Origin of the sequence: Psychrobacter sp. Ps6, assembly GCF_022129235.1 — a bacterium.
In the GTDB taxonomy this organism is placed as follows: Bacteria; Pseudomonadota; Gammaproteobacteria; order Pseudomonadales; family Moraxellaceae; genus Psychrobacter.
Map to the genome: position 1 here is coordinate 57,672 of NZ_JADQAI010000001.1, position 115,343 is coordinate 173,014.

Genomic DNA, 115,343 nt, shown 5'->3' on the forward strand with positions numbered 1-115,343 from the left:
GCTGATCATCGGATAAAGAAGAGGTGACTGCGGTCATTGTCATCTGTCTCGTTTGGGCAAACTTAGTAAAATCGCTTCACAAAGCCTTATGTACTTATAGATAAGGGGGTGGCAATAGCTGGTCGCCGACATTGAGTGGTAGCTCAGAGTCAAGTACGTAAGCATAGCTGATATTATCAAAGGTATTAAATACCATCACCATACCGCTCGGCTCATTTGGTAAGCGTACCGGCATGTCATTATCCTTAACGTCTCGTACCAATGGACCTTTTTGATACACGGTCAGTACATCACCTGGTTTGGCACCATGCAAGCTGCCTAAATTGATCGCTACCACGCTGCCTTTAGCGGCAGAGCTGATTGAATCCATTACTCGCACAATCATACCACCACGACTGACGCTGGCAGGCGTTGGATAAAAGACAGGCGGAATAGCGTTGTCCAACTCAACAAACACGCGATCACCTTCACGCACTTCTTTGTCATAACTGTCAGTAAGCTGCAAGCTTGTGACGCCATTACTTTCTGTCGAAGTAACAAGGCCAGTCGCTACTTGTGTGACTTCTAGACCGATAACTTCTTGAGTTTTAGGATCAACGTATAGGTCACCCTCGCGGTATACGCCATAGCGCTGACCAACAATTAGTGGCACGCCTTTGGCATAGACTTTATCACCGCTTGCCGTGATTAAATTGCGGTTTTTGGACGCCAAGATATACGGCGTGGTATTGAAATCTTCTGGATTCACAATAAGCGTTTTATCAAGCCAATGCTGAATAGCAGACCATGGAATAGGCGGAATACTATTGGCCGTTGAGGTCACGGCGATAGTACTGGTGACCACGTTACCCGTTAGTTGCTTTTCGATACCAGCACAGCCCTCTCCTGTATCGACTCCTATCAGCGTCTTACCTTGAATCACACAAAGGATAAGAATGTCATCTGGATAAATAAGGTTTGGGTTTTTGATTTGCTTATTGGTTGCCCAAATCTCTTTCCAGCGCCATGGGCTGTCGAGGTAGCGGCCTGAGATGTCCCATAGGGTATCGCCTTTTTTGACGATATAGCGATTGGGGGCATCTGCTTTTATGGTAGGTGGTGGATTATTGGCGTGGGCTGTGGTCATCAACATGGCACTGCTAAATGTCGTAACTAATAATCCTTTTGCCAGTGCTTTTGCTGTCTTTTTTAAGCTCATCTTCATGGTTATATCCACAATATGTACCACTGTTTTGGTCACAATAGATCACACTTAATTCATCACTCTAAAGACATTTGACTTTATTAAAAGTATATCAAAAAATCAATATTATCAGCGATTTATAAGCGTTGCTTTTGTGGCAACTATAGGGCAGCTGTTCAGTATAATTGGCTAGATTCATTCCTAAAAAAGCGTCTAGCAAAATAATGACTCGCTGACGCTATTTCTAATACTACAATTATATCTACCATAACACAATCATAAACACTTTATTACAATGGTGTAACTTTTATACGAACGCCTCTATCTATAGAAGATAAACTCAAAACATTTATCGCTTATGCTGGATTTGGTGCAACATGTTGACGAATTTGCTCAGCAACCAATTCAGCTTTGTTCTCTAATACAGTCACATGTTGTGGCAGGCTCTCTAAGCCTTCTGTGTGAGCCGGACGCTCGATGTCGATTTGCCCCACTGCTTCGATGATAGTGTCAGCAAATTTAACAGGCAATGCGGTCTCTGCACAGATAATGATTTCACCCTCACGCTGTAGCTCTTTGGCAACCTTGATACCGTCAGCTGTATGCGGATCGACCAGTTCGCCATGCATTTCATACAACGCTTTGATCGTATTTAAACGATCGCTATGGGTTGATTTGCCAGCAGCAAAGCCATAACGCGTATTGACCGCTTCCATCAAATCAGACAAATCAAACCCTTGACCTGATTTTACGCCGTCAAATAACTCATGAACGCGCGCGCTGTCTTTATCCAGCAACAAGTAAACAAAACGTTCAAAGTTCGAAGCTTTTGAGATATCCATCGATGGACTTGAGGTGACGTAGGTTTTTTCAGTAGGTCGTGGCTGATAAGCACCTTGGTTAAAAAAGTCATTGAGCACGTCGTTTTCATTGGTTGCGACGATCAAACGCTCAACGGGCAGACCCATTTCACGAGCGATGTGACCGGCGCAGATATTACCAAAGTTACCTGAAGGCACGCTAAAACTGACTTTCTCATTGTTGCTTGCCGTCACCGCAAAATAGGCTTTAAAGTAATAAACGATCTGCGCGAGGATGCGTCCCCAGTTGATAGAGTTAACCGTACCCAAGTCATACTGGGCTTTAAAGTCAGCATCTTGTTGTAGCGCTTTGACAATATCCTGACAGTCATCAAACATGCCATCGATCGCGATATTATGAATATTATCGTCAGTCAAGCTGTACATTTGCGCCCGCTGAAACTCACTCATTTTGCCATGCGGTGACAGCATAAAGACTTCGACATTTTCTTTACCACGCAATGCGTATTCCGCCGCACTACCCGTATCGCCGCTAGTTGCGCCAATAATAGTGATACGTGCCTCTTTTCTTTTGAGGACATATTCAAAGGCATTGCCCAAGAACTGCATAGCAACGTCTTTAAATGCTAGCGTTGGGCCATTTGATAACCCTAAGATGTATAAGTTGTCTTCGAGCTTGCGGACAGGAACAATATCATCAGAGCCAAACACATCAGCGGTATAGGTGCGATCAATAATGTCTTTTAGATCCGCATAAGGAATGTCTGTAGCAAAGCGCTGCATAATCGCCATCGCAAGCTGTGGATAGCTGAGAGTGCGCCATTCATCAAGTACAGCGCTATCAATCGTTGGGTAATGTTCAGGCAACATCAAACCGCCATCTGGAGCAAGACCCATTAATAGCACATCACTAAAGTCCATCGGTGCTGTCTGACCACGAGTACTGATATATTTCATTAGATTGTCCTGTCTACAATAATGTTATTCAATAGTTAAAAATGGTTTATTCAGCAGTCTTCTGCAACAGCGCATAATAAAAACCATCACCGCTCTCGCTATCAATCGGCAAGCACTGACGACCGATGGTTTGCGCGATGCCCCAATTGCAATCCTCGGTAAACTCAATCGCTACCGCATCATTATGATGACTGATAAAGTCCTGCATTTGCTCGACGTTTTCTTGCTTTAAGATAGAGCATGTAACGTATAGTAGATAACCGCCAGCTTTGAGTTGTGGCCATAAGTTATGCAAGATATCTGCTTGTAGCAGTGCCGTTTGCTCGATGTCTTCTTCGGTACGCAAGATACTGATATCCGGATGACGACGAATCACACCCGTCGCGGTACAAGGAGAATCCAATAATATTGCATCGAATACCGGTTCATTGGTAGCCGCTTTTTTATTCTTGCCATGCTGCCATCTGGTGGCATCAGCGCAGATAACGCTAAGGGAGATATTTTTCTCAGCTTGCTCTAAGTCTTGCTGCTTTAAGTTTAGACGTTGCAAGTTGTCATAAATACGCTCGATACGCGGCGCTTCATTATCGATAGCGGTCAGCTTGATTTTGGAAGCTAGAGATTTCGCTTCTGCATCTTCTTGTTTCACGTGAAACAACGATGAAGCATCATTTGAGCTGAGTAACTCCAACCAATGAGCTAGCTTGCCACCAGGGGCTGCACAGGCATCTAGAACGTGTATCTCGTTATTGGTATTTTCCGTATCAGATTTTTCAGCGCTGAGCTTCGCCATTAACGCTTTATTGATAATGGGTGCCGCAAGCTGAGCATGCATGTCTTGCACGCTAGCAGCGCCTTCAGCAAAATGAGGCAAAGCATTGACAGCGGTAGTCTGATGCAGTCTTAAGCCTTTGGTCGATAGTGTTGTAGTAGTATCTGACAAGTTCGCTACGCTAAAACCAGTCGTTAGCTCAACGATGTCTGCATCAATTTCTGCGCCGTACAATGACTGTTGATAATCCTCTACTGGAGTAACTGCCGAGTTGACTCGCAAAAACATCGGTGCCGCTTGGCGTAAGCCTTGGGTCAGTTCATCATACTGCTCGCTCCAATCTTGCTTAAGCTGATAGGCAAGCCAATTCGGTAGGCTATGCTTTTTATCGCACTTCTTACGAAACTTGCTAGGGTTTTTGGCAACTTTACGCAAGATAGCATTGATTAAACCAGTCGCATGCGCAAATTCAATCTCTTTTGCGGCTTCAACGGTTTCATGAATTGCGGCATGAGCTGCCACTTCCAAATACAGTAACTGCACCAAACCCACTTGAATCGTGGTACGAACTTCTACTTCGTCAATAGGGTTGTCCGCTAGCGTGTCGAGCAATCGTGCAAGGGCATGCCATTGGCGTAACGTGGTCAGTAACAATGCATGTGCAAAACCTTTATCACCATCGTGCAAGCTATTTAACAATGGGTCAAGCACGCTTGAGAGCGACTGACCATTTTGAATCGCAAGCAAGGTGCGAATCACACGCACGCGCACGCTGCCATTCATAATCAGGTTGCTTGATGGCTTGAGCTTATTGTTTCTAGGCGTATTGTTTCTAGGTGCATTGTTTTTAGACGCGCTGTTGGTTTGTCTCATGAAGTTGTATTTCCTTGACGTATGATCGATCGCGTCTTGTGCTAGTAGGGTTAAATGTCGTTGGAGCTATTTAGATAAAGCTATTTTGAGTCTGCTGTAAATTGATCACCGTCGTTTAGCTGATTACCATGACAAAGCTGTTCCGCCGTCATTGGCTTACCACCAGCAAACTGTAATTTGGTTATCGCCAATGTATTGCTGAGTTGTACGTCATGAGCGGCATTACCATTTAGTTGTTCAGCCTCTTGACCGCAAGCCACCAAAATTGCCTTGCGCCCGACACTCACAACCGTGCCCGCAGGCTTATCTGTTTTTTGCGTGGTATTGATGGGCAGTGCAGCGAGTATTTTGACACGCTGCCCTTCTAGAAAAGTATAAGCGCCTGGCCATGGTGTCAATCCACGAATTTGGCGCTCGATGGTAGCAGCAGGCTTCGTCCAGTCAACCTCCCCTTCAGTTTTTACCAATTTTTCAGCATAGTTTGCTTGACTGTCATCTTGGGTAGTCGCCTGCGCTTGATAATGTGATAACTCTTTTAATACCGTACTGATAGCCATTGCACCAAGCGCTGCCATCTTATCATGCAGGCTCGCAGCCGTCTCATCAGGCTCTATACTAGCGCTCACCTTATAAAGCATATCACCCGTATCCAGCCCCTTATCCATCTGCATGATGGTGATACCTGTCTCATTATCACCTGCTAATAGTGCACGATGAATAGGCGCCGCACCGCGCCAACGTGGCAACAATGAGGCGTGAATATTTAGACAACCATGAGTAGGTGTGGTCAATACACCGATAGGCAAAATTAAACCGTAAGCAGCGACAATCATAAGATCTGGCTGATACGTACGCAACGTCTGTCGTGCTGCCATGCCCTCTGTACTGGATTTTTTGAAGGTGACTGGCTGCTCTACCGCAATATCGTTCGCTAGTGCCACTTCTTTAACAGCAGAGGCTGATAGTTTTTGGCCGCGTCCTGCTTTGCGATCCGGCTGGGTATATATCGCGACAATATCGATATTAAGTGCGTCTTGCTGGCGAATGAGCGCTTCTAAGCTGATCGCAGCAAACTCAGGTGTACCAGCAAATACTACCCTTAGTCGGTTAATAGTTGGGTTATCATGGTCAGTAAGCGAGTTAGATGTATCAAAGGTAGGAGCAGTTGTAGTCATAATCATGCATTGTATAAGGTTTATTTGTCCATTATAGGTGAGTTTACGACGTTGTGCCATAAGTGTGGTAGTCTCAATCCAGTATGACTAATAGCGCTTTTTGTCTTTATAATATGAGAAGTGTCATTGCTCTAGTTGTCGACCTTCTTATAGAATAAAAATACTTTATCAGCAATACTCTGCAAATAGCACACTATTATTCTGCTATAGATAATAGGAAGGTATCAGTAGCAAGGTTTTGGATAAATCAATTACTATAAGAAACGATGATTTCACTATATATTTTTGCGTCGATATAGGGCCATGCTCTCATGCAACAGTTCCAGTCCTTACAGCGATTATTGATCTTCTATGCATCGACCTTGCTGGTCATGCTATTGCTGTACTATGTCACGTTGTTTGATGGGTTGAGACATCATAGCGAACAACACAGTATAGATACTTTTCATGCGTTACAGCACAGTATTACTGAGCATGCCGCGCCTATCGATGTAGAAATAGAAAAAATTCTAAAACAGCCTGCTTTTGATCATATCAGCTATCAGCTTATTTTGATGATGCCATCTGGGCAAACTTATATCCATCGTAAAACTCAACCGAATGAATCAGCTTTTACGACAGTAACGTTTCCCACAGTCAATGCAGCTACCTTGTCTAAGGATAATCAAAGTGCTTATACAGTCAGTAATAGTGCTTTAACAGGAACGATAAAGCTCGAAAGTGGTCATCAGGTTTATGTTGTGTTGCGCTATGAGCCTTTGACTATCGAATGGACCTCGTACCGTTATTGGCTACCATTAATGGTGGCTTTGATACTGTTTTTTATCGCTTTGTTTTATATGCTCCACCGTCGAACCAACTGGGAGCAGCTAATAGCTTACACTGATAATTTGAGCGTTCATGCAAAAGAGTCTTATACGCCGCCGCCCTTTTTACAAGAAAAATCCACCACTGAGTTTTTGCTACTAGGTCATGCACTGAGCCGTGTCAGTTATCAGCTACACAACGACTATCGACGTATCAAAACATTAAATCATCGTTTGGAGCGCTTGGTTGATCAATCACCGCTACCAATGCTGATGAGCTTACGTCACGGTCAAATTAGCTTCTATAATCAACGCTTTGAAAAAATATTTACACCCTCTGCCAAAAACGGACACAGTTATACACTCACTGACTTTGTCATGGGCAAAGATGAGGCGACTCAGCAAATACTGCAAACGCTAGCTGGTTTACAAGTCTCGCGTACATTGACCGTCTATGGAATAGACAACAAACAAGCCTACCAGTTGCATGCCACTCCATGGTTTGGTGAGCATGGACAAGTTCATGGTTTTACGGTACTGCTTAATGATGTCAGTGAGCTGGTTAATCAGAACGAGCAGTTGCAACAGCAAAATAAACAGCTACAGCGAAAGGTTGATGAGTTCAATAAACTTAGGTTTGTCATCGGTCATAAGTTGCGCATACCGCTAGAAGCTATGATCGATATCCTTGAGCCAATTGATCCGAACACATTGAATGCAAGACAAAACAAAACACTAGATACTTTGATTACCACCAGTCAGAACATGCTGACCGCCCTCAATGAGACGCTACATATAGGAAATATCGAGGTTAGAAAAACCCGCCTTAATATTGAGCCCGTCGATATTTATAAGCTTGGTCAGGAAGTTAATGAGCTAATTATAAACGATACGAGGCAAAGAGGGCTTGAGCTGATTTACTTTTTTGCCCCAGACTGTCCACGCTGTATTGATACTGATGACGTGCGTCTCCGGCAGATTTTACTGAATCTACTGCATAATGCGGTAAAATTCACCCCCTCCGGACATGTCACCCTGATGATCGAACAAACCGACCGCGAGCAAATGTCAGAGGCTAGCAAGGAAACCTTACAGTCTATCAATAAAAACCTTACCGCAAATGCAGTGAGTTGCTGGGTGCGCTTTAGTGTGCAGGACACTGGTATCGGTATCACATCTGCCAAACAGCATCAGCTCTTGTCGTACTTAAATAAATCCCATAGCTCAGATATCAATCTAATAGCACAAAATACTATCGATGCAGGGTTGGGACTAAAAAACGTCAATAGCTTTGCACGATTACTAGGCGGATTTATAGAACTAACCAGCACCGTTAATGAAGGTAGTGTGTTCAACCTGTATTTGCCTTGCCGACGCCCAAACTATCAGCCGGTATATCATCCTAGTCAGCACCTAAGTTATATTTGCCTAATCGCGGTCGTCCATCAGCCGCTTGTCGCGCAACATTTACAGCGGCTTTGTGAGCACTTAGCGATATCTAATACTATTTATACTTCTGTAGACCTAGCGACTATAGAGCGATTAACAGAACGCCTAAGTCGAGATCAGCAAAGCTCAGCACCCATACTCCTACTAGATTATGAATACTATGATACCAGCGCGAGCTTAGTTGGCAATAAGCCCGACGCTAACAGCTCGGCGAAATATCAAGACTCATTATCACAAGAGCAGGCTGACCTCACAAAATCCCATTTAACGCACAGCAATCACATAGTCACTAGCATTGATAGACGGCAAGCATTAAACAACCTACTCGCTAATACATCCTTACCTAAAATACTGTTTAGTATGAAATCTGAGCGCCGTATACCCTCTATGTTACTCGATCAGTGTGATGGCTTTTTGGCAAAACCTTTAGATAGTGCGCTATTACTGTCTGAAATCCTGCGCTTGACAATGTCCGCTAGAAGAAAGCTAACACAAACACAAGATATTAAAGAGAACATTAGCGAGACAACTGCTCAAAAAGAAAGTTCGCAGCCATTATCACCCCTTATCTTAGTGGTGGAAGATAGCCCAACCAATCAAAAAATAGCCTGCAAAATGCTGAGCAAACTTGGCTATCGCAGTATCGTTGCAGAAGATGGTCAGCAAGCGCTTGATATATTAGCCAGCCAGCGTGAGGAAATTTCCTTGATTTTGATGGACTGCCGGATGCCAGTCATGGATGGTCTACAAGCTACTCAGGCAATCCGCGCACAAGGTGACGATATACCTATTGTCGCGCTAACGGCAAATAATACAGCAGAGGATCGCGAGGCGTGCATGCAAGTAGGAATGGATGAGTTTTTATCCAAGCCTATCAGTAAAAAGGATCTAGAAACCGTTTTACAAATTTTTATATCTTAAACGTCAATAAAAAAATCACCCTGTCGATATTACTTTGATTTCGTAATATCGACAGGGTGAAGTATCTAGACAGGTAAGTACAGACTCAAACGTTATTTCATAAAGCCATTATCTGCTAAAAAAGCTTCTGTAATTTGGCTTTGAGGATTTGCAGAACTCATACCTCCAGATTGTGATTTATTTAGCAAACGCTCCAAATAGCGTGCAACGATATCCACTTCGATATTGACTTTGTTACCCACCAACCAATGCTTAGCGATATTAGTCACTTGGGCGGTATGCGGGATAATATTTAAAGAAACGATATTTTCACGTACCAGATTGGTAGTCAGACTAATCCCGTCTACCGTGATAGAACCTTTGGTCGCTGTATAATGTGCCAACTCTTGTGGTATCTCAATCTCAATATAAATAGAACGTGCATCTTGCTGTAGCTTACTGACAACGCCTACCCCATCCACATGACCGGCAACAACATGGCCACCAAAACGAGTCGTCGGTAGCATCGCTTTTTCTAGATTGACCATATCGCCTGTTTTTAAAGACTCTAGTGCTGTTTTCGCAATAGTTTCACGTGAAACATCAACAGCATAGTAATTGCTACCGAGCTCTACTACCGTCAAACAAATACCGTTTGAGGCAATAGAATCGCCCAGTTTTACATCTCTAAAATCTAAGTCATTGGACTCCACGGTCAAACGTATATCACCGCCTTTAGGCTGAATGGATTTAACTTTTCCAACGCTTTCTATAATTCCAGTAAACATATCATCCTCATCTCTTTATTATATTGCTGCTATAAACACATAGCTTTATTTATAAAATACTTGACCAAACTTCTTAGTGCTGCCGTTCTAAGTACACTTCGCAGTGAAACACGTGGTAAATGCAGTGTCATGGGATAGATTGTGGATAAGTAAGCGTAAGTCAATAGGATACTCTTAAAATCTTTAGTAATTATGGAGTTATCCACAATGGTGCTAAATTTAGTTTGGCGCTTACAACGAAAGAGTTGAAAGCGTAAGTCACTGATTATCATATAATTTATCACAAAAACCTAAAAAGAATCAGTTTTTCATGTTTCATGTGAAACAAAGTTATACACAGTTTCATGTGGAACATTTAAAATAATAACGCACTTATCCACATACTGTTCACAGTATAAGAATTTTGTGAATAACAGTTTTGCAAGTAAGAGCTCATAAAGGCAATAGTGTTAATTTAAGGTCAGAACCTAGCTGCTCATAATTATAAATATCGAAGCGCAACTGTTGAGCCAGTGAAATAGGATTGAAATTAACCATTGGTCGCGCTTGATCACCCAGTAGACAAGGCGCCTGATAAACAATCAACTCATCGACCAGCTGCTGACTTAAAAAGCTTCCCGCAACGCCAGCACCTGCCTCCAACAAGACATCATAGCATTGATGGTCTCTCACTAATGTTGCTAGTAAATCAGTGAGATCATCTGTGCGCCAATAAATCGTATCTGTACGGCGGCATAATTGATAATCAGACTGAGCACTGTGCTCTAAACGCTGACGTCTATCGAGCACTACAATCCGAGGTGCTGGTATTTTTTCGGGTAATACGCCTAGTTGATTCGAACGCACGTTGAGCTGCGGATCATCAGCTATCACTGTCTCACTACCAGTTAGAATTGCCCCACTTCGCGCGCGTATTTTTTGCACATCTTCGCGAGCCGCATTTGATGTAATCCATTTTGACTCACCAGATGCCATCGCGGTGCGACCATCTAGACTAGTCGCTATTTTTAGTCTGACATAAGGCATCTGAGTCCGCATGGCTTTTAAAAATCCAAGATTTAATGCCTCTGCCTGCTCTGTTAGCACACCGATTCTCACGACTATACCCGCTTGCTCGAGCAGCTTTACCCCACGACCTGCAACTTGCGGATTGGGGTCTAGACCGGCAATCACAACACGCTTCACATTAGCTTTAACGAGTGCCAATGCACACGGCGGTGTACGCCCTGTATGGCTGCATGGCTCTAGAGTCACATAAGCCGTTGCGCCCACTGCTCGATTGCCTGCTTCTTTTAATGCAAATACCTCTGCATGTGGGTCACCAGCTTTTGGATGAAACCCTTGACCGACCACTTCTTCAGCTTGGACGATGACACAACCTACTGCTGGATTTGGCCTAGTAGTATACAAACCGCGCTTAGCTTGTTCGATAGCAAGCATCATAAAATAGCAGTCTTGCGCATCTTGAGAGTGATTTATAGTTGGCATAACAGTAGGCTTAATAAATGATTGGTAATAATTACGGAGAATTTTATTTAATAATCTAAGCGCTTTGAGCTCAAAATCAGTTCAATGGTTAGACATGTTTATTGATGTATCAGCTTATTTGTCATTTGGGCGAATATTAGCAATCTCTTGATGAAAGGCATCGATGTCTTGAAAATCACGATAGACACTAGCAAAACGCACATAAGCGACATCATCTAACGCCTTTAGTTCACTCATAATGATTTCGCCCAAGACTTTGCTACTGATTTCACGCTCACCCATTTGTCTGACGCGTTTTTCAACTCGACTAATCATTGCCTCTTGCTCATCGATAGTGATGGGACGCTTTTGCAAAGGCAACAAGATAGAGCGGCGCAGTTTTTCATTGTCGTAGGGTTCAATCTTGTTGCTAGATTTGATAATCCTTGGCATCACCACTTCTACCATCTCAAACGTTGTAAAACGCTCTTGGCAACTATTGCATGAACGGCGGCGACGCACTTGCGCACCTTCTGCAGCAAGACGTGAGTCAATCACTTTTGTCTCTGATGCATTACAATACGGGCAGTGCATAGCAATTCCTTATTTTACGACTAAGAGTAAAAGCAAAATTTATAAAATAGACAAATTTATTGAGTAATAAATAGGGTTATTCAACCGTTATTTACCAATACAAAAGCTGCCAAATATCTTGCCGAGCAAATCATCAGCGCTAAATTCACCTGTGATCTCACCCAAGCTCTGCTGCGCTTGACGCAAGCTTTCGGCGACTAATTCACCTGCTTGGAATACCGTTAACTGCTCATGCGCCTCTGTTAAATAATTGGCAGTCCGTCTGAGGGCATCTATATGACGCGTACGAGCGATGAGGCTATTTTCTGGTGGATGAAAACCTACCTTATTACACAGTGCTTCGACTAAATTCTCGATACCAGCGCCTGTTTCACATGAAACATTAATTTGTTCGTAGCCTCTATCTTTGATTTTAGCTTGCGTCATAGAGGCCGATTTCTCACTACTATCATCGCTCAATAAATCACTTTTATTGGCAATGATTAGTAATCGTTTGGCATCTGGCAGCTCGCCAAATAACTGCTCAGCAAGCTGTAACGGTGTGCTTTCTTGTTCAACATCACGAGTCACATCATAAACCATCAGCAGCATATCAGCTTGGGTAATGGCGTTGCGGGCACGTTCAATCCCAATACGCTCTACCGTGTCCTCTGTATCACGTAGGCCTGCCGTATCGGTAAGGTGAAGTGTCAAACCATTGAGCACGACCGTCTCTTGCAGCGTATCACGCGTGGTGCCAGCGACATCGGTCACGATAGCACGTTCTTGCCCTGCAAGACGATTCAGCAAGCTTGATTTACCAGCATTTGGCCTACCTGCTAGGACAACATGAATACCATCACGTAAGAGCTGACCTTGTTTTGCAGTGGCTAAAACTTGCTGTATTTTATCTTGCGTTTGCTCAAGCTTATCTTGTATCACGCCGTCAGATAAAAAATCGACATCTTCTTCATCAGGGAAATCAATCGCCGCTTCAACATGCAGGCGCAAATGAATTAACTGTTCTAATAGCTGATTAATCTTTTGAGAAAACTCACCACTTAAAGATCGAATCGCACTACTCGCGGCCGCCGCACTGGTCGCATCAATTGCATCAGCGATTGCCTCTGCCTGCACCAAATCCAATTTATCATTATCAAAAGCACGATAAGAAAACTCTCCGGCACTCGCTTGCTTGGCACCCAACTCAAATACACGTGCGAGCAACTGGTTCTGTAGAATGACGCCGCCATGCCCTTGCAGCTCAATCACATCTTCACCCGTGAATGAATGCGGGCCTTTAAAGAACAATACTAGCCCTTCATCAATAACGGTGCCATCAGCTTGATAAAAGCGGCAAAAACTGGCCATACGTGGCGTAAAAGCTGATTTGCCCGTAAGCGCACAGGCCATGGCATAAGCACGGCTACCTGATAGGCGTATGACCCCCACGCCCCCTCGCCCAAGCGGCGTTGCAATCGCAGCAATCGTGGCGAGTCCCGATGTATTAGATTTTTCAGAATGATTCGGTGTGGCTAATGCCATCTCTAAGGAATCCACAATGACTCTCAATAGCTAAAAATCCCATTATAGACGTCTGTGCTCATAGTGACAAAGCAAACTTTGAAACGCAGACTAATCATTTATAGTTTTTCTTTAATGTTGATAAGCTGTGGATAACATTTTAGCACTTATAAAAAAACCACCGCTTGCGCGATGGTTTTTGTTTTTATCCTTTTGATAGAGCGTCAGTTAGTCAACTATTTTTACCGTGCGACGTTTCTGCTCTTCTTCAACTTTCTTATTTACAATATATTGCTGAGTCATACTGAACAAGTTATTCACCGTCCAGTACAATACCAAACCTGCTGGGAAGAACAGCATGAATGCGGTAAAGATAATTGGCAAGAACTTCATCACTTTTGCTTGCATTGGATCTGCTGGCTGCGGATTCAACTGCTGCTGTATGAACATTGACGCACCCATCAATAGCGGCAAGATAAACCATGGGTCCATTGCTGAAAGATCGCGAATCCATAGAATCCATGGCGCATGACGCAGCTCGACACTCTCTACGAGCACCCAATATAGGGCTAAGAAAATTGGCATCTGCATCAATATTGGCAAACAGCCCGCCATCGGATTGACTTTCTCTTCCTTGTAAATGGCCATCATTTCTTGCGACATTTTCATGCGGTCGTCGCCATGCTCTTCTTTTAGCGTTTTTAGCCTTGGTGCAATAGCGCGCATTTTTGCCATTGAATAGTAGCTCTTATTAGAGAACCACATCAAAGCAATTTTGACTAGAATTGTGAGGATAATGATTGACCAACCCCAGTTACCCACAACTTTATGCACACCTTCCAAGATAGCAAACAAGACCTTCGATATTGGCCAAAGTAAACCATAATCCACTGTCTTATTCAGACCAACTGCCACATCTTTTAGCTCAGACTGTACCTTTGGACCTGCATACAGTGTGGCATCCAATGTAACTTGCTTGTTGGGTGCGACATTGACTGGCTGACTGTTAAAGCCGATAAAATAGTCGTTGCCAGTCTCGCGAGTGAAGAACTTACCTGTAAAGTTTTCAGGCGTCCATGCAGAGACAAAATAATGCTGCACGATGCCAACCCAGCCTTTATCACTGGTCGTCGTCAGCTCGCCATCGCTGAAGTCTTTAAATTTCAGTTTATTGTAAGGATCATCTGGCGTACCCCAAGCACCACCTAGATAAGTCGCCATGCTCAGCGCGCCTTTATCAGACATACCAGGATCTTTACTATCGTCACGTTTTAGCTGCGCAAACATCTGGCCTTGCCACGCGCTAGTAGAAGCGTTTTGAATTTTGTAGCTAATATCGATTGGATATTTGTTTTCAGTAAAGGTAAACGTCTTGGTGATTGTCACGCCATCTTTCTTGTAAGTAAGCGGTACTGACAATGTCTGTTGCCCAGCTTCCATCACATAATTATTAGCGGTGTGGCTGTAAGTCGCTCGACCTTCTGCCGTATCAATACCATTTTGGCCGATAAGTCCAGACTGAGCCACGTATACACGATTGCTATTATTTTCTAGCAATACGAAAGGCTTATCGCTATCGAGCGTCGCGTCATACTGCTTGAGTGCAGCATAGACAATATCACCGCCTTCTGGATTGATTTTAATATCATAGCGATCGGTCGTTACCGTGATTAATCCTGTGTCCTTTGCAGTCGTAGCTGTCACAGCTGCATCATCTACAGGTAGGGTCTGAACCGGAATATCACCTGCGGCACCAGTGGTAGAAGGGATGTCAGCACCTACTGAACTTGTAGTTTCTGGCACCGCTTCTACAGCTGGTGCATCGGCATAATCATCTCGCCATGCCAAAATCAGCAGATAAGCGGTAATTAGCATCGCAATGATGATCATCACCCGAAATATCTTTTGCATAAACCTTTCCTAGATTAAAAATTAGGGAATGAAAAATTAGGGCATGTGTCATGACTGTACTGCATAGTTATCTTCATGATCGATAACTGCGTTGAGAGTCATTTACATAAAATGTGCATCATTTTACTAAAAATCTGCTTCAAATGATACCAAGAGTGTGGATAACTTGTGGGTAAGTCATTGAAGATGATATCTAAAGCTCGAAGTTGCGGTTTTCATGTTGTCTTCATTAAGTGGTTAAGACGTGGCACATACCCCTTACGATCTCGGTAAACGCCCAGTCCTTGAGCGGTACTATTGGATATATCAGTAAAGGACAAGTACTTATAGCGATAAGAAGATAAAGGGAGCGGGACAAAGTCAATGCCGTGTCCACCAAGCGGATGACATCTGCTAAGACGTTTTAACAGCAACCAACTACCTGCACGAGTACCATGCCACGCCAAAGCTTGTTTACCATAGTTTGAACAGGTGGGATAGTAACGACAACGAGCAGGTATTATAGGGCTAATTATTTTTTGATAAAACTTTATTATATTTAATAAAAATTTATAAGTTATTTTATTTATTAATTTTAATAAATTTTCCATTTTATTTTTTTTCTATTTTTTTAAATATATTGTTTATTTCTTTTTTTAATTCTTTACTATTTATGCCTTTTATTGATTTTTTTACTATGAAAACAATATCTTTATTTTCTAATTTAAAAGCTTTTGTACGGAACTGCTCACGGATATGTCGTTTAATCAAATTTCGAGCGACAGCAGTAGGTACTTTACGCTTAGTAATCGCCATACCGATCCGTGGCTTGTCACAGGCACTGGGTTTCACAAACGCCATTAAGTGACCCTGATGTATCTTACGCTCAGGTGCGTCAAACACTTCACGGAAAGCTGCTGGTGTCAGTAGGCGCTGCTCTTTAGTAAAATTGGCTGTAGGTGTAGCTAAAAGAGATTTGGGCATGGTATGACCTAATATGATAGGGAATGGCGATATTAGAGATAATAGCAAAATATAGAAACAAAAAAAGCGCCGATGCGGGCGCTTTTAATATATGGCTAAGTGTCAGTTGTGATGATTGACTATTGCAATCTATAAACAATGAGAGCACAACAAGCACTATTAGCCATGCTTATCGCTATCTACTGATTATACAGTTAGACGATGACGTCCTTTAGCGCGGCGACGAGCTAAGACCTGACGGCCTTTTTTAGTTGCCATACGAGCACGGAAACCGTGAGTACGTTTACGCTTGATCACGCTTGGTTGGAATGTACGTTTCATAACTCACCTATCAAAATAATGGACTAAATTCGTAATAACGGAGGATTATACCATCCAGTATAGATTTGGTCAATAAACTAATTTAGCCTGTCTTTGAAGATTTAGTTTCGACTATCAGATTACTAGATATTATTTGTTCAAGACTCCAGTTTTGTTTAACCAGTTCTTTTAGTTGATAGTGAATAATTTTTGAAGTTATCCACAGTTTTGTGTGACGTCTATAATAATAATTAATTAATATATATAAATATTGTTGTTATTGGGACCTTGTTTATCTGTGGTTAACTCCTTTTTCTCCTTAGTTATCAAGATACTAGACTATGGGTAAGGTTGTGGATAACCTGTGGGTTAAATATGGATAACTCATCTTGTCGAGTTATCCACAAAACTGTCCACAGTCTTATCCCCAAAAAACAAGGTTTTATCCACAGGGTATCTATGTTAGATTAGCCCCTACTTCGTGTGTGGCTTCTCATAGCTTTTCGGTGTGGCTTTTAAGACAGTTAATTGCGGTTGATACTAAGTATTTATGTAGAAGGTCAGGCTATTGAAGTTAACTATTATTTCAAATTATAGGGTTAGTATTTTTCATGATAGACACAGCAAATATTTGGGATAAATGTCTGAACGATTTGCGCTACAACGTTAAAGACAACGTTTTCACCATGTGGCTGCGACCTTTGTCAGCTCACCAAGAAGCACAAACTCTAATCATTCTTGCGCCTAATGATTATTTTGTCACGTATATCAAAAAGAACCATCTTCAAGATATTCAGCAATTGGTTGCTAAGCACAGTCGAGGTAGCATTGAGGAGGTTGTTGTCCGTGTTGATAATGCTGGACGTGAGGTAGACGATAGTCAGCAGTCACAATCAGGCTCATTATTTTTGGAGGATAAGCCCTCCCCTACCCCATCTGAGCATAAATTTGAATCTATCCATCATAATAATTCGAAAGCAGATATCGACGCTAATATGCGTCAGGAAGAACTAAACGACTCAGCTGATGCTAAATCACTGAGCTATCTCAATCATGACTTTACTTTTGAGACATTTGTCACCGGTAAGTCGAACAATCTGGCCTACAAAGCTTGTTACGAGCTTGGTAAAAAACAATCAAAAAATCGGCACAATCCTTTATTTATATATGGACCTTCTGGATTGGGAAAGACGCATTTAATGCATTCTGTAGCACATCGCTATTTAAAAAATAATCAAAGTTTTTATTATTTCACTTCTGAAAAATTTATAAATCAATTAGTTTATTCATTAAGAAATAATAAAATAGAAGATTTTAAAAAGAAAATAAAAAAGGTAGATTTGTTAATTGTAGATGATATTCATGTCTTAGCAGGAAAGACCAAAAGTAGTAATGAGTTTTTGACATTGTTTGCAGATTTTACCAGTGGTGACAAACAGCTGATTTTGGCTTCTGATCGTCATCCATCACAAATGACGGAATTTGATGAACGCTTTAGGTCGCGATTTTCTTGGGGATTGACAGTCGCAGTTGACCCTCCTGAGATTGATACTCGCGTGCAAATTTTGCAGAAAAAAGCCGCTTCTTATGGCATGGTGCTGCCTAAAGAGTGTGCATTGTTTATCGCTCAAAACGTAGTATCCAATGTCAGACGTCTGGAGGGTGCTCTCAATCAAGTTTTTGCAAATGCTAATTTGACAGGCGCACAGATTACTCTTGAGATGGTGCAATACGCGCTAAAAGACATCGTCGCCATGCGTGTACAAGCCGTAAATATGGATAATATCCGCAAAATAGTCGCTGAATACTATGATGTAACGGTCAAGGACATTATGGGACGTAAACGTACTCGTAGCATCGCCAGACCTCGGCAAATAGCGATGGCTCTATCGCGTGAGTTGACAGGTGATAGTTTTCCTGAGATTGGTCAATCATTCGGCGGACGAGACCACACAACAGTGATGCACGCTTGCGATAAAGTAAATGAATTACGAGCAGCAGATCCAGCGTTCGACAAGGATTATAAGACGCTAGCTTTGATGCTACAGGCAGGTTAGCAGAGTAAATCTTCACTGTATTTTAGCGAGAAAATATCGTTTATAATATTGAAAATATAAGCAGATAGATGCTCTGTAGATTATAGTCAGTAGACAAGGTATTATTAGACGATTACGTCAAGTTTTTATAAAAAAATCATTCAAATAAGAGTAACTAAGCATGCAATTATCGATCAATCGAGAATCGTTACTAAAAGCTATCAACTTGATCGCCAAAGCCGCTGATAAACGCCATAATATGGTGATATTGGGTAATATTAAGCTGCAGTTATCAGAGTCCGAGCTTATCTTGACAGCCTCAGATTTAGAAGTGGAGCTGACATCGACCTTGAAATTGCCTGCTGGTGCTTGTGTCGAAGCAGGAACAACGACGCTACCTGCAACAAAACTAAAAGATATTTGTAAGTCTTTACCTGCACAAGCTCAAGTTAACCTAGCGACTCAAGTAAATGAGCGCTGTTTGCTTACCAGTGGCAAGAGCCGTTTCACGCTAGGTACCTTACCAAGCGAAGATTATCCAAGCTTGGGCAATCCTGAAAATATTACGCCGTTGAACATCAGCCGTAGTCGCCTGACAGATTTGATTCACAAGACTCAGTTTGCGATGGCGATTCAGGATGTACGTTATTATTTGACGGGTATGCTGTTTGATGTTTCACAGCAGCAGCTGACGACCGTTGCGACTGACGGACATAGACTGGCCTTGGCACGTAGCGTTATAGATGTGAGTGCCGATCTCAATATGCAGGCTATCTTGCCACGTAAGGCAGTGATCGAGCTTGAGCGTTTGGCGACTGAGCTTGGCAAAATGCTAGGGGATAAGGACAATGCAGTTACGCTGAGTTTTGGCCGTGAGTTTTTACAAGTCAGCTTACCATTTGGCGATGTAGATAGTGCAGGGCAAGTCAGCCAAAACCTAATGGTGACGTTTACTGCCCGTTTGATTGATGGCAAATTCCCTGATTATCGCCGCGTCATGCCAAGCAATACAGATAAGCTTGCGTTATTTAGTCAAGAAAAAATGACTGACGTATTACGCCGGGTTGCGATTTTGAGTAATGAGAAGTCGCGCGGTGTGGTCTTTAATTTTGCCAGTGATGGTATGGTAGAGGTACGTGCCAATAATGCTGAGCAAGATGAAGCTGTTGAGATGATACAAGCCAAATATCAGGGCGAGCCAATGGAGCTATCATTCAATGCTGCGTATCTACAAGATGTGCTAAGTGTTATTCAAGGTGATTTGCAGATGCATATGAGCCAATCGAATGCCTCTGTACTTGTCAATCAGCTTAATGATGAGTTCCATCAGTACGTCATCATGCCGATGCGTATATAGTCTGATTTTTTGCACATCATACAGCATTGAACCGCGCTAGCATCTTTTAAGGATGTACTCGGACAGCTTGAATTTTAATAAACTTTTGCTTGCTTTGAAAGCTGAAAATAATGGGCGGCTATCGATATCATGATTGAACGTCTGCAAATATCAAATCTGCGCAACCTCACACAAGTTAATCTTCAGTCTACCGTTTGCAACGTTATCATCGGTGCAAATGGTAGCGGCAAAACCTCTTTACTTGAAGCCATATTCTTACTATCGAGAGGCAAGAGCTTTCGCCATCACCAGCCAAAACGTTATATTCAGCATTATCAGAATAATACAACTGTATATGCTAGACTCAATGGCAGTCGTACGCTAGCCATTCAAAAACAAGCAGATGCGTCAACCATTCTGCGTCTTAATCAAGCTACTGTCTACAACCAAAGTATACTGACCGAGCAACTACCCACGCTACTGATAGATCCCTCAACGATGGATATGTTAGAGCAGGGTAGTGCCAGTCGCCGCCAGCTGTTGGATTGGTTGGTGTTTCACATGAAACAAGGTTTTCATCCACAGTGGGTCGCCTATCAACGCCTTCTAAAACAGCGCAATAGTTTACTAAAAAAGACTCGTCAATTGACTCAAGTCCAGCTAGCTGAGCTAAAGTCTTGGGATAAAGGACTAAGTAATCATGCGGCGTTGATACATCATTATCGTGAGCAAGTATTTACTGAGTGGCAGCCTTATTTTGCCAAAAGTGTTTTGCAGTTGTTGCCGTCTTATGCTGAGCAATTGAGCCCAAGTTATAACGCTGGCTATGATACTAATGTCGCGCTTGATGTACAGCTTAATGAGCGATTAGAGCAGGATTTACAGCTAGGATATACCCGTATAGGCAATCATCGCGCTGATATCCATGTACATTGGCGCTCTGATAATACTTTACGGTCTGATGATGTTGTAGATAGTCAGGCGACAAATACAAATACAGCGTCCTCAGGCCATGAGGTAAATGCTAAATTACCAACTTTAAAAGAACAGGCAGCAAATGTATTGTCTCGCGGTGAAAAGAAGCTGCTTATTACTGCGCTACGCTTATCACAACTACCATTATTGCTCAATGATAATAAAGATAGTGGTTCGTTCGATAATAGCTCAACATCGAGAGCGACTCCTGTCGTGCTACTAGATGACATCACCGCAGAGTTAGATGATAGAGCGATAGGGATTCTTTTATCGACCTTAGCGCAGCTGCCTTGTCAGGTGTTCATGACCAGTTTAACGGATGATATCGTACCTCTGGTTAATGAGCTGTGGCCAAAACCTAAGTTGTTTCACGTGAAACAAGGGCAGATCTTATCTGTTGATTAATTCCTGTTGATTAATTCTTGGTCGCTTATCATCGCTTTAAGCATTTTCCTGCATACTTATAACTCCTTTTATACATCCTTTATTGAGTATCACAGCCACGACTATCACTGATACTAGCTATTAGGCGAAGACACTGACTCATAAGTCGTAAAACTCCCAGTAAACAGTGACTTAGAGGCAAAAAAATGCTAAAATAGTCCTTTATTTTTGTCCTGTTCTCAGCAATTTATCTGATAGCATCATATAAAAGATTTCTATTTTTTGTTTCTTTATAAGTAGTTGATAATTAAATATTTTATTTATTTCGATAGTTTTAACAATGGCTAGAAAAACAAAGACTATTACTAATAAGTAATTTGCCAATTTTATCTCTGTGCGGCCTTTTTTGAGGCTAACGGTGGTTAGTGGTTTAGCTGTTCACATGCACTCTAGATTATGAATAATAGACGTTAATTTTAAGATGCCATTATGTAGCGGACTTTTTATAAGTGCGCTAACAATAAATGGCTGATTATGGCTAGATTAAGGAATGTACATGAGTGATTCATTACCTATTGACCACGAGCAACTGACGTCAGACAGTGCTGCCGAAACGATTGCACCTGTTGTAGCGCCAGAAGGGTTACCCTCTGATTATAGTTCTAAGGATATCCGTGTATTACGTGGGTTAGAAGCTGTACGCGTGCGCCCTGGTATGTATATCGGTGACACTGACGATGGCACAGGCTTGCATCACATGGTCTTTGAGGTCGTGGATAACTCTATCGATGAGGCGCTGGCCGGTCACTGTGATCAGATCGATATCATCATTCACGAAGACGAGTCTGTCAGTGTGATGGATAATGGCCGCGGTGTGCCAGTCGATATTCATCCAGAAGAGGGTGTATCAGCGGCACAGGTCATTATGACTGTCTTGCATGCAGGCGGTAAGTTCGATGATAATAGCTATAAAGTATCAGGTGGCCTGCATGGTGTTGGGGTATCAGTCGTCAACGCATTGTCTAAAAAGCTTGAGATGAATATCTGGCGTGAAGGCTATCATTACCATCAGACCTATACTGATGGCGTACCTGACGCTGATATTCAGCAGATGGAAGCGACCGATCAAACGGGTACGCAAATCCGCTTTTATCCAAGTAGCGACGTATTCACCGGTACGGTTTTTGAATATGATATTTTGGCAAAACGCCTACGCGAGCTGTCATTTTTGAACTCTGGTGTGCGTATCGTTCTGACCGATGAGCGTATTGATAAGCGTCATGAGTTTGAGCACAAAGGTGGCTTACTAGAATTTGTCAGCTATATCAATGCAGGCAAAGACGGTATCAATGAAGTATTCCATTTTACCAGTCAACAAGACGACGGTATCAGTGTCGAGGTTGCGCTGCAATGGACCGATACGTATAACGAAAAAGTGCTGTGCTTTACCAATAATATTCCGCAAAAAGATGGTGGTACGCATCTATCAGGTTTCCGCTCAGCACTTACACGCGGCCTAAATAGCTATATGGATCGCGAAAACCTATTCAAAAAAGAAAAGGTCGCTGCGACTGGTGATGACGCTCGTGAAGGCCTAACGGCTATTGTCTCGGTGAAAGTGCCAGATCCGAAATTCTCAAGCCAGACCAAAGACAAGCTAGTCTCAAGCGAAGTCAAGTCTGCTGTTGAATCAGCGATGCATGATAAATTCAATGACTATCTGCTAGAGAATCCAACGGCGGGTAAAGCCATTGCTAATAAAATTATGGAAGCAGCCCGGGCGCGTGACGCCGCTCGTAAAGCGCGTGAAATGACCCGTCGCAAGACGACTCTGGATATTGCAGGTCTACCGGGAAAATTGGCTGACTGCCAAGAAAAAGATCCAGTACTATCTGAGCTATATATTGTGGAGGGTGACTCTGCAGGTGGCTCAGCGAAGCAAGGTCGTAGCCGTAAGACTCAAGCTATTTTGCCGCTAAAAGGTAAAATTCTGAACGTTGAGCGTGCGCGCTTTGACAAGATGCTATCCTCTGCTGAAGTGGGTAACCTGATTACGGCATTGGGCTGTGGTATTGGCCCTGACGAATATAATCCAGATAAAGTACGCTATCATAAAATCATCATCATGACCGATGCCGATGTTGATGGCTCACATATTCGTACTTTATTGCTGACTTTCTTCTTCCGCCAAACGCCTGAGTTGATTGAGCGTGGTTATATTTATATTGCTCAGCCGCCGCTGTATAAGGTGAAAAAAGGTCGCCAAGAGCTATACCTGAAGGATGATGAAGCGCTTAAAGCCTATCTATTGTCGTCAACGATTGACAATACCAAGCTGCATATCAGTGCTGATGCGCCTGCTATTACTGGACAAGCGCTTGAGACGTTGCTGAATGATTATAACCAAACGCAATTGATCAAAGCTCGTTTGCAGATCCGCTTCCCAGCGGTCATCTTAGATGCATTGACGCATACGCCAAGGCTTAGCACTGATATGACTTATGATGAGTCTGCCATGCAGGACTGGAAAGCCGCGATGCAGACTAAGCTGGATCATTTCGGTAGTGATCTAAGTCCTGAGATTGAATTGGTCAATATCCATGCGCCGCAGCCAAAAAATATGGATGCAGCGGCTGCCGATCTATTGGGTATGACGCCTGCCATTGGTACTGAAACCACAGGTACCGTAGAAGGCGAAGCGTCAGATAATGAGGCTCTATCTACTAAGGCGCAATGGCTACCACGCGTTACGGTATATGTGCATCAACTGGCGCACCATTATCTGCTAGATGCTAGCTTTATCAACTCAAGTGAGTATGGCAAGCTGTTACGTCTCTCAAGCGAGTGGAATACCCTGCTTGAGAGTGATGCCTTTATCCGCCGTGAAGCAAGTGCGGGGACAACTAAAGATATCCCAGTACGTGACTTCGATTATCTCTGGCAGCAAATGATGCTCGACGCGCGTCGTGGTCTGGCTATTCAGCGTTACAAAGGTCTAGGCGAGATGAACGCCGACCAGCTATGGGATACAACGATGGATCCAGAAAACCGCCGCATGCTACGTGTCACTATCGAAGATGCGATTGCCGCTGATCATATGTTTACCTGCTTGATGGGTGATCATGTCGAACCGCGCCGTATCTTTATCGAAGAAAATGCCCTAACGGTGTCAAATCTAGACATCTAAATATAAGACTTGCTATTCATAATATATGAAATACCGTTTCGATCATCGAAGCGGTATTTTTGTTTCACGTGAAACTTATTTAAATAAATTGCTATTAGTTAGCAGTCATAACTTGTGGAAATAAAATGATCGAAGTGATATTACTTGCTATCGCCCTAGCGATGGATGCGTTTGCGGTATCGATAGGGCTAGGTGCTAAGGCTCAAAAATACAGCCATCAGTATGTACGGCGCTTGGCTATCTATGCTGCGCTTTACTTTGGTATCGCTCAGGGCGTGATGCCACTCATTGGTTACTTATTGGGTGCAGCGCTGCTGGGTTGGTTGGCGGCGGCTGCGCCTTGGATTGGCGGGATCATATTAATTGTTCTAGGTGGAAAAATGCTTTACGAAGTGTTTACCGCTGACGAATCAGATGCGGATAGTGATGAGTTAGATGTCAACGATGATGCGATTAGCACTGATGGCAAAACAGCAGTAGTCTCTAGTAACTATCATGCACACACCAATCACAGACATACTAATCATGGGCACATCAATCATCGCACGATGTTTACGCTAGCGATTGCCACCAGTATCGATGCGATGGCAGCCGGATTTACGCTAAATTTGTTGGCCTTGAACGCATGGCTAGCATGCTTGATTATCGCGGTAGTAACGGCTGTATTTGGCTGGATTGGGGTCTATTTGGGACGTCGCTCAGGCACATGGTTAGAAGAAAAAGCAGAAGTATTGGGCGGTATGGTACTGATTGCGATTGGCATAAAAGTCATGTTTTTTAGCTAATCTATTTAGAGTTTCACTTAGCCTTTATGCAAAAAGCACCGCCTTGACTATCAAAGCGGTGCTTTTTTGTTTCACGTGAAACTTAAGTGTATTACGTATTCAACGACTATTCTTCGTCGGTATCAAAGCGCCAAGCGAGTACACGAGTGCTCTTTTGACCTTGGCTCATCTCGATAATACGCATCTGCGCGACATCTAGCTGCTTTAGTAGTAGCTGTAAAGGTTTCACGTTTTCAGATTTTGATACTAAAGTCGTGAACCAACCGACGTGCTCGGCAAAGCTTTGGCTTTCTTTTGCCATCTTGGTGAGGAATGCAATCTCGCCACCTTCACTCCACAATTCTTTGTGCTGACCACCGAAATTTAGGTTTTGCGCGGCGTTACCTGATTTGGTTGAATGACGGCTGATTTGCTCGCTCTCATTTTTACCACGATGGCGTTGCAAGTTGTGCTGCTTGCGGCTATTGGCTTCCATCGCTTCTTCTAATGAGGCATGAAACGGTGGGTTGCAGACCACTACATCGAAGTAATCTTGACGACCGATGATGTTTTTGAAGATAAACTTAGGCTCAGGTTGCAGCTTTACTTTGACCGCGCTTTTTAGCTTTGGATTGGCGTCACAAATGAGTGCAGCGGTATTGACCGAAATCGGATCAATATCGCTCGCGGTAAAGCGCCAGCCATAGCTCTGACTACCGACGATCGGATAGATCGCACTGGCACCCGTACCGATATCTAGCGCGTGAATCTCTTTACCCGTCGGCGGTGTGTTGTCGGCATTGACGTGCGTGGTTTGCGCGAGTAAATCCGCAATATAGTGAATATAATCGGCACGTCCAGGGATAGGCGGACATAGATAGCCTTCAGGAATATCCCAAAATTTAACGCCGTAATAGTTTGCCAGTAGTGCTTTGTTCAGTACACGAACTGCTTGATGATCCGAGAAATTAATCGTCGGCTCGCCTTTGGGATTGGTGATGGTGTGCTCAGCAAGCTCAGGCAAGGCGCGAGTCAATACGGCAAAGTCGTAACGACCTTGGTGCGGGTTGCGCGGATGCAGCTGACCGAGTTTTTTGGCGGTCGCAGGAGATCGGTTTCTGTGTTTGCTGTTTGCAGGGATACGGGTCATAAGGTAGGGCTACGATAGGTGAATATAAGTCAGCAGTGTAGCAGATTTCGCAGGTTTCTAATGGTTTATCCGTGCTTTATCGGTGACGAAAGATCAGGTTGAGTCCCAATACGATCATCGCTGACCCCAATACACGGTCGATCCAATGCTCAAAACGCTGAAATCGTCGATGAATCGCAGGGATAGAGAGTAGCATCACCACCGTGCTAAACCATGCCATCTGTAACACCATCATCCAGACGCCATAGATGGCCAATTGCCAAAGTGGGATGTCTGGTGAAAGAACAAGGGTAAAGATTGCCACAAAATAGACAGGTGCTTTTGGGTTAAAGACATTGCAGAAAAACCCACGGCGCAATGTGGCAAAGGTAGATTCGGTATGAATAGAGGCACTTTTCTCAGACAAGTTTTTAGGGGAAGGGCTGTTAGCAGAAAGGGCTGCTCCGTTCTCTGTTTGTGACACATCAACGGACGTATTTTCTGTCGTTGCTAGCTCTACTGGCTTCTTAGGTTTAGCCTGAATGCCTTGCCACCCTAGATAGATCAAATAGCCGCCACCCAGCCATTTGATCGCGGTCAATAGTGGCTGCGAGTGCGCAATCACCGTTGCTAGTCCCAGTACCGAATAGATAATATGAACGGACAGCCCTAAGGTAATCCCCAAACTACAGATCAAACCAGTACGTCGACCCTTAGCTAAGGTCTGCTGTGAAACCAAGACAAAATCAGGCCCTGGTGAGGCGGCAGCCAGCAAGTGAACGCTCGTGATCAGCAAAAATCCGTGCCAAAACTCCATAAAACCCTCTGTACCTTGATACTTTACCCAACCTAGTCTGAATCATAGTTGCACTTATCGTAAATGAGGTCAACTTTTATCTATTATCGCGCCATTCGAGTCATTGCTATCGCTTGTGTTATGGCTATATGCTGTCTATATTAAATGAAGTATTAAAAATAGTCCTATCGACAAATCGCTATAAATAAGCGACCAAGGTTCGACAATATAATTACTCACTTCATAAAAAATAACTTTGACAAGGACATCACCATGACGACGGACAGTACTACGCAAGACAATCGCATCACTTATGACACAGATGGCACTATTTGCCTGATTGGGTTAAACCGCGCCAATAAACGCAATGCCTTTGACAGTCATATGATCACCCAGCTATCTGACGCATTGACTCGATATGAAGACGATGAGCATCTGCGCTGTGCGCTTATCTTTGCGTATGGTGATCACTTCACCGCTGGGCTAGATCTGGTCGAGCTACAAGACAAGCTAAACGACGGTGTGTTTAAGTTTGATGACAACCAAATTGATCCGTGGGGTATTAGTGGACGCTTACGTACCAAACCTGTGGTGGTGGCGGTCAAAGGCACGTGCTTTACCGTGGCTATCGAATTGATGCTCAATTGTGATGTGGTCATCGCCAGTGACAACTGTAACTTTGCTCAAATGGAAGTCCAGCGCGGCATCATGCCATTTGGCGGGGCGACGGTACGGTTTGTCGCAGCGGCAGGTTGGCAAAAAGCCATGCCGTATCTGCTGACGGGCAAAGCATTCGATGCGCAAACGGCTGATCGACTGAATTTGGTCAGTGAAGTGGTGGCAAATGGGACTGAATACGAGCGTGCATTGACGCTGGCGCAAGAGATTTGTAAAGCTGCACCGCTGGGTGTCAAAGGCGCGCTATCATCAGCGCAAGATGCGAGCCGCAATGGAGCAGCGACGGCACTGGCTAATATCCATGGCTATCTGCCGCCACTCTTTCATTCAGAAGATGCGAAAGAAGGCGTGATGGCGATGGTTGAGAGAAGGGAGGCTGAGTTTAAGGGGTGTTAGATTGTAAAACCCTTACTTTAAAGTTTAAAGTAAGGGTTTCCATTATTTAGTTCTAACCATGCGTCAGCTATACAGTAGTCGAAAGTTGATTCGCTATCTGAGATTTTATTTTCCCAATTAAAGTAATGAAATATTGTACTTACTAGCTTTTTCTGATCAAGAGTTTTTACTAATGCCTCTGGACTTATTAAAGGAGGTAACTTACCTTCAATTATGTTCTCTAAAACGCACCACTTACTATCTTTCCAAATAATACTTATATTTTCTTGTATGTATTTAGGTATTAAGTTTGATTCACATATCTCATTATAGTCTTCAATATGCATATAAAGTCTAGAACCTAATAAGAAATCTTTAATGAATATATAGTGAGCTATATAGTGAGATGGGCCAGAAATTATAAAATAATTTTTTATCCAATCTGATCTGCCAGTTTTACTTTTTACACTCGCTTGAGTATATGAAAAATCTCCATTCTTATCATGGGGTATATGGCTGTTAAACAAGTTATTATCATAGGGGATAAGTTGTAGTACGTCAGGCTTAACATTGATCATAGTTTTTTTGTCTAAGAGAGATATACCTTTACGAGAAAAAGTAAAAGCACTTATATATTTAGCCAAATCTAGATTTTGATACCATTCTAATTTTCTCAAACTTAATGTTTTTTTGACAACATTACCAATACTATTGAAATCGCTATCATCGAACTCATCAAAAAACCTTTTGATAATATCAACTATGACTGCCTTGCTAATCTCATTGATAATTGTAGGGGTGGAATGTATAAAGTGAGTCCTTTGTATATCTAAAGGAGTTTGCCCATTAGGATCATATATAACTATAGAAGGATTTCGTGGTTTAAGTATTGATTCATCTTTATCCCATGAAAATTTTATATTACTGCCATATCTGTTTGTGTTAATAGCAATACCATTACAAACTAGTATTGAAGACGGTTCATTCGAAAAATCCATAGCTGTGGGGAATGCCTGATGTGACCAAATAACATCTTCAAAATCTTTACAGTCAACTCTAAACCAATTGGTGTTGTTTAGGTCACTTTTGCACTGCGGAACTTTTATAGCCTGAGAGAGAGTTTTCATGTACTCTTCATTAGAGTTAATTATCTTTACTAACTCTCTTTTAATTTTAGGAGTGGATAAACAGTACCAATCCCATAATCGCGTCTTTTTACTTAGATAAGAAGTAATATTTTTATTTGTTTTAATAGATATTTTGGTACCTACGTGACATTCAGTATGAGATATTGTGACTGACTTACTTCCTCGACTACATTTGAACTTCAAACCCTCATTTTCTGGGCAGTTTATATGTCTTGTTTCAACATTAAGTTCATTACCTAATAAGTATGCCGCTAACAAGCCGATACCAAACCTTCCCGTACGATTAATATCAGAGCTACCATTGGTTTCATGTATCTTCTTCCATCTATCACTATTTCTAAATGAAGCACCTATATTTAAGAAGTAGTTTTCGATAGTATCAATGGTCATACCTACACCGTAATCTTCTATAATCACTTCGCCATGATCTTCGTATTCAATGACAGATATGCAGATATCAAAATCGTCAGGTTTATCAATGTTAATATTTTTTCGTTTATTACTGATATTATTAAGCTCTAAACACGCATCGACTGCATTTTGTACTAACTCACGAATACCGATTTCTGGCTTATTACCGTAAAGCGGTGCAATGAGTAGTTCCATCATTTCCGAATCAGCAGTACGGAATTTCAATACTTTAGGAATGAATTCAGGCTTCTTATTTTTAGTATATTCATCAATATTGTCTAAAGAAGAACGCAAACGACGAATATTGATACCTAAATTAGCCATCTTATCGTATCTTCCATAAACCTCGCCCAGCACAGCCCAAACCTCATCAAGCTCTCTTTGGATGTCAGTGAAAAGCCATCTCAAGTCTTCGAAAAGAATTGCATCTTGTGGTTCAGCATCTATGAAGAGAGCTTCTGGGTCTTCATCGGCATGACTAATCTCAAGGATAGCATCGTGCTTTTTCCACTCACCTTTCGATATAGGACTAATCAGAGATTTAACGTTCAATAGTTGTGAAGGTGCTCTAGTTGCTTGCACTTGGATGTAGTCAGAGATACGTAGTACAGACATCAAAAATGGAACATGAGTATTTAAATGAACTCTTTTTTTTCTATACTGTATTTTATCGACAGCCTGCCTTAATGACATGTTATGACTTTTAGCAATAAAGCCACATAAATCTAAAAAATGCGTTTTTTGTGCTTCCGCTAATTTGAGTGTTTTCCCTTCAGTTCCGGGCACACCGTTAAACACAATCTCATGTGCTATTCGAGCGTGATGTCTTCTAATAAATTCACCAATTAACAATTTATCTCTAGTCGTAAGATCTATTTTATTATCTGGAATATCACTGACAGGCTTAGCGTCATTAAAGATAGACTTGAGCTTATCAGAGTTAAAGCGTTTAGCCTCTGCCATATACTCAGACCACATTAAGCTCCATCTAGGCTCTATGCTGACATATTGAGACTTGATTGGTGGATACATATCTTTTATAAGAGAGTAGAAACCATCTTCTGTGATATGCATTGCACAATCATGAAGTAATACAGAGACTATCATTGCTGATACGTCTTCTGATGTTATGGTATCCCAGCTTTCGTCTGTAATAATACTTTCAGCTGTCGCCAAAACTTCATTTAAATGGACAAAACTATGGTCAGTATATTCAGGGAAAAACACTGTCGTATTTGCATCTAACCAAGGCTTAAGATTGTTTACGCTTGTTAAAGTAAAAGAGTTGATACTAGAGTCTTGTTCTAGTCGTTCTTTCATTCTTTTTGGAATATTTAGCGCCACTGAAAATCCTTTTTATGAGGTTTAACTATAAAGTCATAAGTTCATGTTTATATTAAGCTGTTATGATTTTGCAGCTAAATCATTGAATAATTTATTGTAGCAAAGAGAACCAAAGTTGACTTGAATATTATCCAGCAATACAATCCTCAAACCTCACCCAAATCTTCCATATCCACATACTCTTTTTTACCATGGATCTTATACATCTTACGCTTGATCTCTGGATACAGGGTAATGTCAATCGGTGGTCGGCTGCCGCCCATTAGATAAGTGGCATCGGCATCGCTATCATTGCGCATCGAGTGCGCCGCGCCATGCGCAGGGAACGCCGCAAAATCTCCAGCCTTTAGCACATACTGCTCATCACCGTAGCGCAGCGACAGCTCGCCTGACAGCATATAAATGAACTCATCCGACTCCTCATGATAGTGGTGCGTCGTCGTCTCATCTCCCGCTTCCACCCGTACGAGGTGCAAGCCAAATTTCGTCAGACCAACGATATCACTGAGCGACACCGTATGGCGAATGGCTTGCTCATTGAACTGGTGGATATGCTTGGTCTCAGGCGTGTTATCGATATCGGATTTGGTCAAGACATATGCTTGCGTGTCCTTACGTGGCTGTTGGTCTGGTGTCGTCATCATCGGTCTCCTTGATTGATGCTTTGAGTGTATACCACTATTAGCCAATAGTATCAGGTTTTGAAAGGGACGAAATAGGCGTGATATTGATAATCATATAGCGACTTAATATATCCTGCATAAAGCGATTGTTGATGACGCCATTCATGTTGTACCCTGAGCCATTATTTTAAATAAAGGAGAGTGCGGGTGTTGTATAACTTTGATGAGGTCATCGACAGACGGGATACGGGGTCGCTCAAATGGCACTATAGCGATGATACGATTCCGCTATGGGTGGCGGATATGGATTTTAAGGCCGCGCCACCCATCTTAAACGCGATTGAGAAAGCCGTGCAGCATGGCATATTGGGCTATACCAAACCTACCGAGGCGCTGTATGACGCCATTATCGAGTGGCATGGTAGTCGCTATGATTTGGCGCTTGCTAAAGAAAATATCTTGTTCTCGCCAGGTGTCGTCCCAAGCCTAGCGCTGATGATGAACGTATTTACCGAAGTAGGGGATGCGGTATTGGTTAATGATCCTATCTATGCGCCATTTATGAGTAAGGTTGAGCAAAATGGTCGCACGCTCATCACCTCATCGTTACAAGAGAGCGAGGGTAAATATCATTTAAATTTATCCGATATCGAAGCCAAAATAATAGAGCATGATGTGAAGCTATATTTACTCTGCAATCCGCACAATCCGGGCGGGCGCGTGTGGACAGCGGATGAGCTTAAGGCGCTACTGACGATTTGTAAAAAGCATGATGTAGCGATTGTCAGCGATGAGATTCATCAAGACTTGACCTTGAGTGGTCACTCTTTTACGCCGTTTTTAACATTGGCACAAGGGTATGAGCACAAGGTGGTGAGCCTGACCTCGATGACCAAAACCTTTAATATCGCTGGTATCAAAGGCTCGATGATCTTTGCCAAAGATGACGCATTAATCCAAAAAATCAGTCAGCAGCAGCAGTTAAATGACGAGTATGAGCTAAATTTATTTGCCTATACAGCGATGCGTTATGCCTATGAGCAAGGTGATGAATGGTTGGCACAGGCGCTGACCTATATTGAGGCTAATATTGATTTTACGCTAGACTTTTTAGCAACGCATTTGCCTAGCATCAAAGTCATGCGTCCAGAAGCCTCCTATCTAATTTGGCTGAATTGCTCAGCATATAGTCAAGATGACCAAGTGCTCTATGATGTTTTACGTGCGGCGAAAGTGGAGCTAAATGCTGGAATCAAATACGGTGAGGAAGGACATCTTAAAATGCGCCTAAATGTAGCTTGTCCTAGATCAGTGTTGACTGAAGGGTTACATCGTATTCAAAGTGCGTTTAGCACACTATAAAAGCGTTTATAAAACAGATATGAAGTTTTGGTGAATGGCTGATGTACTCGTTTAGAAATTTACTCAATGCTTCACTTATAGGTTGTAACATAGTTAGATAGCAAAAAACCCCACGATGGCGGGGTTTTGTTGTTTACGGTTAAGTGGTGAATGGCGTTCTTTTAGTACTACTGAGCAGACTTATAATAGTCAACGAGCATGGTACCTAATGTGCCGTTTTCATCAATCGTTACGATACTGACTTGACCTGTCTGTGAGGCGGTACTGGATTTCACTTGACCTGCGTTACCCAAGACAACCTGATGTTTATTGGTCGCTTTTACGCCATTACCGATAGCGATACTGTTCAAACCGCTGGCTACTGAGATATTACCAATCGCAATAGAGGCCTCACCCTGTGCGGCGGCGGCTTCACCAACGGCGGTTGCGCGCATACCACTGGCATTGGCTAGGTGACCAAACGCTTGCGCGCGTTCCCCCGTGGCTTTTGACTGCCAACCGATCGAGGTGGAGCCCAGACCTGCCGAATTGGCTTGACCACCGACAGCAGTCGCAGAGTTCATACCTGCGTTTGCTTGGTTACCGACAGCGACGGTATCGTTCGTTCCGCCTGCCATTGCTGCTTCACCCACTGCCGTTGCACGTACGCCGCTAGCATTAGCTAGGTGGCCGAATGCTTGAGCACGCTCAGCGGTGGCTTTTGATTGCCAACCAATCGAGGTTGAACCCAGACCTGCCGAATTGGCTTGACCACCGACCGCGGTGGCTGAGTTCATACCTGCATTGGCTTGATTACCGACAGCGACGGTATCATTCGTTCCGCCTGCCATTGCGGCTTCACCGACGGCGGTTGCACGTACACCGCTAGCATTGGCTAGATGACCAAATGCTTGGGCACGTTCAGCGGTGGCTTTTGACTGCCAACCAATAGAGGTGGAGCCCAGACCTGCGGCATTGGCTTGACCACCAACCGCGGTTGCAGAGTTCATACGGGCATTTGCTTGACTACCGAGTGCAACCGTATCATTGGTGCCACCCGCCATGGCTTGATTACCATAGGCCAGAGCCATTGTGCTACCATCAGCTGCCATCACGGCAGTCGTGCTAAAAGACGCTGTAGCGACTGCTAGGGCGAGAGTACTGATCTTTAGCGCTGAACGTGATGATAATGCCATTTTCATAGTTTTTTATCCTGTTTTTTTAAATATTAAAGTCTCGTAAAATGATCCAGTTAGATACTTATTAAGACTTGTTTAGGCGAGTTTATATACATTTCAATTGGTTGGAGAAATTTCAGTGATATCTACTGCGCTCTGCCTATACAAGCTCAAGGCGGCAGTAGATATTTATGAGCAGTTACTAAGTAAATGAATTACCAAGAAAAAGTGACACCGCCGCGAGCGCCTACTTTTCCAGTATCAAGCCCGACACCTGCACCAGCCGAAATGGTCATGCTATCGCTCATTCTGCCAGCAAATGAGGTACTCAATGCTGAGCTGCTATTGTAATAGCCGGTACCAAATGACATGGCATAGCGCTTACCTGCAGGAATGACGGGGGTTTCCATAGATAACGCCATGGCGATACCGTCTTCGGCTTCATCTAAGCGGTCCTCTTGACGATCATAGCGACTGCGTAAGTCGTTAAATTGTCTAGAGGTCGCCAGTGAGTCTATGCTGACACTGGTACCTAGTGTGCCATTTGCATCGGTTGTGACAAGATTGGTCGTGCCTGTCTGGGCTGCGGTACTGGCTTGCAGTTGACCTGCATTGCCCAAGACGATCTGATTGTCAGCGGCTGCTATTGCGCCATTACCGATAGCGATACTATTGGTGCCGCCTGCTGTTGACTGGTTACCCAGTGATACTGATCCTGATCCTGCTGCCGCTGCGGCTTCACCGACTGCGGTAGAACGCTCGCCAGTTGCTGATGCCAGATGACCAAAGGCTTGAGCACGGACACCGCTTGCGGTTGATTGCCAGCCCATCGCAGTTGCACCCGCTTGAGTGGCTTGAGCTTGCGCACCGATAGCGGTGGAGGATGTACCAGAAGCAGTCGTTTGACGTACGCCACTTCTATCGCCACCGATCGCTACACCGTCAAGACCTGAGGCGACTGAATTATTACCGATAGCAATTGCATTATCTGACTCAGCACTGGCAGCTTCACCAACTGCCGTTGAACGTACGCCGCTGGCATTGGCTAGGTGACCAAAGGCTTGCGCGCGTTCAGCAGTTGCTTTTGATTGCCAACCGACAGAGGTAGAACCAAGACCTGCGGCGTTTGCTTGACCACCGACCGCGGTAGCTGAATTCATTCCTGCATTTGCTAGATTACCGATAGCAACAGTATCGTTAGTACCACCTGCCACCGATTCATTACCTAGTGCGACAGAGCGCTCACCTTGAGCAGCAGCATCTTCACCCACTGCAAGTGAGCGCTCACCAGAAGCGCTGGCTAGATGACCAAACGCCTGAGCTCTTTCTGCAGTCGCTGTAGCGCGCCAACCGACTGCGGTTGCTCCTGCTGTTTCGCCTGTCGATGTCAGGTTACCAGCATTTAGGTCAGTGCCTGCCGCTACTGTGCCAGTAAAAGCCTCACCTCCCAATACAGTGGTCGAATTACCATTGGCTTGGGTTTTGTTACCGACAGCGACAGTATCGTTGGCACCACCAGCAAAAGCGTCTTCACCAACAGCTGTAGAACGAACGCCGGAAGCACTGGCTAAATGCCCCACTGCGGTGGCTCTTTCGGCGGTCGCCGTAGCACGCCAACCAATGGCCGTCGCACCCGGTGTACCACCTGTAGAGGTCAGAGCGCCTCCATTTAAGTCTGTACCTGTGGCGACTGTGCCAGTGAAAGCCTCACCGCCAACCGCGGTAGTAGAGTTGCCAGTGGTACTTGCTGCATTACCGATAGCCACGGTATCGTTCGTACCACCAGCGACCGCGTTATTACCACAAGCGAGTGCTGTGGCGCCGTTACTAGTTGCGCCTCCATTAGTGCCATCATCAAGTCGACATTCAGCTGCCATGGTGCTGGTAGTGGCAAAAGACGCAGCGGCGGTAATGGCTAAGGTGAGAGTACTAAGCTTTAGAGCAGAGCGCGGTAAGAAGTCCATTTTTTTCATTTCTTCATCCTTTTTTTAGAAACGTTAGGGCTTGATGGTGTCGATAAAAAATACGGCAGCAACATTATTATTGAATAGATTGTTCATTTGTTTTTTGCAAATAATCCAACAATTGACTGCCTGTACTGCTGTTGATGAGGCAAGCAAGTCTCAACTGTGTTACCGAGTTTCAATGTAGCAATATCACAATCAGTCTACTCGCTACCCTGCTGTGATAGTACCAGTCGGGTGGGTATGCCAATGGTATAAGCTGCTAAAATCGTTTGTTTTTTTCACAAGGCAATAAACCGCTCGTCCATCTGTTTTACTGGTGTTTTTGGCATCCACATTTATAATCTACATGATTACGTAACAAAGTTCGACTGATAATTAACGTCTGCTTTCAAAAAGTTACAGTCGAATTATTCAACAAAAAACACGTAGTTTTCGTAAGGGATTTCAGACCTTATGGATACTGAGCTGTGTAAAAATACTTAATAGTAAGGGGGGTAAAATAAATGATATTTAATAGCATTAAAATGCGCGCAGGAAAGCAATCAAAAGAGAGTAGCTTGATACATTAAGGTTAAGATCACTGAAAAAAGGGTGGTTAGCAGATGATATTCTGTATGACGCTAAAGTAGATGGATGGCAAATCGAAGAGTAGAAAGCATTAAGATTTGTCTTTATGCTTGGCTTTGGTTTTAAATGGTGTGGAAAACTGCAAAATTAAAAATCCCACTACAGATAAGATGATGGCGATTTCGTAGCGAGCGTAAGCTACTGAGATACCAATAGCGCCAGTATTCCAAAGTCCTGCGGCCGTCGCGGTGCCTTCTGCGCCATCTTTGTTTTTGACAATCGCGCCGCCGCCAATGAAGCCCATGCCAGTGATGATGCCATACATAATGCGCGCTTGGGCGTCGGGGCTATCATAGATATCCATCCCTACCAGCATAAAGGCGCATGAGGCAATCGTAACCAAAGGAAAAGTACGCAGGCCTGCGCCATTGTCTTGAAACTCACGATTGAGCGCAATGGGCAGCGACAGTATAAAGGCGATACTCAGCTGCATGGCGTGATAGGCCAGCAGTTTAAGGTTTAAATCAAACGCGAACATAATGTGAAGTCCCTCCCATATCGCACACTTGCACAATATCAACGTCCATGTCACCGTACTGTATTTTTTATACCATATAACGATCATGAGATGCCATATTTCGTATGCAGCAGTAAGATTACCCATTCTAAATGTAAGTCACCAACAAAATAGTTGCGAATAAACCGCACGTCAATCGCCATCATTGCCCCGAAACTTGTTAAAATAGGGCACCAATTTTTTATTGATGGATACTCACCTTATGACTACCGCATCATCGACGCCAACTATCAAGCAAGACCGCATTTTAATCCTCGATTTTGGCTCGCAATACAGTCAGTTAATCGCCCGCCGTGTGCGCGATTCTGGGGTGTTTTGTGAGATGTTCCCTTATGACATCGACACTCAGCGCATCATCGATTTTGGCGCAAAAGGCGTCATCTTATCGGGTGGCCCTGAGAGCGTCCATGCAGACAATAGCCCGCGTATTAACGATGCCGTGTTTGACCTAGGCGTGCCTGTATTGGGTATTTGCTACGGTATGCAAGCGATGGCAGATCGTTTTGGCGGGCAGGTTCATGCCAGTGATATTCATGAGTTTGGTGCAGCGACCATCGAAGTAAATGGTCACTCGCAGCTGACTGACGGTATCGAAGACAGCAAGACGGACGGCGCGGCTGCCAAGCTAAACGTTTGGATGAGTCATGGTGACAAAGTCATCGAAGCGCCTGAAGGCTTTGACATCGTTGCTAGTACGCCAAGCTGCCCGATCGCAATTATGGCCAATGATGATAAGAAATACTACGGTCTACAGTTCCACCCAGAAGTGACGCACACCCTACAAGGTCAAGCGCTGCTAGGTCGTTTTGTCCATCAGATTTGCGATTGTGCTGGTGAGTGGACGCCAGACAATATCGCTGATATGCGTATCGCGCAGCTCAAAGAGCAAATCGGTGACAAGCAGGTATTGCTTGGTCTGTCAGGCGGCGTGGACAGCTCAGTCGTTGCAGCGTTATTGCACAAAGCCATTGGCGATCAGCTGACCTGTGTGTTCGTGGATAATGGTCTTTTGCGTCTGCATGAAGGCGATCAGGTCATGCAAGTTTTTGCCGAAAACATGGGCGTCAAAGTCATCCGTGTTGATGCTGAAGATTTATTCTTAGATGCGCTAGCAGGCGAGTCTGATCCAGAGAAAAAACGTAAAATCATCGGTAAGACGTTCATTGACGTATTCGCTGATAGCGCGCGTCAAGTGAGCGAGCAGAGCGACGGTAAAGTCGTTGAGTTCTTGGCACAGGGTACGATTTACCCAGACGTGATTGAGTCTGCTAAGTCACATCAAGGTAAAGCACACGTCATTAAGAGCCACCATAACGTTGGTGGTTTGCCAGATGATTTGGCATTCAAGCTGATTGAGCCGTTACGTGATTTGTTCAAAGATGAAGTACGCAAGCTTGGTATTACTTTGGGCTTACCAGCCAAAATGATCTATCGTCATCCGTTCCCAGGTCCAGGTTTGGGCGTGCGTATCTTGGGCGAAGTGAAAAAAGAATATGCTGATGTCTTGCGTTTGGCAGATGCTATCTTTATGCAAGAGCTTGAGCGCTCAGGCTGGTATGACAAGACGGCACAAGCTTTCGCTGTATTCCAACCAATCAAATCTGTCGGCGTAGTCGGTGATGGCCGCCGCTATGCATGGGTGATTGCGCTACGTGCGGTTGAGACGGTAGACTTTATGACGGCTCGCTTTGCGCATCTGCCGTATGATTTGATCGAGACGGTCTCAAACCGTATCATGAATGAAATCGCTGACGTCTCACGCGTGACTTATGATGTTTCGAGCAAGCCGCCTGCAACGATTGAGTGGGAATAACATCAAACTAAAAACCTGATTAGCGTCGTCAAACTTGTTCAGCCTACTTAATGTAGTGCTATCACTCGTTTTCCTCGCTACTCAAATTTTTTGAATTGATATACAACTTGTCGTAAAGAAAAAAGCACTCAACTTGGTTGGGTGTTTTTTTGGTTAAAACTCTTTGAGCTAATATATTTTTTTTGATTATATGTATATAGCACAGTTCAAAAGTATCAATAGTTTTACAAATTTTCAATGCTATTAGGCCAGAACTTCAATATGCTTTAGCTCTATATAACTATGGTTCTGTTTAAGCTGTAAGATTCTAATAGGACCAGAGAATTTCAAAGTGTTCAAGATAAGCTTATGGAATAAATCTAAACAGGATAAAACCTGCTCAAGCTCTAGTTTCTCTTTAGCTAGGTCTTCTTCTCGAACCTTAGGATGCGCACTTTCATTACGAATTTTTTGCCACAACTTTTTGTCTTTAGCTGTTATAACATCATATTTAATTAAATAATCAAGAGCTTTCGCTGCTGTAATATTTTTCCAATAGCTCACGCTACCAAGAAGTCGGTTGCATTGTTCATTCGTCAAATCAAGATTTTTTATCTGTATTTTTATTTTATTGATCTCGTCATTCAATTCTGTATTCTCATTCTTGGACTTAATGACAGGAATATAAATATCATTAAGTAGACCTTCTATAGCAACTGACAAAGTAAGAATCATAATACTATTTTTTGATTGAAACGAGTACCAAACCCTTTCCCATTGTGAATATAAGCTATCAAACTGCTTCGGATTTTCTGTATATAGACTAATTATATTTTCTAAAAAAGCGTAATGGTAAGTAGAGTCTCTATACTTTTCATCGCCAGCGTTATCAACCATTGGACTAGATGAGGTCTGTCGTTTCTGTTTATTAGATATACTGTAAAAAGTTTGTTTTTCTTCTCCGTTTATAATGCTTTTCGTATAATAGGGTTGGGGCATAGAGGCACTAGAAAATCCAATGTAAAACTTGAGACACTTCAATAATTTATCAGGCTCAAAACATCCAGCTACATTAACTTCCGTATAACCCCTATGTTTTACCATAGATATGGAGTAGCCATCCATTTCTATCACAGTTTGATTCCAACTGTATGATTCAGTGCCAAGGCTAGACACCAGTGAGTTTTGTTTATTTGATGGTATTTTAAAATAATCTGCAAACTCAAAATACAGAAAACTATCCTCTTTTAGCTTGGGTAGTTCAGTATCATTTAGCGAATAAATAGACGATAACATTACGTCATAATGAGTTGGTAAGGAGGACGAATGAATATTAATTGTGATAGAAAACCCATTAGATTGATATTCGTTACCGTCTAACGTTTTAATATGGAGGTATAGTTTCTCTTCATGGTTTAATGGGTCTTTAGGTAATTTTTCATTGAAGAATGCGCGTGGTACATTCTTACTATCGGTACAAATAAATTCTAAATAAATAGTTCCGACACTGTTAATTTTGATAGTACCGTGTCCTAACATTTTGAATCCGTTCTCTGCTGCTTGAAAGATTTTTACTTCGACACAGTGTAAAACTAATTCGCCAGTACGAATCTGTTCAATTATTTCATTTGATAGCATACAGATATTCACCCTTGATTTTAAATGTACTGAATAGCCAAAGATTCGTTATTATTTGATCATAGCACGCCTACAACTACGCATTTTAATATTAAAAATATTTTACCGTGCTACTAACATAAAAAAAGGCAGCACCTCAAAAGAGATTCTGCCTTTTATTTATAAAACTAGCTCTTAAAAACCTAACCCTTCACATTCACCACATAACGCCCAACCACTTTACTCGACATAAAGCGATCTAGGTATTCAGGCGTTTGCTCTAGCGTAATTTCTTCACCATAGCTCTCAAGATTCGGCAATTTCATATCGGTGGCGACACGCTGCCAAATGGCTTCTTTATCAGCTAGTGGAATATAGACCGAGTCGATACCCAGTAGTGACACCGCTCTGGTGATAAACGGCATGACCGTCATCGAAAACTCAGCACCGCCCGCTAGGCCGCAACTGGTCACCGCGCCGCCCGCTTTGGTTTGCTTGAGCAAGTTAGATAGGTACTCGCCGCCGATCGTATCAATGGCATTGGCCCATAGCTCGCGGCCGATAGGTTTGTTACCGATTTCATTGATCGTATCGCGATGACGCACTTCGCTTGCGCCCAGCTCTTTTAGATGATCACTCTGTTCTGGCTTACCGGAGAAGGCAATCACCTCATAGCCGAGCTGCGCGAGGATAGCGATACTGATACTACCCACGCCGCCCGTTGCACCAGTCACAGCAACAGGACCATCACTGGGTTTTGCGCCCATTTTCTCTAGCTTTTGCACACTGAGCGCTGCGGTCAGTCCGCCCGTACCATAGGTCATCGCTTCTTTTAGTGTTAGTGTTTCTGGACAGGCCAGCGCCCAATCTGCTGGTATCGAGATCATTTGACCCAGACCGCCGTCGGTATTCATACCGAGATCATAGCCGAATACCAACACTTTTTGCCCTGCACTAAACGTGCCTGATTTGTCACTGACGACCACGCCAGCTGCGTCGATACCGGGAGTATGTGGGTATTGTTTGGTGATTCTTTTATTACCCGTGGCTGACATGGCATCTTTGAAGTTCAATGATGAATAATGCACTTCGATGAGTAAGTCGTTCTCTGGCAAGTCACTGACATTGCGTTCTTGAATGCTTTTTTTGAATTCGCCGTCGTTAGTTTCTTCGACGACTAAGGCTTTAAACGTTTTCTCGTTTGACATAGTGATATCCCTATTACGTTTTATTGTTGATATTCATAAGTCATGGCTTAACTATCGCATGCTCAATTATCTCATGACTGAAAAGCCACTAAAGCAAAAAAAGCCCACTGTACTTTAGTATAAATACAAATGGGCTTCTTCTTTTATGCTACCTCTAATGACAACAGTCATTGAAAAGTCAGTGTGTGAATTATAGTTTTGACGATACTGTAAAAGGACTAAGGTTTTAATAGTACCTTACCTTTTTTGCCAGATTGCACATCACCTGAGACGGCTTTAGTAATCTCATCAAGCCCATAAACCGCTTCAATTGGTAATTTTAGATTGCCGTTGGTCGCGCGCTCTAGTAGTTCATCAATCAGACGCTGTTTGTTGTCCAGATCCATTTCCTGACTGGTTTTACTGCCCCAGAATCCTTTAACAATCGCTTGTTTAAAGATCAGGCTGCCAGCGTCTAGTTGCATTGGTTTGCCTGACATAATACCAAACGAGACTAACGTGCCGTTGCTACCCAGTAGTGATAGCAGCTCATTGCTTGACTCACCACCGACCGAGTCCACAGCAGCGGTGATCTTGTCTTCACCGACAATAGCGCGGACTTGGTCCTGCCAGTCGTCATCAGCAGTGACGACATTGTTTTTGATATCCAGTGCGGTCAGCTCTTCTAACGAGTCTTTGCTACGCACAAGATTAATGGTGTTCACGCCGCGTGCCGCTGCCAGCATGGCTAGTGTTTTACCAACAGCGCCATTCGCAGCGTTATGAATAATCCATTGACCGCTATCTACTTCTAGGAACTCTAATAGCATTAACGCAGATAAGGGCATGGCAATCAGCTGCGCGGCCAGTTCGTCTTCAATGCTATCAGGGATGACAAACACCATGTTAGCAGGGGCGACAAAATACTCTGCCCATGTTTCATGCACACTGGCACAGGCCACGCGCTGACCGACGCTTAGGTCTGTAACCTCGTCACCGACTGCATCAACAATTCCTAACGCTTCGCTACCGCCAACCGCTGGCATTTCTGGCTTGTAGCCATATTGCCCGCTGACCGTTAGCATGTCGTGGTTATGAATGGGGGAGAGGATGGTTTTGATACGTACTTCGTTGGCAGCAGGCTGCGGCATAGGACGTTCGCCCACGCTCAGTACGTCGGAGGGTTTGCCAAAATGATCATAAGTAGCAACGCGCATAAATTATCCTTAATCAATTATTTGTTGTTATGTGTGTGAGACCCAGACCGCCACATTGTGGTATAGCTATCGTACTGTGTGATCTGGTTTAAATATAATCAGTATGGGTCATACTATAGATAACAATAGACTGGTCGTCTAGTAAATAGATGATGACGTTATGTAGGGTTTTGTTTCAGATGGATTTAATCCTCAGTCATTACCTTGACAGATATTGGCATATACATATTTTGCCATTTAGCATTTCCATCGTAATTTTGTCTCAGTCTTACAAAAATAAATAGAGAGAAAATAAAATAATCAGAAGACTGCAATATAGAAAATAAGTTCGGATATACAGACTGTCTTAGCATTGCCGCTATACCGTTATTTTTATATCAATTTTATAGACAGTGATTAGTTATTAGAAACAATATTATAAGTAAAATTTACAACATTTTTCTGGAGATTTTATCTAGCAGCCTTTTAATATCAGCATTGATAATAGTAAACACTGAGCAAAAATATCAAATAAATTGTCTAAGTAATAAGTTTATGAGCGGTATTATATTGCTGATGAATGGTAAAATTATGATCAAAAAATTCATAATACAATCGGGATTCTATTTGATTTTTGTCTAGAAAAAATGATTTTTTCATGCTCCTGTCACGTCTATATGCCACTAGAGCGCACCAAAAATTGTTGACATTTATATTGTTTTTCATTACTAATGGTTATCCAATATATTACCGAATATTATCCATATTTATGCATATTAGCAGTATTAAGTTTCAATTTTGATTCAATGGTTATATCTCAGTGGTTGAATCAAGCGATGAACGATATAAAAGTAGACTGTGAAAACAGAACGGAAGATATAACTTTTAAACCTATGAAAAACAATGATTTCAGGAAAGATAAGGTAGTTTTTGCCTTTGATAATCATTGCCTGCCGTGACTATTGTGATAGCGATTGATGAAGTGGATAGTATCAGTATACGGATAAATTAAATGGACTTACTAAAACTGAGTAAATCTGCCCAGCCACCTATTCGCTAGGATGTTATATGATACCTGCCTCTAACCACCTTTTTAAATATGCACTTTTGCCTACTTTTATAGCGCTGACTATGTTTGTGTCGGGCTGCAGTGATAAGTCTGCAAGCGATGGCACAACCACTCAATCTTCAAATATTGACCCGAATGTATTGGCTGATAAGCAAGAATTGGTTATCAATAATGCCGCCGAGCCAGAGTCGCTGGATCCACACAAAGTATCAGGGGTTCCTGAAGCTGGTATTGACCGACAGATGTTTGAAGGTCTAACCAATACCGATGCAGATGGTAAGACCATTCCGGGTATGGCGACCAGTTGGGAGAGTCCTGACAATAAAGTATGGACGTTTAAACTGCGTGATGCCAATTGGTCAAATGGCGATCCTGTAACAGCAGAGGATTTCGTTTATAGCCTGCGTCGTCTAGTCGATCCAAATACTGCTTCCCCTTATTCGAGCTATTTAGTCGATGCCAAAATCGTGGGTGCTGAGCAAATAGTCGAAGGCAAAGCGGGCATAGACACGCTTGGGGTAAAAGCACTCGATGACAAAACCTTGCAGGTGACATTATCAGAGCCAGTGCCTTATTTCCCAGATATGATGATCCATAACTCGGTCAAGCCCGTCAACCAAAAGAATGTCGAAGAGTTCGGTGATAAATGGACTGACCCTGCCAACATCGTGGTCAACGGCCCATACAAAGTCAGTAAGTGGCAAGTCAACGATCAAATCGTCCTAACGCGTAACCCTGCTTATTACGATGACGCCAATACCAAAATTGATACTGTCACGATGCTCGCGATTCCTTCTAGTACCACTGATGTGGCGCGCTATCAGGCAGGCGAGATTGACATGACCTACAATGAAGTTCCGACTGAGCAGTTTGCGTCTCTCAAAGAACAGCTTGGTGATGAGCTCACCGTCTCTCCTTATCTATGTACGTACTATTACGAGTTTAATAACGTCAAACCACCATTTGATGATATCAAAGTGCGCCGTGCGCTCGCCTTGGCATTAGATCGTGACACGGTGGTCGATAAAGTCATCGGTCAAGGACAGACAGCAGCCTATCAGCTGACACCAACTGCGACCAATGGTGATGTAAAAAATACGCCAGAGTGGTCAACGTGGGATAAAGAGAAGCGTCTTGCAGAAGCCAGAAAGCTGCTGAATGAAGCAGGCTATAGCGAGAGCAATCCACTAACGTTTGAGCTGCTATACAACACCAATGACCTGCATAAGAAAACGGCGCTCGCCGTCGCCTCGCTATGGAAACAATCGCTTGGCTTTGTCGATGTCAGTTTGATCAATAAAGAATGGAAAACTTACCTCGATACGCGCCGTAATGGTAACTATCAAATCGCTCGTGCGGGCTGGTGTGGTGATTACAACGAAGCCTCAACCTTCTTAAATATCGTAAAAACAGGTAATAGTAATAACCACGGCAAATACTCCAATGCCAACTTTGACAGTCTCATGGCACAAACACTAAAACCAGGTGTGACGCCTGAGCAGCGTGTTGATTTATACAACAAAGCTGAGGCTGAGCTAGATAAAGACATGCCTTTATTGAATGTCTATCACTATGTCAGCCCTCGTCTCATTAAGCCTTATGTCATTGGCTTTTCTACAAAAGATGCCTTAGACAACTGGCAGGCAAAAGATCTGTCCATCGCCAAACACTGATAAATCAGGATTTTAATAGGTGAGTGCGATGTAGACCGCTTCGGCGGGCTTATCGCACGCGCTGCTATTGTTAGTAAGCAATTACTACATGTTATATCTGTTGTATCCTTCCGGCTTTAATTGGGCTTATGAAGGGGCACTTCCATAAAGAGGTCTTATGTTAAAACTGATTTTTCGGCGTATTTTAGAGGCCATTCCGACCTTATTTGTTTTGATCACTGTCTCCTTTTTTATGATGCGCTTAGCGCCAGGCAATCCTTTCTCAGGCGAGCGTACCTTGTCACCAGCCGTACTGGCCAATATCGAAGCCAAATACAATCTTAGTGATCCGCTATGGTTACAGTATGTCCATTATTTGGGTCAGCTTGCTGTTGGCGACTTCGGTCCTTCTTTTAAATATAAAGACTACACGGTCAACGAACTATTATCCCAGTCGTTTCCAGTATCTATGGAGCTTGGGATTTATGCGTTTATATTAGCATTGGTTTTGGGGCTGATATTTGGGGTATTGGCAGCGCTTAAGCAAAACTCATGGCTCGATTATGTACTGATGGCGTTTGCAATGACAGGGGTTGTGATTCCAAGCTTTGTCAAAGCGCCATTACTGGTGCTCATCTTTGCGATCATTTTGCATTGGCTACCAGCAGGTGGGTGGAACGATGGCGCATTACAAAACCTTATATTGCCCGTCACCGCTTTAGCGCTGGCCTATACGGCGAGTATCGCGCGGATCATGCGTGGTTCGATGATTGAGGTGATGAACAGCCAGTATATTCGCACGGCGAGGGCCAAAGGCTTACCGATGCGCCGGATTGTCATGAAGCACGCGCTCAGACCAGCGATGCTGCCTGTGATCTCCTATTTAGGTCCTGCCTTTGTCGGCATTATTACCGGTTCTATCGTGATTGAAACGATCTTTGGTTTGCCAGGTATCGGCCAGTTATTCGTCAATGGCGCCCTCAACCGCGATTATGGCGTGGTGCTGAGTTTGACGATTTTGGTGGGTGTGCTGACCATCACGTTCAATGCCATTGTTGATATTTTATACGCCATGATTGATCCAAAGATTCAGTATTAAATATGGCGAATTATTATTTAAGTAGATTATTACAAGGACAACTATGAGCCTTATTGTAGACCAGCCAACCGACATCATCCTGTCGCCAGCGAAAGAGATTAAAGGTCGCAGTCTTTGGCAAGATGCGTGGCGACGTTTTTATCAAAACAAGGCAGCCGTTGCCAGCTTCTTTATCTTATTACTGATTGGCGCTTTTGTCCTATTTGTCCCTTTGTTTGCCCCTTTTGGTTATGCCGAAACCGACTGGAACTTTATGCAAGCCGCGCCGTCTATCGAAAATAAGCATTACTTCGGTACCGACTCTCTCGGCCGAGACTTATTGGTGCGTACTGCCGTCGGTGGTCGTATCTCCTTGATGGTTGGCATTGCTGGCGCGACGGTTGCCGTGCTTTTCGGTACTGTCTATGGCGCGACGTCAGGCTATCTTGGCGGTAAAGTCGATATGATTATGATGCGGTTCTTAGAGATTCTAAGCGCCTTTCCGTTTATGTTTTTTGTGATTTTATTGGTCACGATCTTTGGGCGTAACCTAATCTTAATCTTTGTCGCTATCGGATTAGTGTCTTGGTTGGATGTGGCTCGGATTGTTCGTGGTCAGACGCTCAGCCTCAAGAGCAAAGAGTTCATTGAGGCGGCGCACGTTGGCGGTGTGTCAGGCTTTAATATTATTCTGCGTCATATCGTTCCTAACGTGCTTGGCGTGGTCGTGATCTATGCCTCATTACTGGTACCGACGATGATTTTGTTTGAATCATTTTTGAGCTTTTTGGGACTGGGTGTGCAAGAACCGATGACCAGTTGGGGCGCACTACTGCAAGAAGGCTCTCGCACCATGCAAGTGGCACCTTGGCAGATTTTGATTCCGTCGGCTTTTTTGGTCATTACGCTATTTTGCTTTAACTTTATTGGCGATGGTCTACGCGATGCGTTTGACCCTAAAGACCGCTAGGAGAGTGACATCGTGGTAACTAAAGATTTCAGTAACACCGTTAATGACACTCTCAATGAGGGTTCTCATAACAGTCTCAACAACAAGCTCATTACCCCTCCCAACACCTTGCTAGCAGTAAAGGACTTATCCGTTCAGTTTAAGACTGAGGATGGTCTGGTGACCGCGGTAAATGGGTTAAATTTTGATCTGCATGAGGGTGAAACCTTAGGTATCGTTGGCGAATCAGGCTCTGGCAAGTCGCAGACCGCTTTTGCCATTATGGGACTATTGGCAAAAAATGGTCATGCCAAAGGCTCAGTACGCTTTCAAGGCAATGAGTTACTAGGCTTACCGCAAAAGGCACTGAATAAAATCCGTGCGGAACAGGTGGCGATGATTTTTCAAGATCCTATGACGTCACTCAATCCTTATATGAAGATCGGCGATCAGCTCGCCGAAGTATTGGTCTTGCATAAAGGCATGAATAAAAAGGAGGCGTGGGCGGAGTCGATACGCATGTTAGATGCGGTCAAAATCCCTGAAGCGAAAAAGCGTATTGGTATGTATCCGCATGAGTTCTCAGGCGGTATGCGTCAACGGGTGATGATTGCGATGGCATTGCTCTGTCGCCCCAAGTTATTGATTGCTGATGAGCCTACCACCGCACTCGATGTCACGGTTCAAGCGCAAATCATGGTGCTATTAAATGAGCTAAAACGCGACTTCGGTACAACTATTATCATGATTACCCATGATTTGGGCGTCGTGGCGGGTATCTGTGATCGCGTCCTTGTGATGTATGCTGGTCGCACGATGGCTTATGGTGAAACGGAGGAGATTTTTTATACGCCAACCCATCCGTATACCATCGGATTATTAAAAGCCATTCCGCGTCTTGATAATGAGATCGGCAAACTTGAGACGATTCCTGGTAGTCCGCCAAACTTATTGGACTTGCCTGCAGGCTGTCCTTTTTATGAGCGCTGCCCTCATGCGATGGATATCTGCCGTGATACACCGCCGCCGCTTGAGTTTTTGCCGCACGATCGTCAGCGCGCTTGTCATTGGCACCCTGAAGCAAAAACGGATTCCTCGGCAGATATTCATGCCAATCATCAATCAGAGATAGAGGGGTAGACGATGATGACACAGACTTCTAATAGCAGCGCGATCCAGCCTAAAACACCGTTACTCAAAGTGCGTGACGTTCATACCACCTTTAATATCAAACAAAAAGGCACTTATTTTTGGCAAAAGCCTGCGACGTTAAAAGCCGTCAATGGCGTTTCATTTGAGATATTTGCTGGTGAGACATTGGGCGTGGTGGGTGAGTCGGGCTGCGGCAAATCGACCCTTGCTCGTACTATCGTGGGCCTGATTGAAGCCAATTCTGGTAGCATTCTGTTCAATGAGGAAGAGCTAGTCGGCGCGTCCAAAAAAACCATGCGAATGAAGCGAAAAGATATTCAAATGATTTTTCAAGATCCGCTCGCCTCCCTAAATCCACGCATGACCGTGGGCGATATCATTGCCGAACCGCTACGTACATATTATCCAAAAATGAAAAAGAGCGACGTACAAAGCGAAGTACGCGAGATTATGAAAAAGGTTGGACTACTGCCCAATCAGATCAACCGATATCCACATGAGTTCTCAGGTGGACAGTGTCAGCGGATTGGTATTGCGAGAGCTTTAATCTTAAAGCCCAAAATTATCATCTGTGATGAGCCAGTCTCCGCCCTTGATGTGTCTATTCAAGCGCAGGTCATTAATTTGTTGCAAGACATCCAAGAAGAGATGGGACTCGCGCTTATTTTTATTGCCCATGATTTGTCGGTGATCAAGCACATTGCTGATCGGGTGCTGGTCATGTATTTGGGCAACGCCGTCGAGCTTGGGGTGAATAAAGCCGTGTATGGCAATCCGACCCATCCTTACACTCAAGCATTGATGTCAGCGGTACCGTTACCTGATCCCATTGCTGAGCGCAATAAAACCATTCAACTATTGGAAGGCGATTTGCCAAGTCCCATTAATCCGCCCTCAGGCTGCGCGTTTCGAACTCGCTGTCCATTAGCAGATGAGGAATGTGCCCAGATCAAACCGGTGCTGGAAGGGAATATAAACCACCGAGTGGCGTGCCTAAAAAACAAAGTCGACGCGGTATTGTAAGTTAGCAGTCCTTTAATAATAGACGGCTGTGTTAAGTTACTTTATAAAACAATACCAAAGGTGGATAACATCATCTTTGGTATTTTTTTGGGCTTGAGGGTTGATATATTTAGGGCACATCGAATATTCAAAATACCATAAACCACGATAAAGCAAATATAGCGAGATTGACATAAATTTTGCGTAGCCTCTGTCTGCGAAGGCACAGCAAGCAAGCAAAATTTATGTCAATAGCACGTGATATCAGCCCGCTATTTAATAAAACTCAATCTTACTCAGCACATGCTCCTGCACCATATAAGCACAAAAATACGCACTGGGCCACGCCACGATAAAGGCCAGTCCCCATGAGTGCAGCAGCTCAGCAAAGAAACCATCAATAAAGCCCACCTTAATGAGCATCAGTGCCGTCGATATGATCAGTGACATCATCAATGCCATAAGACCTGTAAAGATTAGGCGATAGTATTTGCGGCGAGTGCGGATTCTGATGGTGGGAAAATTAGCCATATGTTTGGTTGTCCTACAAGTGATAGCAGTGCTTATGATACTCCGTGATGACGGACGGGTAAAATCGTTATTATCAATGGCTAGGTTTGTTATATCTTGATAGCTGCCTGATCATAACGATTATGTCTCGCATTTTCCGTTCGAAAGCGTTCGTTTCGCAGGTGGTATCTTAAAAATAATAATGAAAAATAGTTCATTATTTATAGTCTATTTTGCGACGATAATCTATGATAACCAAGACTAAACGATAAATAGGACAATAAAATGGCAGACCAAGCACAGCGAACACTCGGCATCATCGGTGGTATGAGTTGGGAGAGTACCGAGAGCTACTATCGCATTATTAACGAAGGTATCAAAGCTGAATTGGGTGGATTACATTCAGCAGATTTATTGATTCATAGCGTCGATTTTGGTCCTATCAATACGCTACAAGAAACGGGTGAATGGGATGAGCTGGGCGCGATGATGGCGAGTAGCGGTAAACGCTTGCAAGCGGCTGGCGCAAAAGGATTGCTAATTGCGACCAATACCATGCACAAATTATTTGGCGATGTAGAGGCAGCGACTGATCTGCCCATTATTCATATTGCAAACGCCACTATCGATGCTATCAAAGCACAAAATCTCAGCAAAATAGCGTTATTGGGTACGCAGTTTACGATGACCCAGGATTTTTATAAGCAGCGTCTGATTGAGGCAGGGCTAGAGGTGTTGATACCCGCCGAGAATGAGCGTGCCGAGGTACACCGTATCATCAAAAAAGAGCTGTGCGTCGGTGAGTTCAAAGACAGCTCACGCCAATATTATATCGATGTCATAAGCAAGCTTGCTGAGCAAGGGGCAGAGGGTGTGATACTAGGCTGTACTGAGATTGGTCTATTGATCATGCAAGACGACAGCCCAATCCCTGTATTTGATACCACTGCCATTCATGCCGCCGCCGCAGTAGATTTTTTATTGGCTGATGCAACGTTGTAATGTGTTAGTAATCAAAACTTAGCCCAGCAAAAATTTTTACATGCGGTGATTTTTGTTAGGTCAAAGTTACACCAAATATCAAATATCAAATACCAACGAACAAAAGCCGTAATGATCAAAAGCCGTCAAGCTAAACGTATATAAACCACGCTATGATCCTTTACTGTTTCTAATCATACGGTGCCTGTAGAGTCTTCTACGAAGTCGTCGATGTAACCTTGTGATACGGCGCAAAGGGAGCAGTTTCCATACAGTCGTCGGGGTAATATCACGACATGATGCAGAAGTGCCACCATGCACACGATATCCCTCACTCCCTTGTGCAGCTTCTTCGGCAACCAGTTTTTTACCCTTGCGCCATCCGCCATGTGCATATAGTCCTGCCCCCATCAGAGCCGTGGCTACCATGCCTGCTGGAAATGACAGCCAAAGCGCGTCCTCACCGAGTAGGGGATAAAGCCCAAACGCAAACCCAAGGCGCACAGGATACATCGAGATCGCCATAACGACCAATGGCCAAATCACATAACCGTTCGCCCGCATGGTGCCAAACAGCACTTGCGCTATCCCAAAAAAGATAAAACCCCATGTCGCCATGAGTTGAATATGTTCTCCGATTGGCAACGCTTCGCTATCACTACCAAGGAAAAAGCCCAAAATAGTGCCATCAAACATCGTCAGCACCGCGATAATTGCGCCTGTCAATATCACGTTAAAGATGAGTCCCCATCGGGTGATATCTGAGACTCTGGCCCATTGATTGGCACCGATATTCTGTGCGACCATCGCGCTGGCTGCGGCACTTAGCGCCATTGCAGGCATTTGCACGTATGTCCACAGCTGTTGGGTGGCGCTATAGGCAGCGGTAGTCTGTACCCCTTCACGGTTGATCAGTGACAGCATCGTCAATGCCGCCGAAGATATAACAATCATCTGCAGGCCCATCGGCAAGCCTTTTGAGAACATTGATTTTAAAATGGCTCGGTCTGCGCGCAAAAAGCGTAGCTCTGGCATCTTAAGTGTTAGCACTGAGCCACGCAGGTACATCGTGATAACCATACCAATAAGCGCGAGCGTGTTTGCGGCGGCGGTGGCGAAGGCTGAGCCAAATATACCCCATTCGGGAAAAGGACCTAGACCCAAAATCAGCGTCGGCGTCAAAATCAGATCGATAATCACCGATATAATGATAAACCAAAGCGGCGTCGTAGAATCGCCCGTCCCGCGCAGTGCCATCATGATCAGCGTAAACGTGAGCGTGACGGGCATCGCAACGAAAATCATCCGTAGATAGGTCAGAGCCAGATCCACCGCACTGGCTGGCGTCCCAAGCAAACCCAGTAGCATTGGCGCAAATATCCATCCTCCTGCTGACACCACTATACTGATCGGAATAATACTGCCGAGCGCCGTGCCCATGGTTCTTTTGACCATAGTCTCATCACGGCGGCCCATGGCCTGACCAATCAGAATAGTAGACGCCATACCAAAACCAAAAACAAAGGAGATGAGTATAAACATCAAAATGTTGCCGTTCGCTGTCGCGGCGAGCGCCTCTTCTCCTAAAAAGCGCCCCACCCAGACGGCGTTGATGGAGCCGTTCAACGACTGTAGCGCTGACGATCCAAGGGTTGGCAAGGCAAATAGGAGCATCGTTTTGGCAATTGACCCTTCGGTGAGGTCACGCCGTTTGTCAGTGGCAATACTGGTGTCGCTCAATGTCTTTCCTTTTGTGCCATTCAAATGGGCGTTGGTTTATGATAAAAATGCGTCTTAGGACAGAGGGTAGGTAACGAACTTGAAACTGATTGCATAAAAACGCTTATTATAAATGACAATGCCCGTGCCATTTTTATTAGAACAGTAAGCAAACCACGTGCTGACATAAGCCCTAGTACGAAATGTGTTACTAACGTTGTTACTGTCCTTTTGAAGTTATATCTTCTATGAGGCTAGCTTGGTTTTTACTAATTATAAAATCCTGATTATTATAAAAATCCTCGAAAGGATGACGCTGATTTGACTACAAAGTAAGAGATTTATAAATATAAAGCCCCATTTATCGTTAGAATCATAGCGTGGATACTTTTTATACTATCGTTGATCCGATGTAAGAGTGGATTGGCTATATTTTTAACAAGGATGTTTCGATGACACTAAAACGTTTAAGCCTTGTCGCCCTATTTAGTCTTTCCGTCATAGCCTGCACCACTGCGCCCAACACGCTTGCGGTGAATGCCACCCAAAAGCTGATACAGTTCGAGCGCAATAAAGCCAAGCTTGAAAAAAAGGTATTGACGCTGGCATCCGGCGATACCATGACCTATCTAGAAGGCGGCAATATTAACGGCGAGCCGTTACTGCTCATCCATGGATTTGGGGCAAACAAAGACAACTTTACCCGTATCGCTAGAGAGCTGAGCGATTATCATCTGATCATTCCAGACTTGCTGGGTTTTGGTGAATCTAGCAAACCGATGCAAGCTGACTACCGTGCCGATGCTCAGGCGCAGCGTTTACATGAGCTGCTACAAGCAAAAGGGGTCGCGTCTCATATTCATGTCGGTGGTAACTCAATGGGCGGTGCCATCAGTGTTGCTTATGCCGCTATGTATCCTGATAGCGTCAAAAGCTTGTGGCTACTCGACAGTGGCGGCTTTTGGTCAGCAGGGTTTCCAAAAGATAGGTTTGATGATGATAGCTTCGACAACAGCCCGCTGTTGGTCAAAAACACAGAGGATTATTTTGCTTTGTATAATCTCGTGATGTACAAGCCGCCTTATATTCCCAAAACCGTGCAAGCCGTCTTTGCTCAGACCAATATCGCCAACCGAGATCTGCACGCCAATATTCTCAAGCAGATTACCGCAGACAATGTGGAAGCACGTGCCAAAATCATCGCGCAGCGTGATATACCCACGCTCGTCGTCTGGGGTACTGAGGATAAAATTATTAAGCCTGAGACCGCCGTCATCATGACCAAACTGATGCCGCAAGCACAGCTGATTATGATGTCTGAGGTCGGCCATGTGCCGATGATCGAGGCAGTAAAAGAGACGGCCAGTGATTACAAAGCGTTTCGTGCAACGCTTAAGGGTCAGTAACTCACAAATCTTTTATTAATCGCGTCAGTAAGGTATCTGTACTTTCGTCTCTGACCAACGTGACGCCTTGTCCTGCCCATAACGACAGATGCTCGGCGTCCAAACGCTTGGTCGCATCCGCCCGCATAAACTTGGTCATGGCATTGAGTTGTGGGTAGGGCGGTAGCGCATCTGCGCTCTCAAATTGAGCAAAATCACGCAAATAATCGTTTAATAAACCACGCGCAAGCTTACCTGAGAATAATCTGGTTAAGCGTGTCTCGCTACTGCGCGCTCCTTGACTGGCCTCAATAAGCGCTTGTTTATACGTATCATTAATACCGCACTGATCTGTGGTCAAAAACGCCGTCCCCATTTGCGCAAGCTCAGCACCTACCGCTTGTACTGCCTTGATATTCTCTCCCGTCATAATGCCACCCGCTGCAATCAACGGAATATCTGTGCAAGCGCGCGTTTGGCTGATCAGCGTCAGCAGTCCCAATGGATCGGTTTCGCTTTGTGGCAACCAGCCACCGCGATGACCGCCAGCTTCTACGCCTTGTACACAAACTGCGTCTGCCCCAATATCGTTCCATGCTTTGGCTTCTAGTGGATGATTGGCGGTGCCGATGACGCGTGTGCCGACACTTTGCAGACGCTGAACTTGCTCGGCGCTGATAATACCAAAGGTAAAACTGGCGACAGGCACAGGGTTGTTATAGAGCACTTGTAGTTGGTCTACGAAGTTTTGTGCGGGGTGCTCGGGTAGTGTCACTTCAATATCATTGTCCTCATAATACTGGCTTAGCCAAGTCGGCATGGCGGTATCAAAGCTGCTCGACTCCTGCTCAGATAACACCATCAGATTGACCATAAAAGGACGGTCAGTCAGGGCTTTAATCGTATCGATTTGGCTATCCAAAACGTCTGGCGCGGTCATACCAGCGCCCAATGAACCCAGTCCACCAAAGTTACTCACTGTCGCTGCGAGTTCAGGCGTGGTTGCGCCTGCCATTGGCGCTTGGATAATCGGGTAGGTGAGGTTAAGCGTATTAAGTAAGCTCATGATTGGCTCCTTTTTATTAGGATGTTTTCATGACTTACTGTAGCAGAGGAAGGCGGTGCGCGTGTTGGATAGTGTTTATTTAGTTGCTGAATAAGGTGATGGATTTTGACTACGGAATTGTAGTTAAAATAGTTGACTATAAAACTGTAATTAAAACTTATTAATGCATATACTTGAGATTACTAAATATTCTACTAGAAACGCATGAAATGAGAAAAGATAATTAAAATTTGTATTCTAAATGAATGTTACTTACTCAGAAGATAGAAAAGCCAATCATCCAAGCCACCAAAAAGATGACTAAGAAAATTGACCCATTTTTATAACTTTGCTTTTTAACTTTTATGATTAATTCAACTGCAACGACCCTTTCGCATTCATCAGCAGCTCAACCACATCATCACCGCTAATCACCTCAAAGCGTTTGTCGATGTCTGCTTCTTCTACGCCATTGTGCTTCATGCATGCACCGCAGACCAGTACTTGTCCGCCTTTTTCGATAAAAGCTTCTAGCAATTCGCCAGCAGGCTCAAATGGCGCGCCAATATTGACATCGTCTAGCGCATTTGGTTTTGCCAGATGTACCGCATCCACCATTAATATCACCGTGGCAGAGTGGCCTTTTTTGAGTGCCACGCCAGCCATGGTGAAAGCTAGAGTGATTTTGCTTGGGTTTGATTCACTATTATCAAATAACGTACCGACAAAATCCGTCGTGTTAGCCATATTATTCTCCTTATCAGACTATATTTCGTTGAGTCAAATATATCACTCACGACTATCCTAACATTTATTATATGTATTTATATAATGAGTTGTTATGAAATAGTAGCCATAAGGTTACTTACTTTTGACGCACTTTGAATGAATGCTCAGTAAGAGTCGTTTTAAGCCAAGCGGTTTGATTATCACTCCGTTGGTGGCCATGGACGATCAGCATCGCTCTCTATCCATTCGGCGACATAGCCAGTTGGCGGTAGAGCCCAATCAGATTGTCCCAATGCGGCCAGTACTTGTGCGGTGTCGATCACTCGACCGCCTTTGGTCACGCCCGTACGCAGTAGCGCAGAGGAGCAGGGCTTGCCCTTGACCCACATGGATTGCTCAATATAGAGCCAGCGCGCATCGATACCGACCATTTTGGTTTTTAGCGTGACTTTTTCAAACGCACGAATGCGCTTGCGATATTGGATGGTACTGCCAGCGATGACCAGACCCCAACGCTGTTTTAGCAGCTGCGTGCCAAGTCCGCTCCGTACCGCAAAATCCATACGCCCCAAATCATACAGCGTGAATACGCGACCGTTATTCATCTCTAAGAAATTATCGATGTCTGACAAGCGACAGCGAAACTGAATCTCGCTAGTCTCTTTTAGGGTTAAGGTATCGCCCTTTTTTGCTTTTAAGGCGGCATGAGCGATGGTGCTGGCATAACGGATAAATGGGTACATAAAGTCGTCTCGAAGGTTTAAAGGACAGCATTAAAAGTCGTTAGATTAGGAGCTATTGTCAGAGTTACTTAGGCCTATTTTTTATGTGACTCGACCCCAATCCAATTGAAGTACGCACTCACCGTTTCGGGTATCCAGTTGATATCAAATTTTGAAGATTTGCCATTAGTATTGTTTTTGGCTTGACCTTTATCTGAGCGATAACGCAAATAACCGATATGTCCACCATGCTCAGTATCTAAGATAGTGACGCTATCGGAGACATCGTTTGGTGTCGCGGTAAAGCCAATAAACGGGTCATCTTTTGCACTGATGAGTAATAAAGGCTTGGTCACTTTGATCAAATAGGGAAGCGCGGATGAGGCTTGATAGTAGTGGTTGTTAGAGCGGTAGCCATGACGCGGCGCGGTAAAAATATCATCAAAGTCACTGATACGATTGACGGCTTTGATCGAGTCGATCTCCTCTTGAGTAATGTCATTGGCTAAGGCTTTTTTGATAATCGGGTTGAGCAAATAAGGCGTATAAATGCGATGGCTCAAAAAGCTGTGCATACTAAGCGCCGCTGATGACATATCGACGGGAGCGGAGATAACTACGGCACCTTTACAAAGAACCTTGTCTTCGTATTCGCCCATATATTTTGCTAGGGCATTGCCCCCTAAAGAGACACCGACCGCGTAGATATTGGCGTACTGTTGCTTTAGATTTTGCAGCGCGTGATGCACTTCATCGGTATCACCCGCATTATAAAAAACTCTGCCATTAGCAGGAATACCGCCGCAACTGCGAAAATGTGCCACCACGAAATGCCAACCTTGCGCGTGCATCTGGTAAGCCAATGCGCGGGCATAATGGCTGTCGCTGCTGCCTTCCATGCCATGAAATAAGACAATCAATGGCGTTTGCTCAAGCGCGCCGTTTTTTGATGCGTCTACTGGATGCGCATCATAAAAATCGTAAGCAATATCACTTTCATCCAAAGAGTCTTTTTCGACTTCGCGGCGATAAGTTGGTGCTTTTGGCGCAAAGAACTTGGGCAAGATGCTTTGCAAGTGTGGATTGGTCAGCCAAAAGGGCGGTTTAAACGGCGCTGGAGAGAAAGGTTTGGTTGAGGTTGACATATTTTGGTCTTATTTAATGATCGTGGAAAAACAGAAAAGTAGCGTGATAAGGTTTTTTTATCATAGCGCCTGTATCTATGAAAACCAATGATTTTCAGTGAACGCATGATTACTGAAAATGGCTCACGAGCTAATAAATGGCGACTGAATACAACTATAGTGAAACCATTATAAAAATGGTATAGCAAGATTAAACGCTATTTTTCGCAGCCTCTGGAGGCGCAGTCACAGCAAGCAAGAAAAGTAGCGTTTAATCAAGCGCGTTTCCTATGTTGTATCAATTTTATTGAGGTTCTACTATATCTAAGCGGCTACTGAGAAAGGTTAATCAGGTTTTTTAGACTTCTGGCTGATCCAATACGCGACCATCCATCGCAAGTCGTTCTTTTAAGCTGTCGATATCTGCCTCAGCCAATGTCGCAGTCAGCGTGACTTGTTTGCTATAGGCGACATCATCGATGTGACCGCCAAGGCTCTCTATCATATAGCGGCATTGTGCTTCGGTCGCAAACTCTGCGAGTATCTGAATCTGTGCCATGGGTACATAGGGATTCAATGTCATCTCATCGACCGCTGCTTGAGCCGCGCCTGCATAAGCGCGCGTCAGACCACCAGCTCCCAGCTTAACACCACCGAAATACCGCACCACGATAATGATGACATTGCCGATCGACTTGTGTTGCAATACATTTAATATCGGCCTGCCTGCGGTGCCGCTTGGCTCGCCATCGTCGTCAAAACCTGCACTGGTAGTATTGTCAGGGTCACCAATGATGTAGCCCCAGCAAAAATGCCGCGCATCAGGATATTGCTCGCGTAGTTGTTCCACGTGAAATATGGCTTGCTCACGCGAGCTCACCGGATACGCGTAAGCAATAAACTCAGATTTCTTAATTTCTAGGCGCGCGGTGACGGCACGTTTTAGCGTTTGATAGCTCATATTTCATCAGGCTTAGGTTGGATATGGTAAACTTAGCTAACTTTCACTGTCGTCCGTATTGGGCGCAGTGTTCATTTCATTTTTCATTATAGTACCATTTCTAACCATCGAAGATAACGAGCTACTCACGGCTGAGTGCTGGCGTCGTTAGTTTCTGATTTAGGGCTGGTATCATAAAACCGATGGTAGTAAATAGTATGCGTTTAGATAAATTCATTAGTAAAGCCACCGAGCTGTCGCGCAAAGAATCCAAAAAGATCATGCACGCGGGCGAAATCACTGTAAACGATCAAGTGGTCAAAGACCCAGGTCTGCATGTCGATGTCGTCAACGATGATGTGATGTGGGCAGGCGAGCCATTGTCAGTCGCTGCGGGCAATCGCTATATCTTGCTGTATAAGCCCGAAGGCTTTGAATGTACGTTAAAAGTCAAAGAATACCCAATCGTCACCGAGCTGATCGCCGTACCAGAGTTGGGTAGCTTGCGTATCGCTGGACGTCTCGATGTCGATACCACTGGCGCGCTACTCATGAGCGATGATGGCGGCTGGCTACACCGTGTCACCAGTCCTAAGCATGAGCACGCCAAGGTTTATGAGCTGACCCTAGCATCGCCGATGGATAGCGATGCCCAAGAAAAAGCCGTGAAAAAAGTCGCTGAAGGAATTTTATTAGAAGGCGATTATGAGCCTACCAAGCCTGCGATTCTTGAGTTCATTGATGAAACCCATGCCCGCCTGACGCTAGAGCAGGGTAAGTACCATCAAGTCAAACGCATGATGGGTTACTTTGGCAATAGAGTCACGGAGCTGCACCGCGCCAGTATCGGTCATATCAATCTAGACGGCCTAGAGAAAGGCGACAGTCGTTTCTTAGCGCCAGAAGAAGTCGCCAAGTTCTAGTCTCTGACTTCTGTAGTATGCGCATCCATACGACTGTTTAAGTTATTATTTTAAATTCATCAGCAGCCACGACACCGTGTGCTGCTTTTTGCTGTCAGCTATTTATGTTTGTGATTCTAATTCGCTATTTTTACGGTCTGCTTGTGTTGCCTATCTCTTAAAGCTGGGTAGCAATTTTGCAAAACTGCGTTTTTAAGCCTTTGCAGACGTCTTCTACATGCTACAGTCTATTTTTCTTTTCAATATATGTTTCTGCATAATATATCGCTCATACGCTGTTTAGAAACTAGATATGGGTATTATGTTGATGACCAAAACATACTCATGATGAAAAACCAGATAGGACTGTCTCTGTGAAACGCTCTCTATTAACCTCTACTACTCTCATTGGTACTTTAATCGTGGCAACCACTGCCTGTGCTCAGCTTACCCCCAAAGAGACAACGAGCAAAAGCATCCGTCAAAATACGGTAAATAGTCAAGCCACTGGCACGATGAGCCAATCCATCGATAGCCATTTGCGCCAAGTGCTGACCCAAGCTGGCATCAAAACGCAGATTACCTCCATTGTGCCGTCCAAATTACCCAATATGTATCAGGTGAATTTGGCTGGGCAGCCACCACTACACATCACTGAAGATGGTCGCTATGTCATCCAAGGTGAGTTGCAAAAGAATCCAAGTAAGCGGGTAGTGACCAAAACACCAGTACGCAGCACGAGTGCGCAGGTAGGCAAGCCTGTCAGTGCCGCTGTGAAATCAGCAATGCTTGCCAATACGCGTGCGCTCAAAAATATGAGTACCAAAACACCACTTTTTTATACAGCAGTACCCGGCGTGATTTGGGGTGCGACTCTCGAAGGAGTACCTTTTTTGCTATCGGACGATGCACAGTACATCAATGATGGCGAGATATCTGTGATCGAAAACGGTCAGTTTGTCGGGCTCGATGAGAACTTTGAAACACGTAAAAATCAATCGGTGTTTGTGACATTGGATGAAAGCCAACTGATTATTTATCCAGCGACCAGTCCTGAGAGAGCCGTGATATATGTGGCTGATGACGTCAACTGCCCGTATTGCCGTCGATTTCATCAGCAAATATCTATGTTCAATGCCAAAGGCGTGACGGTCAACGTGATTGGCTATCCGATATACGAGCAGTCGCCCGCGCAAATGCGAGGTATTTGGTGTCAAACTGATGAGAACAGTCGTCGTCAGGCATTCGATAAGGCGATGCTACAAGGTGAGATAACCCCCGCATCAGCGAGCTGCACCGCCGACCACGTGACGCCCAATCGTGACAAAGCGGCTGGACTGGCGGTGATAGCAACCCCTGCTATCTACCGTGAGGACGGTGTGCTGTATCAAGCAAGTTTCGAGAGTCCCGAGTTTTTAGAATTTTTAGGCATCGAATAATTATATTGATACTGCTCAAGATCTTTATTCATCATTATTTTGAAGAGAGTAATAAAAAACCGCTTTATGAGCTGATTCATAAAGCGATTTTTATCGTTTAACTTATCAACATTTCAAGTGTCAAAAACGGTTTCAACTTGTTTATGGCAAGACAATATCGACGATCTTCCATTGAACAAGCCCTTGGCGCTGCATCTCGATAGTCAGCGGATAACCCTTAACCTGACCGCTGATATTAAAGCAATTGATACCGCAGTAGCTCAGGGTTGGTTTATCACTGTCTGTGCCTTGGGCGGCCTGCTGCTCAAGCTCCGCCGCTTGTTTTTTCATGACTTGCTGGATTTGGCTCTTGACCACAGCATCGACGTCGCCACGTTGAATGATCAAGCTTTGAATCAGGTTTCTCAAGTCAACTTGATCGCTAGCGATTGCCCATGCGGCGGCCAGCTCTTTGGTTGCTGTATTGGCTTGACCCTGAGTGTTAATGACTTTTTCGATATTTTGCGGGGTAATCGCGCCATCAACCGCTTGCGTGATAAAGCCATTGGCAGCCTCAGTCAATGGCTCACCGCCGAGCTCAGCGATTAATGGATACTTAGTCATTGTCGTCGCAAATTGATCAGTTAGCTGATTTTGGATGCTTGGACGCACTTGCTCGTAATCAATGGTCGCTGCGATAGCGGCACCGTCTTTGGCGTCATAAGCATTTTTGAGCTGATAAGCACTGTAATAAGGGGAGCCTGCATAGATTGCTACGGCAATCACGATTAATAAAACAATCAGCTTTTTCATAAGACTTGGTACCTTGTCGCAAACGTCATGGGTATAAATGACCGTAGATATGGCGATAAATACTAGCACGACTCGTCATTATTCAGGTATGAAAAGCTTTGTAGTAATCTTAATAAATCGTGTATATCGCAACCTAACTACCTTAACTACGAATTTCATGACTTAAGCGCTTGATAAATCAGCAGACCATCTCCATAAATAGCGCAAACTTTTTATAATTGATTTGGCTAAGTAGCCCCCACCGTATTTGTCCGTTACATGCACATATTATCATCCTGTGACATTGTGGTTTGCCATGTTTCACATGAAACGTTGCTGTGTGATTGTGTATGAGATAAAGACCGTTAATGGTCAAAGCTGACCAAAGCTAATGAACTGACGAGCTGGTGGTGCTACGAAGACGATAGGAGAAACCATGAGTAAACGCGATTTTTATGAAGTATTAGGTGTCAGCAAAACCGCTGACAGCAAGGAGATTAAGCGAGCCTACCGCAAGCTTGCCATGAAATATCATCCAGATCGCAACTCTGATGACCCTGATTCTGAAGACAAATTCAAAGAAGCCTCAATGGCTTACGAAGTACTGAGCGATGAAGAAAAGCGCTCAGCGTATGACCGCATGGGTCATGCTGCCTTTGAAAATGGCATGGGTGGCGGCGGCTTTGGCGGTGCAGGCGGCGGCAACTTCCAAGACATTTTTGGCGATATTTTCGGTAACTTTGGTGACATCTTTGGTCAATCACGTGGCGGCGGTGGTGGACGCTCGCGTCGTGGCTCTGACCTGCGTTATGTGATTGAGCTGACATTAGAAGAAGCAGTACGCGGCTGCAAAAAAGAAATCAGCTTTACCGCGCCGGCGCCATGTGACACTTGTGATGGTAAAGGCGCCAAAGATGCCTCTGATGTCGTGACCTGTCAGATGTGTCATGGCCAAGGCCAAGTGCGTATGCAGCAAGGTTTCTTTGCCGTGCAGCAAGCTTGCCCACAGTGTGGCGGCTCTGGTAAGCAAATCAAAAACCCTTGTCCTGACTGTCATGGTAATGGTGTCAAAGACAAGTCACGCACGCTAGAAGTATCTATCCCGGCAGGCGTCGATGATGGTGATCGCGTCCGTCTGGCAGGCGAAGGTGAGGCTGGCGGCGCAGGCGTACAGAATGGCGACTTATATGTCGAAGTACGCGTCAAACCGCACAACGTCTTTACTCGTCAAGGCGCCGATCTATATATGGATGTACCAGTCAGCATCACTGATGCAGCACTCGGTAAAGAAGTTGAGATCCCAACCTTAGATGGCAAAGTAAAAATCAAAGTGGCAGAAGGTACGCAAAGTGGTAAATTGCTACGTGTACGCGGTAAGGGCGTGACGCCAGTACGCACCACGATGAAAGGCGACTTGATCTGCCGTGTGGTCATCGAAACCCCTGTCAACCTAACTCGTGAGCAAAAAGATCTATTGCGTCAGTTCCAAGATACGTTGGATGATGACAGTAAACATCAGCAGTCGCCACATAAAAAATCGTTCTTTAAAAAGATTGGCGATTTGTTTGACTGATTATTTGACTAAGACAGACTGTTGTTAGATAGCTATATTGAAAGTAAGCTCAAAGGTTTCATGTGAAACCTTTGGGCTTTTTCTTGTGCTGATAAAAAACCACTCAGTTAACGATATTTGTTAAACTGACGATAAATGATATCCGAAAATAACCCCGCCAAATATAAAGTATGTAAGGTAGAGATATGAGTCAACAAACAAAAGAACAAGCCATCAAAGTTGGTGTGATCGGTGCAGGTGGTCGCATGGGCCGTATGCTTATTGAAGCGGTACAAAATAATCCTAAGACCACGCTCAATGCAGCGATTGAACGCCAAGGATCTAGTCTCGTCGGCGCGGATGCAGGCGAGGTGGCTGCTATCGGACGTTTAGACGTGCAAATCGTTGACGAGCTAGAAGCTGTAATTAATGACATCGATGTGCTGATTGATTTTAGTTTGCCTGATGCGACTGAAAAGAACATGCAAGTTTGTGCCGAGCATAATATCGCGATGGTCATCGGTACGACAGGATTTAATGAGGCGCAAGAGCAGGTTCTGGCGACAGCAAGCGAAAAAATCGCCATTGTCTACGCGGGTAATTACTCAACCGGCGTCAACCTGTCATTGAAACTACTTGGCATGGCAGCCAAAGCATTTGGCAATGATGCTGACGTGGAGATCATCGAAGCGCATCATAAACACAAAATCGATGCACCGTCTGGTACGGCATATATGATGGCAGAAGCCGTCGCAGACGCTCGCGGACAGAATCTAAAAGACGTTGCTATTTACGGACGTGAAGGACAGACGGGCGAGCGTGAGTCAGGCACGATTGGCATTCATGCCGTACGCGGTGGAGAGATCGTCGGCGACCATACTGTGATGTTTATCGCTAATGGTGAGGTAGTCGAGATCACCCATCGCGCACGTGAGCGCATGACCTTTGCCGCAGGTGCCGTACGTGCCGCGACTTGGGTGACCGAGCAAGCAGTCGGGCAGTACAATATGCAAGATGTGCTGGGTCTGAATGATTAGGTAGCACTGGTAAGGCTCAAGAAAAATGAGAGAGTGCATGTGAATAATGTTAAGCGTTATATAAAGCATCAGTTAACGAGCACTGTATTTGCGATCAGCACTACTAACAATAGATGCTTGCCAGCGTTTGCCCTGAGCCTGACAATTTTGCCGATAGCAGTACAAGCCAGTAGTGACCAAACCTATGTGATTGACACTTATGGCGGTGCCGCGCTACTGCCAACAGTGAGGCAACAACTGAATAGTAGCGCTGATGGTGGCACCGTCAGCGTATACCAAGATAAGTTGGTACTAATAACAACACCTCGCAATTATCAAATGATACAGCAGCTCCTCACGCAGATTGACCGTCAGCCACAAGCGCTCACGGTCGCTGTGCGTGTTGGCAATAGCAGCAGTGTTCAGGATAATATTCGGCAGGGTCAAGTCATCATTACCAATCGCGGTATCCAAGGTACAGGCGTAATTAATCAATATAACCGCCAGCAACAAGGTAGTAGCTTGTACCAAGTACAAACGCTGTCTGGTAGTGCTGCTAGTATCAGTACGGGCACGCTCTATTCCTTGACGCAAAACTATCGTGCCACTATTCAACCAAATTATCATTATCCCATTGACCGTCAGCCAAGCACGCAGATTATCATCCAGCAGCAAGTACTACTACCAACGACCCAAGGCATTAGCGTGACACCGCGTCTACTACCGAATGGTCAAGTCGAAGTGAGATTGTCACAAGTTGAAGAGCGACTGGCACGATCCAACTCATCCTACAATAGGCACGGCACGAGCAATAATAGCATCCAAGGTCAAAGTCTGAACAGTACGATCATTGTGCGGCGTGGACAGTGGGTGACGATTGGTAAGATTTCACAACGCTCAACCAGCAGCGGCAGTCGAACGAACAATAGCAACAATAGTGTACCGATTGCTTTGTTGGTGCAATAGCTCATTAATTAGATAGCCAAACACAAAAAAGCGCGGTGCTGTTATTAATAGCACTGCGCTTCTCTATAGATAAGCCTCAAAGACTAGTCAATATAAACCACTTCAAGCGGCGGAAAACCATTGAACTCTACCGATGAATACGAGTTGGTATAAGCGCCCGTAGTGAGCCAATAGATTTTGTCACCAATCTCAAGCTCCTCTGGCAACTGATAACCTGCTTCTTCATACATGATATCGGTTGAGTCACAAGTTGGACCTGCCAGTACGACTGTCCCTTCACTAGTAGAAGTTTCCATCTTCGGGGTATAGACAGGATACTTGATTGCTTCGCCTAGCGTCTCGATTAAGCCTTGGAATAAACCGACATCCGTATATACCCAGCGCGCCAAATCTGTATCTGATTTGCGAGAGATCAGTACCACATCACTCACCAAGACACCTGAACCACCGACCAATGAACGGCCTGGCTCCAGAATAATCTCAGGCATCTCGTCATCATTATAATCATCAGTCAAATAGCTGGTGATCTCTTCTGCATAGACCTTAATAGGATTGACTTCGCTGATGTAGTTGGTTGGGAAGCCGCCACCTAGATTGATCATTTGTAGCTTGATGCCTTCTTCGTTCTTCATCCAGTCAAACATATACTTAACTTTGGCTAACGCATCATCCCATGCCGCAACGTCTTTTTGCTGACTGCCAACGTGGAACGAAATACCATAAGGTACCAAGCCAAGCTCACGCGCTTGAATGAGCAAATCAATAGCCATATTCGGGTGACAGCCAAACTTACGTGACAATGGCCATTCTGCTGTCTCTGACCCTTGTACCAATATGCGCACAAATACTTTAGAGCCAGGTGCATGTTTGGCAATATTTTTTAGGTCTGCTTCTGAGTCGGTCGCGTACAGATCGATACCTTTTTCAAAGGCATACTTAACATGGTCGGCTTTTTTGATGGTGTTACCATAAGAAATGCGCGATGGCTCAACGCCGCAATCAAGCACACGATCCAGCTCATAGATAGAGGCACAGTCAAAGTTAGAGCCAAGCTTTGCCAGCAGATTGATTACTTCAACTGCAGGACTTGCCTTCATCGCATAATGCAGTTTGGCATTCGGAAACAGGCTGACCATCTCATGATACTTGGTCTCGATACGACTTAGGTCCACCACTAAAAACGGGGTCTCGCGACCTTCAGCAGCTTTGGTAAATTTCTGCCAGCTGGCAGGTTCAAAATATTGGTCAATTTTGATCATTGTCATAGTAGTAAACCTTTGGTGAGAACAGTATCTGCTAAAAATTGGCGCCATATAGTGGATATCAGAGAGTAACATCCACTATATGCATCATTATGTAAAGGAGAAAGAGATTAAGAATTGATCGGTTGTGGCTGCTGTTCAGCTGATGATGCGCCTTGCTTTTCGCGTATCTTGAGGACTTTGCGAACTTTATCACGAGCACGTGTCTGTTTCAAACGAGACAGGTAGTCGACGAATATCACGCCATTGAGATGATCCATTTCGTGTTGGATACAGACGGCAAGCAAGCCTTCTACCACTTCGTCAATAACGTCGCCGTTCTCGTCTAGTGCCTCGATACGTACTTTATTAGGGCGCTCAACCTTGTCGTAGACATCTGGGACTGAAAGACAGCCTTCTTCGTACGATTGTTTTTCTTCTACCAATGGCGTGACTTTTGGGTTAATAAAGACTCTTGGCGCGTTTTTGTCTTCGGACAAATCCATCACGATTAGCTGAATATGACGATCGACTTGGCTTGCGGCAAGGCCAATACCTTGAGCATCATACATTGTCTCAATCATGTCTGAGATTAAGGTTTTGATTTCAGCAGTCACTTCCTTGACTGGCTTGGCAATCGTGCGCAAGCGGGGATCTGGGTAACTTAAGATAGGGAGTAGTGCCATAACGCTCACCTCAATGATAGGGACAAAATAGGGTTGATATTATAAGATAAATGGGGACAAAAGTAATGCTTATCAATACTTTCCCGTCTATATCACTTCTCATGCATTCACAAATTAAAGATTGTGATAGATATCTGGACAAAAAAAAGCCTCACTTAACGCAAGGCTTTTTTGTAGATATTCTATCTGATTAGCCATTATGCACGGCGTTTGTTTACAATCATTTCATACAAGAATAGCAAAATGATAGCACCGATGACCGAGAAAATAAGACCAGTGAAACCGCCATCTGCATTGATACCGATTAAACTCGCTAGGAAGCCACCTAACATGGCACCGACGATACCCAATACGATCGTCATGATCCAACCCATAGGGTCACTGCCTGGCTTAATAGCACGTGCCAATAAACCTGCAACCAAACCTACGATAATCATCCAAATAAAGCTCATGTTGTTCTCCTAAATTATTAATATTTATAATATGTTGCTAATTTAATAACTCCATTGTAAAGGTTCCCCAAACGCAAGAGTAAGCAAAAAATGTTACCTGTGTAGGGCCTATGTGAGGAAAAAGTCAGATTTGCTATAACGTAGGTGCAATAGGTAAACGGGAGGTTACAAAGGTAGCCGTGGTGCTAACGAGCTGCTTATTAGCAGGCAAGCCGTGATAAGAGAATTGGTGTAAGAATAAAGGAAAGCGCATAAAAAAGCGCAGCTCGTCTATGAGACAGCCACGCTTTTGTTTAATACTGATTTGTTGGACACTAATTGTTTAGATACTAAGTATAGAGTTTAGGGTTCAAACCATCGTTTATTTATCGCGCAATGCCGTTAACAGACGCTGATGAATTCCCTCAAAACCACCATTGGACATCACGACAATCGCATCACCTGTTTGAGCATGACTACTGATATGCTCGATAATAGTATCGACGCTAGACATTACTTGCTGGTTACCGATGGAGTTATTTGCCGCCGTGGCTTGTTCGATGACTTCTCTCAAGCCCCATTCTAGTCCCGCCGGCTCATACCACAATGTATAGTCAGCGAGGGCAGCTGACTCAGCCAAGCTGTCTTGGTGAATGCCCATTTTCATCGTATTACTGCGTGGCTCAATAATCGCCCAAATACGTCTGCCAGCCAGTTTCTTTTTGGCACCGTCTAATGTTGTGGTAATCGCAGTGGGGTGATGGGCAAAGTCATCAAAGACTAAGACATCGTTTACATCACCGATCAACTCCATCCGGCGTTTGATACCAGCAAAAGCCGATAATGCGGCGCAAGCGGTAGAGATGCTAACACCGACATCATAAGCGGCCGCGATGGCAACCAAGGCATTGTTGACGTTATGAATACCACTCATGCCCCAATCAATGACGGCTGCTTCTTCGCCAGCAGCAAAACTGACTTTAAACTGACTGCCATCCTCGCGAATGAGTTCCGCTTGCCAGTCGCTATTGTCTTTAAGCGTACGGTCGTTTTTACTGGTATCAGACGCAGTGGTATCGATGACAGCGGTACGCCAAATAGGGGTCCAAACGCCTTTTGCTAAAGTGTCTTCTAAGCTAATAGTTGCTGCAGGCATGATGATTTTTCCAGTGCTTGGAATCATACGTACCATATGATGAAACTGCGTTTGGATCGCATTCAAGTCAGCAAAAATATCAGCGTGATCAAATTCTAGGTTGTTCAAGATAGCGGTGCGCGGACGATAATGAACGAATTTTGATCGCTTATCAAAAAACGCAGAGTCGTACTCATCAGCTTCAATGACAAAATAACCAGAGGGGGCTGTCGTATCATCGTCAGTTTTTTCTGCCCCTAGATAGCTGCTGTGTGCGAATACTTGCTGTAAGTGCTCATCAGTGGTATTGACCAGTGGCACACCGCCGATCAAAAACCCTGTATCGATACCAGCATAGTGCAGTATCCAAGCAAGCATGGTTGTCGTTGTTGTCTTACCATGAGTACCAGCAACCGCTATCACGTGGCGCGATTGCAATACTTGCTCTGACAAAAACTGCGGACCTGACGTGTAGCGCAGCCCCGTATCTAGCATATACTCAATCACATCCATACCGCGCTTCATCGCATTACCAACAACGACTAAGTCTGGCGCTGGTTGCAAATGCTTTATGAGATAGCCTTCTTCGATAGTGACGCCCGCATTTTCAAGTTGGGTAGACATAGGAGGATATACGTTGGTATCTGAGCCAGTAACGGTATGCCCAAGTTCACGCGCCAATAATGCCAGCGAGCCCATAAAAGTACCACAAATACCAAGAATATGAATATGCATAGACGTTCCGTACGAGCTTGAATAAGTGAAATAGAGAGGGTAAAAATAAATTTTTGGATGCTGAGCTGTTATCAGTCGTGATCAACGTTTTAATCAGTCGTTGTCATGGCAGTTATCTGGCAGACAAGCGATCATTGTAAAGTAAACGCTGTTCGATGACCAACAAAAAACGCCTAACAAGTAGGCGTTATCTAGCTGGTAAATGCTGTTTTATTTGACAGCTTACCAAGCACTTGCTGTCTATTTACGTGACAACGTATAGTCATTATTTAGGTTTTTTTGCTCATCCATCAAGATCAGATGATTGTCTTGAATATAATAAGACTCAATATGTTTGTCTTCATATACAATGGTGATTTTGTCCTTATCTTGACGATAGACGCCAGACTCAAGCAACGGTGCGCGCTGCTGCTTAGCATCGTGGTAGGTGCTAGATTTTAATACAGAACCATCAGAAAATAGGTTCAAAGTGACATCGATACTATCGCAGTCGTCACAAGGCACCATACCACCATAATCACCCATTAGCGTGGCTTGTAGCGCACTACTATTCGATTCCGAGTGTATAGTAGAAGGGTGCATATGCCCCTCATTACTGGATTGGGCAGCAGCAATAAGCGATTGCCCTTCTGCAGATTCATTCGAACTGTCGTCAGGATTTGATTCAGACATACTGTCGCTTTCTATCTCTTCTGATGTGCTCTGCGGATCAGACTTTGCTGACGCATCGACAAATGAAGCTTTGGTCCTCATGTCTTGATCAGAATTCGAGGAGGCGCTATCACAGCCTATCAATAGCACACAGAGTGGCACCGCTAATAATGACGGTCCCCAGCGTCTAATGACAGTAGATGTGGTAGAGCAAATAGGTGCAAGATATATCATGGTCATACCAAAACAGTTTTTTAAATAGTGTGTCTAAAAATCACCCATGCTATCGGTAACATTAAGCAAATATCGTTACCAAAAACGCGAGACAATGGGTCGTATAAAATTTGTGATAATATAAATATTGGAATTTGAGAGCGTATCTGATTTTTGAAATATAGACAATTTATCGCTCAAAAGCGACGGAGCTCTCATAACTGCTCACTAAAACTACCCACTAAAAAAATAGGCTGTCTAAAGGTATCAAAGGGTTACAGATATATCTGTGGACTTTTTGTTGTGTTCAATATGCTCGGTATAGCAAAGTAAGCTCTATCGGTTTGTCTAACATAGGTAATAAGAGAGGTTTAACAGTCGCAGATAATAAAACAGACATTGCATAGCAGAGTATGAATGTCTGTTTAGAAAGAAATGATAACGGTAAAATATAAAGCGATTTTAATGAACTATCGAGCGATAGACTGATTGGTAATAGGTCGTACGATACGCCACAATATCACCCCATGCGCCACAAGAAGTACGCTAAAGAGAATCAATGACAGCTCAGGGATACTAAGTCCGACAAACGTCCAATCGATAGAAGCACACTCACCAGAACCTGCAAATACTTCTTTGAACACTTGCAACATAGGCAAGGTATCTAGCCAATAGTCCAAGCCTGGGCCGCATGACGGTACTTGATCAGCAGGTAGGTGCTGTAGCCAAACATGGCGTATAGCCACAGCAGTAGACCAGCCAATACCTGCCAAACTACCAAGCCATAATAGTAACTTCACCATTTTGGATTTTGGATTAAATAATGCTGATATCAGCGCAAAACCGCCCATCACTATTAGACCAATACGCTGAAAAATACAGAGCGGGCAAGGGGAAAGCCCTAGATGACGCTGTAAATAAAACAGCGCAAAACTCATGCCTATTATGGCCATTATCACTAAAAATATTTGCAAGTTACGGTAAGTGGTCAGCTGTCGCATGGTGCGTTACTCTTATGGTTTCATCTATACAGAGGTTAGGAGGCAGTCAGGTCTAGCGATACTGCTGTAAAAAGTCCATAAAGTCTTCTGTCTCAGCCAGTTCAATCTCAGCCTGCTGTAGGATGGACTTTTCTACCAATACTTCATATTTCGCTTGGGTATTTGGACTGAGGGTCTGCTGCAATAATGACTCGCGATGCTGCTGTGCCAACGTAAAGCCAAGCTGCCATAGACTACCTAAGCGTTGGCTATCAGAGTTCACTTGCGCGGAGATCGTCGACTCAGAGTGCCCTGCTTTGCCTTGCATTAGCGCGACTGCTGCACGGTATTCGTTACCACCGTAATGAGCGTCTAGCAATGCAGCAAGCGGCTGCATACGTTCTAAATGCTTGAGCATCCAGTCTTCAAGTGACTGCTCTTGACCGTTATTGATGATGTGCAAACCTTCACGGCGACCTTCATTGACCACACGCTCTAGGTTAATAGCGAGTGCCTCTTCTTCTTCAGGCAACAGATCAGGTGAATCGCTGAAGAGACAGTAGAGCGCCATCACTTCTAAGAAGCAAGCACTAGAGAGACGAATACCAACATCGCTATAAGGATCGAGATCAATCGCACGAAACTCAACATAAGCAATACCGCGACGCTCAAGCGCTTCGGTTGGTGTCTCACCACTCATCGCAATTTGCTTAGGACGGATAGGGCTATAGTATTCATTTTCTATCTGAAGGATATGGTTATTGATCTGAATTGGATTACCATCTTCATCTTCCAGACCAAGCTTGGCAAAGCTCTCATGCGGTGTTTGGATCGCGCGGCGTAGTCCAGCGACATACTCTGGCAAATAGTTATAACGAATATCTAGCTGCTCTTGCACGCTATTGGTGTAGCCAAGCTTGCCCATACGCAGACTGGTGGCAGTCGGTTTATAGTAGGTTGAATCGTTCAATAGCTCTAAGTCATGCTCACGCCCAGCAACAAAACAAGGGCACACGCTTGGACTTGCACCCAATAAATACAACACAAGGCTGGTCAGTCGCTTAAAGTTGCGAATAAGCCCTAGGTATTTTTCGTTTTTGAACTCTGTTAGTGTCTGCTCTTGCGCCATTGGGGTTTGTGCTTGCCACGTTTCAAAGAGCGTATCACCAAAAGACAAGTTGTAATGCAATCCTGCAATCGTCTGCATACGGCGACCATAACGGATACCAAGACCACTGCGATATAGGGTCTTTAGCTTGCCCGTATTAGAGCTACCATAATCAGCCAGTGGGATATCTTCATCTTTAGAAGACAACATGCAAGGCATTGATAGTGGCCACATCAGCTCGCCTTCCGGCATACCTTGATACACCAAGACATGCAATTGGCGCAGCATATTGAGGGTTTCTTTTGGCGAAGCTTTTGGTTCGGTGATAAGCTCAAGTAGGCTTTCTGAATAATCGGTCGTGATAAAAGGATGGGTCAATTTTGATCCGAGTTTGGCTGGATGCGGTGTCTGTGCCAAAAAACCATCAGGCTTCACGCGCAGGCCTTCTTTTTCGATACCGCGGAGCATACCCGTTAAATGCTGGCTGTTAAACCAATTGGGAATGTCAAAATTAACAAAGCTACTCGCAAAATTACTCATAATAGTCATCTATTGTTATTCATTATGGCGGATCAAAACACGATGGGCGTTTGTCCATAAAAGAGGTAAATGTTCGGTCAATAATCCCGTCAGTTTAGCTCAAAGCCGTGGTTAAAACCACGAACAATTACAAATACGATAAGCTTTAGGCGAGCCGAATGGTCTAGATTTTACTTAATATTTTAAGTCAAATTCGTTAGCTAAAAAAAGCATCTACCCAAGAGATAGATGCTTTGACGGTCATGCTCTAATCCATCAAACACAGTGCCAACGCACCATGGCATCATCCATACAGTAATGGCGTTGTCGTCAGTTTAAATAGAAAATGATGAGCCACAGCCGCAAGTGGTGGTTGCATTTGGGTTGGTCACGACAAAACGTGCGCCTTCTAACCCTTCAGTGTAGTCAACGGTCGACCCTTGCAAGTACTGATAGCTTAGTGAATCGACGACCAAGGTCACATCACCGTTGTCGAAATTGGCATCGTCTTCATTTAAGTCGTTGGCAAAGTTAAATCCGTAAGAGAACCCTGAACAGCCGCCACCCGTCACATAGACGCGTAGCATAAGCTCGCTATCACCTTCTTCTTCGCGCAGGCGGCGCACTTTTTGTGCCGCACTGTCGGTTAGGCTTAATACCGTAGGATCTACTGGCTGATTTGAGCTTGGATTAAATTGGTTGGCTGATTCGTTCATATCTACCTCAGTTGCTAGGATCAAATGCGGTCGTCGTCCTGTTTGGGTTTGCAATAAAATGATTGCAAATAAAGATACGCACGGCGTTTGATTTAATTGGGTGCTGTCGTTATGGCAAAGCTATTGGTGCATTATAAGCTGTTTGTGCAATATCAATACGGTGTTTGTGCTATCACAACACTTTATTAATGGTGAGCACTTATCTTTAGCAGTATATCATAATGGGGGTATTCGTTCGCTTGTCAAGAGTCATCGTCCTTACCAGAACTGATAAACCAAAACTTTTATAGCTATAAAGGCTGTACTCGTTATTTGTGCGAGAGTATATGGCTGCCAAAAGTCTTATGATAGTCATTCGTATCGATAGGCTGATAAGGATTATATAATCTAGGGTTATTGGTATAAATACTTAATTTTAAAACACTTCGTTTTGAAATAGTTATTTAATTGTTTGCCTATGTGGCAAGCGTTTGAAATAATAGCCGCCAGTTGGCATACCCTATGTGTGTTTCTTATTGCCCCATATTTATATTATTGCTGAGATGAAGAAATTATATGATCGAATTTAAAGACGTTGGTGTTCGCCGTGATGGTCGTGAATTGTTTGCAGGTGCAAGCTTTCAGCTACATCCGGGTCATAAAGTTGGCTTAACAGGCAACAACGGCACCGGCAAATCGACTTTGTTTGCCTTATTGTTGACGCAAATGGGTAAGGGTGATACCGAAGTCACGCTCGATAGAGGTGAGGTCAGTATCCCAGATAGCTGGCATGTCGCACATATGGCGCAGGAAGTGGGTGCGACGACCCAGTCTGCGGTCGATTATGTACTCAGCGGTGATGAGCAGTGGTATGAGATCAATGCGGCACTCAATGATTTAAGTAGCGTCAGCGATGAGCAAATCGGGGTATTGCATCAGCAGTTCGATGAAATTGATGGCTATCGCACACCGACTAAGGCGGCGCAAATCATGGCAGGCCTTGGCTTTAATACCAGCCAGCATGAGCTGCCAGTAGAAGGGTTTTCTGGTGGTTGGCGCATGCGTTTGAATCTTGCCAAAACCTTGATGAGCCGCGCTGATCTGATGCTGCTCGATGAGCCGACCAACCATTTGGACTTGGATGCTATTTTGTGGCTTGAGACCTGGATCAATACCTATATGGGTCTGGTCATCGTCATCTCGCATGACCAAGCCTTTTTGGATGCCACGGTCGGTCATATCTTGCATGTCGAGCAGCAAAAAATCACCCTTTATACGGGTAATTATCAGCAGTTTATACGTACGCGTCACGAGCGTATGGCGCAGCAGCAGCAAGCGTTTGAGAAGCAAGAAGCAACCAAGGCACATTTAGATGATTTCATTCGTCGTTTCCGCGCCAAGGCCAGTAAAGCCAAACAAGCACAGAGCCGTATCAAACAGCTAGAGCGTATGGCAGAGCTGTCACCGATGATGGCGGACAATCCGTTCTCGTTCCAGTTTTATGAGCCAGCAAACATGAGCTCACCGCTGATTGAGCTGACCCACGCAGATATTGGCTATAGCGAGACGCCACTGCTACGCAATGCCAACGTGCAAGTGACTCCGGATACGCGTATTGGTCTGCTCGGCATGAATGGTGCAGGTAAATCAACACTTATCAAAGCGTTGGTCGGCGAGCTTGGTGTGTTGACAGGGACTTATCGTGTCTCTGATACCCTAAAGCTTGGCTACTTTAACCAGCATCAAATGGATATTTTGGATGCCAAAGCAACGCCTATAGAAATGCTGCGCCGTCTGGCAGGCAAAACCTCTGATGCACTGTTACGTTCATTTTTGGGCAGCTTTGACTTCCGCGGAGATCGTATCGATACGCCAAGTGAGCTATTCTCTGGTGGCGAACGCGCGCGTCTGACCTTAGCACTGATCGTTTGGCAACGTCCAAATGTCCTCGTACTCGATGAGCCAACCAACCATTTGGACTTACAAATGCGCCAAGCATTGACGATTGCCTTGCAAGGTTTTAAAGGTGCCGTGGTGCTGGTTTCGCATGATCGTGAGTTGATCGCTAACGTCTGTGATGAGTTGTATCTGGTACATGATGGCAGAATTGATGAGTTCGATGGTGATATCAGCGACTACGGCAAATGGTTAGCAGAAAAGCGCAAGCAAGAAAACGCATCAGACAAAAGTACCAGCAAGAAGAAAAGTAAAAAAGAGAGCAAAAAATTTGTTCCACGTGAAACAAATAATGGTCAAGCAAGTAATCAGGTGAGCAATAAAGCAGCTGATAATGCATCAAAAAGTAAAGTGACGACGCCTGCACTTAGTAAAGAAGAACAACGCAAGCTGGCGGCAGCGCAGCGCAAACGCACTGCACCCATCCGTCGCGAGATTGAAGAGACTGAAAAAGCATTGGCCAAAATTGAAGGGCAGCTTGCAACGCTAGAAGAAAAGCTGGCCGATACGGATTTGTATGAAGAAAGTCGTAAATCTGACTTGCTTGTCTTGCTCAATGAGCAAACGGCGCTACAGCAGCAGCATAGCGATAAGGAAGAGAAGTTATTGCTATCGATGACGACGTTAGAAGAAGTGGAAGCTGAATTTTAGTAGCAAGTTATATGAGATTTGGCTGTTAAGCGATTTTCGTCGTAAGTAATCAAATATAAAAAAGGGAAGGCGTCAGCCCTCCCTTTTTTTACATCGTTTTTTACAACATTATTCTTTACGGTACTTACCATCACCATAAGAGAGTATTTTCATCGTAGTTGTACAAAGTTGGCAATCAATTTGACTGGCAGCAGCTTTTGATAAATCAAGAATACGGCCTCTGATATAAGGGCCTCGGTCTGTGATTTTTACCACGACACTTTCTTTTGTTTTTTGGTTGGTCACCTGTACTTTTGTACCAAACGGCAGCGTTTTGTGTGCCGCGGTGAGAGAGTTCATATTGAATATGCTACCACTCGCAGTGCGTTTGCCATGAAACTTACTACCATAATAACTGGTGTTAGCAGCAAAAAGAGTTGTGCTCAGTAACAGTGATAGTGTGACAACCAAAGACTTGATTAAATAAGACATTCATTACCTTTAAGCAGTTTATGAGATAGACAGCTACTCTTGCCTATGTTGTCATACCCCCTACGAGTATGAATAATGAGGGGATTTTACAAGAATGAGATTGTCATATTATTACAGCTGTGTAAAAAACTCATCAGGTCAAATACTTGTTTTTTAAGAAGAAAAAGACAGTTTTGGTCAAAAAATTGATGCCATAATTGATGCAAATGCGCTTATAGAGAGTGATTCTTATAAAGAGGTCAACAAAATACCAGAAAGCGAATAATATAATGTAAATAAGTAATATATAAATACAAAGACTATCGATATAGCATCATTAAGTCGGTTTATATCTATCAAAATGCTGATAAGTAAATGTAATTAAAACTTTCTAAATTGTTTCTAATATGCTGATATAAAGAATTAAATACTATTTCGTGCGCTTTATAAAAAATATTTATAAATTAAAAAGATCCTTCTCAAAGTAGAAATACTTATTTATCTGCATTTTAAAGTCTTAGCATAACTTCATGTCATGACTGGTAATATTTATATAACGGTATTTATGTTTATTATTGCTATCATAAAGTATGGACTATAAAAAATGGTTGTATCGAGAGCCAGTAGCAGTTTATAGCGTATCGTTCGAAACTGGTAGACCGATATCACTAATGCGTTTTTATTTTGAGGAAAAATAACATGGCAGAGAAAAACTACTATGACATTTTAGGGGTTAAAAAAGACGCCTCAGCCGCTGATATCAAAAAAAAATACCGTAAGCTGGTACGCCAGTTTCACCCTGATGTCAGCGATGATCCAGATGCTGATAACAAGATTGCGGAAATTAATAACGCTTACGAAACGATTAGAGATGAAGACAAGCGCGCTGAATACGATGCGATGCTGAACAACCCATTTGCAGGACAAAGCGGTGCGGGTGGTTTTGGTGGACAGGCTGGTGCAGGCCAAGGCGGCTTTCGTTGGGAAGACATCAAAGGTCAGTTCGGCGATGGTGAAGCGTTTGGCGACGGTGGTTTTCGCTTCGATGATATCTTCTCAGCGTTTGGTCGCGGGGCGCGTGGGTCGGCTAGTGGACAGGCAGGTGGTCGCTCTCAAAGTAGTGGCTTTGATCAGTTCAGTGGTGGGTTTGGGGCAAAAGACAGCAAAGGCCAAGACCAGCATGCAGAGATTACGGTTGATCTCTCTTCGGTCTATCAAGGTGACGACTATAGCATCAAGCTAAACGTCCCTGTGCGTCAGCCTAATGGTGAGGTGAGCTACGACAATAAGACGCTTAAAATCAAAATTCCAAAAGGCATCACCGATGGCAAGCAAATTCGCTTGAGCGGGCAAGGTGCTGCTGGCAGTAGCAACGGCAAAAATGGTGATTTGTTTTTAAAAGTTAAAATTCGCCATGATGCCAATATTCGTATAGAGGGCGCAGACGTTTACCAGACTGTCAATATCGCACCATGGGAAGCCGCACTGGGTGAAAAAATCAATGTCAGCACGCCAGCTGGCACGCTTGGTGTGACTATTCCCAAAAACAGTAAGTCGGGTAGCAATCTACGTTTAAAGGGTAAAGGTATCCCTGCCAAGCAAGCGGGCGATTTATACTTAACCTTAAATATCATCAACCCTGATGTCAGTAGCGATGCGGCAAGACAGGCTTATGAGCAGCTCAAGCAAGCCTTTGCCGACACCACTATCAACCGTTAATCCATGCGCTTGATGGTCGACATTTATCATTATAGTCAGTCATAAAGATGAATGTACTAAGGATGAAATAAAGAGAAAACGAGGATAATAGCTATGAACCACTCGCCTGAATTTACCGATATCATTATGAGCTTAGATGAGCTTGTCTCTGCTTGTGGCCAAGAGCGCCAATGGGTCATTGAATTGATTGAAGAAAGTATTATTGAATACGATGTGCCAGAACGTGAGCAATTCACTGGCTACCAGCTGACAACTGTGCGCCGTGCCTCACGACTCAGCCGTGATTTTGATGCCAGCGTACCTGCCATTGGGTTGATACTTGAGCTGTTAGATGAGGTTGAGCAGCTTCGTCAACTCAAACGTCAAATAGAGATGCAAACACCAGTCATAGAAATTGATGCAGACAATTTAAAGTAGTTAAAACCTAAAAATACCGCATAAAAAAAGGGCCCGCTAAAGGCCCTTTTTTATATTTACAGGAACTGCTTTGCTAAAAGTTAACGTGAATAAATAGGATCAGCTGCTGCGGTAAATAGCACGTCCGTTGAAGAGTTCAAAGCCGTCTCTGCCGAGTCCTGAATGACGCCAATAATAAAACCAATCGCAACCACTTGCATGGCGATGTCGTTCGGTATGCTAAATAAGCTCGCTGCCAATGGAATGAGTAGCAACGAACCACCAGCAACACCAGAAGCACCGCAAGCACTAATCGTCGCGACCAGACTGAGTAGCAGCGCTGAAGCAAATGTTACTTCGATACCCAACGTGTGAGCAGCGGCAAGCGTCAACACGTTAATAGTAATCGCAGCACCTGCCATGTTGATGGTCGCACCCAATGGAATGGTTACTGAGTAAGTGTCCTCGTGCAATCCAAGCTTACGTGCAAGGTTCATGTTGACGGGGATGTTGGCGGCTGAACTGCGCGTAAAGAATGCCGTAATTCCTGATTCGCGTAGACATTTGAATACTAATGGATATGGGTTTTTACCTGTCTTAACAAGGACAATAAGCGGGTTTGCGACCAAAGCAATAAATAGCATACAGCTGATGAGTACCATCAAAATACGAGCATAACCTGCTAAAGAAGCAAAACCTGTCTCAGCAACCGTACTGGCAACCAAGCCCAAAATACCAAACGGCGCTAGAGCAATAATCCACTTAACCACTTGTGAGATGGCATCAGCAAAGTCACCAACGACAGTGCGCGCCGTGTCACTGGCTTGACGCAAGGCAAAACCAATAATGATGGCCCATGCCAAGATGCCGATATAATTGGCTTCTGCGATGGCATTGACCGGATTGGCGACCAAATTCATCAACAAATTCGTCAACACTTCTTTTAAGTCGGCAGGTGGTACTTGTGCGATATCAGCGTTGATCAATACCAAGTCAGTCGGGAATAAAAAGCTGGCACCGACTGCTGTTAACGCTGCCAAAAAAGTGCCGAACATGTACATGATGAGAACAGGCTTTACGTAGACTTCATTGCCACTGCGATGCTGGCTAATCGCTGCCATGACCAGAATGAATACCAGTACGGGAGCGACTGCTTTTAGGGCGCCGACAAATAGCGTACCAAGAAGGCCTATGGCCGTACCGATACTTGGCGCGAGCCAACCGATCAGCACTCCCAACACCAAACCAATAATAATGAGCGGCACCAGCCCGATACGCTGATACATCGCAATCAATGAACGCATTTGTACATCCTCGACGTTTGTCAAAAGTAAATGAATTGTTTGAGCGAAAAATTTATCGAGGGATGGTAGCATTTTTTGACATATTCGCATACCACTCATAGCAGTGGAGGCGATGTATAAAGCGAAGGGTAACAGGCAAAATATAGCGAGTGTGCTCAAATGTGGAGCAAGTATAGATGAAGGCCAATTAGCGCAGATGGCTAGTTAACGAGGTATTAAAAGTAGTGATGAAGCGTAGAGAAAAGTGAACGGCAGCGCTATACCTTAAAGTGGGTCAACTCATAGCCTAATTGCTGATAGGCTTTATATTTATGGCGACCTTCTTGGGTACTGGTGGCATCAGGTCTGATGAGCTCAAGGACTCGAGAGGGCTTGGCATTATTGGTCGCAGCCATAAAATCAGTCACAGGGCGTATCGTCGTATTGAGCACGATACCATTAAAGTCTGTTGGCATATAACTGCCGAGCAATACGGGTGCTAACGATTTGTTGGCATCAGAGTCAGTGGCTTTAGAATGAATATCCGACAAGCATTGATGCGGGATAAAGCTCGTGGCATCTTGTGCCCAAAGCACCTCATCTAGCGTTGACAGTAATGTCTCATCGTCGACAAGAATTAGCAAGGACTGTGTGCTTTTGTTCAGTGCTGTCTGAGTCAACTGACAAATAAAGCCCAAGAAATCTTGGGCTTTACTCTCACTTAATACATAAAAACTGATCTTCATAGAATGGTTTTCATAAAGTGTTTTATAAAATAGCATTTATCAATAGACGGTCGTTAATTGCACTGCCATTGATCGATTAAGCCATATCTGCGCTGTTTTTCAGATATTGCATAAATAGCGGTACTGGACGACCAGTCGCGGCTTTATCTTTACCTGAGTTCCATGCGGTACCAGCGATGTCTAAATGCGCCCATGCCTGACCTTCTTCAATGAATCGAGATAAGAAGCAAGCGGCAGTCACTGCGCCCGCACCTTTACCACCGATGTTTTGGATATCAGCAATAGGTGAGTCAATCAGTGCTTGATACTCGTCGTCTAGTGGCATGTGCCAGATAAGATCACCTGATAAATTGCTCGCATTCTCGAGATCAAACAATACATCTTCATCGTTACTAAAGACTGCTGAACGTACATGGCCTAGCGCAACCACACAAGCACCCGTCAACGTTGCAACATCAATGATGGCTTTTGGATTATAGCGCTGTACATAGCATAAGGTATCAGCCAATACCAAGCGACCTTCGGCATCGGTGTTCAAGATTTCAACAGATTTACCATTCATGGCTTTGACAATATCGCCTGGACGTGTGGCATCACCTGATGGCATGTTCTCAGCACAGGCGAGCGCACCGACAACGTTGATCGGTAGACGTGCTTCACATAATGCTTTGATAGTACCAAGTACTGAAGCTGAACCACCCATATCAAACTTCATCTCATCCATTGCCGCGCCTGGCTTGATTGAGATACCGCCTGAATCAAAGGTAACGCCTTTACCGACCAAGACGATAGGCGAATCATCATTGCTAGCTTGTGCATTATCGTCGCTAGCTTTGTCGGCTTTCTTAGCGGATTTTTTGGTTGGTAGTTTATCAGTGAGCGCTTTTTTTAGACCAGTCACTTTGGCATTACTAATCGTTTGCTCATTGGTGCCAGCGTTTGCACTAAATGAGGATTTACCGCGGTACTCCATGATGACGAGCTGACCTTCTTTGGTAGAGCCTTGAGCCACTGATAAGAAACAGTTCATTCCTAATGCTGACATCTCGTCTTCACCGAGTACCTTGACGGTCAATAGGTCAGGATAGGTTTTTGCAAGTTCTTGTGCTTGTTCTGCCATATACGCAGGGAAGCAAATATTACCTGGCTCATTAGCGACGTCACGAGTGAGGCTTTGACCGGCGAATACTGCCTCAGCAAATGCAAGTGCAGGCTGTAGTGAGTCATCAGCTAACAGATAAACATCAGTCAATACAGGCGTTGCTTGCTCAGATTTATATTTGTCAAAGCGGTAGCTGGCTGCCAATAGGTTTAGGGCAAATTGACCAAAATGGTTTTCTTCTAGCGCATCACCTAGTGCAACGGTAATAGACGATACCCGCTTTTGCGTGCTGCTATAGATGGTCTTGGCAATTTTTTGCAATACCGTATTGTTGAATTTGTCCGTGTTACCGACACCAACCAACAACAGCTGTACAGGGTTTTGTTTGGTGGTTTTTTTATCCCCTGCCAATGCATAATCAGCAACGGTCTCACATGCTGTTCCCTTAAAATGAGAGACTTCAATCAATTGCTCAATACGAGCGGTATAGTCAGTCAACACAGAGTCGGCTAGGATGTTTTTCTTGTCATCAACCAGGACTACCAGACAAGCGTCGTCTTTGCTTTTGGCTTCTTTTTTGAGAATTTTTTGCGTATGAGTCTTTGGCAGATGCTGAGATAATTTGATATTCATATAGTTATCCTTATTAGAGTTATGAGAATTACAGAGCTAATGAAAAATCTAGCGCAATTGCTTATGCCTGTTAGATTATTAGATTATTTGGCCTATAGAGCAATCACGATAGTGTAGCATATTGCGATGATAGTGCGCAGTTTGCAAAGATTAGGTAATAAGTCCGAACAAAATTGCTGTGTCAATTTACACTACAATACGACGATATATGTGGCTATGCCTAGTTCATAATGAGCCTTAGCTCATGACGCGCATTGAATGATGAGATACGGCGCTTATTACAGTTGCTATTAATGTGTCGAATTAATTATTAATCATTAACCAATTCGGCAGTCGTCACTAACGCACTAAATCTGTCCTGTAGCGCTGCCATCGCGGTGTCATGCATGACCTCAGCACTGATGGTTTTTCTAGTAGCACTTGGGAGATCGCGAGTGGCACAGGCGTCGTGACAGACAAAACTGTCAAAACCCAAATCGAATGCGGCGCGGGCAGTTGAGCTGACGCACATATGGCTCATGAAACCCGCAAAAATAATTTGTTGTTTGTTTGCAGACGAGAGTAGTGATTGTAGCTGCGTATCATAAAACGCATTGGGATGGTTTTTGACAATCACGGTTTCGCCATCATGCGGCTGTAGTTGCTCGACTATCTCGACGTTAGATGATAAAGGATCAAAGACATTACCATTTTCTGCACCATGATGGGTGATGTGAAAGATAGGGACATATTGCTGACGGGCTTTATCCAGCAATAGTCGTGCGTTGTCGATGGCCTTAGCGCCCGCTTGTCCCAGTGGCATGGCGCCATCGACGTATTCGTTTTGATAATCGATAAGTACGATAGCGCAATTTGACCAATCAAGTGTATCAAATGTGCCACCAGCAAGTTCAAGTAGGGTCGCGGGCGTAGATGTGGTATTAGTCATTGGTATTCTCCATTACATTAGATGACATAAAATTATTTTTATCCATCAGTCAGTCTAGCAATTAATAATAGAGATAGAGGTTCGATGATACGAATGACAAACAAACCTTTCCAAACTAAATAAATAAAAAACGTATTGGAGAAAACACTGTTAAACCAATTCCATATAAAATTTCACTAACGATTTATCCAATATTTGATATATTTATCGTCTGCCAATGGTAATGCGCTATCAGTAAGGTGTAAGTAATGTTTGCAAACACATTTCACAGCCATTTTTAGGCAAAACATGCTAGGATTAGCGGTTATATTTGTCGCTTGTATTTGTTGAGTAGGACTAATTAGTCACTCAGTAATTGTCACTATTATTTGACTGTTTATTTGACCGTATATGATGCCTATGATGCATTGTTATTGTGCTCAAATATGACGATAGATTCTCAATCAATCATGCGCATACCAACTGTTTAAGAGTACCCATTGTGATATTACGCCGCTATATGACTCGACAAGTTGCCTCGACCACTGCTTTGGTATTGGGGTTTTTGGTAGTAATGATGCTTGGCGGCCGTTTGATACGTTATTTTGGCATTGCGGCTGAAGGACGCTTGGATGTCAGCCTGCTATTCACGATTATTGGGTACAACCTACCGTATTTTCTAGAGTTGATATTACCGCTAGCCTTTTTTATCGCGTTGATGCTGGTGTTTGGTCGTTTATATGTTGATCAAGAAATGGCTGTCATCAATGCCAGCGGCGTGTCTCGCGGTAGGCTGGCTCGCTTGATGACACCATTGATATTAGTGTTGTTTGTTAGTGAGGCGGCGCTATCTATCGTTGGCAAACCATGGGGCGTGCGCTCATCCGAGGCCGTGTGGCAGCAGCAAGCTTTGACCAGTGCGTTTGATCTGATTCGCCCGAATGAGTTTATCAGTAGCGGTAATTATCATCTATACGTGGGTAGCCTCAGCGATGATAAGAAAAAACTACAAGATGTGATACTGATCCAATCTGAGCCGACGCCAAAGGGCAATGCTGGCAGAAGTGCTGATATGAATAATACGATTGATCAAGAAACCGCTGATCAAATGGGCATCTCTGATATGCCAAAAGACATTATAAATAGAGATATAAAAGACATCAGTAAAGATACCATTACGCTTGCCAAGCGTGCTGAGCAGGTCAATACTGGCAATAGTGGCGTGACCCAGTTGGATTTGTTTCAAGGTCGTCGTTACGAAGTGGGCGCAGGCAGCTTAAAGTACAATCAAGTCGCCTTTGATCGTTATCGCATCACGCTCACTGAATCCTCGCAAGACGTCATCACCGAAGACAATATCGAAACCCAAGCAATTGGGCCTCTATGGCAGGCGGCAACAGGTGACGCGCAAGCTGGCACCAATAATGCGCTGCGTGCTGCCCAAGGTGAGCTTGGCTACCGTCTGGCACTACCGTGGCTGATGATTATCGCACCGATGCTTGCTGTACCGCTTGCGCAAGTGCGTCCACGTCAAGGGCGTTGGCTGCGTCTATTTCCCTCTATCTTATTATTTGTCAGCTGCGCGTTAGGCATCATCTCGCTTAAGAACGCCGTGAGCAAAGGTAGCATTAGTGTATGGGCGTATGCATGGCTGGTCTTGGGTTTTATGGCACTAGCACTTTATTTGAATTGGGGTAGCCGTGTGCAACATCGATTGCGCTTTCGTAAACAAGAAAATAGATTAGCCGTCGCCACGCCTAGCAATGGTATGGATAATCAACACAATAGCTCACAAGGAGGGCAGTCTTAATGCGCTCTTTATCTGCTAAGTCTACAGGGGTTGGTCAGCTGGCCAAAAAACCTGCCAATTTAAAGGTCCTTGGCCGTTATGTCAAACTCAACGCCTTGCTTGCTATTATTGCGGCCGTCGTCGGTTTATGGGCATTGCAGCTGGTGTTTTCTTATTTGTCAGAGCTGGATTCGTTGGATGACAGTTATACAATGGGTCAGGCACTTAAATATATCTTTTATCGATCGCCCTACTTTTTAGAGCAATTCATCCCAACGGGTGCGCTGCTCGGTGCTGTCATAGGATTGGGCTTACTTGCTAATAAAAGTGAGCTGGTCGTCATGCGTGCGGCTGGGGTCAGCATCTATCGAATCGTTAGCTGGGTGCTACAGCCTGCTTTGATTTTTGTGTTACTGTCATTGGCGATCAATCAGTTCGTCTTACCGCACTCCAATCAATTGGCAAAGCAAATCAACGATGAGGACAACACCTCCCTAGTCACTTCGGTGCGCGGCTATTGGACGATACAGCCACGATTTGAGAACGCAGAAGATGGCAGCGCGACACCTGATGGCAGTGATATCTTATATATCGATTATGCCGATGTTCAGGGTAATATCGGTGAGGTAAAACGTTGGCATTTGGATAACAATGGCAATTTGCAAACCGCCGTTCATGCTAATGGTGGAAAGTATACGGGGCGTGAGCCTATCGATGTGACCAGTGACAAGCCAAGCGAGCAGTATCGCTATGAGTGGCAGCTAAATGATATGGTCAAGCTTAGCATCAATCAGGGCTTTGAGAGTAGCCAAGCCATTTCACCATCAGATACCCTCAGCTTACCATTTGCCCCAGAGTCTGTTTACTTGCTGACACGCAAGGCAGAGGACTTGTCATTGACGCAGCTGTACGAGCATCGCACCTTTATGCGCCAACAAGGTAATCGATCCTTAGATCATGAAGTGGCATTTTGGCAAAAACTGCTGTCACCTTTATCAATATTGTCGCTCGTCATCGTTGCTTGCTCATTCGTCTTTGGCTCGCTACGGACACACAGTTTGGGCTTGCGTATCGTAGTGGCGCTACTGTTCGGTCTGCTCTTTAGCTACATTCAGGACTTGGTTGGCTTTATATCGCTTGCTACAGGATTCTCGCCCATGCTTATGGTGCTGTTACCGATTATCGGTAGTGCAGCGCTCGGTGGCTACTTAATTAAGCGGCAGATGTAGACATGCTCTTGAATACGTAAATGAGCCAACAAAAAAGCACGCTAAATCTATTTTAGCGTGCTTTTTTATGACGATCTTTTATGGCTAGATACTAAAGATTATTCTTTGGTCGCCATGGTAATCGTATAGGTTTTACCTTGTTTGATCTTTTCGCTATTGCCAAACACTTCGGTAAACGAGCGCTTCATAAATTGGCGCAAGCCATTAATGGTCACCACATAAAAACGTCCACCTTTACGCATGCGGGCATAAGCATCGAGGAAATACAGATAATGTTGCTCTTTACCAACTTTGGCGGGCAAGTTCGACATCACCAAACTAAAGTCTTTGTCTTTTGCGACATGGTTAAATCCATTTGATAAATGCACATCAACGTTTTTTAGACCGTTTTTCTCACAGTTACGGCGTGCATATTCTACCGCCATAAAGTCTTTATCAATTAGCGTATGCTGACCATTTGGACATTCACGCGCTGCCGTCATACCAAGCACACCATAGCCACAGCCCAAGTCAATTGAATCATCATCGTTTTGGAAATCCACATAATCAAGCAGCATCAAGCTGCCATCATCGAGCTTTTGCGGTGAAAAAATACCCCACGTGGTCGCAAAATCAAACGGCTTACCCAGTACGTCTTGGCGAAAGTTAATGTCTTCGCGCCAGTGTTGGGCGTTTTTGAGGAGGTCAGCAGGTGGTCTATGGCTCATGGGATTCTCAGATAATAGATAGCTAAAAGGAGGTGCGTTGTCCAATTAGGACAGTGCGCATCGTGTGATTGGTATTGTAACGAGAAAAGGGTAGGTTTGCAGCATCGTATTACGGGAATCATTATGGTTGCCAAATTTAGCATGTAGAAAATACATAGAAGAAAAGATATTGGCAAGATTAGGTGAGAGGCTTACACTCAACTTTAACCCGATAGCTCTGAAGTAGTATGTATGGCAGACATTATATTTGTATCTAAAGTCGACTTCTGGATCGCGTTGATTTTATGGGTCGGTAGTTTATCACTTATCCTCATTCCATTATGGGAATGGCGACGGGGCAAAAGAGATTCGCGTATGCGAAACATACTGCTGATGATCATCTTACTGCCTTTCACCGTGCTAATGCTCATGCCGTTTTTTGGTACTAAACACACCTTAACCGATAGCCAGCTGTATGTGGATAGTGGCCTGTCCACTCAAACCATTGAGTTGGCAGATATCATACATATTACGCCAACTCGAAGCATGACGTCTGCAACAGCACTATCATTGGATAGACTTAAAATAGAATATCGGAATAAAGAAGTATTGATATCACCGAAAGATAGAGCAAGTTTTTATCAAGAAATACAAGCACGTAATCCCAAAATAGTGATAGATCTGGCAGATGACTAGCATGGTATTTTAATCATCTACATTGAAACCGTACTTAATGGAACTCAAGGTCAAAAATCAATGAATAGAAATGCTACAAACTTCTATGCTGATAGAGTATTCCGAGCAGCTACAGATACTAAAGGTTGTTTCGTTGCAGGTACATTAGTACATACCGACAAGGGTCTAGTACCTATTCAAGACCTAAAGGTTGGTGATAAGGTATTGTCTAAGTCAGAAGGCGATCCAAATGGTAAGTTAGGCTATCAAAAAATAACTGAAACGCATAAATTTGAGAATAAATCTATCTATCTTTTGCGCTTAGTAGAATTTTCTGAAAATGATGCCACTACAATATCAGAAGTTTTCTCAACACCAAATCATCCATTTTGGAAGGTAGATGTTGGTTGGACTCGAGCTGATCTGCTTAGACACGGCGATGAAGTCATATTAGCTAATGGTAATAAAGCAATTATTTTTGAATGGTCACCTGTACTAAGAACTAGTAACACTAACGTTGGTTGGGTCGCTGCCGATTTACAGAATCGAGGAGATAATACTGATACGGGATATTTGGTAGATTTTTCACATAATAAAATAACAACGCCATTCAATTTAGACAATTGGGAGGACTATGAGTATGTTAGTTATTGGGACTATGCACCTGAAGATACGACGTGGATGGACAGTTACGAAGAAAGGAGATTAAACGCAACGGTATACAATATTACAGTTGAAAATACTCATACTTATTTTGTTGGTGAAGATAGTATTTGGGTTCATAGCGCTAACTGTCATGGCGAATTCCCGAACCGCTTTTTTAATACATAGTCAAATACAAACGGCCCAAAAGGTAGGAACGAGCCAACCACGCCTGCAGGCAGCGCCCACAGTGGCATTTTGATTTTGTGTGCCGTGATAAAGAGCACAACGATATAGGCGATGAACAACACCCCATGCACAGGCCCGACATAGCTCACCATTTCAGGCATATCCATCATGTATTTGAGTGGCATCGCGATACACAGTAGCAGCAAAAAAGACGTGCCTTCCAAATAACCCATGATGGTCAGTTTTTTGAGCGCAAATGCTTGCGCTTTGGTGAGAGTAGGCTTGGAAGATAGCTGAGCTTGCGACACGGTGTATTCCTCTGACGATCATGAATCAATATTTAATGACAATTCTACTCACCAAGCTACCCAAAAGCTATCCACGCGGATGATGCGCTGCATGTAACTGCTGCAATCTTGCCGTCGCTACATGTGTATAGATTTGCGTCGTGGACAAGTCACTGTGCCCTAATAACAGCTGTACACTACGCAGGTCGGCGCCATGATTGAGCAAATGGGTGGCAAAGGCGTGACGTAAGGTATGCGGTGATAGTTCCTTATCAATACTAGCAATTTGAGCGTATTTCTTAAGCAAATACCAAAAGTTCTGCCGCGTCATATAGCCGCCTTGCGCAGTCAAAAACACCGCTTGGCAATTGCCAGATTTTAGATGGGCAATTAGATCGCCGCGCCCATGAGACAGGTAGTCTTCTAGTGCATCGCTGGCATATTCACCAAGTGGCACCAGTCGGGTTTTATTGCCTTTACCAGTGATTTGTAGCCAGCCAGAGTTTAGATTGACTTGTTCTAGCGACAAATTAATTAGCTCACTCACACGTAGGCCGCAAGCGTAGAGTACCTCTAGCATTGCTTTGTCACGCAGTCCAAGCGCCGTACTGGTATCAGGTGCGGCAAGGAGATTATCGACATCAGCCTCGGCTAAATCCTTTGGTAACGGGCGTCCGAGCTTTGGACTTTTGATACGCTCGCAGGGATTGTCTTCGCGCAGATTGCTCGCTATCATCCATAAATAGAACTGACGCAGACTTGAGAGCATACGTGCTTGCGTGCGCGGGGTTTTGTTATCTTGAGCGAGTATTGAGAGACAATGCAGCACATCATCAGGCTGCCAGCGTGTCAGGGCGATAGGGTTGGTCAACTCGCAAGAACGCAAGTCGCGCACATAAGCATTACGGGTACGCGTTGCCAAACCACGTGCCAGCATCGCTTGACGAAACTCCGTCATATAAGACGGTTCATCATCGACTGCCAGCGCTTTAGGTTGCCTTTGCTGTACAGCGCGGTCACGGCTCATAGGATGCTCGGATATAGGTCAGATATAAATTAACCACTTTTTTTCTTCACCACATAACGATAGAGCGTCACGCTTGCTGGCGTGGTGTCATCACTATCAACAGTGATTTCATCGGGGTCAGTATCTAGGTTGATATTTTCAGCCAGTGTCTCTTGACCGAGTAGCTCATGACCCAGATGACGACAGAAATTTGGAATGTCGCGCGTGGTAGCAGGATCAGTGGCCAGTATTTCAATCACCTCACCGCTATCTGCTTTGCGGATGACTCGGTGCAGCATCATGACAGGCTCAGGACAGATCAGCCCTTGCGTATCTAGGTGATGGTCGATGGTCGTATCTGGTATAGAAGTAGTCATAGTCATTATCGTAAAGCTAAGTAGATAGGTTAAAGAATGGATCGTTTGTTCAATCGCTTACTGAGGTGTACTGTCTAGATCGTCTACTGCTGCTGTCTCTTCGTCAGTATTTGCTACGTCTAAAAAGTTAAAAAAGCGCTTGAAACTGACCTTGAATAAAAATGCCACCCCAAGCCAACAGGACAGCCCTAACCATGCCGTATCGGCAAATAATAAGCCGCCGATCAATATGATGGTCGATACGCCAATACTCATGGCAATCATCGATGGCTGATTTAAGCGATAACGATAAACCACAAAAGCATCATAAAGTGTGATTGGAATGGTCAACGCAACCAAGGCGTAGGGCAGGTTGTAAAACAGTTGATACAGCAGCTGATTGTCATGAAACATCTTGATACTGGCAATGGTGCCAAATACTATAAAGGCCAAAATGGCCGCATAAATGAGATAGATCGCTATCTGATTTGCACGCTGCGCGCCTCTAATACGAGCAATAGCAAGCGGAGCAAAACCATGTTGCGACTTAGTGTGCAAGTCTTGGTCTAGGGCAGTGGTCATAGTAATCAGTCATTTATCTGTGAATAGGTACGATGTAGCAAAATGGTGCGATAGAGACAACAGTGTCTTTTACCTATTTTGCCTAATCAGTCTGCTTTGACCGCATCAATAGCGATACTACTATTTGGATCCGCAAAGTAGGTCGACATCAAGATACAAGCAGAGATATCATCAATCGGATCACGTTCATGCTTGATCCAGCCGTTGTCCCAGGCGATCTCTCTTGCTTCGATAGAGGTTAAACGCTCATCACATAATGATACGGTCACTGGCAAGCGCTGCTCCATAATTCTATGAGCTAGACGCCGCGCAAATTTATGTGCGCGTTTTGAGAGCATGGAGCTGCTACCATCCATATTAAGTGGCAGGCCGACCACCACCTGTGCCACGCCCCAGACTTTTATAATACCGATGAGATTGTCCCAGTCTGGCTGACCATTATTCATCGCCAAAATATCAAAAGCGCGTGCGGTTTGGGTCAGAGTATTACCAAGCGCCATGCCCATTTTCTTGACGCCATAATCTAGAGCCAAGATAAGATGCGGCTTTATTTCTGGCTCAGAGTCGCTAAGACCATTGACGTTAGACTCATTACTGTCAATGCCATTTATATCAAGATCATGATCTGTATCTTCTGTGCTATCTACTGTAAAAGTACTATCCACCATAGTGACGGCTATCCTTTATTTCTTTATCTGTATTCATAGAGCGCAATTCATAGAGCATATGCTATTAAGCATGACCGATGTCACTGCTAAGGTAGTCAAAGTTGACGCCGATTTTGTCAGCGGCGATTTGCCAGCGCTCTTCAAACGGCGTATCAAACAATAAAGTCAGATCGGCAGGGCAGACGAGCCAATCACCATTACCTAGTTCTTGGTCTAACTGTTTTTTGCCCCAGCTGGCATGACCCAAGCACAGTTGATAGTGACCGACGCCTTGACCTGCCGCGATACGCTTTAGAATATCTTGGCTAGTGGTGATGCAGACATTCTCTGAAATCGCAAAAGAAGACGCCCATTCAGGCTGACCTGTATGCAGCACAAAGCCCACCTCAGGATACATAGGGCCACCTTCTAAAGCCACATCTTCCATCACTTGCGGATCGGTCACCTCAATATCCAAATCTTCTAGCAGTTTACCCACTCGCGCCTGTTCTAACGGACGATTGACCATTAGACCTAGTGCACCGCGATTATCATGGCGACAAATATAAATGAGTGCCTGTTCAAACCTTGGGTCTGACAGCTCTGGTGCCGCAATTAAGAAATGATGGGTCAAATTGGTTTTAGACATAGAAACAAACGCAACCGAATAATAAGGGTGAGAGACCACTATATGGTGATAACCAATAGAAAAGCAAGATTCACGCCAACTACTATTGATAGCCACAAAGATTTAACAAGTACTTTTTTTGATTAATAGTGCTGGATAATTTAACGACAATTAATGTGTCATTTGACATCAGATAGCAAGCTACGAGCATGATCGCGAGTCACATCAGTGATCGTAACGCCACCAGACATACGCGCCAGCTCATCTACCTGCGCGCTGTTGGTCAGGATGATCAGCTCACTTTCGGTCTGTTCTTGATGGTGCTTTTGTACCAAAATATGCTGGTGCGCTTGCGCCGCGACTTGTGCTTGGTGAGTGATCGCGAGCAATTGCTGCGTTTGCCCAAGCGTGCGTAGCAACTCGCCGACCACCTGCGCCGTACCGCCACTGATACCGACATCGACTTCATCGAATACCAGCATAGGCTTAGCGGCATTGTTATCAGCGTTGGTTGCCTGCAAGACTTGCATGACCAGCGCCATTCGCGACAGCTCGCCACCTGAGGCGATTTTATGTAGTGGCTGCATGGGCATACCGACATTGGCACTGAACAATAAATCAATATCGTAGCAGCCGTGTGCATTGTACTGGCTAGACTCTGTCTTTTTGGTAAAAACAAACTCGCAGCGCGCATTAGGTAAAGCAAGCGGTTGTAGTTGTTCTATAAGCTGTTTGCTAATGGTTGGTGCCGCTTTTGTACGCTCTTTATTTAGCTGTGTGGCCAGTGCTAGATAGTCCTGCCAAGCTTGCTCAATTTGCGCGGCCATCGCATCACTGCTCGGCTCGTTTTCTAACTGCTCTAATTGCTCTTGCCACGCTTTTGCTTCATCAATCAAATCGCTTGCTGGCAAGTTGTGCTTACGTGATAAGCGATGACCCAAACTGATGAGATTGTCTAGTGCTTGCAAGCGCTCAGGGTCAGGTAGCTGCTGCTCGGCATAATCTGATAGTAGCGCCGTCACCTCGGTGATTTGTTGCTGCGCCAAATGCAGCTGCTCAGAGGCTTGCTCAAAGGTTTGGCTGACACCAACTTGGTGATCGCAAAGCTTGATTGCTTGCCCAAGCAACGTCATCACATCTGGCTCATCGGTATCGTTGTCGAGCAGATGCAAGCCATGGCTGGCCTCTTGCATTAAGGCTTCAATATTAGAGAGCTCCTCGTGCTCAGATTCAACTTCTGCATAGTCCACAGCCAATAGAGGGGTGATGTCTGCCAGTTGGCTCTGTAAAAGTTGAATACGATCTTGACGCTGAGCCTCGCGACTTGCAATATCATCAGCGCGACGCTTTAGCTGCTGATACTGCTGATAGCTACTCGCAGTTTGGATGGCTAGCGGTGTTATCTGTGCCATCTCATCGAGCCAATTTACCACAAACTGCGGCTTGAGTAAGGCTTGCTGAGCATGTTGGCTATGAATATTGACCAGTAATGCGCCCAAGCTTTTTAGCTCAGCCAAACTGGCGGGCGAACCATTCAACCATGCTTTTGAGCGACCAGTATTGCTCAGCTGCCGCCGAATAAGTACTTCAGGCTCGTCTAGCGCCCGATCATTTTTGGCAAACCATTCGGCAATGACGCTGTTGTTTGCTACATCAAACTGAGCATAAATGTCTGCATTGTCTGCGCCATGTCTGACCATCGCGCTGTCTGCGCGTGCGCCGACACACAAGGATAGTGCATCCAGCAATAACGACTTGCCAGCCCCTGTTTCACCAGTGATGACATTGAAGCCTTCAGCGACACTCAGCTCATGCTGAGCGATCAACGCAAACTGATGTAAAGTTAATGATACTAGCATCAACGCCTCTCATGACAGACAATGAACTTCGTATAAATATTAAGAAGTCATCTATAAAATAAGGTAAATAAAGAAATGAATTTATCTATTTAACGACAATAACTAGATAAATATTGTAGGCAAACAGTATGGTGTTAAATGTGCGTAAATACAAACGTTAAGGGAGTGTATAATCAAATTTGTGATTGGAAGATTACCACAAAGTCATCAAAAACTGGCAATGAGTAATCGCTGTAATATCAATCATTAAGCGGGTTGATTATAGCAAAACCATGTCTATATACTAAGCGCGATTTCGGACAAAATTCATAAAAATAGACCCAGTATCACGATGCGTTAATGGTACAAAAGCAGATAAATAAGTCTATTTGAGCTAAGCATTAAACAGTATTTTCCTAGTCGCTTTAACAAACTTTATAGAGATAATGTGGTAGCATAATCTCACATAATGATAAACTCTTCTTGTTATATTGATGAAATACGGTGCATGACAACGAGTCATGATTTTGTAAAATTACAGGCGTATAGTGAGAAGAATATGCCAATCAGTCATTATTCCAAAGCGTTTTCATAGAACCTGTGGCTACTCTTAGCACGCAGATATCTAGTAGAGAAGGATACCGTACTTAGTGCAGAGAGGTGTGTCGATGACGCAGCTCTAGCGGTAACCAGTTACTTATTTTTTAGTTTTACCATAATTATTTGATAAGGAAGCCACTATGACAGCGGCGCAATTTACTAACGTAACAGTTAATGCCCAAGCGACAGTATCTTATGATGGTCGCTGTTCCAGCCATACCATTATGTTTGAAGACGGTCGTCACAAAACCTTGGGCGTGATCTTACCTTGTGATAACTTGGTTGAGCATTATCACTTTAGTACCAATACATCCGAGCGTATCGAAATTACTGGCGGCGAGTGTGAAGTGAAAATTAATGGTGATGACGAGTTCAGCTACTACCGTGCTGGTCAATCATTTGTCGTCGAAGGCAATAGCGGTTTCAATCTACGTACCGAAGAAATCGTCCAGTATGTTTGCCATTTAGAAGGTTGATATTATCAACAATGCGATTAAGTTAACATTGGCTGCAATTAAGCTAGTACCATCAGTGAATAGCTAACGCCATCAAATCTTAATGACCAAACAATAAACAATATCAGATTGGTATTGTTTATTTCTGTTTTTAGTGCTGACCTAATCGCTTCCTCATTGGCAACAAGTTGCAGTGCTCAACGTCGATAATATTCTTCTTATTCCATCGCTTAGCGCGATATCCACCTAATATTTAATAGGCCTATTATGGCAAAACCCCTTTATTTTTACGGCATTCATGCCATTGATGCGTTACTTAAACACCGCCCTTTGGATGGTCTTAGCTTGTTTGTGCAACAGGGCCGCGAGAGTGACAGCCATGTACAAGCCATTATGGCTGAGGCGGAAGCTAATGGTATCAGTATCCAGCCGACCCAAAAAGATAAGCTGACACAGCTATGTGGTAGCCCGCAGCATCAAGGCGTGGTACTCAATGCTCGTCCGCTAGGTTTTGCTGATGAAGGTCTGCTTGATACCATTATTGGGCGCGAACAGTGCTTATTATTAGTGCTAGATCAAATCACAGACGCACATAACTTTGGCGCTTGCTTACGTACAGCCGTAGCAATGGGTGTGGACGCCGTGGTTTGTCCGAAGCACCATGCAGCAAGCCTAACGCCCACAGTGGCTAAAGTATCCGTTGGTGCCGCAGAAATGATGCCAATTATTAGTGTCACCAATTTGGCACGTACACTGTCGCAAATCAAAAACGCAGGAGTATTTGTGTTTGGTACGGCACTCAATGCCGATGCGAAGCCCATCCATGCCGCTGATCTGACTGGCAAAACCGCCATCATCATGGGGTCAGAAGGAGAAGGGATGCGCCGCCTAACAATGGAGAGCTGCGATGAGCTGGTCTATATTCCAATGTCAGGAAACGAGCATGGCAACCTACAAAGCTTAAACGTAAGCGTCGCTACTGGTATGGCTCTATATGAGGTTAATCGCCAGCGAACTTTAGCTGCTGGGCAAGCGTAAGGTACTCTTGGTGTAGAGGTTCTAGCTGTAAGTATAGAGAGGCAAGGTCGCTCTCGTTGAGTATGACATCGTCTGCATGACGATTGCGCTCTTCACGACTGAGCTGGTTGGTCATAATGGCTTTAATTTTTTGAATACTTTGATCATCACGCTGACTGGCACGCGCAAGTTGCGTGTCTTCGGTGGCATCCATCACAAGGATACGTTGACACAAATTGGCAAGACCCGCTTCTGCTCCCTCAATGAGTAGAGGTGCGGACAATACCACATAAGGTGAGGTACTAGACTCTAACTGTGCTTTCGCTGTCTCACGTATCGCTGGATGCGTGATCGCCTCAAGCTCAATAAGCGCTTCAGGGTTTGCAAATACATGCGAGCGTACAGCGGCTCTATCCATTGACCCATCACCATTCAATACCCAATCACCGAATCTTTTTTGGATTTTGCGCAGAGTATCGCTGCCTTTAGTAACGATCTCATGAGCGATCACATCGGCATCGATAATATCGATCCCTTGCTCAGAAAACCAAGCACTAGCAGCGGATTTGCCACTACCGATCCCGCCTGTTAAACCAACGACGAGCGTCTTGTTTTTTGTCTGTAGACTTTGTGGTTGACGCGAATAAGATTGTGCGACTTTATTTGACATAATGATGGCTTATTTGACAGAGATAGTAAAAGCAGTGACTAGTGAAGAAATTGCTTATCAATAATTGTGCTTATAGATTAGGGTAAAAAACTTACTATCAAGACTTAGTAAGTATACATACCAAGATACCAGCTGACGATATCTGAGCCGTATAACAAAGCAACAATACCCGCGATAGCAATGTAAGGACCAAAGGCAAAAGGCCTGCTCTCACCTTGTTTTTTCATCAAGATGATCCCGACGATTGACCCAAGCAAGGATGATAATAAAATAATTAATGGCAACATCATGGGCCCGAGCCAAGCACCTAATACTGATAGTAATTTAAAATCACCTTGTCCCATTCCATGTTTCTTAGTGATTAAATAGAATACTTTGACGACGATCCACAGGGATAAAAATCCAAAGAGCAATCCCCATATCGACTGCGTTGGCGAGACAAACCAGCCTTGTGAGTTGACCGCCAATCCTAGACCTGCTAGTGGAAAAGTCAGGCGATCGGGTAATAGCTGCGTATCAAAATCAATACCTGTTAGAGCCACTAGTGTCCACACTAAAACGAGCGCTGACAATCCAGTTGCATTGACGCCGAATTTGTAGATCACGAGCACCGATAGTAAAGCGGTTACTGACTCAACTACAGGATAACGCAAACCAATAGCAGCTTTGCAGTTTGAGCAGCGCCCTTTTAGTGCCAGCCAGCTGATTAAGGGGATGTTTTCATACCATCTGATCTTATGAGCGCAATAGGGGCAGCGTGAGGCAGGACGACTCAAAGTAATGGGTTGGTCAGCAGCCACGACATTCGCTATAGGTAGCGTATGCTCGCGTGGCATATCTGCCTGTTCGATCATAAATTGGCTACATTCTTGTCGCCAACCATAAATCATCATAAGCGGGATACGATGAATCACAACATTTAAAAAACTGCCAACACAAAGACCTAACAAACCAAATACGACCAAGGCTAGAGCTATATTTTCTTGTAGTAACTGTATGAATTGCATTAAATCATTATCCTACGACCGAGCCCATTTGGAAGATTGGTAAGTACATCGCAATGACCAGACCACCAACTAATACACCCAGTACAGCCATGATCATAGGTTCCATTAAGCTGGTCAAACCATCAACGGCGTTATCGACCTCATTCTCATAATAGACAGCGACTTTATCTAGCATTTCTTCCAAGCTACCAGATTCTTCGCCGATACCCACCATTTGAATGACGAGACTTGGGAATAAATTAGTTGAACGGATGGAGAACTGTAGTTGTTGACCAGTAGAAACGTCATTTTTGACCTGTTGAGTGGCGTTATAAAACACAACATTATTGGTCGCACCAGCAGTAGAATCTAGCGCATCAATGAGAGGTACACCAGCGGCAAAAGTCGTAGATAGCGTACGAGCAAAACGCGCAATAATTGCTTGGTAAGCAATATTGCCAAAAATTGGTGCTTTTAGTACCGCACGATCTAAAAAGTCACGGAATTTTTTAGAGCGTTTTTTGGCTTCTGAAAATCCGATAATAGCCCCACCGATAAAGATAATTAAAATAAACCACCATGCTTTCATCCACTCAGACATACCAACTACCATTTGAGTAAAAGCAGGTAGCTCTGCGCCAAATGACTCAAATAGGTCTGAAAATACAGGCACGACTTTTATTAGTAGAATCATAGTAACGACAATGGCAACTATGATGACAGCAATCGGATATTTTATTGCTTTCTTAATCTTTGCTTTTAGTAGTTCGCTTTTTTCTTTGTAAGTCGCTACACGCTCAAGCATGGTCTCTAGTGCACCCGATTGTTCACCAGATTCGACGAGTGAGCAGAATAGATCATCAAAGTAACGAGGGTGTTTACGTAGGGCGGAAGCAAAGGTACCACCTGCTTCGATATCAGCTTTGATTTGTAGCACCAAGTCTTTCATACTCGGATTATCAAGCGAATCTGCTACAATTTCAAAAGATTGAGTCAGCGGGACACCTGCTTTCATCATCGTTGCCAATTGCCGCGCAAAAATCGCAATATCAATGGCTTTAATTGGTTTTTTGAAGGTATAGAGCGGTTTTGGTTTCTTCTTGATACCTTTAACCGTGATCCCTTGCTTGCGTAAAGTTGCTTTGGCTAACTCTAAGCTACGACTAGTGGTTTCACCTTTTACCTTTTGCCCGCGTCGATTCACGCCATCATAGACAAAGTCCAATAGCATGTCAGTCTTAGCTTTTGCCATATTATTACCCTCGAAATTGTCTAATATAGATATTGCAAACATGAAGCAGGATACCAGGCAGAATTGTTGGCTGGCATACTTTATTTTAGCGCAAAAAACCAGTGACTATCTGTTTTATTTTTAGGTATATCTATCAGACAATATTTCTAAGTTAGAAGCTTTTAGAAAGAAACATATTAGAAGGCTAATAGTTTATTATACGACTGAATATTTATGCTACTTATTCAGAAGTAACACGCATCATTTCTTGAATACTGGTGACACCTTGCAGAACTTTTAAAACCCCAGAACGGCGCAGATCTCGAAAACCATTTTTGAGCGCTGCATCTTTGATATCTATGGCATTGCCATCTTCCATAATGATACGTGAGATGTCGGGGCTGACCTTCATCACCTCATAAATACCCACACGACCTTTGTAACCTTCACGGCACTCATTACAGCCTACTGGCTCATAAATCACATTGTCTGAGTTGTCCAAGTCTGCATCAGTAAAGCCGATCTCTAGTAGGCTTTGCCGTGGAATATTGATCGGTTTCTTACAGTTCTTGCATAACCGCCGCGCCAAACGTTGGGCAATGACTAGGTTGACTGACGTTGCAATGTTAAAAGAAGCCACACCCATATTACGCAAGCGCGTCAACGTCTCGGGTGCTGAGTTGGTATGCAGGGTTGAGAGTACCATGTGTCCTGTTTGTGCCGCTTTAATAGCGATCTCGGCAGTCTCCAAGTCACGAATCTCACCAACCATGACAATATCGGGATCTTGACGCAAAAAAGACTTGAGCGCATTAGCAAAGGTTAGACCAACTTTAGCGTTGACATTGACCTGATTGATACCCTCAAGGTTAATCTCCACAGGGTCTTCGGCGGTTGAGATGTTGGTAGCACCAGTGTTTAAAATATTGATACCCGTATAAAGAGAGACAGTCTTACCAGAACCAGTGGGACCAGTAATTAGGAGCATACCTTGCGGTTTGTGCAGCGCTTCTAAAAACATCTCCTGCTGATCGGGTTCATACCCTAGCGCATCAATACCAAGCATGGCTGATGAAGGATCTAGGATACGCAAAACGATTTTTTCACCGAACAAAGTTGGTAACGAGTTCACACGGAAGTCAATGGCTTTAGTTTTAGAGATTTTGAGCTTGATACGTCCATCTTGCGGTACCCTACGCTCTGAGATATCCATCTGTGACATGACTTTTAAACGCGCTGCGATTTTGTTGGCCAGTTGGACTGGCGGATTGGCTATCTTTTCCATAACACCATCAACACGAAAACGTACTCGGAAAGATTTTTCGTAAGGTTCAAAATGCAGATCAGAAGCACCCATGCGAATAGCATCGACCAGCATTTTATTGACGAATTTTACAACAGGTGCCTCATCTACCCCGTCGCTAAGCTTCGTTTCACCGTCATCGTTACCTTCATCACCATCTTCAAAACCAACATTTAAGTCACTGTCAGAGAAGCTGTCAAAGCTCTGCATCGTATCAGCGTAAACGCTTTCGATACGCTTTTTTAGCTTGTTTTCTTCAACAACAATCGTTTCAATAGACAAGCGAGAATTAAAGGCAATGGCATCAATAGCATCAACACGAGTTGGATCACTGAGCGCTACAAATAAGCGTTGTCCGCGCTTAAATAGTGGCAATGCATTAAACTTACGGACGATTTTTTCATCGACTAAATCCTTTGGAATGACATCAGTGCTGAGCGCATCAAGATCGAACAAGGGATCGCCAAAGGCTTGTGATAACATTTGGGCAAGGTGATAAGAATCCGCCAGTTTATTATCTACAAGGTACGGCACCAATCCTATTTGCTGCTGCTGCGACTCAATCTGTGCCGTTTTCATATTTGCTTCGCTAACGACACCATCACTGATGAGCTGCTGCGCCAGACCACCATATTTACTGGTTGTAATAGACATTATGACCTCTCCTTGATAAAGGGTTTGTACACCGCTTTAGAATACAGACTACTATATATGTTTTAATATATTTGCGGTAATCGATACGTATTTTGATTCAGCAAGTTATTTTTACTTCTTTCGTAATAACTTAGAAAGCGTTTAATAATATTTAATTTCTGTTAAACACAACATACGATTTTAATTGATTTTAGTTTAAAGGCTTTCTACAAACGATTAAACAATCAATACATCAAAATCTCTGCTTTTAGCTGTCATTTTTGAACATAGGTATTGAAAAGCGCTGCTGCTTCTGGCAGCACACTACTATAGCACTTACGAATTATTTGTTATACTGGCGCGCATATGAGCCGAATTGGCGCGAATACATGAGACAAGGTAAATAAGTATGCAAGCTTGGGTGATCGGTAATTGGAAACAGAATCCAGCAACTAGCCATGATGTTGATGTGCTGTTAGATGACCTGCTAACTAAGGTTGATGCTAAAAATCAAGCTAAAACGCCAACCTCTAGTAGTCAATGCAAATTGATGGTAGCACCAAGCTGTATTCATTTGGCCGCAGTCAGTGCACGCTTAGCAAATAGTTCAATAATCAGTGCCGCTCAAGACGTGAGCGCTCATAGTGCAAGCACAGGCGCTTATACGGGAGACTGCTCAGCACAGCAAGTCGCAGATACAGGAGCCACTTGGACAATACTTGGTCACTCTGAGCGTCGCCAGTATCATAAAGAATCTCATGACTGTCTAATAAATAAACTGTCTCATGCGTTTTCTCAGAATCTTGGCGTGGTGTTCTGTATCGGCGAAACGCAAGAACAGTATGATAATGGTCAAACACTTGACGTTATTAATGAACAACTCTTAGTGATTAAAGATATGCTTGTTCAGCAACCAGATTTAGCAGCATCGTTATCTGAAAAGCTACTCGTCGCTTACGAACCTGTCTGGGCAATTGGTACTGGCAAAGTGCCGACTGTGGCAGAAGTGAGTAAGACTCATCAGCATATCAAGCAAACCGTTGCGGGCTTTGCTGACATAGCAGATACGATTACCGTGCTGTATGGCGGTAGTGTCAATGCTGGTAATGCCGATAGCTTTGCTGCTGACCCTATGATTGATGGTGCTTTGGTTGGCGGGGCTTCATTAAAAGCAGATAGCTTCTTAGCGATCGCTGGTGCTTTTAGTCAAGCGAATGCTGAATCAAATAAATAATGCTCAGATATCAGTATCATAGCTGATAGACAGTATGGTTTTATCAGTTGGTAAAAGTAGGTTTAACAGTACCCTTGCAATCGTGTACAATGCGCCTTATTTATATAATCGATTTGGCATTATCAGATGCTAGTCCTTATTTTTATTAACCTTACGTTTTATTTTCCGTTATCAGTCGTCATTACGCGGCAAAAGAGGCCACCATGTTTACGTTTATATTAGCCCTGCATATTATCGTGGCCATTGCCATGATCGGCTTGATTTTGATACAGCATGGTAAAGGGGCAGACGCTGGGGCTTCTTTTGGTGCCGGCTCATCAGGTACGGTATTTGGTGCAGCGGGAACCGCCAACTTTTTGACGCGTGCGACTGCAGTATTAACGGTCATATTCTTTATTACCAGTATGACGCTGGCGGTGCATGCGCGTAAGCAGGCTGAAGATCAGTTTCGTCTAGATGCGCCAGTGTCAGCACCACAAACGCCGCGTCCATTGACACAAAATCCCGAATAAGTAGTTTTGAGTAGTCAGCGCTTGCTATTTTGGTAGGTTACATTTACAATGCTTTTCTGTTTTCGCAAGTCCTTATCTATTAATGCCTACCTTACGCATTATATATAGTAGATAGGAAGTTAGAGAGCAGGGTAATAAAATGCGATTGTGGTGGAATGGTAGACACGCCATCTTGAGGGGGTGGTGGCGAAAGCTGTGGGGGTTCAAGTCCCCCCAATCGCACCAAGTTTCACGGACGCCGCATAGCGTCAGGTTGGATTTTTAGTAGTAACCACTTAATTTATACTTATTTTAAATAAAGTGTTGACACTTCTACATTATCTCCCTATAATATGCGTTCTAGATTGATGCGGGGTGGAGCAGTCTGGTAGCTCGTCGGGCTCATAACCCGAAGGTCGTTGGTTCAAATCCAGCCCCCGCTACCACTTTTTATACTGATGTTTTGTACACTAAATTTGTCAGTACCGATTAACCCACCATAACGTTTGTGGGTTTTTTTGTATCTGAAGGTCAGTGTTATCGCGGTATCTATCCTACTTATGCTAAGCTCTAGGTCTATAGAGTACGATATTACTCGTCACTGGTCATCATCGGCCGCCACTGGCACGATGCTCCTTAAGCAACACTATCTTTTATTCCTCACGTTTTTATCGATAGTAGTGCTTTATAACTAATAAAAGCATTGTTTGGCTGAGCTTGATGTTTTTTAGGCTCGTCCCTATATAAACGCACAACACCTGTTATATGTTTGTGGTTTACCATTATATAATGACCGTAATTCTTACTATATATAAGTACGAAAAGAGCAAAGCTTTGATACGGTTTACTAAGTACGATAGATAAGCGAATAGGAAAATACAAAGAGATTATGAAGCTTTCGACTAAAGTTGCAGAACTGACTAATATTATTGCCCCTGCTGTGGCCGCTTGCGATGTGTCGCTATGGGGTATAGAATTTGCGCCACAAGGCCGCCGCTCTTTATTGCGTATTTATATTGAGGCATTGCCAGAAGAGCAAGCTCAAGATAAGCACGTCACTATCGAAGACTGTGCCGCAGTTAATCATCAAGTAAGCGGTATCTTAGAAGTTCATGATCCTATCGCTGGTGAATATATTTTAGAAGTGTCTTCACCTGGTTTTGACCGTGCATTTTTCTCAGATGAGCAGATGCATGCCTATGTGGGTCAAACAGTAAGCTTGCGTTTGATTCAAGCTATCGGCACAGGTGATCAAAAACGTCGTAAAGCAACAGGTACATTAGATAGTATCGATGATAAAGCTTTAAAACTGACGTCAAGCGATGGTGAGCAGTTTGAGATTGCATTAAGTAATATTGATAAAGCCAACTTAGTTTACGAAGATGCCTAAATATATTGTTAGGCAACTGCTCATAGAGTAGCAGTGTCATCTTCAAATAGCTTATGTGGCTTATAGCAACTATATAATAGCAACACCCAAATTATAAAATTTAAGTCAATTAAAAAATGATAGGACAGGTATAGCATGAGTCGTGAAATCTTAACGGTAGTAGAAACTGTCAGTAATGAAAAGGGCTTAAATCCTGAAGATATCTTTGAAGCCATAGAAGACGCTTTGGTGGTATCAACCAAGAAAAAAGTATATACCGAGCAGCCAGAAGTGGCTGTGCGAGTAGCTATCGATCGTGCAACTGGCGATTATGACACTTATCGTTACTGGACCGTGGTTGCAGATGAAGACCATGAAATGCCTGCTTGTCAGCTTGCTATCACAGATCTTGATCAAGAAGAATGGTCAATTGGTGATATCAAAGAAGAGCAAATCGAATCGATTGAATTTGGTCGTATTGCGGCTACTCAAGCAAAACAGGTCATCATCCAAAAAATCCGTGAAGCTGAGCGTGCACTTGTTGCAGACGCTTTCGAGCCACGTGTTGGTGAAATGATGTATGGCGAAGTCAAGAAACAGACACGTGATGGCTATATTATTGACTTGGGCGACAATGCTGAAGGTTACTTGTCACGCGATCAAATGTTGCCACGTGAGCAGCTACGTGCAAAATCGCGTATCAACGCCATCTTATACCATGTAAACCGCGAAAACCGCGGTGCACAGTTATTGTTGTCTCGCACGCATCCTGAAATGCTATCAGCATTGATGCAAAAAGAAGTACCTGAGATCGCAGAACAAATTATTGAAATTCGCAATGTCGCTCGCTTGCCTGGCACCCGTGCTAAAATAGCCGTGAAGACCAACGATCATCGTATTGACCCAGTCGGTGCCTGTATTGGTATGCGTGGTACACGTATCCAAGCAGTACAGCAAGAGCTAGATGGTGAGCGTATTGACGTCGTGGTATGGTCAGATGATCCTGCTCAGTTCATCATCAGCTCTTTAGAGCCAGCTGATGTCAGCAGCATCATCTTAGATGAAGACACTCAAACAGCAGATATTATCTTTAGCACCAATGATCAGTTGGCGCGTGCTATTGGCTCTCAAGGTCAGAACGTACGTCTAGCTTCTGAGTTGACTGGTTATAAGCTAAATATGATGCTTGAAGAAGAGTACAAACAGCGTCAAGAAAACGAATCAAAAGCATTCATCGAATTATTTTATGAGCGCTTAGAAGTTGATCAAGACTTAGCACAGGCATTGGTTGATATAGGTTTTACCAGCATCGAAGAAGTCGCCTATGTGCCCGTTGAGACCTTCTATGACATCGAAGGCTTAGATGATGAAGCAATCGATATGATTCAAGAACGTGCTAAAGACGTCGTCATTGCTGACGAGCTGGTCAAACAACAGAACATGAAAGAGCCAAGTCAAGAGCTCCAAGAGCTTGAAGGGATGACAGTCAGCTGGGCCTATAAAATGGCACAAAAAGACATTATTACCGTTGATGATTTGGCAGAACAAGCCGTCTTCGATCTAGAAGATATCGAAGGATTAGACTCTGAAACTGCAGGAAAACTCATCATGAAAGCTCGGGAATCTTGGTTCGATGAATAAGCGGTAACTGCATATCGCTGTCTTTTGGTGATATGCTATTGAGAATAAAGTGCTGATATCTATTTATAAATATCAGCCTTAACCCAATCATTTGTAGCCAACAACTGAATTGAACATATAGCAAATAATAGACAGTAGGTGATAATAAATGGCAGATAAGACCGTCAAAGAACTGGCAGAAATGGTAGGCAAAACTACAAGTGCTGTAAAGCAGCAATTAGTAGATGCTGGCCTGCCTGCTCGCGCAGAGGATGACTTAGTCACCGAGCTTGAGCAAGAAAAGCTGGTGACGTATTTAAAACAAAGTCATGGTCAACAAGAAAAGCGTCGTATTAGTCTGAAGTCTAAGACCACTAGTACCGCGCGTGTGACTGGCTCTTCGGGCAAATCTAAGAGCGTCAATGTTGAAGTGCGTAAAAAGAAAGTATTCGAAAAGCCTGATCCAGAAAAAATGGCTGAAGAATTAGCAGCGCGTGAGCAGGCTCTCATTGAGTCTCAAGAACGTGCCGTCAAAGAAGCTGAAGAACGTGCCGCTACTAAGAAAAAAGCGGAAGAGCGTCAAGCGGCAACTTTAGCAGCGATGCGTGCAAGTCTAGGCTCTAGTAAAAAATCAGACGACAAAAACGATGATATCTCCACCTCAGTTGTCGTTAAAAAAGGTGGTAAAGCGAGCAAAGCCACTGTTGAAGTTAAGCCTAAAGAGCAGCCAAAGAAAAAAGTTGCTGCTACTAAGCCTAAAGTGGAAACCGCTGCTGAGCGTAAAGCTCGCGAAACGCGTGAGAAAGAAGAAGCGCGTCTGCGTGAAATCGAATTAGAGACCCGCCGTACTCAAGCTGAAGAAGCACAAAAACGTACACTTGAGCAAATGCGTAAAATGGCTGGTAAATATACCGACCGTGAGCCTGTTACTGAAGTGCGTAAAGATGAACCATTGGCTGAAGGTCTGGTCGGTGACGCATTAGAAGAATCATTTGAAAAAGAGCGTCGCGAAATCAAACGTGGTGCAAATAGCACGGGTACTCGCGGTCGTCGCCGTAAGAATCAAGATGAGCGTGAAATCAAAAACCGTAAAAACGGTTTGCGTTCAACACAAGCTTCACAGCATAAGTTTGAAAAACCAGTCGAAAAAATCGTCTATGATGTTGAGATTAGTGAGCAGATCTCAGTTGCTGATCTTGCTCAGCGTATGGCGGTTAAAGCTCGCGAAGTCACTAAGCTACTCATGAAAATGGGCGAAATGGCTCGTGAATCAGACACGATTGATCAAGCAACTGCAAGTTTGCTGGTTGAAGAGATGGGTCACAATCCAGTACCAGTCAGTGATACCAAAGTGGAAGACGATCTACAAGATGCCGTTGATGAGCGTAGCAGTAACGTTCAAACACGTCCACCAGTAGTGACGATCATGGGTCACGTTGATCATGGTAAGACATCACTACTTGATAAAATTCGTGAAACGAAAGTTGCGAATGGTGAAGCGGGTGGTATTACTCAGCATATCGGTGCTTACCACGTAAAAACCGATCGCGGTGTTATCACTTTCCTTGATACTCCAGGTCACGCAGCGTTTAGCGCAATGCGTTCACGCGGTGCTCAGGCAACTGATATTGTTGTACTTGTCGTCGCAGCTGATGATGGCATGATGCCACAAACGGCAGAAGCGATTGATCATGCGCGTGCTGCTGGTACGCCAATCATTGTTGCTATTAATAAAATGGATAAGCCAAGTGCTGATCCTGACCGTGTTCTCAATGAACTGACAACGAAAGAAGTCATCTCAGAAGAATGGGGCGGTGACACACCAATGGCTCGTATCTCTGCCAAAACTGGCGAAGGTATCGACGAGTTGCTAGAGTTTATTAGCTTGCAAGCTGAGCTAATGGAGCTAGAAGCTCCACTAGATGGTGCTGCACAGGGTGTGGTCATCGAATCAAGACTTGAAAAGGGTCGTGGTCCTGTTGTTAGTGTCCTAGTGAAGAAAGGGACATTGAAGCAAGGCGACTTGGTTTTAGCCGGTGAGCACTATGGTAAAGTTCGTGCACTAACTGACGAGCATGGCCAACGTATCAAGTCGGCTGGTCCGTCTATCCCTGTAGAGATTTTGGGCTTGCCTGAAACACCTGCTGCTGGTAGCGAATTCCTAGTTGTGACGGATGAGAAAAAAGCGCGCGAAGTTGCGGACTTTAGAACCAACCGTGAGCGTGAGCGTCAACTTGAACGTCAAAACGCCATGCGTCTAGAGAGTATGTTCGATCAAATGGGTCAAGGCGATGTGTCATTCTTGAACATAGTATTGAAGACAGACGTACGTGGTTCACTTGAAGCACTACTAGCTGCATTGAACGAGTTGTCTACTGATGAAGTCAAAGTCAGAGTCATCAGTTCAGGCGTTGGTCCTATCTCTGAGTCTGACGTAACACTTGCCGAATCTAGCGAAGCGGTATTGTTGGGCTTCAACGTCCGTGCAGATGCCACCGCACGCCGTAAAGCAGATACTGCTAACATGGATATTCGCTACTATAGTGTCATCTATGGTTTGATCGATGATGTGAAATCTGCAATGAGCGGTATGCTAGCTCCTGAACATCGTGAGAAAATCCTTGGTGTTGCAGAGGTTCGTGAAGTATTCCGCTCTAGTAAGTTTGGTGCGGCTGCTGGTTGTATGGTGGTTGAAGGTACAATTTATCGCAACAAACCTATCCGCGTATTGCGTGATGACCAAGTTATCTTTACCGGTCAATTGCAATCATTGCGTCGCTATAAAGAAGACGTTAATGAAGTACGTACTGGTATGGAATGTGGTCTGGCCGTTCGTGGCTATGATGTCGAAGCTGGCGATAAGATCGAAGTCTTTGAAATTCAAGAGTTCGCCCGTACTATCTAAAGCCGCTGTTCGATAGCAGAGTATGTAGCAATGCAATATGCCAAATGTGCTGAGCATGCTAAACACTCTGTCGATATTCAGCTGTACTTAGGCCTATCAGGTACACCCTGCTAGGCCTTTTTTAGCAAATATCATTACTACATTTTTTAGCAAACCGTTCTATATATTAATAACAATAAGCCCATTAAAGTAAGGTAACAACATGAACCAACGTCTACAACGCTTATCCGATCAGATCCAGCGTGAGCTTGCTGTTCTTATTCGTGATGAAGTCAATGATCCTCGTCTGACAGGTTTTGTCACAATCTCCAGTGTCAAAGTGAGCCCAGATTTAGGCTATGCAGATATCTATGTCACTATCATGGAGCCTGAGCTCAATGATGCCATGACTAAGACCAATCACGAAGAAAGCGTCAAAGTACTGAACAAAGCAGCAGGATTTTTGCGTACGGAGCTAAGCCATAGTCTAAAAACACGTACTACGCCACGTCTACGCTTTCACTATGATGAAGTGACTGCTCATGGTAACTACATGATGGACTTGATCAGTAAAGCCGTCACCAAAACTGAGCAAAACGAGAATGACGAGTAAGTTATTATTATGTCTATAGCGACTAAGCAACCTGACAAAAAAGCCAGCAAAGCACCTGAAAAAATAAAAGTTTCAGGGGTGATCTTGGTGGACAAACCCAAAGGTATGACTTCACAGCAAGTTGTGTCGAAAGTGAAGTATTTGTTTAAGTCACCGATACACGATAGTAAAAAAGCTGGTCATACTGGTACGCTTGATCCGATGGCAACTGGTTTACTGCCGATTTGCCTAGGCGAAGCGACCAAGTTTAGTCATTATCAACTGGATGCTGACAAGTCTTATCAAGCAACGATTCTTCTTGGTAGCCAAACCGATACGGGTGATGCAGACGGTCAAGTGGTGGCACAATCGGCTATTCCAGCATTTGATGATGCTTCATTGGCTACTATCGCACAGCAGTTTCTGGGCCCTCAGCAGCAAATACCACCGATGTATTCAGCATTAAAAAAAGATGGCAAAAAACTGTATGAGTATGCCCGTGCTGGTATTGAAATCGATAGGCCACCGAGAGATATCATTATTAAGGCGATTGAGCTGCATGCGATTGATGATATACAGATTTGTTTGACAGTCACTTGTACCAAAGGGACTTACGTACGTGTGTTAGCAGAGGATATCGCGAAAACATTGGGTACGCTTGGACATTTAACGGCATTGCGTCGCACGCAAGTCGGTAATTTTAGTGTTGATGACTCTATTGCACTATCGGCTTTAGAAGACAAAGACCTAGATAGCCGACACTCTCAGTTATTGCCTGTCGATGCGTGTATTGATATCGATGCTGAGTTGATATTGACCGAAGAACAGTGCGCGCGCGTACATATGGGACAGCGCTTAAACGTATCCGATAGCTTGACAGGTAAGCTTAGAGATTATGTTGCAAGCAATGCTGCTTATCAAATATCCAATGCCAGTGAAGCAGAAACTAGTACTGTCGGTTCTGATATTTGTAATGAAGGCAGCATTGATATCTCGCAGCCTTTAGAGCACGAGTTACCTGTTGATATACGTTTGCTAAATGAGCAAGGAGCATTTCTTGGATTAGGGGCTGTCAGCCTTAATGGTCGATTACAGCCTAAAAAGTTGATTCAACGCTGATAATAGAGTGATTGCTATAACTAATCTGTCAACTGAGACCTATTCAATTTACTAATAGTTTACACTAATCACATACCGTCACATTTTATTGCAGGTTTCACCTATGGTGAAACCTGTTTTTTTTGTACAGTATATACACCAGCTAGGGAAAGCTGGATCAAAAAAAATGGAAGAATGATATAACAATAGAAAATAAAAATAAGAAAGCATACAGAAAGGATATTCTTTAATAAGAAAAAATACGTCAGAGGATGACTGTCGTTAATGCAACAATCATTTATCAACTAATAATAAATAACAAAATTATCGCATAATAATAAATTTAATTATAAAAACTCAAGTAAAAATAAACAGAAACAAGTACAGACAGAAAAGGAATATTATGAAAACGATCGCTTTTTTACTACACAATAATTTTGAGCAAGCAGAATACGAAGACGTTAATAACCAGCTAAAAGACAAAGGTTACAAGACTATTCTGATTACTACTAATGAAGATAAAGAAGTGCAAGCTATGCAGCAAGATGTAGATAAAGGTGATACCTTTACTGCTGATATCTTCGTGAAAGACGCAAATGTTTCTGATTATGATGCACTGATATTACCAGGTGGCACGGTTAATGCGGATACGATCCGTGGTAACAAAGAAGCCCATGACATTATCAATGCCATCAATGATGCAGGCAAACCATTAGCTGTGATATGCCACGCTTCTTGGGCTCTTATCAACACAGGCATTGCGAAGGGCAAAACACTGACAGCCTATCATACGCTGCAAACAGATTTAGAAAATGCTGGTGCAACGTATGTCGACAAGACTGTACAAGTCGATGGCAATTTAATCACTTCACGTAATCCAGACGACATCAATAACTTCGTCGATGCCATTGACAAAGCATTGTCTTAACTTTTACTTCATTTATTGAAAGATGGGTTATCAAAACATTTCAATTATTTATAACTACAATTAAGGAAAATATTATGTCTAACTCTAACCCAAACGATACCAAGCTTGAGCAACAACGTGCTGAATCGGCAACTGCCGCTCTTAAGAGTCAAACTGAAGATAACCATACTGAAAACAGCGAAGCAGCTGCAGACCGCATCGCTAGCAATGTAGAAGATGCTAAAGAAGACAAATAGTATTTCTGTGTGTCATTCACTCTAGGATGGCACAGCTACATTTGGCTTTAGCTTAGTAGCAATAACTATCTTAGTAACTGTAAAGTAGATATTTCGGAAAATAATAATGTAGGAGCTAACATGAATAACTCAACAGATAATATGGATGCGCAAGAAAAAGAGATTCAGCAATTATCAGAAGACATTAATCCTAGTGAGGATGCTACTCCTGATAGTTTGGCAGAAGTCACCACAGCGTCACCACTTGACGATGACGAGCTAGGTGGCAATGCAACACAAGATGATGTTAACAAATAAGCAAACATTGTCATCTGTTGATGAATTGTCATCCCATTAAGGCTAAATCCAAATTTACAAGTTTTATGAAAAACTGCTGATAGTTCAGCAGTTTTTTGTTATAATTGCCCTCGCATTTAAATCAAGTTTTGAATAATGTATGTTGGTTAGATCTACACCTTGATTAGGTGTTGGCTTTGACTGATATAATGCATACGTTCAAACGTATTAAATGCTCGTTATCTTTAACTGAATTTGTCGTACACTAGGTCAACTCTAGTAATGCAGGGTTGTCCTGAATTGCGCGCAAGTTATTTTATTTATTATTCTATTGCTTTTAATCTGACTCAGATTGTAGTCTGTTTTTAAAGTTTTTAGCATTGCCGGAGATATTTATGCTAACTAATACCGATCGTGAACAAATCATCGCTCAATATCAACGTGGCGAAAACGACACTGGCTCTCCAGAAGTTCAAGTAGCTTTGTTGAGCGCTCGTATCAACGATTTGCAAAACCATTTTAAAGCACATAAAGCTGACCATCATAGCCGTCGCGGTCTTATCCGTATGGTTAACACGCGTCGTAAATTGCTTGATTACCTAAAAGGTAAAGATCTTGGTCGCTATACCGCTCTTATCAGCCAGTTAGGTCTACGTCGCTAATCTAACGACAATAGTACGAGTGGGTGATAAAACTAAAGACGCTATTATATGGCAGAATCTTAAAATCTTTGCTAACCGCTTGGAACTTGTTTGTTGTTATCGATAAAATAGATTTTTCTAAAAACGGTGTGGAATAGTTTCACGCCGTTTTTTTATGCTTATTCATTTTGGAAGCTATGTTTAGATAGCATCATTTGTCTAAAACACATCAAGGTCGACAAACATAAGCGACCAAAAATAGTGATAATGTTACTGATTGGGCGTTAAAATCCGTATTTCCTATCGATAACGGCTCTGTTCTGCAATTAATTGGTCAATGGCTATAAATCACTGTAAAATAATGCCTTGTGAGTTCGATAGTATATCTACTGAATATATAGCGACTACTGATAAAGTACTTGTCTCTTAGCTTACTGCGTAAATAGCTGATTCTTAAGAGCGTAGAAATAGCCTAGACGGTTTTTAGCGCCGAAGCCTTTTGACTTAATGTCTGTTTGATAGTATTTATAGTAAAGCCAAAATTGAACGACCAAATATACATAATAGTACGATGTCTAGCACGAAAAGATATATGAAATAATTAGGTAAAGTTATTGGTATTGATTGAGATGATTTCTAATAGAGAGATTGTCAGTTAATGACCATATACACAGAATTTTAATGACAGATATCAGGTTTTTTGAAGCTGATATCACTTTTGTCAGTCAACATTAGGAAGATTATATGACAATGTTTAATACCATTAAGCGTGAATTTCAGTACGGCGACCAGCAGATCGTTATCGAGACAGGACGTATTGCTCGTCAAGCAAACTCTATTTTAGTACACATGGGCGGCGTGACCGTACTTGTCGCAGCAGTCGTAAAATCAGAGGCCAAAGAAGGTCAAAACTTCTTTCCATTGACCGTAAACTATCAAGAAAAAATGTATGCAGCGGGTAAAATCCCAGGTGCTTACGGCAAACGTGAAGGCCGCGCGAGCGAGTTTGAAACGCTGACCTCTCGCTTAATCGACCGTCCGATTCGTCCGCTCTTCCCTGAAGGTTATGTAAACGAGATTCAAATCACTGCGACAGTTGTATCATCAGATAAAACGCAGTCTGCAGACATCGCTGCATTAATCGGTGCTTCAGCCGCATTGGCTATCTCTGATGCGCCATTCAATGGCCCTGTCGCTGCCGCTCGTGTTGGTTTTATTAACGGCGAATACGTACTAAACCCAACGACTGAGCAGCTTGAAACCAGTGATCTAGATTTGGTCGTGGCTGGTACTAAGTCTGCGGTATTGATGGTTGAATCTGAAGCAGCTGAGCTGTCAGAAGATCAGATGTTAGGTGCGGTATTATATGGTCATCAGCAGCAGCAAATCGTTATCGACAATATCGCGTCAATGGCGGAAGAAATTGGTACTGCTAAGCAGCAGTATTCTGCGCCTGAGCGTGATCAAGCGCTGACTAGCAGCATGAAAGCGCAGTTCGGTGAGCAAGTTGCAGATGCATACACCATCACTGATAAGCAAGAGCGCTACACGAAGCTTGATGAGATCAAACAATCAATCATTGATACGCTTGCTGGTGATGCTGAGTCAGAAACTTATGCCGATACTGTGTCTGAGCTAAAAGAAATCTACAACGACCTTAAATATCGTACTGTTCGTGACAATATCTTGTCAGGAAAGCCACGTATCGATGGTCGTGATCTTGAGACGGTTCGTGCGCTTGACGTACAAGTGGGCGTATTACCATATACACATGGTTCAGCGCTGTTTACCCGCGGTGAGACGCAAGCACTGGTTACTACCACGCTTGGTAACAGCCGTGACGTCAACATGATTGACTCATTAGGTGGCACGATTCGTGACCATTTCATGCTGCATTACAACTTCCCGCATTTCTCAGTGGGTGAGACAGGCCGCGAAGGTATTCCAAAGCGTCGTGAAATCGGCCATGGTCGCCTTGCACGCCGCGGTGTACAAGCGATGCTGCCAGATAGCGAACGCTTCCCATATGTCATCCGTGTAGTATCAGAAATCACTGAATCAAACGGTTCATCTTCTATGGCATCTGTTTGCGGTGCAAGCTTAGCGTTAATGGATGCAGGCGTACCATTAAAAGCACCAGTTGCTGGTATCGCGATGGGTCTGGTTAAAGAAGGCGAGCGTTTTGCTGTCTTGTCAGATATCTTGGGTGATGAAGATCATCTAGGTGATATGGACTTTAAAGTAGCCGGTTCTAAAAACGGTATCACTGCACTACAGATGGATATCAAGATTGAAGGTATTACCCCCGACATCATGGAGCAAGCGCTTAAGCAAGCCCACGCGGGCCGTATCCATATCTTGGACGCAATGAACCAAGTATTGCCTGAGAGCCGTACTGAAATCAACGCTCATGCACCGAACTATGCTGTTATCGAAATCAACCCAGACAAGATTCGTGACGTTATCGGTAAAGGCGGCGCAACTATCCGTCAGCTAACCGAAGAGACTGGTGCGG

General features: G+C 43.9%; 98 protein-coding genes and 2 tRNA genes (2 of these 100 cut by a window edge). 44 read left to right on the forward strand and 56 right to left on the reverse strand.

Annotated elements, in window-relative coordinates:
* From dprA to fmt, 5 genes are all read right to left on the reverse strand, one after another.
* Positions 1-37: the 5' portion of a DNA-processing protein DprA gene (gene dprA, locus I3255_RS00250; RefSeq protein ID WP_238036492.1), read on the reverse strand. 1,217 nt of this gene lie to the left of the window's left edge; only the first 37 of its 1,254 coding nucleotides appear in the window; it begins with the start codon at positions 35-37; its stop codon lies beyond the left edge, outside the window.
* 57 nt (positions 38-94) lie between these two features.
* Positions 95-1,204, reverse strand: coding sequence for a LysM peptidoglycan-binding domain-containing protein (locus tag I3255_RS00255; protein WP_238035831.1), 1,110 nt, complete (start codon positions 1,202-1,204; stop codon positions 95-97).
* 335 nt (positions 1,205-1,539) lie between these two features.
* Entirely contained in the window at positions 1,540-2,961 is a 1,422-nt protein-coding gene (thrC, locus tag I3255_RS00260; RefSeq protein ID WP_238035834.1) for a threonine synthase, read from the reverse strand.
* A 46-nt stretch (positions 2,962-3,007) separates the two neighbouring features.
* The gene (locus tag I3255_RS00265; RefSeq protein WP_238035836.1) at positions 3,008-4,606 is read right to left on the reverse strand and encodes a transcription antitermination factor NusB; all 1,599 of its coding nucleotides are present in this window, start codon (positions 4,604-4,606) and stop codon (positions 3,008-3,010) included.
* Between the two features lie 80 nt (positions 4,607-4,686).
* Positions 4,687-5,781, reverse strand: coding sequence for a methionyl-tRNA formyltransferase (fmt, locus tag I3255_RS00270; protein ID WP_238035837.1), 1,095 nt, complete (start codon positions 5,779-5,781; stop codon positions 4,687-4,689).
* 311 nt (positions 5,782-6,092) lie between these two features.
* Between fmt and I3255_RS00275 the strand changes: the two genes are divergently transcribed.
* Complete coding sequence (locus I3255_RS00275; protein ID WP_238035839.1) at positions 6,093-8,957, forward strand: response regulator; 2,865 nt, start codon at positions 6,093-6,095, stop codon at positions 8,955-8,957.
* Positions 8,958-9,049: 92 nt separating this feature from the next.
* On the opposite strand, the gene I3255_RS00280 is transcribed toward I3255_RS00275, so the two are convergent.
* The 8 genes from I3255_RS00280 to rpmH form a co-directional block, all read right to left on the reverse strand.
* Entirely contained in the window at positions 9,050-9,724 is a 675-nt protein-coding gene (locus tag I3255_RS00280; protein ID WP_238035841.1) for a riboflavin synthase, read from the reverse strand.
* Between the two features lie 432 nt (positions 9,725-10,156).
* On the reverse strand, positions 10,157-11,212 hold the full coding sequence (gene ribD, locus I3255_RS00285; RefSeq protein WP_238035843.1) for a bifunctional diaminohydroxyphosphoribosylaminopyrimidine deaminase/5-amino-6-(5-phosphoribosylamino)uracil reductase RibD: 1,056 nt from the start codon (positions 11,210-11,212) through the stop codon (positions 10,157-10,159).
* A 114-nt stretch (positions 11,213-11,326) separates the two neighbouring features.
* On the reverse strand, positions 11,327-11,785 hold the full coding sequence (gene nrdR / locus I3255_RS00290; protein ID WP_201599406.1) for a transcriptional regulator NrdR: 459 nt from the start codon (positions 11,783-11,785) through the stop codon (positions 11,327-11,329).
* 87 nt (positions 11,786-11,872) lie between these two features.
* The gene (mnmE, locus tag I3255_RS00295) at positions 11,873-13,309 is read right to left on the reverse strand and encodes a tRNA uridine-5-carboxymethylaminomethyl(34) synthesis GTPase MnmE (protein WP_238036495.1); all 1,437 of its coding nucleotides are present in this window, start codon (positions 13,307-13,309) and stop codon (positions 11,873-11,875) included.
* 207 nt (positions 13,310-13,516) lie between these two features.
* Positions 13,517-15,199, reverse strand: coding sequence for a membrane protein insertase YidC (gene yidC, locus I3255_RS00300; RefSeq protein WP_238035845.1), 1,683 nt, complete (start codon positions 15,197-15,199; stop codon positions 13,517-13,519).
* Between the two features lie 215 nt (positions 15,200-15,414).
* Positions 15,415-15,789: a membrane protein insertion efficiency factor YidD gene (gene yidD, locus I3255_RS00305; RefSeq protein ID WP_238035847.1), complete on the reverse strand. Its 375-nt coding sequence runs from the start codon at positions 15,787-15,789 to the stop codon at positions 15,415-15,417.
* A gap of 1 nt (position 15,790) precedes the next feature.
* Positions 15,791-16,162: a ribonuclease P protein component gene (rnpA, locus tag I3255_RS00310; protein ID WP_238035849.1), complete on the reverse strand. Its 372-nt coding sequence runs from the start codon at positions 16,160-16,162 to the stop codon at positions 15,791-15,793.
* 186 nt (positions 16,163-16,348) lie between these two features.
* Positions 16,349-16,483: a 50S ribosomal protein L34 gene (gene rpmH, locus I3255_RS00315; protein WP_007394757.1), complete on the reverse strand. Its 135-nt coding sequence runs from the start codon at positions 16,481-16,483 to the stop codon at positions 16,349-16,351.
* Positions 16,484-17,073: 590 nt separating this feature from the next.
* Between rpmH and dnaA the strand changes: the two genes are divergently transcribed.
* From dnaA to I3255_RS00340, 5 genes are all read left to right on the forward strand, one after another.
* Positions 17,074-18,519, forward strand: coding sequence for a chromosomal replication initiator protein DnaA (gene dnaA, locus I3255_RS00320; RefSeq protein ID WP_238035851.1), 1,446 nt, complete (start codon positions 17,074-17,076; stop codon positions 18,517-18,519).
* 160 nt (positions 18,520-18,679) lie between these two features.
* Positions 18,680-19,855 (forward strand): DNA polymerase III subunit beta, encoded by a 1,176-nt coding sequence (gene dnaN / locus I3255_RS00325; RefSeq protein WP_238035853.1) that lies wholly within the window; start codon positions 18,680-18,682, stop codon positions 19,853-19,855.
* A 129-nt stretch (positions 19,856-19,984) separates the two neighbouring features.
* Positions 19,985-21,214 carry a DNA replication and repair protein RecF gene (gene recF / locus I3255_RS00330; RefSeq protein WP_238035855.1) on the forward strand — a complete coding sequence of 410 codons (1,230 nt, stop codon included), beginning with the start codon at positions 19,985-19,987 and terminating at the stop codon, positions 21,212-21,214.
* Between the two features lie 535 nt (positions 21,215-21,749).
* Positions 21,750-24,380 (forward strand): DNA topoisomerase (ATP-hydrolyzing) subunit B, encoded by a 2,631-nt coding sequence (gyrB, locus tag I3255_RS00335; protein WP_238035857.1) that lies wholly within the window; start codon positions 21,750-21,752, stop codon positions 24,378-24,380.
* A gap of 125 nt (positions 24,381-24,505) precedes the next feature.
* Positions 24,506-25,165, forward strand: coding sequence for a manganese efflux pump MntP family protein (locus I3255_RS00340; RefSeq protein ID WP_238035859.1), 660 nt, complete (start codon positions 24,506-24,508; stop codon positions 25,163-25,165).
* A gap of 106 nt (positions 25,166-25,271) precedes the next feature.
* Here I3255_RS00340 and rlmF read toward each other — a convergent pair whose 3' ends face one another.
* Positions 25,272-26,294, reverse strand: coding sequence for a 23S rRNA (adenine(1618)-N(6))-methyltransferase RlmF (gene rlmF / locus I3255_RS00345; RefSeq protein ID WP_238035860.1), 1,023 nt, complete (start codon positions 26,292-26,294; stop codon positions 25,272-25,274).
* A gap of 76 nt (positions 26,295-26,370) precedes the next feature.
* Positions 26,371-27,090, reverse strand: a complete 720-nt coding sequence (locus I3255_RS00350; RefSeq protein WP_238035861.1) for a LysE family transporter — start codon at positions 27,088-27,090, stop codon at positions 26,371-26,373.
* Between the two features lie 252 nt (positions 27,091-27,342).
* Between I3255_RS00350 and I3255_RS00355 the strand changes: the two genes are divergently transcribed.
* Positions 27,343-28,143 (forward strand): crotonase/enoyl-CoA hydratase family protein, encoded by an 801-nt coding sequence (locus I3255_RS00355; protein WP_238035862.1) that lies wholly within the window; start codon positions 27,343-27,345, stop codon positions 28,141-28,143.
* Between the two features lie 17 nt (positions 28,144-28,160).
* On the opposite strand, the gene I3255_RS14935 is transcribed toward I3255_RS00355, so the two are convergent.
* Both I3255_RS14935 and I3255_RS00365 read right to left on the reverse strand, forming a co-directional pair.
* Positions 28,161-31,025 (reverse strand): ATP-binding protein, encoded by a 2,865-nt coding sequence (locus tag I3255_RS14935; protein ID WP_238035863.1) that lies wholly within the window; start codon positions 31,023-31,025, stop codon positions 28,161-28,163.
* A gap of 146 nt (positions 31,026-31,171) precedes the next feature.
* A complete protein-coding gene (locus tag I3255_RS00365; RefSeq protein ID WP_238035864.1) occupies positions 31,172-31,666 on the reverse strand; it encodes a cupin domain-containing protein in 495 nt (164 codons plus the stop codon).
* 189 nt (positions 31,667-31,855) lie between these two features.
* On the opposite strand from I3255_RS00365, the gene I3255_RS00370 reads away from it, so the two are divergent.
* Entirely contained in the window at positions 31,856-33,010 is a 1,155-nt protein-coding gene (locus I3255_RS00370; RefSeq protein ID WP_238035865.1) for a MalY/PatB family protein, read from the forward strand.
* A gap of 167 nt (positions 33,011-33,177) precedes the next feature.
* Here I3255_RS00370 and I3255_RS00375 read toward each other — a convergent pair whose 3' ends face one another.
* The 3 genes from I3255_RS00375 to I3255_RS00385 all read right to left on the reverse strand — a co-directional run bounded on the left by I3255_RS00375 (position 33,178) and on the right by I3255_RS00385 (position 37,239).
* Positions 33,178-34,191: a hypothetical protein gene (locus tag I3255_RS00375; RefSeq protein ID WP_238035866.1), complete on the reverse strand. Its 1,014-nt coding sequence runs from the start codon at positions 34,189-34,191 to the stop codon at positions 33,178-33,180.
* 191 nt (positions 34,192-34,382) lie between these two features.
* A complete protein-coding gene (locus I3255_RS00380) occupies positions 34,383-36,140 on the reverse strand; it encodes a YadA-like family protein (protein ID WP_238035868.1) in 1,758 nt (585 codons plus the stop codon).
* Positions 36,141-36,792: 652 nt separating this feature from the next.
* Positions 36,793-37,239, reverse strand: a complete 447-nt coding sequence (locus tag I3255_RS00385) for an MgtC/SapB family protein (RefSeq protein ID WP_201599420.1) — start codon at positions 37,237-37,239, stop codon at positions 36,793-36,795.
* Between the two features lie 241 nt (positions 37,240-37,480).
* Here I3255_RS00385 and guaA point away from each other — a divergent pair, with 241 nt between their 5' ends.
* A complete protein-coding gene (gene guaA, locus I3255_RS00390) occupies positions 37,481-39,091 on the forward strand; it encodes a glutamine-hydrolyzing GMP synthase (RefSeq protein WP_238035870.1) in 1,611 nt (536 codons plus the stop codon).
* 243 nt (positions 39,092-39,334) lie between these two features.
* Here the strand turns inward: guaA and I3255_RS00395 are convergent, their stop codons facing one another.
* From I3255_RS00395 to I3255_RS00405, 3 genes are all read right to left on the reverse strand, one after another.
* Complete coding sequence (locus I3255_RS00395; protein ID WP_238035872.1) at positions 39,335-40,708, reverse strand: hypothetical protein; 1,374 nt, start codon at positions 40,706-40,708, stop codon at positions 39,335-39,337.
* A 182-nt stretch (positions 40,709-40,890) separates the two neighbouring features.
* Positions 40,891-41,895 carry a YhdH/YhfP family quinone oxidoreductase gene (locus tag I3255_RS00400; protein ID WP_238035874.1) on the reverse strand — a complete coding sequence of 335 codons (1,005 nt, stop codon included), beginning with the start codon at positions 41,893-41,895 and terminating at the stop codon, positions 40,891-40,893.
* A 218-nt stretch (positions 41,896-42,113) separates the two neighbouring features.
* Complete coding sequence (locus I3255_RS00405; protein WP_238035876.1) at positions 42,114-43,091, reverse strand: zinc-binding dehydrogenase; 978 nt, start codon at positions 43,089-43,091, stop codon at positions 42,114-42,116.
* A 1,047-nt stretch (positions 43,092-44,138) separates the two neighbouring features.
* Between I3255_RS00405 and I3255_RS00410 the strand changes: the two genes are divergently transcribed.
* The 5 genes from I3255_RS00410 (at position 44,139) to oppF (ending at position 49,993) form a co-directional block, all read left to right on the forward strand.
* Positions 44,139-45,812 (forward strand): ABC transporter substrate-binding protein, encoded by a 1,674-nt coding sequence (locus I3255_RS00410; RefSeq protein WP_238035879.1) that lies wholly within the window; start codon positions 44,139-44,141, stop codon positions 45,810-45,812.
* A gap of 157 nt (positions 45,813-45,969) precedes the next feature.
* Positions 45,970-46,890, forward strand: a complete 921-nt coding sequence (gene oppB, locus I3255_RS00415; RefSeq protein WP_238035880.1) for an oligopeptide ABC transporter permease OppB — start codon at positions 45,970-45,972, stop codon at positions 46,888-46,890.
* 43 nt (positions 46,891-46,933) lie between these two features.
* A complete protein-coding gene (gene oppC, locus I3255_RS00420; protein ID WP_087041773.1) occupies positions 46,934-47,839 on the forward strand; it encodes an oligopeptide ABC transporter permease OppC in 906 nt (301 codons plus the stop codon).
* A 12-nt stretch (positions 47,840-47,851) separates the two neighbouring features.
* Positions 47,852-48,958, forward strand: a complete 1,107-nt coding sequence (gene oppD, locus I3255_RS00425; RefSeq protein WP_346268613.1) for an oligopeptide ABC transporter ATP-binding protein OppD — start codon at positions 47,852-47,854, stop codon at positions 48,956-48,958.
* 6 nt (positions 48,959-48,964) lie between these two features.
* A complete protein-coding gene (gene oppF / locus I3255_RS00430) occupies positions 48,965-49,993 on the forward strand; it encodes a murein tripeptide/oligopeptide ABC transporter ATP binding protein OppF (protein WP_238036499.1) in 1,029 nt (342 codons plus the stop codon).
* A 255-nt stretch (positions 49,994-50,248) separates the two neighbouring features.
* Here the strand turns inward: oppF and I3255_RS00435 are convergent, their stop codons facing one another.
* Positions 50,249-50,503 carry a DUF2798 domain-containing protein gene (locus I3255_RS00435; protein ID WP_238035881.1) on the reverse strand — a complete coding sequence of 85 codons (255 nt, stop codon included), beginning with the start codon at positions 50,501-50,503 and terminating at the stop codon, positions 50,249-50,251.
* Positions 50,504-50,767: 264 nt separating this feature from the next.
* Here I3255_RS00435 and I3255_RS00440 point away from each other — a divergent pair, with 264 nt between their 5' ends.
* The gene (locus I3255_RS00440; protein WP_238035882.1) at positions 50,768-51,484 is read left to right on the forward strand and encodes an aspartate/glutamate racemase family protein; all 717 of its coding nucleotides are present in this window, start codon (positions 50,768-50,770) and stop codon (positions 51,482-51,484) included.
* A gap of 150 nt (positions 51,485-51,634) precedes the next feature.
* On the opposite strand, the gene I3255_RS00445 is transcribed toward I3255_RS00440, so the two are convergent.
* The gene (locus I3255_RS00445) at positions 51,635-53,203 is read right to left on the reverse strand and encodes an MATE family efflux transporter (protein WP_238035883.1); all 1,569 of its coding nucleotides are present in this window, start codon (positions 53,201-53,203) and stop codon (positions 51,635-51,637) included.
* Positions 53,204-53,634: 431 nt separating this feature from the next.
* On the opposite strand from I3255_RS00445, the gene I3255_RS00450 reads away from it, so the two are divergent.
* A complete protein-coding gene (locus I3255_RS00450; RefSeq protein WP_238035884.1) occupies positions 53,635-54,588 on the forward strand; it encodes an alpha/beta hydrolase in 954 nt (317 codons plus the stop codon).
* A 1-nt stretch (position 54,589) separates the two neighbouring features.
* Here I3255_RS00450 and I3255_RS00455 read toward each other — a convergent pair whose 3' ends face one another.
* The 5 genes from I3255_RS00455 to I3255_RS00475 form a co-directional block, all read right to left on the reverse strand.
* Positions 54,590-55,633 carry a nitronate monooxygenase gene (locus tag I3255_RS00455; protein WP_238035885.1) on the reverse strand — a complete coding sequence of 348 codons (1,044 nt, stop codon included), beginning with the start codon at positions 55,631-55,633 and terminating at the stop codon, positions 54,590-54,592.
* A 348-nt stretch (positions 55,634-55,981) separates the two neighbouring features.
* Positions 55,982-56,359: a DsrE family protein gene (locus I3255_RS00460; protein ID WP_238035886.1), complete on the reverse strand. Its 378-nt coding sequence runs from the start codon at positions 56,357-56,359 to the stop codon at positions 55,982-55,984.
* Between the two features lie 182 nt (positions 56,360-56,541).
* Complete coding sequence (locus I3255_RS00465) at positions 56,542-57,084, reverse strand: acyl-CoA thioesterase (RefSeq protein WP_238035887.1); 543 nt, start codon at positions 57,082-57,084, stop codon at positions 56,542-56,544.
* A 74-nt stretch (positions 57,085-57,158) separates the two neighbouring features.
* On the reverse strand, positions 57,159-58,208 hold the full coding sequence (locus tag I3255_RS00470; RefSeq protein WP_238035889.1) for an alpha/beta fold hydrolase: 1,050 nt from the start codon (positions 58,206-58,208) through the stop codon (positions 57,159-57,161).
* Between the two features lie 337 nt (positions 58,209-58,545).
* Positions 58,546-59,148, reverse strand: coding sequence for a YigZ family protein (locus tag I3255_RS00475; protein ID WP_238035891.1), 603 nt, complete (start codon positions 59,146-59,148; stop codon positions 58,546-58,548).
* Between the two features lie 197 nt (positions 59,149-59,345).
* Here I3255_RS00475 and I3255_RS00480 point away from each other — a divergent pair, with 197 nt between their 5' ends.
* Both I3255_RS00480 and I3255_RS00485 read left to right on the forward strand, forming a co-directional pair.
* The gene (locus I3255_RS00480) at positions 59,346-60,050 is read left to right on the forward strand and encodes a pseudouridine synthase (protein ID WP_238035893.1); all 705 of its coding nucleotides are present in this window, start codon (positions 59,346-59,348) and stop codon (positions 60,048-60,050) included.
* Positions 60,051-60,403: 353 nt separating this feature from the next.
* On the forward strand, positions 60,404-61,468 hold the full coding sequence (locus I3255_RS00485; protein WP_238035895.1) for a disulfide isomerase DsbC N-terminal domain-containing protein: 1,065 nt from the start codon (positions 60,404-60,406) through the stop codon (positions 61,466-61,468).
* Positions 61,469-61,609: 141 nt separating this feature from the next.
* On the opposite strand, the gene I3255_RS00490 is transcribed toward I3255_RS00485, so the two are convergent.
* Positions 61,610-62,260, reverse strand: coding sequence for a DUF2939 domain-containing protein (locus tag I3255_RS00490; protein WP_238035896.1), 651 nt, complete (start codon positions 62,258-62,260; stop codon positions 61,610-61,612).
* A 415-nt stretch (positions 62,261-62,675) separates the two neighbouring features.
* On the opposite strand from I3255_RS00490, the gene dnaJ reads away from it, so the two are divergent.
* The 3 genes from dnaJ (at position 62,676) to I3255_RS00505 (ending at position 65,773) form a co-directional block, all read left to right on the forward strand.
* Entirely contained in the window at positions 62,676-63,812 is a 1,137-nt protein-coding gene (gene dnaJ, locus I3255_RS00495; protein ID WP_201599441.1) for a molecular chaperone DnaJ, read from the forward strand.
* A 185-nt stretch (positions 63,813-63,997) separates the two neighbouring features.
* A complete protein-coding gene (dapB, locus tag I3255_RS00500) occupies positions 63,998-64,828 on the forward strand; it encodes a 4-hydroxy-tetrahydrodipicolinate reductase (RefSeq protein WP_238035898.1) in 831 nt (276 codons plus the stop codon).
* Positions 64,829-64,867: 39 nt separating this feature from the next.
* Complete coding sequence (locus tag I3255_RS00505; RefSeq protein ID WP_238035900.1) at positions 64,868-65,773, forward strand: type II and III secretion system protein; 906 nt, start codon at positions 64,868-64,870, stop codon at positions 65,771-65,773.
* Positions 65,774-65,856: 83 nt separating this feature from the next.
* Here I3255_RS00505 and I3255_RS00510 read toward each other — a convergent pair whose 3' ends face one another.
* From I3255_RS00510 to erpA, 8 genes are all read right to left on the reverse strand, one after another.
* Positions 65,857-67,032 carry a type III PLP-dependent enzyme gene (locus I3255_RS00510; protein WP_238036501.1) on the reverse strand — a complete coding sequence of 392 codons (1,176 nt, stop codon included), beginning with the start codon at positions 67,030-67,032 and terminating at the stop codon, positions 65,857-65,859.
* Positions 67,033-67,145: 113 nt separating this feature from the next.
* Positions 67,146-67,700 carry a peptide deformylase gene (def, locus tag I3255_RS00515; protein WP_238035902.1) on the reverse strand — a complete coding sequence of 185 codons (555 nt, stop codon included), beginning with the start codon at positions 67,698-67,700 and terminating at the stop codon, positions 67,146-67,148.
* A 197-nt stretch (positions 67,701-67,897) separates the two neighbouring features.
* The gene (locus tag I3255_RS00520) at positions 67,898-68,152 is read right to left on the reverse strand and encodes a GlsB/YeaQ/YmgE family stress response membrane protein (RefSeq protein ID WP_058024727.1); all 255 of its coding nucleotides are present in this window, start codon (positions 68,150-68,152) and stop codon (positions 67,898-67,900) included.
* A gap of 361 nt (positions 68,153-68,513) precedes the next feature.
* Positions 68,514-70,001: a UDP-N-acetylmuramate:L-alanyl-gamma-D-glutamyl-meso-diaminopimelate ligase gene (gene mpl, locus I3255_RS00525; RefSeq protein WP_238035903.1), complete on the reverse strand. Its 1,488-nt coding sequence runs from the start codon at positions 69,999-70,001 to the stop codon at positions 68,514-68,516.
* 240 nt (positions 70,002-70,241) lie between these two features.
* Positions 70,242-70,886, reverse strand: a complete 645-nt coding sequence (locus tag I3255_RS00530; protein ID WP_238035905.1) for a copper resistance protein NlpE N-terminal domain-containing protein — start codon at positions 70,884-70,886, stop codon at positions 70,242-70,244.
* Positions 70,887-71,335: 449 nt separating this feature from the next.
* Positions 71,336-71,866, reverse strand: coding sequence for a disulfide bond formation protein B (locus I3255_RS00535; RefSeq protein ID WP_238035907.1), 531 nt, complete (start codon positions 71,864-71,866; stop codon positions 71,336-71,338).
* Between the two features lie 52 nt (positions 71,867-71,918).
* Complete coding sequence (gene gshA, locus I3255_RS00540) at positions 71,919-73,493, reverse strand: glutamate--cysteine ligase (RefSeq protein WP_238035909.1); 1,575 nt, start codon at positions 73,491-73,493, stop codon at positions 71,919-71,921.
* A 314-nt stretch (positions 73,494-73,807) separates the two neighbouring features.
* A complete protein-coding gene (erpA, locus tag I3255_RS00545) occupies positions 73,808-74,188 on the reverse strand; it encodes an iron-sulfur cluster insertion protein ErpA (protein WP_058024722.1) in 381 nt (126 codons plus the stop codon).
* Positions 74,189-74,743: 555 nt separating this feature from the next.
* On the opposite strand from erpA, the gene I3255_RS00550 reads away from it, so the two are divergent.
* On the forward strand, positions 74,744-76,774 hold the full coding sequence (locus I3255_RS00550; RefSeq protein ID WP_238035911.1) for an ATP-binding cassette domain-containing protein: 2,031 nt from the start codon (positions 74,744-74,746) through the stop codon (positions 76,772-76,774).
* Positions 76,775-76,882: 108 nt separating this feature from the next.
* On the opposite strand, the gene I3255_RS00555 is transcribed toward I3255_RS00550, so the two are convergent.
* Entirely contained in the window at positions 76,883-77,245 is a 363-nt protein-coding gene (locus tag I3255_RS00555) for a septal ring lytic transglycosylase RlpA family protein (RefSeq protein WP_238035913.1), read from the reverse strand.
* Between the two features lie 678 nt (positions 77,246-77,923).
* Between I3255_RS00555 and I3255_RS00560 the strand changes: the two genes are divergently transcribed.
* Both I3255_RS00560 and I3255_RS00565 read left to right on the forward strand, forming a co-directional pair.
* A complete protein-coding gene (locus I3255_RS00560) occupies positions 77,924-78,943 on the forward strand; it encodes a DnaJ C-terminal domain-containing protein (protein ID WP_238035915.1) in 1,020 nt (339 codons plus the stop codon).
* A gap of 93 nt (positions 78,944-79,036) precedes the next feature.
* Positions 79,037-79,360 (forward strand): chaperone modulator CbpM, encoded by a 324-nt coding sequence (locus I3255_RS00565; protein ID WP_238035917.1) that lies wholly within the window; start codon positions 79,037-79,039, stop codon positions 79,358-79,360.
* A gap of 80 nt (positions 79,361-79,440) precedes the next feature.
* Here the strand turns inward: I3255_RS00565 and sstT are convergent, their stop codons facing one another.
* The 4 genes from sstT to I3255_RS00585 all read right to left on the reverse strand — a co-directional run bounded on the left by sstT (position 79,441) and on the right by I3255_RS00585 (position 84,031).
* Positions 79,441-80,643 (reverse strand): serine/threonine transporter SstT, encoded by a 1,203-nt coding sequence (gene sstT / locus I3255_RS00570; RefSeq protein ID WP_238035919.1) that lies wholly within the window; start codon positions 80,641-80,643, stop codon positions 79,441-79,443.
* A gap of 257 nt (positions 80,644-80,900) precedes the next feature.
* Positions 80,901-81,368: a DNA polymerase III subunit chi gene (locus I3255_RS00575; protein ID WP_238035921.1), complete on the reverse strand. Its 468-nt coding sequence runs from the start codon at positions 81,366-81,368 to the stop codon at positions 80,901-80,903.
* 76 nt (positions 81,369-81,444) lie between these two features.
* Positions 81,445-83,103: a leucyl aminopeptidase gene (locus tag I3255_RS00580; protein ID WP_238035923.1), complete on the reverse strand. Its 1,659-nt coding sequence runs from the start codon at positions 83,101-83,103 to the stop codon at positions 81,445-81,447.
* A gap of 310 nt (positions 83,104-83,413) precedes the next feature.
* Entirely contained in the window at positions 83,414-84,031 is a 618-nt protein-coding gene (locus I3255_RS00585; protein WP_238035925.1) for a cysteine hydrolase family protein, read from the reverse strand.
* Between the two features lie 499 nt (positions 84,032-84,530).
* Between I3255_RS00585 and lptF the strand changes: the two genes are divergently transcribed.
* Both lptF and lptG read left to right on the forward strand, forming a co-directional pair.
* On the forward strand, positions 84,531-85,820 hold the full coding sequence (gene lptF / locus I3255_RS00590) for an LPS export ABC transporter permease LptF (protein ID WP_238035927.1): 1,290 nt from the start codon (positions 84,531-84,533) through the stop codon (positions 85,818-85,820).
* Positions 85,820-87,028 carry an LPS export ABC transporter permease LptG gene (gene lptG, locus I3255_RS00595; protein WP_238035929.1) on the forward strand — a complete coding sequence of 403 codons (1,209 nt, stop codon included), beginning with the start codon at positions 85,820-85,822 and terminating at the stop codon, positions 87,026-87,028. Before lptF ends, lptG begins: the two co-directional genes overlap by 1 nt.
* A 98-nt stretch (positions 87,029-87,126) precedes the next feature.
* Here lptG and I3255_RS00600 read toward each other — a convergent pair whose 3' ends face one another.
* The gene (locus tag I3255_RS00600) at positions 87,127-87,735 is read right to left on the reverse strand and encodes a methyltransferase (RefSeq protein WP_238035931.1); all 609 of its coding nucleotides are present in this window, start codon (positions 87,733-87,735) and stop codon (positions 87,127-87,129) included.
* Positions 87,736-87,966: 231 nt separating this feature from the next.
* Here I3255_RS00600 and I3255_RS00605 point away from each other — a divergent pair, with 231 nt between their 5' ends.
* Positions 87,967-88,410, forward strand: coding sequence for a PH domain-containing protein (locus I3255_RS00605; RefSeq protein WP_238035933.1), 444 nt, complete (start codon positions 87,967-87,969; stop codon positions 88,408-88,410).
* Between the two features lie 60 nt (positions 88,411-88,470).
* Positions 88,471-89,220, forward strand: a complete 750-nt coding sequence (locus I3255_RS00610) for a Hint domain-containing protein (protein WP_238035935.1) — start codon at positions 88,471-88,473, stop codon at positions 89,218-89,220.
* Here the strand turns inward: I3255_RS00610 and I3255_RS00615 are convergent.
* The 7 genes from I3255_RS00615 to recN all read right to left on the reverse strand — a co-directional run bounded on the left by I3255_RS00615 (position 89,184) and on the right by recN (position 94,585).
* Positions 89,184-89,453, reverse strand: a complete 270-nt coding sequence (locus tag I3255_RS00615; RefSeq protein ID WP_238036503.1) for a DUF3817 domain-containing protein — start codon at positions 89,451-89,453, stop codon at positions 89,184-89,186. The two genes, I3255_RS00610 and I3255_RS00615, sit on opposite strands and share 37 nt — an antisense overlap.
* A 142-nt stretch (positions 89,454-89,595) precedes the next feature.
* The gene (gene xerD / locus I3255_RS00620; protein ID WP_238035937.1) at positions 89,596-90,534 is read right to left on the reverse strand and encodes a site-specific tyrosine recombinase XerD; all 939 of its coding nucleotides are present in this window, start codon (positions 90,532-90,534) and stop codon (positions 89,596-89,598) included.
* Between the two features lie 29 nt (positions 90,535-90,563).
* Entirely contained in the window at positions 90,564-90,890 is a 327-nt protein-coding gene (tusA, locus tag I3255_RS00625) for a sulfurtransferase TusA (RefSeq protein WP_238035939.1), read from the reverse strand.
* 57 nt (positions 90,891-90,947) lie between these two features.
* The gene (locus tag I3255_RS00630) at positions 90,948-91,451 is read right to left on the reverse strand and encodes a hypothetical protein (RefSeq protein ID WP_238035941.1); all 504 of its coding nucleotides are present in this window, start codon (positions 91,449-91,451) and stop codon (positions 90,948-90,950) included.
* An 86-nt stretch (positions 91,452-91,537) separates the two neighbouring features.
* Entirely contained in the window at positions 91,538-92,119 is a 582-nt protein-coding gene (gene ruvX / locus I3255_RS00635) for a Holliday junction resolvase RuvX (RefSeq protein ID WP_238035943.1), read from the reverse strand.
* A 64-nt stretch (positions 92,120-92,183) separates the two neighbouring features.
* Complete coding sequence (locus I3255_RS00640) at positions 92,184-92,747, reverse strand: YqgE/AlgH family protein (RefSeq protein WP_238035945.1); 564 nt, start codon at positions 92,745-92,747, stop codon at positions 92,184-92,186.
* 158 nt (positions 92,748-92,905) lie between these two features.
* Entirely contained in the window at positions 92,906-94,585 is a 1,680-nt protein-coding gene (gene recN / locus I3255_RS00645; RefSeq protein ID WP_238035947.1) for a DNA repair protein RecN, read from the reverse strand.
* A gap of 719 nt (positions 94,586-95,304) precedes the next feature.
* Between recN and I3255_RS00650 the strand changes: the two genes are divergently transcribed.
* Together I3255_RS00650 and rlmB are read left to right on the forward strand one after the other, a co-directional pair.
* The gene (locus tag I3255_RS00650; RefSeq protein WP_058023616.1) at positions 95,305-95,640 is read left to right on the forward strand and encodes a pyrimidine/purine nucleoside phosphorylase; all 336 of its coding nucleotides are present in this window, start codon (positions 95,305-95,307) and stop codon (positions 95,638-95,640) included.
* Between the two features lie 246 nt (positions 95,641-95,886).
* Positions 95,887-96,657, forward strand: a complete 771-nt coding sequence (gene rlmB, locus I3255_RS00655) for a 23S rRNA (guanosine(2251)-2'-O)-methyltransferase RlmB (protein ID WP_238035949.1) — start codon at positions 95,887-95,889, stop codon at positions 96,655-96,657.
* Here the strand turns inward: rlmB and coaE are convergent.
* From coaE to pilB, 4 genes are all read right to left on the reverse strand, one after another.
* Positions 96,620-97,306, reverse strand: a complete 687-nt coding sequence (coaE, locus tag I3255_RS00660; RefSeq protein WP_238035952.1) for a dephospho-CoA kinase — start codon at positions 97,304-97,306, stop codon at positions 96,620-96,622. The two genes, rlmB and coaE, sit on opposite strands and share 38 nt — an antisense overlap.
* 104 nt (positions 97,307-97,410) lie before the next feature.
* Entirely contained in the window at positions 97,411-98,313 is a 903-nt protein-coding gene (locus I3255_RS00665; protein WP_238035953.1) for an A24 family peptidase, read from the reverse strand.
* 7 nt (positions 98,314-98,320) lie between these two features.
* The gene (locus tag I3255_RS00670; RefSeq protein ID WP_238035954.1) at positions 98,321-99,544 is read right to left on the reverse strand and encodes a type II secretion system F family protein; all 1,224 of its coding nucleotides are present in this window, start codon (positions 99,542-99,544) and stop codon (positions 98,321-98,323) included.
* Between the two features lie 220 nt (positions 99,545-99,764).
* Complete coding sequence (gene pilB / locus I3255_RS00675; RefSeq protein ID WP_238035955.1) at positions 99,765-101,480, reverse strand: type IV-A pilus assembly ATPase PilB; 1,716 nt, start codon at positions 101,478-101,480, stop codon at positions 99,765-99,767.
* Between the two features lie 388 nt (positions 101,481-101,868).
* On the opposite strand from pilB, the gene tpiA reads away from it, so the two are divergent.
* From tpiA to pnp, 14 genes are all read left to right on the forward strand, one after another.
* Positions 101,869-102,693, forward strand: a complete 825-nt coding sequence (tpiA, locus tag I3255_RS00680) for a triose-phosphate isomerase (protein WP_238035956.1) — start codon at positions 101,869-101,871, stop codon at positions 102,691-102,693.
* Between the two features lie 203 nt (positions 102,694-102,896).
* Entirely contained in the window at positions 102,897-103,205 is a 309-nt protein-coding gene (gene secG, locus I3255_RS00685; RefSeq protein WP_021814138.1) for a preprotein translocase subunit SecG, read from the forward strand.
* A 141-nt stretch (positions 103,206-103,346) separates the two neighbouring features.
* Positions 103,347-103,430, forward strand: a tRNA-Leu gene (locus I3255_RS00690).
* A gap of 123 nt (positions 103,431-103,553) precedes the next feature.
* Positions 103,554-103,630 (forward strand) — tRNA-Met (locus tag I3255_RS00695).
* Between the two features lie 443 nt (positions 103,631-104,073).
* Positions 104,074-104,574 (forward strand): ribosome maturation factor RimP, encoded by a 501-nt coding sequence (rimP, locus tag I3255_RS00700; RefSeq protein ID WP_201599475.1) that lies wholly within the window; start codon positions 104,074-104,076, stop codon positions 104,572-104,574.
* A gap of 135 nt (positions 104,575-104,709) precedes the next feature.
* Positions 104,710-106,194: a transcription termination factor NusA gene (nusA, locus tag I3255_RS00705; RefSeq protein WP_238035957.1), complete on the forward strand. Its 1,485-nt coding sequence runs from the start codon at positions 104,710-104,712 to the stop codon at positions 106,192-106,194.
* A 148-nt stretch (positions 106,195-106,342) separates the two neighbouring features.
* Positions 106,343-109,078: a translation initiation factor IF-2 gene (gene infB / locus I3255_RS00710; RefSeq protein ID WP_238035958.1), complete on the forward strand. Its 2,736-nt coding sequence runs from the start codon at positions 106,343-106,345 to the stop codon at positions 109,076-109,078.
* A gap of 202 nt (positions 109,079-109,280) precedes the next feature.
* The gene (locus tag I3255_RS00715; RefSeq protein WP_238035959.1) at positions 109,281-109,670 is read left to right on the forward strand and encodes a ribosome-binding factor A; all 390 of its coding nucleotides are present in this window, start codon (positions 109,281-109,283) and stop codon (positions 109,668-109,670) included.
* Between the two features lie 9 nt (positions 109,671-109,679).
* On the forward strand, positions 109,680-110,768 hold the full coding sequence (gene truB, locus I3255_RS00720) for a tRNA pseudouridine(55) synthase TruB (protein ID WP_238035960.1): 1,089 nt from the start codon (positions 109,680-109,682) through the stop codon (positions 110,766-110,768).
* Positions 110,769-111,150: 382 nt separating this feature from the next.
* Positions 111,151-111,675 (forward strand): type 1 glutamine amidotransferase domain-containing protein, encoded by a 525-nt coding sequence (locus I3255_RS00725; protein WP_238035961.1) that lies wholly within the window; start codon positions 111,151-111,153, stop codon positions 111,673-111,675.
* Positions 111,676-111,749: 74 nt separating this feature from the next.
* Complete coding sequence (locus tag I3255_RS00730; protein ID WP_238035963.1) at positions 111,750-111,911, forward strand: hypothetical protein; 162 nt, start codon at positions 111,750-111,752, stop codon at positions 111,909-111,911.
* A 120-nt stretch (positions 111,912-112,031) separates the two neighbouring features.
* Positions 112,032-112,208, forward strand: a complete 177-nt coding sequence (locus tag I3255_RS00735) for a hypothetical protein (protein ID WP_238035964.1) — start codon at positions 112,032-112,034, stop codon at positions 112,206-112,208.
* 374 nt (positions 112,209-112,582) lie between these two features.
* Positions 112,583-112,849, forward strand: a complete 267-nt coding sequence (gene rpsO / locus I3255_RS00740) for a 30S ribosomal protein S15 (protein WP_238035965.1) — start codon at positions 112,583-112,585, stop codon at positions 112,847-112,849.
* 723 nt (positions 112,850-113,572) lie between these two features.
* A protein-coding gene (gene pnp, locus I3255_RS00745) for a polyribonucleotide nucleotidyltransferase (RefSeq protein ID WP_238035966.1) crosses the window boundary here: on the forward strand, positions 113,573-115,343 show its 5' portion. 332 nt of this gene lie beyond the right edge of the window; the window shows 1,771 of its 2,103 coding nt (coding positions 1-1,771); the start codon lies at positions 113,573-113,575; its stop codon lies beyond the right edge, outside the window.

Coding starts and splice junctions, on each gene's coding strand:
- rlmB (WP_238035949.1), top strand. CDS start 95,887: ATGGCAAAACCCCTTTATTTTTACGGCATTCATGCCATTGATGCGTTA.
- rnpA (WP_238035849.1), bottom strand. CDS start 16,162: ATGCCCAAATCTCTTTTAGCTACACCTACAGCCAATTTTACTAAAGAG.
- I3255_RS00255 (WP_238035831.1), bottom strand. CDS start 1,204: ATGAAGATGAGCTTAAAAAAGACAGCAAAAGCACTGGCAAAAGGATTA.
- xerD (WP_238035937.1), bottom strand. CDS start 90,534: ATGAGCCGTGACCGCGCTGTACAGCAAAGGCAACCTAAAGCGCTGGCA.
- I3255_RS00510 (WP_238036501.1), bottom strand. CDS start 67,032: ATGATCAAAATTGACCAATATTTTGAACCTGCCAGCTGGCAGAAATTT.
- I3255_RS00605 (WP_238035933.1), top strand. CDS start 87,967: ATGGCAGACATTATATTTGTATCTAAAGTCGACTTCTGGATCGCGTTG.
- I3255_RS00340 (WP_238035859.1), top strand. CDS start 24,506: ATGATCGAAGTGATATTACTTGCTATCGCCCTAGCGATGGATGCGTTT.
- I3255_RS00630 (WP_238035941.1), bottom strand. CDS start 91,451: ATGACCACTGCCCTAGACCAAGACTTGCACACTAAGTCGCAACATGGT.
- I3255_RS00730 (WP_238035963.1), top strand. CDS start 111,750: ATGTCTAACTCTAACCCAAACGATACCAAGCTTGAGCAACAACGTGCT.
- I3255_RS00435 (WP_238035881.1), bottom strand. CDS start 50,503: ATGGCTAATTTTCCCACCATCAGAATCCGCACTCGCCGCAAATACTAT.
- I3255_RS00455 (WP_238035885.1), bottom strand. CDS start 55,633: ATGAGCTTACTTAATACGCTTAACCTCACCTACCCGATTATCCAAGCG.
- recF (WP_238035855.1), top strand. CDS start 19,985: ATGATTGAACGTCTGCAAATATCAAATCTGCGCAACCTCACACAAGTT.
- mpl (WP_238035903.1), bottom strand. CDS start 70,001: ATGCATATTCATATTCTTGGTATTTGTGGTACTTTTATGGGCTCGCTG.
- I3255_RS00465 (WP_238035887.1), bottom strand. CDS start 57,084: ATGTACCCATTTATCCGTTATGCCAGCACCATCGCTCATGCCGCCTTA.
- fmt (WP_238035837.1), bottom strand. CDS start 5,781: ATGACTACAACTGCTCCTACCTTTGATACATCTAACTCGCTTACTGAC.
- I3255_RS00410 (WP_238035879.1), top strand. CDS start 44,139: ATGATACCTGCCTCTAACCACCTTTTTAAATATGCACTTTTGCCTACT.
- tpiA (WP_238035956.1), top strand. CDS start 101,869: ATGCAAGCTTGGGTGATCGGTAATTGGAAACAGAATCCAGCAACTAGC.
- I3255_RS00265 (WP_238035836.1), bottom strand. CDS start 4,606: ATGAGACAAACCAACAGCGCGTCTAAAAACAATGCACCTAGAAACAAT.
- oppF (WP_238036499.1), top strand. CDS start 48,965: ATGACACAGACTTCTAATAGCAGCGCGATCCAGCCTAAAACACCGTTA.
- I3255_RS00665 (WP_238035953.1), bottom strand. CDS start 98,313: ATGCAATTCATACAGTTACTACAAGAAAATATAGCTCTAGCCTTGGTC.
- I3255_RS00560 (WP_238035915.1), top strand. CDS start 77,924: ATGGCAGAGAAAAACTACTATGACATTTTAGGGGTTAAAAAAGACGCC.
- dnaJ (WP_201599441.1), top strand. CDS start 62,676: ATGAGTAAACGCGATTTTTATGAAGTATTAGGTGTCAGCAAAACCGCT.
- I3255_RS00670 (WP_238035954.1), bottom strand. CDS start 99,544: ATGGCAAAAGCTAAGACTGACATGCTATTGGACTTTGTCTATGATGGC.
- nusA (WP_238035957.1), top strand. CDS start 104,710: ATGAGTCGTGAAATCTTAACGGTAGTAGAAACTGTCAGTAATGAAAAG.
- sstT (WP_238035919.1), bottom strand. CDS start 80,643: ATGCGTTCATTGATTGCGATGTATCAGCGTATCGGGCTGGTGCCGCTC.
- I3255_RS00450 (WP_238035884.1), top strand. CDS start 53,635: ATGACACTAAAACGTTTAAGCCTTGTCGCCCTATTTAGTCTTTCCGTC.
- rpmH (WP_007394757.1), bottom strand. CDS start 16,483: ATGAAACGTACATTCCAACCAAGCGTGATCAAGCGTAAACGTACTCAC.
- ribD (WP_238035843.1), bottom strand. CDS start 11,212: ATGCCAACTATAAATCACTCTCAAGATGCGCAAGACTGCTATTTTATG.
- dnaN (WP_238035853.1), top strand. CDS start 18,680: ATGCAATTATCGATCAATCGAGAATCGTTACTAAAAGCTATCAACTTG.
- I3255_RS00650 (WP_058023616.1), top strand. CDS start 95,305: ATGACAGCGGCGCAATTTACTAACGTAACAGTTAATGCCCAAGCGACA.
- I3255_RS00490 (WP_238035896.1), bottom strand. CDS start 62,260: ATGAAAAAGCTGATTGTTTTATTAATCGTGATTGCCGTAGCAATCTAT.
- I3255_RS00380 (WP_238035868.1), bottom strand. CDS start 36,140: ATGAAAAAAATGGACTTCTTACCGCGCTCTGCTCTAAAGCTTAGTACT.
- gyrB (WP_238035857.1), top strand. CDS start 21,750: ATGAGTGATTCATTACCTATTGACCACGAGCAACTGACGTCAGACAGT.
- gshA (WP_238035909.1), bottom strand. CDS start 73,493: ATGAGTAATTTTGCGAGTAGCTTTGTTAATTTTGACATTCCCAATTGG.
- I3255_RS00480 (WP_238035893.1), top strand. CDS start 59,346: ATGCGTTTAGATAAATTCATTAGTAAAGCCACCGAGCTGTCGCGCAAA.
- I3255_RS00640 (WP_238035945.1), bottom strand. CDS start 92,747: ATGTCTAAAACCAATTTGACCCATCATTTCTTAATTGCGGCACCAGAG.
- infB (WP_238035958.1), top strand. CDS start 106,343: ATGGCAGATAAGACCGTCAAAGAACTGGCAGAAATGGTAGGCAAAACT.
- thrC (WP_238035834.1), bottom strand. CDS start 2,961: ATGAAATATATCAGTACTCGTGGTCAGACAGCACCGATGGACTTTAGT.
- lptG (WP_238035929.1), top strand. CDS start 85,820: ATGCGCTCTTTATCTGCTAAGTCTACAGGGGTTGGTCAGCTGGCCAAA.
- I3255_RS00365 (WP_238035864.1), bottom strand. CDS start 31,666: ATGACGACACCAGACCAACAGCCACGTAAGGACACGCAAGCATATGTC.
- I3255_RS00535 (WP_238035907.1), bottom strand. CDS start 71,866: ATGCGACAGCTGACCACTTACCGTAACTTGCAAATATTTTTAGTGATA.
- guaA (WP_238035870.1), top strand. CDS start 37,481: ATGACTACCGCATCATCGACGCCAACTATCAAGCAAGACCGCATTTTA.
- I3255_RS00405 (WP_238035876.1), bottom strand. CDS start 43,091: ATGCGCGTTGCTACTTATGATCATTTTGGCAAACCCTCCGACGTACTG.
- rpsO (WP_238035965.1), top strand. CDS start 112,583: ATGCTAACTAATACCGATCGTGAACAAATCATCGCTCAATATCAACGT.
- I3255_RS00735 (WP_238035964.1), top strand. CDS start 112,032: ATGAATAACTCAACAGATAATATGGATGCGCAAGAAAAAGAGATTCAG.
- I3255_RS00520 (WP_058024727.1), bottom strand. CDS start 68,152: ATGAGCTTTATTTGGATGATTATCGTAGGTTTGGTTGCAGGTTTATTG.
- I3255_RS00275 (WP_238035839.1), top strand. CDS start 6,093: ATGCAACAGTTCCAGTCCTTACAGCGATTATTGATCTTCTATGCATCG.
- secG (WP_021814138.1), top strand. CDS start 102,897: ATGTTTACGTTTATATTAGCCCTGCATATTATCGTGGCCATTGCCATG.
- truB (WP_238035960.1), top strand. CDS start 109,680: ATGTCTATAGCGACTAAGCAACCTGACAAAAAAGCCAGCAAAGCACCT.
- rlmF (WP_238035860.1), bottom strand. CDS start 26,294: ATGACCCGTATCCCTGCAAACAGCAAACACAGAAACCGATCTCCTGCG.
- I3255_RS00280 (WP_238035841.1), bottom strand. CDS start 9,724: ATGTTTACTGGAATTATAGAAAGCGTTGGAAAAGTTAAATCCATTCAG.
- I3255_RS00475 (WP_238035891.1), bottom strand. CDS start 59,148: ATGAGCTATCAAACGCTAAAACGTGCCGTCACCGCGCGCCTAGAAATT.
- I3255_RS00555 (WP_238035913.1), bottom strand. CDS start 77,245: ATGTCTTATTTAATCAAGTCTTTGGTTGTCACACTATCACTGTTACTG.
- I3255_RS00715 (WP_238035959.1), top strand. CDS start 109,281: ATGAACCAACGTCTACAACGCTTATCCGATCAGATCCAGCGTGAGCTT.
- dapB (WP_238035898.1), top strand. CDS start 63,998: ATGAGTCAACAAACAAAAGAACAAGCCATCAAAGTTGGTGTGATCGGT.
- I3255_RS00600 (WP_238035931.1), bottom strand. CDS start 87,735: ATGAGCCATAGACCACCTGCTGACCTCCTCAAAAACGCCCAACACTGG.
- mnmE (WP_238036495.1), bottom strand. CDS start 13,309: ATGGCATTAGCCACACCGAATCATTCTGAAAAATCTAATACATCGGGA.
- I3255_RS00400 (WP_238035874.1), bottom strand. CDS start 41,895: ATGTCAAACGAGAAAACGTTTAAAGCCTTAGTCGTCGAAGAAACTAAC.
- I3255_RS00375 (WP_238035866.1), bottom strand. CDS start 34,191: ATGAAAATGGCATTATCATCACGTTCAGCGCTAAAGATCAGTACTCTC.
- I3255_RS00460 (WP_238035886.1), bottom strand. CDS start 56,359: ATGGCTAACACGACGGATTTTGTCGGTACGTTATTTGATAATAGTGAA.
- def (WP_238035902.1), bottom strand. CDS start 67,700: ATGGCACTACTCCCTATCTTAAGTTACCCAGATCCCCGCTTGCGCACG.
- erpA (WP_058024722.1), bottom strand. CDS start 74,188: ATGAACGAATCAGCCAACCAATTTAATCCAAGCTCAAATCAGCCAGTA.
- I3255_RS00550 (WP_238035911.1), top strand. CDS start 74,744: ATGATCGAATTTAAAGACGTTGGTGTTCGCCGTGATGGTCGTGAATTG.
- rimP (WP_201599475.1), top strand. CDS start 104,074: ATGAAGCTTTCGACTAAAGTTGCAGAACTGACTAATATTATTGCCCCT.
- I3255_RS00440 (WP_238035882.1), top strand. CDS start 50,768: ATGGCAGACCAAGCACAGCGAACACTCGGCATCATCGGTGGTATGAGT.
- lptF (WP_238035927.1), top strand. CDS start 84,531: ATGACTCGACAAGTTGCCTCGACCACTGCTTTGGTATTGGGGTTTTTG.
- I3255_RS00470 (WP_238035889.1), bottom strand. CDS start 58,208: ATGTCAACCTCAACCAAACCTTTCTCTCCAGCGCCGTTTAAACCGCCC.
- I3255_RS00350 (WP_238035861.1), bottom strand. CDS start 27,090: ATGGAGTTTTGGCACGGATTTTTGCTGATCACGAGCGTTCACTTGCTG.
- ruvX (WP_238035943.1), bottom strand. CDS start 92,119: ATGGTGGATAGTACTTTTACAGTAGATAGCACAGAAGATACAGATCAT.
- tusA (WP_238035939.1), bottom strand. CDS start 90,890: ATGACTACTTCTATACCAGATACGACCATCGACCATCACCTAGATACG.
- I3255_RS00565 (WP_238035917.1), top strand. CDS start 79,037: ATGAACCACTCGCCTGAATTTACCGATATCATTATGAGCTTAGATGAG.
- I3255_RS00610 (WP_238035935.1), top strand. CDS start 88,471: ATGAATAGAAATGCTACAAACTTCTATGCTGATAGAGTATTCCGAGCA.
- dnaA (WP_238035851.1), top strand. CDS start 17,074: ATGATAGACACAGCAAATATTTGGGATAAATGTCTGAACGATTTGCGC.
- oppB (WP_238035880.1), top strand. CDS start 45,970: ATGTTAAAACTGATTTTTCGGCGTATTTTAGAGGCCATTCCGACCTTA.
- yidC (WP_238035845.1), bottom strand. CDS start 15,199: ATGCAAAAGATATTTCGGGTGATGATCATCATTGCGATGCTAATTACC.
- recN (WP_238035947.1), bottom strand. CDS start 94,585: ATGCTAGTATCATTAACTTTACATCAGTTTGCGTTGATCGCTCAGCAT.
- I3255_RS00580 (WP_238035923.1), bottom strand. CDS start 83,103: ATGAATATCAAATTATCTCAGCATCTGCCAAAGACTCATACGCAAAAA.
- yidD (WP_238035847.1), bottom strand. CDS start 15,789: ATGGAAAATTTATTAAAATTAATAAATAAAATAACTTATAAATTTTTA.
- nrdR (WP_201599406.1), bottom strand. CDS start 11,785: ATGCACTGCCCGTATTGTAATGCATCAGAGACAAAAGTGATTGACTCA.
- I3255_RS00395 (WP_238035872.1), bottom strand. CDS start 40,708: ATGCTATCAAATGAAATAATTGAACAGATTCGTACTGGCGAATTAGTT.
- I3255_RS00725 (WP_238035961.1), top strand. CDS start 111,151: ATGAAAACGATCGCTTTTTTACTACACAATAATTTTGAGCAAGCAGAA.
- I3255_RS00385 (WP_201599420.1), bottom strand. CDS start 37,239: ATGTTCGCGTTTGATTTAAACCTTAAACTGCTGGCCTATCACGCCATG.
- I3255_RS00615 (WP_238036503.1), bottom strand. CDS start 89,453: ATGGGTTATTTGGAAGGCACGTCTTTTTTGCTGCTACTGTGTATCGCG.
- I3255_RS00575 (WP_238035921.1), bottom strand. CDS start 81,368: ATGAAGATCAGTTTTTATGTATTAAGTGAGAGTAAAGCCCAAGATTTC.
- I3255_RS00585 (WP_238035925.1), bottom strand. CDS start 84,031: ATGACTAATACCACATCTACGCCCGCGACCCTACTTGAACTTGCTGGT.
- I3255_RS00355 (WP_238035862.1), top strand. CDS start 27,343: ATGACGACGGACAGTACTACGCAAGACAATCGCATCACTTATGACACA.
- coaE (WP_238035952.1), bottom strand. CDS start 97,306: ATGTCAAATAAAGTCGCACAATCTTATTCGCGTCAACCACAAAGTCTA.
- pilB (WP_238035955.1), bottom strand. CDS start 101,480: ATGTCTATTACAACCAGTAAATATGGTGGTCTGGCGCAGCAGCTCATC.
- oppC (WP_087041773.1), top strand. CDS start 46,934: ATGAGCCTTATTGTAGACCAGCCAACCGACATCATCCTGTCGCCAGCG.
- I3255_RS00530 (WP_238035905.1), bottom strand. CDS start 70,886: ATGATATATCTTGCACCTATTTGCTCTACCACATCTACTGTCATTAGA.